At 40.7% G+C, this 102,535-nt stretch carries 95 protein-coding genes, 2 tRNA genes, 2 rRNA genes, 1 other RNA gene and 1 pseudogene (2 of these 101 cut by a window edge); 14 read left to right on the top strand and 87 right to left on the bottom strand.

The window, feature by feature from the left end:
- The 3 genes from EL097_RS05770 to EL097_RS05760 form a co-directional block, all read right to left on the bottom strand.
- Positions 1 to 1,172: ribosomal RNA gene (locus EL097_RS05770) — 23S ribosomal RNA — on the bottom strand; it reaches 1,731 nt to the left of the window's first position.
- Between the two features lie 161 nt (positions 1,173 to 1,333).
- Positions 1,334 to 1,406, bottom strand: a tRNA-Ala gene (locus EL097_RS05765).
- A gap of 53 nt (positions 1,407 to 1,459) precedes the next feature.
- Positions 1,460 to 3,008: ribosomal RNA gene (locus tag EL097_RS05760) — 16S ribosomal RNA — on the bottom strand.
- Together the 16S and 23S rRNA genes with 1 tRNA gene alongside form the textbook arrangement of a ribosomal RNA operon.
- 418 nt (positions 3,009 to 3,426) lie before the next feature.
- Here EL097_RS05760 and EL097_RS05755 point away from each other — a divergent pair.
- Positions 3,427 to 4,380, top strand: coding sequence for an IS30 family transposase (locus EL097_RS05755; protein ID WP_003044620.1), 954 nt, complete (start codon positions 3,427 to 3,429; stop codon positions 4,378 to 4,380).
- A 51-nt stretch (positions 4,381 to 4,431) separates the two neighbouring features.
- On the opposite strand, the gene hpf is transcribed toward EL097_RS05755, so the two are convergent.
- The 3 genes from hpf to EL097_RS05740 all read right to left on the bottom strand — a co-directional run bounded on the left by hpf (position 4,432) and on the right by EL097_RS05740 (position 7,022).
- The gene (gene hpf / locus EL097_RS05750; RefSeq protein ID WP_003044623.1) at positions 4,432 to 4,980 is read right to left on the bottom strand and encodes a ribosome hibernation-promoting factor, HPF/YfiA family; all 549 of its coding nucleotides are present in this window, start codon (positions 4,978 to 4,980) and stop codon (positions 4,432 to 4,434) included.
- 79 nt (positions 4,981 to 5,059) lie between these two features.
- Complete coding sequence (locus EL097_RS10890) at positions 5,060 to 5,482, bottom strand: ComF family protein (protein WP_003044691.1); 423 nt, start codon at positions 5,480 to 5,482, stop codon at positions 5,060 to 5,062.
- A 214-nt stretch (positions 5,483 to 5,696) separates the two neighbouring features.
- A complete protein-coding gene (locus EL097_RS05740; protein WP_003044694.1) occupies positions 5,697 to 7,022 on the bottom strand; it encodes a DEAD/DEAH box helicase in 1,326 nt (441 codons plus the stop codon).
- A gap of 55 nt (positions 7,023 to 7,077) precedes the next feature.
- On the opposite strand from EL097_RS05740, the gene EL097_RS05735 reads away from it, so the two are divergent.
- On the top strand, positions 7,078 to 7,710 hold the full coding sequence (locus tag EL097_RS05735) for a YigZ family protein (RefSeq protein WP_003044697.1): 633 nt from the start codon (positions 7,078 to 7,080) through the stop codon (positions 7,708 to 7,710).
- Positions 7,711 to 7,827: 117 nt separating this feature from the next.
- A complete protein-coding gene (gene cysK, locus EL097_RS05730; RefSeq protein WP_003044700.1) occupies positions 7,828 to 8,763 on the top strand; it encodes a cysteine synthase A in 936 nt (311 codons plus the stop codon).
- Positions 8,764 to 8,929: 166 nt separating this feature from the next.
- Here the strand turns inward: cysK and EL097_RS05725 are convergent, their stop codons facing one another.
- The 13 genes from EL097_RS05725 to EL097_RS05665 all read right to left on the bottom strand — a co-directional run bounded on the left by EL097_RS05725 (position 8,930) and on the right by EL097_RS05665 (position 23,399).
- A complete protein-coding gene (locus EL097_RS05725) occupies positions 8,930 to 9,289 on the bottom strand; it encodes a S1 RNA-binding domain-containing protein (RefSeq protein WP_003044703.1) in 360 nt (119 codons plus the stop codon).
- Positions 9,289 to 10,689 (bottom strand): bifunctional Cof-type HAD-IIB family hydrolase/peptidylprolyl isomerase, encoded by a 1,401-nt coding sequence (locus tag EL097_RS05720; RefSeq protein ID WP_003044706.1) that lies wholly within the window; start codon positions 10,687 to 10,689, stop codon positions 9,289 to 9,291. Before EL097_RS05720 ends, EL097_RS05725 begins: the two co-directional genes overlap by 1 nt.
- 36 nt (positions 10,690 to 10,725) lie before the next feature.
- Positions 10,726 to 11,367: a response regulator transcription factor gene (locus tag EL097_RS05715; RefSeq protein WP_003044709.1), complete on the bottom strand. Its 642-nt coding sequence runs from the start codon at positions 11,365 to 11,367 to the stop codon at positions 10,726 to 10,728.
- The gene (locus tag EL097_RS05710; RefSeq protein WP_003044712.1) at positions 11,360 to 12,364 is read right to left on the bottom strand and encodes an envelope stress sensor histidine kinase LiaS; all 1,005 of its coding nucleotides are present in this window, start codon (positions 12,362 to 12,364) and stop codon (positions 11,360 to 11,362) included. Before EL097_RS05710 ends, EL097_RS05715 begins: the two co-directional genes overlap by 8 nt.
- Positions 12,361 to 13,053 (bottom strand): cell wall-active antibiotics response protein LiaF, encoded by a 693-nt coding sequence (gene liaF / locus EL097_RS05705; protein ID WP_003044714.1) that lies wholly within the window; start codon positions 13,051 to 13,053, stop codon positions 12,361 to 12,363. Before liaF ends, EL097_RS05710 begins: the two co-directional genes overlap by 4 nt.
- A gap of 126 nt (positions 13,054 to 13,179) precedes the next feature.
- Entirely contained in the window at positions 13,180 to 15,075 is a 1,896-nt protein-coding gene (gene pknB / locus EL097_RS05700) for a Stk1 family PASTA domain-containing Ser/Thr kinase (RefSeq protein WP_099982918.1), read from the bottom strand.
- The gene (locus tag EL097_RS05695; protein WP_003044720.1) at positions 15,072 to 15,812 is read right to left on the bottom strand and encodes a Stp1/IreP family PP2C-type Ser/Thr phosphatase; all 741 of its coding nucleotides are present in this window, start codon (positions 15,810 to 15,812) and stop codon (positions 15,072 to 15,074) included. Before EL097_RS05695 ends, pknB begins: the two co-directional genes overlap by 4 nt.
- 37 nt (positions 15,813 to 15,849) lie before the next feature.
- Positions 15,850 to 17,172, bottom strand: coding sequence for a 16S rRNA (cytosine(967)-C(5))-methyltransferase RsmB (rsmB, locus tag EL097_RS05690; protein ID WP_099982919.1), 1,323 nt, complete (start codon positions 17,170 to 17,172; stop codon positions 15,850 to 15,852).
- Positions 17,162 to 18,097, bottom strand: a complete 936-nt coding sequence (gene fmt / locus EL097_RS05685) for a methionyl-tRNA formyltransferase (protein ID WP_003044727.1) — start codon at positions 18,095 to 18,097, stop codon at positions 17,162 to 17,164. Before fmt ends, rsmB begins: the two co-directional genes overlap by 11 nt.
- A gap of 66 nt (positions 18,098 to 18,163) precedes the next feature.
- Entirely contained in the window at positions 18,164 to 20,548 is a 2,385-nt protein-coding gene (locus tag EL097_RS05680) for a primosomal protein N' (RefSeq protein WP_003044732.1), read from the bottom strand.
- A gap of 63 nt (positions 20,549 to 20,611) precedes the next feature.
- On the bottom strand, positions 20,612 to 20,929 hold the full coding sequence (rpoZ, locus tag EL097_RS05675) for a DNA-directed RNA polymerase subunit omega (RefSeq protein WP_003044737.1): 318 nt from the start codon (positions 20,927 to 20,929) through the stop codon (positions 20,612 to 20,614).
- A 22-nt stretch (positions 20,930 to 20,951) separates the two neighbouring features.
- Complete coding sequence (gene gmk, locus EL097_RS05670) at positions 20,952 to 21,578, bottom strand: guanylate kinase (RefSeq protein WP_093998974.1); 627 nt, start codon at positions 21,576 to 21,578, stop codon at positions 20,952 to 20,954.
- Positions 21,579 to 21,791: 213 nt separating this feature from the next.
- Positions 21,792 to 23,399: a ribonuclease Y gene (locus tag EL097_RS05665; RefSeq protein ID WP_003044743.1), complete on the bottom strand. Its 1,608-nt coding sequence runs from the start codon at positions 23,397 to 23,399 to the stop codon at positions 21,792 to 21,794.
- Between the two features lie 1,162 nt (positions 23,400 to 24,561).
- Between EL097_RS05665 and EL097_RS05655 the strand changes: the two genes are divergently transcribed.
- Both EL097_RS05655 and EL097_RS05650 read left to right on the top strand, forming a co-directional pair.
- Positions 24,562 to 25,749 carry an acetyl-CoA C-acetyltransferase gene (locus tag EL097_RS05655; RefSeq protein WP_003044746.1) on the top strand — a complete coding sequence of 396 codons (1,188 nt, stop codon included), beginning with the start codon at positions 24,562 to 24,564 and terminating at the stop codon, positions 25,747 to 25,749.
- A gap of 180 nt (positions 25,750 to 25,929) precedes the next feature.
- Positions 25,930 to 26,412: an S-ribosylhomocysteine lyase gene (locus EL097_RS05650; protein WP_003044751.1), complete on the top strand. Its 483-nt coding sequence runs from the start codon at positions 25,930 to 25,932 to the stop codon at positions 26,410 to 26,412.
- Positions 26,413 to 26,570: 158 nt separating this feature from the next.
- Here the strand turns inward: EL097_RS05650 and EL097_RS05645 are convergent, their stop codons facing one another.
- The 5 genes from EL097_RS05645 to EL097_RS05625 form a co-directional block, all read right to left on the bottom strand.
- Positions 26,571 to 28,049, bottom strand: a complete 1,479-nt coding sequence (locus EL097_RS05645) for a cell division site-positioning protein MapZ family protein (protein ID WP_003044753.1) — start codon at positions 28,047 to 28,049, stop codon at positions 26,571 to 26,573.
- A 13-nt stretch (positions 28,050 to 28,062) separates the two neighbouring features.
- Complete coding sequence (locus EL097_RS05640) at positions 28,063 to 29,217, bottom strand: THUMP domain-containing class I SAM-dependent RNA methyltransferase (protein ID WP_003044756.1); 1,155 nt, start codon at positions 29,215 to 29,217, stop codon at positions 28,063 to 28,065.
- A gap of 62 nt (positions 29,218 to 29,279) precedes the next feature.
- Positions 29,280 to 29,648, bottom strand: an RNA gene (gene rnpB, locus EL097_RS05635) — RNase P RNA component class B.
- 13 nt (positions 29,649 to 29,661) lie between these two features.
- A complete protein-coding gene (gene gpsB, locus EL097_RS05630) occupies positions 29,662 to 29,988 on the bottom strand; it encodes a cell division regulator GpsB (protein ID WP_003044762.1) in 327 nt (108 codons plus the stop codon).
- A 121-nt stretch (positions 29,989 to 30,109) separates the two neighbouring features.
- On the bottom strand, positions 30,110 to 30,625 hold the full coding sequence (locus EL097_RS05625) for a DUF1273 domain-containing protein (RefSeq protein ID WP_003044763.1): 516 nt from the start codon (positions 30,623 to 30,625) through the stop codon (positions 30,110 to 30,112).
- A gap of 81 nt (positions 30,626 to 30,706) precedes the next feature.
- Between EL097_RS05625 and recU the strand changes: the two genes are divergently transcribed.
- Together recU and pbp1a are read left to right on the top strand one after the other, a co-directional pair.
- The gene (recU, locus tag EL097_RS05620; RefSeq protein ID WP_003044766.1) at positions 30,707 to 31,315 is read left to right on the top strand and encodes a Holliday junction resolvase RecU; all 609 of its coding nucleotides are present in this window, start codon (positions 30,707 to 30,709) and stop codon (positions 31,313 to 31,315) included.
- Positions 31,302 to 33,470 (top strand): penicillin-binding protein PBP1A, encoded by a 2,169-nt coding sequence (gene pbp1a / locus EL097_RS05615; protein ID WP_003044769.1) that lies wholly within the window; start codon positions 31,302 to 31,304, stop codon positions 33,468 to 33,470. The genes recU and pbp1a overlap by 14 nt, the downstream gene beginning before the upstream one ends.
- Positions 33,471 to 33,525: 55 nt before the next feature.
- Here the strand turns inward: pbp1a and pepC are convergent, their stop codons facing one another.
- From pepC to EL097_RS05435, 35 genes are all read right to left on the bottom strand, one after another.
- Positions 33,526 to 34,857 (bottom strand): aminopeptidase C, encoded by a 1,332-nt coding sequence (gene pepC / locus EL097_RS05610; RefSeq protein ID WP_003044773.1) that lies wholly within the window; start codon positions 34,855 to 34,857, stop codon positions 33,526 to 33,528.
- A 176-nt stretch (positions 34,858 to 35,033) separates the two neighbouring features.
- Entirely contained in the window at positions 35,034 to 35,858 is an 825-nt protein-coding gene (gene nadE, locus EL097_RS05605; RefSeq protein WP_003044779.1) for an ammonia-dependent NAD(+) synthetase, read from the bottom strand.
- On the bottom strand, positions 35,855 to 37,315 hold the full coding sequence (locus tag EL097_RS05600; RefSeq protein ID WP_003044784.1) for a nicotinate phosphoribosyltransferase: 1,461 nt from the start codon (positions 37,313 to 37,315) through the stop codon (positions 35,855 to 35,857). The genes nadE and EL097_RS05600 overlap by 4 nt, the downstream gene beginning before the upstream one ends.
- Before the next feature lie 165 nt (positions 37,316 to 37,480).
- A complete protein-coding gene (locus tag EL097_RS05595) occupies positions 37,481 to 38,866 on the bottom strand; it encodes an amino acid permease (protein WP_003044785.1) in 1,386 nt (461 codons plus the stop codon).
- Positions 38,867 to 39,022: 156 nt separating this feature from the next.
- On the bottom strand, positions 39,023 to 39,946 hold the full coding sequence (gene trxB, locus EL097_RS05590; RefSeq protein WP_003044789.1) for a thioredoxin-disulfide reductase: 924 nt from the start codon (positions 39,944 to 39,946) through the stop codon (positions 39,023 to 39,025).
- Positions 39,947 to 40,008: 62 nt separating this feature from the next.
- On the bottom strand, positions 40,009 to 40,233 hold the full coding sequence (locus tag EL097_RS05585) for a DUF4059 family protein (protein ID WP_039994698.1): 225 nt from the start codon (positions 40,231 to 40,233) through the stop codon (positions 40,009 to 40,011).
- Positions 40,234 to 40,338: 105 nt separating this feature from the next.
- Complete coding sequence (locus tag EL097_RS05580) at positions 40,339 to 41,082, bottom strand: amino acid ABC transporter ATP-binding protein (RefSeq protein WP_003044795.1); 744 nt, start codon at positions 41,080 to 41,082, stop codon at positions 40,339 to 40,341.
- Entirely contained in the window at positions 41,082 to 41,885 is an 804-nt protein-coding gene (locus tag EL097_RS05575) for an amino acid ABC transporter permease (RefSeq protein WP_003044798.1), read from the bottom strand. The genes EL097_RS05580 and EL097_RS05575 overlap by 1 nt, the downstream gene beginning before the upstream one ends.
- A 142-nt stretch (positions 41,886 to 42,027) precedes the next feature.
- Positions 42,028 to 42,855 carry a transporter substrate-binding domain-containing protein gene (locus EL097_RS05570; protein ID WP_003044801.1) on the bottom strand — a complete coding sequence of 276 codons (828 nt, stop codon included), beginning with the start codon at positions 42,853 to 42,855 and terminating at the stop codon, positions 42,028 to 42,030.
- Positions 42,856 to 43,050: 195 nt separating this feature from the next.
- Positions 43,051 to 44,394 (bottom strand): DEAD/DEAH box helicase, encoded by a 1,344-nt coding sequence (locus tag EL097_RS05565; RefSeq protein ID WP_003044802.1) that lies wholly within the window; start codon positions 44,392 to 44,394, stop codon positions 43,051 to 43,053.
- 184 nt (positions 44,395 to 44,578) lie between these two features.
- Complete coding sequence (gene mraY / locus EL097_RS05560; RefSeq protein ID WP_003044803.1) at positions 44,579 to 45,589, bottom strand: phospho-N-acetylmuramoyl-pentapeptide-transferase; 1,011 nt, start codon at positions 45,587 to 45,589, stop codon at positions 44,579 to 44,581.
- Between the two features lies 1 nt (position 45,590).
- A complete protein-coding gene (gene pbp2x / locus EL097_RS05555) occupies positions 45,591 to 47,846 on the bottom strand; it encodes a penicillin-binding protein PBP2X (RefSeq protein WP_003044805.1) in 2,256 nt (751 codons plus the stop codon).
- Between the two features lie 3 nt (positions 47,847 to 47,849).
- A complete protein-coding gene (ftsL, locus tag EL097_RS05550; RefSeq protein ID WP_003044807.1) occupies positions 47,850 to 48,173 on the bottom strand; it encodes a cell division protein FtsL in 324 nt (107 codons plus the stop codon).
- Between the two features lie 4 nt (positions 48,174 to 48,177).
- Positions 48,178 to 49,128: a 16S rRNA (cytosine(1402)-N(4))-methyltransferase RsmH gene (rsmH, locus tag EL097_RS05545; RefSeq protein WP_301951228.1), complete on the bottom strand. Its 951-nt coding sequence runs from the start codon at positions 49,126 to 49,128 to the stop codon at positions 48,178 to 48,180.
- Positions 49,129 to 49,243: 115 nt separating this feature from the next.
- A complete protein-coding gene (locus EL097_RS10595; protein ID WP_003044813.1) occupies positions 49,244 to 49,648 on the bottom strand; it encodes a hypothetical protein in 405 nt (134 codons plus the stop codon).
- Positions 49,649 to 49,667: 19 nt separating this feature from the next.
- Positions 49,668 to 50,918 (bottom strand): glutamate-5-semialdehyde dehydrogenase, encoded by a 1,251-nt coding sequence (locus tag EL097_RS05530; protein WP_003044816.1) that lies wholly within the window; start codon positions 50,916 to 50,918, stop codon positions 49,668 to 49,670.
- Positions 50,911 to 51,732 (bottom strand): glutamate 5-kinase, encoded by an 822-nt coding sequence (gene proB, locus EL097_RS05525; protein WP_039994871.1) that lies wholly within the window; start codon positions 51,730 to 51,732, stop codon positions 50,911 to 50,913. Before proB ends, EL097_RS05530 begins: the two co-directional genes overlap by 8 nt.
- Before the next feature lie 74 nt (positions 51,733 to 51,806).
- Positions 51,807 to 53,435 carry an ABC transporter permease gene (locus EL097_RS05520; protein WP_003044824.1) on the bottom strand — a complete coding sequence of 543 codons (1,629 nt, stop codon included), beginning with the start codon at positions 53,433 to 53,435 and terminating at the stop codon, positions 51,807 to 51,809.
- A 4-nt stretch (positions 53,436 to 53,439) separates the two neighbouring features.
- On the bottom strand, positions 53,440 to 54,174 hold the full coding sequence (locus EL097_RS05515) for an ABC transporter ATP-binding protein (protein WP_003044829.1): 735 nt from the start codon (positions 54,172 to 54,174) through the stop codon (positions 53,440 to 53,442).
- A 33-nt stretch (positions 54,175 to 54,207) separates the two neighbouring features.
- Complete coding sequence (locus tag EL097_RS05510; RefSeq protein WP_003044832.1) at positions 54,208 to 54,474, bottom strand: bacteriocin immunity protein; 267 nt, start codon at positions 54,472 to 54,474, stop codon at positions 54,208 to 54,210.
- 185 nt (positions 54,475 to 54,659) lie between these two features.
- Positions 54,660 to 56,645, bottom strand: coding sequence for a transketolase (tkt, locus tag EL097_RS05505; protein WP_003044835.1), 1,986 nt, complete (start codon positions 56,643 to 56,645; stop codon positions 54,660 to 54,662).
- Positions 56,646 to 56,863: 218 nt separating this feature from the next.
- The gene (fsa, locus tag EL097_RS05500; RefSeq protein ID WP_003044839.1) at positions 56,864 to 57,508 is read right to left on the bottom strand and encodes a fructose-6-phosphate aldolase; all 645 of its coding nucleotides are present in this window, start codon (positions 57,506 to 57,508) and stop codon (positions 56,864 to 56,866) included.
- Positions 57,509 to 57,633: 125 nt separating this feature from the next.
- Positions 57,634 to 59,145 carry a helix-turn-helix domain-containing protein gene (locus tag EL097_RS05495; protein WP_003044841.1) on the bottom strand — a complete coding sequence of 504 codons (1,512 nt, stop codon included), beginning with the start codon at positions 59,143 to 59,145 and terminating at the stop codon, positions 57,634 to 57,636.
- Positions 59,135 to 60,481 (bottom strand): NAD(P)/FAD-dependent oxidoreductase, encoded by a 1,347-nt coding sequence (locus tag EL097_RS05490; protein WP_003044845.1) that lies wholly within the window; start codon positions 60,479 to 60,481, stop codon positions 59,135 to 59,137. Before EL097_RS05490 ends, EL097_RS05495 begins: the two co-directional genes overlap by 11 nt.
- 113 nt (positions 60,482 to 60,594) lie before the next feature.
- The gene (locus EL097_RS05485) at positions 60,595 to 61,296 is read right to left on the bottom strand and encodes an MIP/aquaporin family protein (protein ID WP_003044848.1); all 702 of its coding nucleotides are present in this window, start codon (positions 61,294 to 61,296) and stop codon (positions 60,595 to 60,597) included.
- A 1-nt stretch (position 61,297) separates the two neighbouring features.
- Positions 61,298 to 63,136, bottom strand: coding sequence for a type 1 glycerol-3-phosphate oxidase (glpO, locus tag EL097_RS05480; RefSeq protein WP_003044851.1), 1,839 nt, complete (start codon positions 63,134 to 63,136; stop codon positions 61,298 to 61,300).
- Positions 63,137 to 63,151: 15 nt separating this feature from the next.
- Positions 63,152 to 64,666: a glycerol kinase GlpK gene (gene glpK / locus EL097_RS05475; RefSeq protein WP_003044854.1), complete on the bottom strand. Its 1,515-nt coding sequence runs from the start codon at positions 64,664 to 64,666 to the stop codon at positions 63,152 to 63,154.
- A 362-nt stretch (positions 64,667 to 65,028) separates the two neighbouring features.
- Entirely contained in the window at positions 65,029 to 65,421 is a 393-nt protein-coding gene (locus tag EL097_RS05470; protein ID WP_086014933.1) for a PepSY domain-containing protein, read from the bottom strand.
- A 130-nt stretch (positions 65,422 to 65,551) separates the two neighbouring features.
- Positions 65,552 to 65,809: a DUF896 family protein gene (locus EL097_RS05465; RefSeq protein WP_002983550.1), complete on the bottom strand. Its 258-nt coding sequence runs from the start codon at positions 65,807 to 65,809 to the stop codon at positions 65,552 to 65,554.
- 152 nt (positions 65,810 to 65,961) lie between these two features.
- Positions 65,962 to 68,001 (bottom strand): glycine--tRNA ligase subunit beta, encoded by a 2,040-nt coding sequence (gene glyS, locus EL097_RS05460; protein ID WP_003044864.1) that lies wholly within the window; start codon positions 67,999 to 68,001, stop codon positions 65,962 to 65,964.
- Between the two features lie 211 nt (positions 68,002 to 68,212).
- Positions 68,213 to 69,130 (bottom strand): glycine--tRNA ligase subunit alpha, encoded by a 918-nt coding sequence (gene glyQ, locus EL097_RS05455; protein ID WP_003044867.1) that lies wholly within the window; start codon positions 69,128 to 69,130, stop codon positions 68,213 to 68,215.
- Between the two features lie 907 nt (positions 69,131 to 70,037).
- On the bottom strand, positions 70,038 to 70,571 hold the full coding sequence (locus tag EL097_RS05450) for an isoprenylcysteine carboxyl methyltransferase family protein (RefSeq protein WP_003044869.1): 534 nt from the start codon (positions 70,569 to 70,571) through the stop codon (positions 70,038 to 70,040).
- Between the two features lie 128 nt (positions 70,572 to 70,699).
- A complete protein-coding gene (locus tag EL097_RS05445; RefSeq protein WP_003044871.1) occupies positions 70,700 to 71,539 on the bottom strand; it encodes an aldo/keto reductase in 840 nt (279 codons plus the stop codon).
- Positions 71,540 to 71,658: 119 nt separating this feature from the next.
- Complete coding sequence (gene nagA, locus EL097_RS05440; RefSeq protein WP_003044873.1) at positions 71,659 to 72,807, bottom strand: N-acetylglucosamine-6-phosphate deacetylase; 1,149 nt, start codon at positions 72,805 to 72,807, stop codon at positions 71,659 to 71,661.
- A 115-nt stretch (positions 72,808 to 72,922) separates the two neighbouring features.
- Positions 72,923 to 74,554, bottom strand: coding sequence for a Na/Pi cotransporter family protein (locus EL097_RS05435; RefSeq protein WP_039994872.1), 1,632 nt, complete (start codon positions 74,552 to 74,554; stop codon positions 72,923 to 72,925).
- A 348-nt stretch (positions 74,555 to 74,902) separates the two neighbouring features.
- Here EL097_RS05435 and EL097_RS05430 point away from each other — a divergent pair, with 348 nt between their 5' ends.
- Positions 74,903 to 75,598: a hypothetical protein gene (locus tag EL097_RS05430; protein ID WP_099982922.1), complete on the top strand. Its 696-nt coding sequence runs from the start codon at positions 74,903 to 74,905 to the stop codon at positions 75,596 to 75,598.
- A gap of 96 nt (positions 75,599 to 75,694) precedes the next feature.
- On the opposite strand, the gene EL097_RS05425 is transcribed toward EL097_RS05430, so the two are convergent.
- A complete protein-coding gene (locus tag EL097_RS05425) occupies positions 75,695 to 76,537 on the bottom strand; it encodes a DegV family protein (protein ID WP_003044879.1) in 843 nt (280 codons plus the stop codon).
- A gap of 257 nt (positions 76,538 to 76,794) precedes the next feature.
- Between EL097_RS05425 and EL097_RS05420 the strand changes: the two genes are divergently transcribed.
- Positions 76,795 to 77,352 carry a TetR/AcrR family transcriptional regulator gene (locus EL097_RS05420; protein ID WP_003044882.1) on the top strand — a complete coding sequence of 186 codons (558 nt, stop codon included), beginning with the start codon at positions 76,795 to 76,797 and terminating at the stop codon, positions 77,350 to 77,352.
- Positions 77,353 to 77,389: 37 nt separating this feature from the next.
- Here EL097_RS05420 and EL097_RS05415 read toward each other — a convergent pair whose 3' ends face one another.
- The 7 genes from EL097_RS05415 to lacA form a co-directional block, all read right to left on the bottom strand.
- Positions 77,390 to 78,214, bottom strand: a complete 825-nt coding sequence (locus tag EL097_RS05415) for a Cof-type HAD-IIB family hydrolase (RefSeq protein WP_003044885.1) — start codon at positions 78,212 to 78,214, stop codon at positions 77,390 to 77,392.
- 1 nt (position 78,215) lies between these two features.
- Positions 78,216 to 78,833, bottom strand: coding sequence for a trimeric intracellular cation channel family protein (locus EL097_RS05410; protein WP_003044888.1), 618 nt, complete (start codon positions 78,831 to 78,833; stop codon positions 78,216 to 78,218).
- A 347-nt stretch (positions 78,834 to 79,180) separates the two neighbouring features.
- Positions 79,181 to 80,077, bottom strand: a complete 897-nt coding sequence (locus EL097_RS05400; RefSeq protein WP_003044891.1) for an aldose 1-epimerase family protein — start codon at positions 80,075 to 80,077, stop codon at positions 79,181 to 79,183.
- Positions 80,078 to 80,173: 96 nt separating this feature from the next.
- Complete coding sequence (lacD, locus tag EL097_RS05395; RefSeq protein WP_003044895.1) at positions 80,174 to 81,151, bottom strand: tagatose-bisphosphate aldolase; 978 nt, start codon at positions 81,149 to 81,151, stop codon at positions 80,174 to 80,176.
- Positions 81,132 to 82,085 (bottom strand): tagatose-6-phosphate kinase, encoded by a 954-nt coding sequence (locus EL097_RS05390; RefSeq protein ID WP_003044897.1) that lies wholly within the window; start codon positions 82,083 to 82,085, stop codon positions 81,132 to 81,134. The genes lacD and EL097_RS05390 overlap by 20 nt, the downstream gene beginning before the upstream one ends.
- A 9-nt stretch (positions 82,086 to 82,094) precedes the next feature.
- Positions 82,095 to 82,610: a galactose-6-phosphate isomerase subunit LacB gene (lacB, locus tag EL097_RS05385; RefSeq protein WP_003044902.1), complete on the bottom strand. Its 516-nt coding sequence runs from the start codon at positions 82,608 to 82,610 to the stop codon at positions 82,095 to 82,097.
- 13 nt (positions 82,611 to 82,623) lie between these two features.
- Positions 82,624 to 83,049 (bottom strand): galactose-6-phosphate isomerase subunit LacA, encoded by a 426-nt coding sequence (gene lacA, locus EL097_RS05380; protein ID WP_003044905.1) that lies wholly within the window; start codon positions 83,047 to 83,049, stop codon positions 82,624 to 82,626.
- A gap of 98 nt (positions 83,050 to 83,147) precedes the next feature.
- Between lacA and EL097_RS10885 the strand changes: the two genes are divergently transcribed.
- Positions 83,148 to 83,306 (top strand): hypothetical protein, encoded by a 159-nt coding sequence (locus EL097_RS10885; RefSeq protein WP_003044908.1) that lies wholly within the window; start codon positions 83,148 to 83,150, stop codon positions 83,304 to 83,306.
- 15 nt (positions 83,307 to 83,321) lie between these two features.
- On the opposite strand, the gene EL097_RS05370 is transcribed toward EL097_RS10885, so the two are convergent.
- The 3 genes from EL097_RS05370 to EL097_RS05360 are packed head-to-tail and all read right to left on the bottom strand — an operon-like array spanning position 83,322 to position 85,570.
- Entirely contained in the window at positions 83,322 to 84,770 is a 1,449-nt protein-coding gene (locus tag EL097_RS05370) for a PTS galactitol transporter subunit IIC (protein ID WP_129544989.1), read from the bottom strand.
- 28 nt (positions 84,771 to 84,798) lie between these two features.
- On the bottom strand, positions 84,799 to 85,104 hold the full coding sequence (locus EL097_RS05365) for a PTS sugar transporter subunit IIB (protein WP_003044912.1): 306 nt from the start codon (positions 85,102 to 85,104) through the stop codon (positions 84,799 to 84,801).
- A complete protein-coding gene (locus EL097_RS05360; protein WP_129544988.1) occupies positions 85,097 to 85,570 on the bottom strand; it encodes a PTS sugar transporter subunit IIA in 474 nt (157 codons plus the stop codon). Before EL097_RS05360 ends, EL097_RS05365 begins: the two co-directional genes overlap by 8 nt.
- A gap of 230 nt (positions 85,571 to 85,800) precedes the next feature.
- On the opposite strand from EL097_RS05360, the gene EL097_RS05355 reads away from it, so the two are divergent.
- Positions 85,801 to 86,571 (top strand): DeoR/GlpR family DNA-binding transcription regulator, encoded by a 771-nt coding sequence (locus EL097_RS05355; protein WP_003044916.1) that lies wholly within the window; start codon positions 85,801 to 85,803, stop codon positions 86,569 to 86,571.
- Between the two features lie 258 nt (positions 86,572 to 86,829).
- On the opposite strand, the gene EL097_RS05350 is transcribed toward EL097_RS05355, so the two are convergent.
- Genes EL097_RS05350 through EL097_RS05340 form a run of 3 tightly spaced genes read right to left on the bottom strand, consistent with a single transcriptional unit; the run spans position 86,830 to position 89,710 of the window.
- On the bottom strand, positions 86,830 to 87,033 hold the full coding sequence (locus EL097_RS05350) for a heavy-metal-associated domain-containing protein (RefSeq protein WP_003044922.1): 204 nt from the start codon (positions 87,031 to 87,033) through the stop codon (positions 86,830 to 86,832).
- Positions 87,034 to 87,045: 12 nt separating this feature from the next.
- Positions 87,046 to 89,277 (bottom strand): heavy metal translocating P-type ATPase, encoded by a 2,232-nt coding sequence (locus EL097_RS05345; RefSeq protein ID WP_003044923.1) that lies wholly within the window; start codon positions 89,275 to 89,277, stop codon positions 87,046 to 87,048.
- Entirely contained in the window at positions 89,270 to 89,710 is a 441-nt protein-coding gene (locus EL097_RS05340) for a CopY/TcrY family copper transport repressor (RefSeq protein ID WP_039994699.1), read from the bottom strand. Before EL097_RS05340 ends, EL097_RS05345 begins: the two co-directional genes overlap by 8 nt.
- 164 nt (positions 89,711 to 89,874) lie before the next feature.
- On the opposite strand from EL097_RS05340, the gene EL097_RS05335 reads away from it, so the two are divergent.
- Entirely contained in the window at positions 89,875 to 90,861 is a 987-nt protein-coding gene (locus EL097_RS05335; RefSeq protein ID WP_003044929.1) for an alpha/beta hydrolase, read from the top strand.
- A gap of 124 nt (positions 90,862 to 90,985) precedes the next feature.
- Here the strand turns inward: EL097_RS05335 and EL097_RS11200 are convergent.
- The 13 genes and pseudogenes from EL097_RS11200 to EL097_RS05270 form a co-directional block, all read right to left on the bottom strand.
- Positions 90,986 to 91,069: pseudogene (locus tag EL097_RS11200) on the bottom strand (hypothetical protein); the annotation flags it as partial.
- 18 nt (positions 91,070 to 91,087) lie between these two features.
- A complete protein-coding gene (locus EL097_RS11050; RefSeq protein ID WP_112420675.1) occupies positions 91,088 to 91,255 on the bottom strand; it encodes a fibronectin binding protein in 168 nt (55 codons plus the stop codon).
- A gap of 458 nt (positions 91,256 to 91,713) precedes the next feature.
- On the bottom strand, positions 91,714 to 92,070 hold the full coding sequence (gene rbfA / locus EL097_RS05320; protein ID WP_003044936.1) for a 30S ribosome-binding factor RbfA: 357 nt from the start codon (positions 92,068 to 92,070) through the stop codon (positions 91,714 to 91,716).
- Between the two features lie 223 nt (positions 92,071 to 92,293).
- A complete protein-coding gene (gene infB, locus EL097_RS05315; protein ID WP_003044942.1) occupies positions 92,294 to 95,197 on the bottom strand; it encodes a translation initiation factor IF-2 in 2,904 nt (967 codons plus the stop codon).
- A 19-nt stretch (positions 95,198 to 95,216) separates the two neighbouring features.
- Positions 95,217 to 95,519 (bottom strand): YlxQ-related RNA-binding protein, encoded by a 303-nt coding sequence (locus EL097_RS05310; protein WP_003044943.1) that lies wholly within the window; start codon positions 95,517 to 95,519, stop codon positions 95,217 to 95,219.
- Positions 95,512 to 95,808, bottom strand: a complete 297-nt coding sequence (gene rnpM, locus EL097_RS05305; protein WP_003044945.1) for an RNase P modulator RnpM — start codon at positions 95,806 to 95,808, stop codon at positions 95,512 to 95,514. Before rnpM ends, EL097_RS05310 begins: the two co-directional genes overlap by 8 nt.
- A 15-nt stretch (positions 95,809 to 95,823) precedes the next feature.
- Positions 95,824 to 96,981 (bottom strand): transcription termination factor NusA, encoded by a 1,158-nt coding sequence (gene nusA / locus EL097_RS05300; protein ID WP_003044948.1) that lies wholly within the window; start codon positions 96,979 to 96,981, stop codon positions 95,824 to 95,826.
- Between the two features lie 170 nt (positions 96,982 to 97,151).
- The gene (rimP, locus tag EL097_RS05295) at positions 97,152 to 97,634 is read right to left on the bottom strand and encodes a ribosome maturation factor RimP (protein WP_051026415.1); all 483 of its coding nucleotides are present in this window, start codon (positions 97,632 to 97,634) and stop codon (positions 97,152 to 97,154) included.
- 165 nt (positions 97,635 to 97,799) lie between these two features.
- A tRNA-Ser gene (locus EL097_RS05290) sits at positions 97,800 to 97,886 on the bottom strand.
- A 65-nt stretch (positions 97,887 to 97,951) separates the two neighbouring features.
- A complete protein-coding gene (trmB, locus tag EL097_RS05285; protein WP_003044953.1) occupies positions 97,952 to 98,587 on the bottom strand; it encodes a tRNA (guanosine(46)-N7)-methyltransferase TrmB in 636 nt (211 codons plus the stop codon).
- On the bottom strand, positions 98,587 to 99,378 hold the full coding sequence (ccrZ, locus tag EL097_RS05280; RefSeq protein ID WP_003044956.1) for a cell cycle regulator CcrZ: 792 nt from the start codon (positions 99,376 to 99,378) through the stop codon (positions 98,587 to 98,589). The genes trmB and ccrZ overlap by 1 nt, the downstream gene beginning before the upstream one ends.
- 54 nt (positions 99,379 to 99,432) lie before the next feature.
- Positions 99,433 to 100,467: an ABC transporter permease gene (locus tag EL097_RS05275; RefSeq protein ID WP_003044958.1), complete on the bottom strand. Its 1,035-nt coding sequence runs from the start codon at positions 100,465 to 100,467 to the stop codon at positions 99,433 to 99,435.
- 2 nt (positions 100,468 to 100,469) lie between these two features.
- Positions 100,470 to 101,195, bottom strand: a complete 726-nt coding sequence (locus EL097_RS05270; protein ID WP_003044963.1) for an ABC transporter ATP-binding protein — start codon at positions 101,193 to 101,195, stop codon at positions 100,470 to 100,472.
- A 71-nt stretch (positions 101,196 to 101,266) separates the two neighbouring features.
- Here EL097_RS05270 and EL097_RS05265 point away from each other — a divergent pair, with 71 nt between their 5' ends.
- Positions 101,267 to 101,686, top strand: coding sequence for an HIT family protein (locus tag EL097_RS05265; RefSeq protein ID WP_003044965.1), 420 nt, complete (start codon positions 101,267 to 101,269; stop codon positions 101,684 to 101,686).
- Positions 101,683 to 102,000 carry a hypothetical protein gene (locus EL097_RS05260; RefSeq protein WP_003044966.1) on the top strand — a complete coding sequence of 106 codons (318 nt, stop codon included), beginning with the start codon at positions 101,683 to 101,685 and terminating at the stop codon, positions 101,998 to 102,000. The genes EL097_RS05265 and EL097_RS05260 overlap by 4 nt, the downstream gene beginning before the upstream one ends.
- Before the next feature lie 48 nt (positions 102,001 to 102,048).
- Here the strand turns inward: EL097_RS05260 and lytR are convergent, their stop codons facing one another.
- Positions 102,049 to 102,535: the final stretch of a glycopolymer--peptidoglycan transferase LytR gene (lytR, locus tag EL097_RS05255; RefSeq protein ID WP_003044969.1), read on the bottom strand. Its footprint extends 785 nt past the window's final position; only the last 487 of its 1,272 coding nucleotides appear in the window; its start codon lies beyond the right edge, outside the window; its stop codon occupies positions 102,049 to 102,051.

The raw sequence follows: 102,535 nt of genomic DNA, 5'->3' as shown, positions 1-102,535 counted from the left end.
CCCGGTACATTTTCGGCGCAGGGTCACTCGACTAGTGAGCTATTACGCACTCTTTGAATGAATAGCTGCTTCTAAGCTAACATCCTAGTTGTCTGTGCAACCCCACATCCTTTTCCACTTAACATATATTTGGGGACCTTAGCTGGTGGTCTGGGCTGTTTCCCTTTCGACTACGGATCTTAGCACTCGCAGTCTGACTGCCGATTATATCTCCTTGGCATTCGGAGTTTATCTGAGATTGGTAATCCGAGATGGACCCCTCACCCAAACAGTGCTCTACCTCCAAGAGACTTAACATCGACGCTAGCCCTAAAGCTATTTCGGAGAGAACCAGCTATCTCCAAGTTCGTTTGGAATTTCTCCGCTACCCACAAGTCATCCAAGCACTTTTCAACGTGCCCTGGTTCGGTCCTCCAGTGCGTCTTACCGCACCTTCAACCTGCTCATGGGTAGGTCACATGGTTTCGGGTCTACAACATGATACTAAGTCGCCCTATTAAGACTCGGTTTCCCTGCGGCTCCGTCTCTTCAACTTAACCTCGCATCATATCGTAACTCGCCGGTTCATTCTACAAAAGGCACGCTCTCACCCATTAACGGGCTCGAACTTGTTGTAGGCACACGGTTTCAGGTTCTATTTCACTCCCCTCCCGGGGTGCTTTTCACCTTTCCCTCACGGTACTGGTTCACTATCGGTCACTAGAGAGTATTTAGGGTTGGGAGATGGTCCTCCCAGATTCCGACGAGATTTCGCGTGTCTCGCCGTACTCAGGATTCTGCTAGGGCTCAAAAAAATTTTAAATACGAGGCTTTTACTCTCTTTGGCTTACCTTCCCAGGTAATTCTTCTATCCTTTTAAAGTCCCACGTCGCAGTCCTACAACCCCGAAAAGTAAACTTCTCGGTTTGCCCTCCTGCCGTTTCGCTCGCCGCTACTCAGGCAATCGCTTTTGCTTTCTCTTCCTGCAGCTACTTAGATGTTTCAGTTCACTGCGTCTTCCTTCTCATAACCTTAACAGTTATGGATACTAACCATTAGTTAGTGGGTTCCCCCATTCGGACATCTCTGGATCAGCGCTTACTTACAGCTCCCCAAAGCATTTCGTCGTTTGTCACGTCCTTCTTCGGCTTCTAGTGCCAAGGCATCCACCGTGCGCCCTTATTAACTTAACCTTATCTTTTACTAGTATATCTTAACTAGAAAAAACTCTTTAATACTTACAGCGTTTTCGGTTTATTTCTTGTTACTATTCTTACAATCAATTTCTTGATCGTGGAATTTGATATAGATATTCAATTTTCAATGGACAGTTTTTAGGATATCTCTATCCTAATGGAGCCTAGCGGGATCGAACCGCTGACCTCCTGCGTGCAAAGCAGGCGCTCTCCCAGCTGAGCTAAGGCCCCACAAGACCTCTCAAAACTAAATAAGACGTCCCTAACGTGTTCCTTTTCCTTAGAAAGGAGGTGATCCAGCCGCACCTTCCGATACGGCTACCTTGTTACGACTTCACCCCAATCATCTATCCCACCTTAGGCGGCTGGCTCCTAATAGGTTACCTCACCGACTTCGGGTGTTACAAACTCTCGTGGTGTGACGGGCGGTGTGTACAAGGCCCGGGAACGTATTCACCGCGGCGTGCTGATCCGCGATTACTAGCGATTCCGACTTCATGTAGGCGAGTTGCAGCCTACAATCCGAACTGAGATTGGCTTTCAGAGATTAGCTTGCCGTCACCGGCTTGCGACTCGTTGTACCAACCATTGTAGCACGTGTGTAGCCCAGGTCATAAGGGGCATGATGATTTGACGTCATCCCCACCTTCCTCCGGTTTATTACCGGCAGTCTCGCTAGAGTGCCCAACTTAATGATGGCAACTAACAATAGGGGTTGCGCTCGTTGCGGGACTTAACCCAACATCTCACGACACGAGCTGACGACAACCATGCACCACCTGTCACCGATGTACCGAAGTAAAACTCTATCTCTAGAGCGGGCATCGGGATGTCAAGACCTGGTAAGGTTCTTCGCGTTGCTTCGAATTAAACCACATGCTCCACCGCTTGTGCGGGCCCCCGTCAATTCCTTTGAGTTTCAACCTTGCGGTCGTACTCCCCAGGCGGAGTGCTTAATGCGTTAGCTCCGGCACTAAGCCCCGGAAAGGGCCTAACACCTAGCACTCATCGTTTACGGCGTGGACTACCAGGGTATCTAATCCTGTTTGCTCCCCACGCTTTCGAGCCTCAGCGTCAGTTACAGACCAGAGAGCCGCTTTCGCCACCGGTGTTCCTCCATATATCTACGCATTTCACCGCTACACATGGAATTCCACTCTCCCCTTCTGCACTCAAGTTCTCCAGTTTCCAAAGCATACATTGGTTGAGCCAATGCCTTTAACTTCAGACTTAAAGAACCGCCTGCGCTCGCTTTACGCCCAATAAATCCGGACAACGCTCGGGACCTACGTATTACCGCGGCTGCTGGCACGTAGTTAGCCGTCCCTTTCTGGTTAGTTACCGTCACATAATGGGTTTTCCACTCCCATTACCGTTCTTCTCTAACAACAGAGCTTTACGATCCGAAAACCTTCTTCACTCACGCGGCGTTGCTCGGTCAGGGTTCCCCCCATTGCCGAAGATTCCCTACTGCTGCCTCCCGTAGGAGTCTGGGCCGTGTCTCAGTCCCAGTGTGGCCGATCACCCTCTCAGGTCGGCTATGTATCGTCGCCTTGGTGAGCCTTTACCTCACCAACTAGCTAATACAACGCAGGTCCATCTCATAGTGGAGCAGTTGCCCCTTTTAAGTTCTTAACATGTGTTAAGCACTTTTATGCGGTATTAGCTATCGTTTCCAATAGTTATCCCCCGCTATCAGGTAGGTTACCTACGCGTTACTCACCCGTTCGCAACTCCTTAGACTAGTGCAAGCACCTGTCCTCAGCGTTCTACTTGCATGTATTAGGCACGCCGCCAGCGTTCGTCCTGAGCCAGGATCAAACTCTCTTTAATTTCTGTTTGTTCTGTCTCGTCTTTCTGTCGCTGACAGATTTATTTCTCGTTTCTTTGACGGGTAATATGTCTCCATATCACCCTCACGTTTGGTTCGTCTTATTCAGTTCTCAAAGGTCTTGCATCTCTTTCGAGACAACTATTTTATTCTATCAACTTCCTGACCGTTTGTCAACCCTTTTTTTAAAGTTTTTTCAACTGACTCCCTTGCAGATTCATCGCTGACAGCTTTATTAGTATACGATAGGTAAATAGTCTTTGTCAACTATATTTGCTAATTTTTTAAAAAAAGAGAAGGTAAGTAGTCTTAGGAAAGTTCTTTAAGTTCTAAAATGAAGTTAGCCACCTAAGGGTATCAAAAAACATCTCAGAGAGATATAATTGTCATCACCACAACAACAATTAGAAAGACTCTGAGATGCAAGACTATTATACACCAAAAAGTAAACAGTTGACACTAACTGAGCGTCGAATGATTGACCATTGGCTTCTAGAAGGACAGTCAAATCGTGAAATCGCTAGAAGATTAGCTAAAGCTCCTCAAACCATTCACAACGAAGTCAAACGCGGGCAAGTTAGACAACAAGTACGTCAGGGGAAATATGAACAAGTTTACTCTGCTGACTTTGCCCAAGATGTTTATAACAATAACCGTAAACGCTCCGTTAAACAGATGACTCTAACGAAGGAACTCAAAGAAAAGATGACTCACTACATCAAACAAAAATACTCTCCTGAGATGATGGTTAAGGCAAAAGGGATACCCGTTCCCATCTCCACCATTTACTACTGGATTCATCATGGACAACTAGGATTGACCAAGGCTGGCATGCTGTATCCTCGAAAGAATGTAGCTTCAAAAAAGCAAGCTAGCCCCAATTTTAAGCCGGCTGGAAAGTCTATTGAGGAACGACCAACGAGCATTAATAAGCGTGAGAATAGCGGTGATTTTGAAATTGATACGGTTATTCAAACTCGGGCAAAAAACGAGTGTCTACTGACGCTGACAGACAGAAAAAGCCGCTACCAAATCATCCGACTCATTCCAGATAAGTCGGCTAATTCGGTAAACAAGGCTTTGGAAGGGATTCTAAAAGATTATCCGATTCGCTCAATCACAGCTGATAACGGAGCTGAATTCAGTCGCTTATCAGAGATTTTTGACCCTGAAAACATTTACTATGCCCACCCCTATTCCTCTTGGGAAAGGGGAATAAATGAAAATCATAACAGACTCATTCGGCGTTGGTTACCAAAGGGAAGTAAAAATGCGACTCAACAACAAGTCGCATTTATTGAAAATGGGATTAATAACTACTCAAAGAAACTACTTGATTACAAATCTCCTAAAGAGTTTTTACAGACTGGCTAACTTACACTTGAAATTTGGCGTAAGTAGTCTTACCCTCTCTTTTGACAGTTATTATTTAGCTTCAATTAATCCTAAATTACCATCTTCACGACGATAAAGAATGTTTGTTTCGCCATCTTCAGCATCAGTATAGATAAAGAAATCATGTCCTAATAATTCCATTTGTAAACGAGCTTCTTCAACATCCATTGGTTTCAACGTCACGTTTTTAGTACGTACAACTTTTACCTCTGGTGTTTCATCCACTTGTTCAGCTTCAAATTCTGTTGTGAAGACCTGACCGGTTGGAATTTTTTCACGGTGTTTTTTTGCAATTTTAGTTTTATTTTTTCTAATTTGACGTTCAATCTTATCAACGACTAAATCAATTGAGCCATACATATCTTGTGACACGTCTTCTGCGCGAAGGGTTACTGATCCTAGTGGAATTGTCACTTCAACTTTTGAAGATTTTTCACGATATACTTTCAAATTAATACGTGCATCTATTTCTTGTTCTTCAACAAAATACTTTTCGATTTTAGTAAGCTTTGATTCCACATAATCGCGAATAGCTTCTGTCACTTCGATATTTTCTCCACGAATACTGAATTTAATCATAGGATACCTCTTTCTCGCGCTTGAAGCGCTTACTTTATCTTTAATACTATTATACCGCTTTCATGAAAATTTGCAAGTTTTAACGTGCAATCGACAAACTTTTGATGTCACTATTTCCAAATTGTAGTAACTGCTTTTTCAAAGCCATAATGGTACTACCAGTGGTATAAATATCATCAACAATGAGGATTTTAGGGGGAATTTCGACTCCTTCAAGTAAATGATAAGAATTTTTAGTCAACAAGCGCTCCTTTTTCGTCTTTGAAGATTGACGGCTATCATCATGTTTTTCAAAAATTTGATGGTAACGAACTTTACCAGCTTCAAGTATAGCGCTCACCTGATTAAAATTCCGTTCTTGGTAACGTTTGTCGCTTATAGGTACTGGGACAGGGACATATCCTTGATAGTTCTGATAAATGATTTCTGCTAATTCCTGAGCAAAGACATTCCTTAATAAATAGTCTCCTTGGAATTTATATTGTCTGAAATAGGCTTTCATTGCTGCATTATAATGATATAAACTCTTGTGATTAACGTTGCAGCCTCTTTTTTGCCACTCCAAACAATCTTGACAGGTTACATGATGAGTAGGTGAACAACAAGTTGAACAAACTGCGTCACCTATTTTTTGAAATCCTTGTTGGCACTGATGACAAATATAGGATGATTTGCGCTTTAGAAATAGAATATCTGTGATTGTTAATGATGGCTGACTAGGTTGTTGGCACAGTAGGCATGTCATCTGGGTAACCTTTCTGATTCATTTCTTTGATTTCTTTTCGAGCCTTCAACATTGCTCTACTGATGCCATCATGAAAAAAGTATAAGTTCCCTGTCGGTCTCTCCAGAGATCTTCCCACGCGTCCCGAGATTTGAACAAGACTTTGTGGGGTGAAAACTCGATGGTGGGCTGCTAGTACAAAGACATCAACACCAGGAAAGGTAACCCCCCTTTCCAAGATTGTTGTCGTGACTAAAATAGTTTTTTCACCCTGGCGAAAGGCAGTAATATCTTTCTCCCTCTCTTCTGCTTGACTTGAAACACAAGCTATCTTTTCTTTTGGAAAAGCTTTTTTTAACAAATTGGTGACTATTTCTGCTGTTGTAATAACAGGAAGAAATATTAACAGGGGATAACCTGTCTGCCGCTGCTCTCGAAGGTATTTGATGACTATTTCAGGAATCTTATGGCAGTGTATATTGTTCAAGATAGCAAAACTTCTGATAAACTGTGGAATAACTAAGGGATGATTATGAAAGCGCCTAGCTAATGTTAGCTTTTCTACTTCTCCTCTTTTGACTTGTTTTTCTAAGGTTGTCGTTGATGTTGCTGTTAATAAAATCCTAGCAGCATCTGTTTTAGAGGCTTGATTTGCAGCGTGATTCAGTTGAACGTTTGTCACAAATGGAAAAGCATCAACTTCATCAATAATCAAAAGGTCAAAAGCCTTGTAAAAAGTGAGTAACTGATGTGTTGTTGCTACAATAATAGGACTTCTCTGGTAAGGAGAGGATCCAGCATGCATTAAACAGACTTGACACGAAAAGGCTTGAGATAACCGTTTGGCCACTTCGATACAAACATCTACTCGCGGGCTAGCTAAACATACCCAGCCACCTGCTTCAATAACTCTTGCAATAGCTGCATAAATCATTTCTGTTTTACCAGCTCCTGTTACAGCATGAACCAAGGTAGGCTTTTTGGTCTGTACATTTCTTACCAACTGTTGGGAAATCTTTTTTTGATGAGGTGTTAATTGTCCTTTCCATTTAAGACAGCTTCCTTTAGGGAATGGCTTAGGGGACATATAGTAAAGCGATTTATCAGATTGATTGCGGCCAAAGACAAGACAGAAGCGGCAATAATAAGCGCCACTAGGCAATCTTTCTTCCTCACTAATGTGATAACGGCATCGTTGGCAAGTAACTTTACCTTTTGTAATTACTATACTTTCTAAAGGTTTTGCAAGATGCTTTCCTTCTTCTGGCAATTGATTTTCTAAAAATAAACGACCGTAATAATTTTCAATACCTTCCATACTTTATTATTCGACTTTCTTTGCTAATTTTTGCCTTTTCTTGTAAAATTTTCTTATGGAAAACTATAAAACAATCAAAACCGATGGTCTTTTTGAAGAAAACATCAAAAAGTCACGCTTTATTTGTCAGGTAAAACGAATTACGACTGAAGAAGAAGGTAAGGCCTTTATTGCTGCTATCAAAAAAGAACATTACAAAGCCAATCATTCTTGCTCTGCTATGATTATTGGCAATGATAGCCAAATCAAACGTTCTAGTGATGATGGAGAGCCCTCTGGAACAGCTGGTATCCCAATACTTTCTGTTTTAGAAAAGCAGGGCTTAACCAACTTGGTCGTGGTTGTTACCCGTTATTTTGGTGGGATCAAGTTGGGAACGGGTGGCCTGATTCGGGCTTATTCTGGAGTGACAGCTGCTACCCTTAAGGAACTTGGGGTTGTTGAAGTGAAAAAACAAGATGGTTTCGAGATAACACTTTCGTATCCTCAGTATCAGATTTATCCACAATTTTTAGAACAAATGGCTCTAACAGAGACTGAGACTCTTTTTTCAGATACTATCAAAACTGCTATTTATTGTGATCCTGATCAAAAAGAGGCTATTCTTGCAGCTTTAACAGATTATTACCATGGTAAGGTTGCTATTACCACCATCGCTGCCAAAATCATTGAAGTCCCTTTGGTTTAAGTAGTGATATAGCTTTATTATCACAGTGATAGTAAATCTGTATTTTACTTTGACTTATAGTCCTTTTATACTTGAACTAGACATTATTTAGTTAAAATAAAGAAATGAGGATATCCTATGACAACAATTTATCATAACGTAACCGAGTTAGTTGGGCAAACCCCGATTATTAAACTTAACCATTTAGTTCCTGAAGAAGCAGCTGATGTCTACGTTAAGTTAGAAGCTTTTAACCCTGGGTCTTCTGTTAAAGACCGTATTGCTTTAGCGATGATCGAAGCAGCTGAAGCAGAAGGGATCATTCATCCTGGAGATACCATTATTGAACCAACAAGCGGAAATACAGGTATTGGGCTTGCTTGGGTTGGGGCAGCTAAAGGATATCATGTTATTATTGTCATGCCTGAAACCATGAGCGTGGAAAGACGTCAGATTATCCAAGCTTATGGGGCAGAACTTGTGTTGACACCAGGAACAGAAGGTATGAAAGGAGCCATCGCTAAGGCTGAATCCCTAACCGCAGAACTAGGGGCTTGGATGCCAATGCAATTCGATAATCCTGCTAACCCTGCTATTCATGAAAAAACAACTGGTCAGGAAATTTTAGCAGCCTTTGGTGATGTCACCATTGATGCCTTTGTTGCTGGTGTTGGTACTGGCGGAACCATTTCTGGAGTCTCACATGCCTTGAAAGCCATCAATCCTGCGACCACTATTTATGCTGTTGAAGCCCAAGAATCTGCCGTCCTATCTGGGCAAGAACCCGGCCCACACAAAATTCAAGGAATCTCAGCAGGTTTTATTCCAAATACATTAGACACCAAGGCCTATGACCAAATTATTCGAGTTAAGTCTGAAGATGCCCTAGCCACTGCTCGTCTAACTGGAGCCAAAGAAGGATTCTTAGTCGGTATTTCTTCTGGCGCTGCTATCTTTGCTGCTATTGAAGTAGCTAAACAGTTGGGGAAAGGAAAGCAGGTTTTAACAGTTTTACCTGATAATGGCGAACGCTACTTGTCCACTGGACTTTACGATACGACTTCTATCTCCTAAATTCCCTTACTGAATTTCATATCTCCTAGCAAAATCAAGAGAGCATTGAGTCTTACTGGGAATCATCCCCGTGAGACTTTTTAAAATGGTTTCAGTCAGAATTTAAATGTATCTTACTTCTGCTTTAACAATAAAAAATAAGAGGCTGGTTGTCCCAGTCTCTTATTTAGTGTTCTTTCTTTAAATGCTGTAAACTTTCCTTAATCCACTGCGGCAGTTGTTCTTCAAGTGGCTTAAAGCCAATCTTATGTTGACTGTTAGAAAAACGGTGCCGGTGTGGCAAATGATGTTTGTCTTCTTCCAAGGTTCTTAGTGATAAACTCGCTTTTTGGCTAAATTCATCAAGATCAATCACTTGAACCAAAACCTTGTCATCTACTGCTAAGAGCTGGTTAATATTATCAATAAAGCCTGTTTTTATTTCTGAAATGTGAATGAGACCCGTTGTCCCATTGTCAAGGGCAACAAAGGCACCATATGGTTTAATTCCTGTAATGGTCCCATGCAGTTTGTCGCCAATTTTCATTAATCAAACACCTCGATTGTTTCAATAATAACATCATCTTTAGGCTTGTCTTGAGCGCCTGTTTCGACGCTGGCAATCCGATCTAAAACTTGGAAAGAAGCCTCATCAGCTAATTGACCAAAAACAGTATGACGGCGGTCAAGGTGTGGAGTCCCACCATTGTCAGCGTAAGTAGCTGCAATTGGAGCAGGCCAGCCACCACGTTCTAATTCTTTTTTAGCATAAGGAATTTTGCTGTTTTGAACGATGAAGAATTGGCTACCATTTGTATTTGGGCCCGCATTTGCCATTGAAAGGGCCCCTCTAAGGTTATACAGTTCATCTGAAAATTCATCTTCAAAACTGTCGCCATAAATAGACTGTCCCCCCATACCAGTGCCAGTTGGGTCACCACCTTGAATCATAAATTCTGGAATAATGCGGTGGAAAATGATGCCATCATAGTATCCCTCTTTGGCTAATCCTAAGAAGTTAGCAACCGTCTTAGGGGCATGCTCTGGGAACAAGACCAAAGTCATATCTCCATGGTTTGTTTTAATGGTTACTTTTGGTCCAGTATGGTTTTCTAGATCCAATTGTGGAAACTGTAATTCTTTGTCAATCAATCCTAATTCCTCCAAGGCATATAAAATGCCATCTTCTTCAACTGTTTTCGTGATATAATCCGCTTTTTCTTGCAAGAGCGGATGTGATATTCCCATCGCAATACTGATGCCAGCATAATCAAACAACTCTAAGTCATTTAGTTCATCCCCAAAAACCAAAATATTTTCAGGCTTTAATCCTAAATGCTCAACTACTTTCGAAACTCCTAAAGCTTTTGAGGTTCCTTTTAAGACAACATCTGACGAGTTATCATGCCATCTGACCAAACGAAGGTGCTCTGCTAATTCAGCCGGTAAGTGTAAACTATCTCCCTTGTCCTCGAAAGTCCACATCTGGTAAACATCATGATGCTCATTATAATCCGGACAGACCTCTAGTTGAGCATAGACATTATCAATAGCCTTGCTAATCATGTCATTTCGTGTGGATAAAACGGCCTCATGACGACCAGCCATGCCATAATAAATGCCCATGTCATCCGCCCATTTTTTATAGGCCACAACAACATCTGCTGGAATCGGGGCTTGGAAAATAATATTTTTCGCATCATCTTTGACATAGGCTCCATTTAATTTGACACAGTAGTCAGCATGTAAGTTTTGTACTTCTTGTGGAACACCGTATCGAGCACGACCTGAAGCAATACCAACCAAGATACCTTTTTCCTTTAGAGCTTGAAATACTTTTGGAATTGATGCAGGCATATAGCCTGTATCCTTTACCCTCAAGGTATCATCAATATCAAAGAAAACCATCTTGATTTTTTTAGCTTTGTATTTTAGTTTTGCGTCCATACTTTCCTCCAATTTGCTATACCCTATATTATAGCATTAATTATCGTCTTGGGGGACTAAATGGTGTCGAAAAGCATAGACAACTGCTTGGGTTCGATCATCAACTTCTAACTTGGCTAGGATATTGGACACATGGGTTTTGACGGTTTTTAAGGAAATAAAGAGTTCATCAGCGATGGTCTGATTATCATACCCTTTAGCTAAAAGGTGTAAAATATCATACTCACGCGCGGTTAACTCCTCGTGCAAGTCAGGGTGTTGATCATGCGCCTTAATTTTTTTGTCAACCTCTGTTTCAATGGCTAGTTCTCCCTTTGAAACCTTGCGAATGGCATTTAAAATTTCAGCTGCACTCGATGTTTTTAACATATACCCCTTGGCACCTGCATCAATGACAGGGTAAATTTTTTCATTATCTAAGTAGGAGGTTAAAACCAGTACCTTGGCATCTTTCCACTTGTCAAGAATTTCCAAGGTCGCTTCTACACCACCTAACTCTGGCATCACCAAGTCCATCACCAACACATCTGGTTTCAAAGTCAAGGCCAAATCGACCCCTTCACGCCCATTGGAAGCTTCACCGATCACATCAATATCAGCCTGTAAATTCAAAAAACTTTTGAGTCCCATGCGAACCATTTCATGATCATCCACTAAAATTACACTTATTTTACGCATCGTCATCTCCCCTCACTATCGGTAATCTAATATCCATAGAAACACCCTTGCCTTTTTGACTAATTAAATGGAGGCTTCCTGCCAAATCGTCAACCCGATCCTCGATATTTTTCAAGCCATAGCTTAAGTCCCTCACTTGATCCATATCAAATCCAATCCCATTATCAAGCATTTTTAACTGCAATTCTGTTGATGTCTGATTGAGATAAACTTCAATTCGACTAGCCTTGGCATGTTTTAAGGTGTTGCTGATAAATTCTTGGGCAATTCTAAAGAGATTATCCTCCATGGCTTTGGGAAGTTGTCCAATATTCTCTTTATAAACCACTTCAATATCACTCTTGTCTGTTAATTCCTTGAGAATCATGTGAAGCCCTTCAGACAAAGTACGATTAGCTAATTCTGTTGGTCTTAAATGTAAAAGTAGAATCCGTAAATCATTTTGAGCATTTTGCAACATAGCTTCAACAGTAACCAGCTGAGTTTGCAGTTGTTCCTTATCCAGTTGCTCTAAACTCATGGACACACCTGAAAGAATCAATGAAGAAGCAAATAACTCCTGACTGACAGTATCATGTAAGTCTCTAGCGATACGCTTGCGTTCTTGTTGAACAATCTCTTGGCTGTCAATAATGTAGGCACTCTCTTTCTTTTGCATGTTGGTCGTCATGTGAGACATTTTCTCAGAAAGCCTACTTAAATTGGTATTGATTTCAGAAGTCTCATCTAAATGAATACGCTGATTATTGAGAATGCGTTTTAGGTTTTGATTAATGTTACGCTTGCTATTATCATCTAAAACAAGCCATAACAAGAGCAAGAGTAAAGTGACCGAAACAATTAACAATAAAATGGAAAACCCTAGACGTTCAACTTGCCATAAATGATTGCGAAGGTAGGCAAAGGTAATACCTAAGTTATCCATAACCACAAAAACAATAGATAAAATGGTAATGGTTGAGTAGAGCCAAACAAGAGCATAATAACGTTTTTTCATCGCCTATCCACCTCAACATTTCCTGCAATAGTGGTTACAACAATTTTGACCTTTTTAAGCTGCTGCCCTTCATTTTCTCGAAATTTAATCGATTCATTGCGCAGATCATACTGCTGACAATCAAAAAAATCTACACTTCCATATATTGAGCTAACATCTAACGTGACCGCCACATCAATAGGAACTAAAATGCGAGTATTTCCAAAAATTTTACGAATCAGGATAATATTATCCATACCTGTCACAATAACATTGGTTAAATCAATAACATCGTTTCCTGAAATTCGAATCATATTAATATCATCAAAGGAATAATAATCACTCTCATAGTTAGCAGTCCCAATCCATTGGTGTTTGGTATTATCTACATCAATCTTTTCTTCTTTAAAACGAATCAGAGCAAAGCGATTTTTCTTTTTAACCTGAGAAAAATGATTTATGAAAACATAAGCGATCCCAAGAAGAACTGCCATGATAATGTAGGGATTGAGCATGAAAATTAAGAAAAGGAGCAATAAACTCACTGTTAAAAGGAAATTATGGCGGCTATCTTGATTATAAAAACGCAAAGCTAATAAAATTAAGACTAAAATCAGAATAAAACTGGATAAATCATTGTCCAAAATAGTCATGATGCCCATAGCTAACAACAAGCATTCAACCAATAGAAAGAACTGAAATTTTCTCATTAGACCCCCTTTATTTCTTTGTATTTTACCAAAAAACTGTTTAAAATGCATCTTTGCATAGTAGCTATCAAAAAAGAATAGTTAGCTTAATGCTATCGTAGCACGAAACTAACTATTCTTTAGGCATCAAGGTGTTTGTCCAGTCGATTCTGACGGGTTTAATTCGGTATTGCTACTTGTCCCAGTGCCATCACTTGTTGAGGAACTACTTGAACTTGATTCTGAACTTGAGGAACTACTTGAAGAGTGTGTTTCTTCTGGATAAAGATAAAGGCTTATCTCTCCTTTTTCAGAAAGACTCAATGTCGTACCATAATAAGGCATCTGTCCACTAACAATAGCTTTTGAACTAGGGGAATTAACCTGAATAAAACCAGTTGCTGAACTTGAACTTGGCGCATAAGCTTTTATCCTAGAGGCATCAATACCCAGTGCTGTCAAAGTATTAACCGCATCAGCATAACTATATTCTGTAACCATTGGCATAATGACTGTGTCACTAACGGCTACGCTAAGGGTAATTTTAGATTTACCATTGGGATTAAACTTATCTCCTGCACTTGGTGACTGGCTAATAACAGTATTTTCAGGATACTCATTGGTCACAATACGTTCAATTTTAATCTTAGATTTTGGAATGCCATAGGTTTCCATCAAGCTGTTCATAGCATCTTGATAATCAACCCCTTTGTAGTTTTCCATTTCAAAACCTTTATTTCCGATTGACAAATAAACAGTTACACTTGATCCTTTACGCTTAGCTGTTCCTGCTTGTGGGTCTGTTCGGACAACATTTCCTTCAGCGACAGTATCGCTTTCAATTTGCCGCACCTTTCCTACTTTTAGACCAAGATCTTGTAGTTCTTGCTTAGCTACTTTCAAGCTAACACCTGTTACATCAGGAACTTTCACAGAAGTTGGCTTAGTTAATACCAAGTAAGTAAAAAGAGCCACCCCCACAATAAAGAGAGAAAAAAGAATCTTCAATAAGGTTCCTAAAAAACGACCATTTCTTTTCTTTTTTTGTGGCTTTTGGAGCGTGTCCATTTGATTGGTTTGCTCTAATCTACTTTCAGTTGTTGAAGTAACTGGAGTCGGCGCAACTTTTGGTGTTGTCATTGGCGTTGGGGTTACTTTGGGAAGCGGCTTAGTGCTTTCCACATCATCAAAAATGACTTTACGTTCACGGCTACGGTTGTAGCTAAGCGCCGTCATCAAGTCACGGCTCATCTCAAAAGTGGACCCATAACGATCACTCAATTTCTTGGCTGTTGCTCGGATAACAACATTCTCTAAAGCTTGCGGCACATTGTGATTTTCGTCAATAATAGACGGAAGAGGCTTTTGAAAATGTTGCAAGGCAATCGTAACAGCACTGTCACCGTCATAAGGAATATGCCCTGTCAGCATTTCAAAGAGCATAATCCCCATTGCATAAATGTCACTTTGGATAGTTGCCTTTGAACCACGAGCCTGCTCCGGAGACAAATAATGCACACTACCTAACATCGAGTTGGTCTGAGTCAAACTCGTTTCTGCAAAGGCAACAGCAATCCCAAAGTCAGTCACCTTAACCACACCATTTTTAGTTAAGAGAATGTTTTGAGGTTTTAAATCCCTATGCACAATTCCTTTTTGGTGAGCCAGAGTCATGGCAGAAAGAACCTCTTCCATGATTCTAACCACTTCGTTATTGGATAGCGGTGCATGATCTTGAATGTACTTCTTTAGGTCAGCACCATCAACATATTCCATTACTAAAAATTGCTGTCCGTCTTCTTCACCTATATCCCGGATGGCAACAATATTCGGATGATTCAATTCAGCCATGGCCCGCGCTTCCCGTTGGAAACGCGCAACTGCCACCTGATCTGTTTGATAATTGGTACGCAAAACTTTGATTGCAACGTCTTCATTATCCAAGATCAAATCATTTGCCAAATAAACATCCGCCATACCACCGCGGCCAATAGACTTTAGAATACGATAACGACCAGCAAATAACTTGCCAATCTGAATCATTCGACGTCCTCACTTTCGTTGTGAACCAAAGCGATTGTGATGTTATCCAAACCTCCTCTTAGGTTGGCCAAGTTAATCATTTCTTGATTTTTCTCATCAAGACTAAGCTCACGTCCTAGAATTTCTACAATTTCATCATTTGAAATCATATTAGTCAAGCCATCACTATTAATCACAAGATAGTCATCTTTCTCAAGGACTTTAATGCCTAAGTCAGGCTCTACTGGAGCAGCTTGACCAATGGACTGGGTAATAATATTCTTTTGTGGATGACTAGCAGCTTCTTCTTCTGTAATCTGACCGGCTTTAACCAGTTCATTGACCAAAGAATGATCGCTGGTTAACAAGGTGTAATGCCCGTCATGAACAAGACCAATTCGGGAATCTCCAATATGGGCATAAATGGCATTGGATTCAACCAAAGCGACCGCTTCAACCGTTGTTCCCATCCCTTTGAAATCTTCTGATTGACCCAAGTCATAAATGCGCTGATTTTCTGACTCAATGGTGGTTAACAACCAGTCTCTAATTTGGCTGAGTTCTTCAAAGTCTGTTTTGACCCATTCTTTGCCAAGGTCTGTAACTGTCATTTCACTGGCAATATTACCGGCTCTATGACCACCCATACCATCTGCTAAAACCACCAGGGTAATGCCTTTTTTGTTATCAAACTTATTGATAAAATCTTGGTTGTTTGAGCGTTTTTGCCCAATGTCTGTTTTTAATGAAATCTTCATACGTTTTTTCTGACTAGGTCAGTTTCCTCCTAAAATACTACAAGACTCGTCTGACTTGTCCAATAAAGAAGCCATCAGTCTGGTATTGTTCTGGTGTGATAATAAGATAACCATCCTTGACAATATCTGCTTGTGTATGGTTCAGTTTTACTTGTTCAAAATTAGGATGACTTTGTAAAAATGCTTCGATGACTTGACGGTTCTCCTCATCAAAAATAGTGCATGTACTATAGGTTATTATACCACCTTTGCGCAAGGTTTGACAAACACTAGACAATATCTCCAACTGGATAGCCTGCAAAGCATTAAAGTCTTGGCTCTCTTTGTTGTATTTAATATCTGGTTTTCGTCGAATCAATCCAATCCCTGAGCAAGGCGCATCTACTAAAATCTTATCAAAGCTGTCCTTTTCAAAATAGCGATGAACCCCTCTGGCATCTAGTTTTTTTGTTTCAATTTTATCAGCAACCCCTAATCGGCGAGCATTTTCCTTAACCAAATCCAACTTATGGTCATAAAGGTCCAGAGCAATAATTTTACCTGTTGTTAAATAGGAAGCCATGTGAGCTGTTTTACCCCCTGGAGCACTGCAAGCATCAAGAATCGTTTCTTCACCTTCAATGCTTAAAGTGGGGGCAACGAGCTGACTACTTTCATCTTGAATGGTAATATCGCCATTAGTAAAATAATCACTTGCTGCAAAATGACCTGAGGGTTTGGTTAGACCAGTAGATGATAAGAGAGAAAATTCTGCTCCCAGAGCGTGTCCAATCATTTCTCGCTTGGTAGAATCAACCACTCGAATGCTGGCCTTGTTGCGCACAAACAAACTTTCCATGATAGCCACTGCTCGAGCTGTTCCAAATTGGTCTCTTAATTTTTTAACTAACCATACCGGCAAGGAATACTTGATGGAGTAGTATTTGTTTTGACGCTTAATTGTTGCCATATCTGGCAGAGGTTGACTGGTGACTTGACGTAAAATAGCATTAACAAACTTCTCTGCCCCCTTTTTATTACCACGATTTTTAGCAATGGTTACAGCATCATTGACAACAGCATGGGCTGGTAACCTGTCTAAATAAACTAGCTGGTAAAGGCTAATCATAAGCAAGTAGTAAACCCACTTATCCAACTTGTCTCGGTCCTGAATATAATGCGCCAAATACCATTCTAAGCTCATTTTACGAGCAATGGTTCCGTAAACGATTTCTGTTAAGAGGGCTTTATCTTTAGCGGATACAGCCTTATTGCTTAATTGTTGGTTAAGCGCTAAATTAGCGTAGGCTCCCTGATCAAAAATAGCTTCCATAACAAGGAGGGCTTTCCCTCGCGTACTTGTTTTCCAATTATCTGCCAATGATGTCACCTACTTCAAGTTTTCTCCCAACACCATTTAAGAAATCACTTATCGGCATTTTAGGTTTACCTGCAGGTTGAACAACTGCCAGCGAGAGAGCTCCCTGACCAGCAGCTACTACCAATGTTTTTTTAGTTTTGGCAATGATTTCTCCAGGCTGGCCTTCTCCTTCAGTTAACTGAGCTTCATAAATTTTAAAACGTTGCCCATCTAAAAAAGTATGCGCTACTGGCCAAGGATTCATGCCACGAATGTGATTAAAGACTTGCTGAGCAGGTTTTTTCCAATCCAGTTGTTCTTGTTCTGGCGAAATATTCGGGGAGAAGGTCGCTTGGCTATGGTCCTGAGGAATAGGTTTTAATTCCCCAGAAAGATAGGCGGGCAGGCTGTCCAATAGCAAGTCACGACCGATAAGGGCTAATTTTTCAAAAAGGGTACCCACATTATCAGTGTCAAGAATTGGGGTACTCGCTTTAGCAACCATATCGCCTGCGTCCATTTCTTTGACCATTTCCATAATGGTAACCCCAGCTTCTTTTTCTCCATTCATGATAGCGTAATGAATAGGCGCGCCACCGCGGTACTTAGGTAACAAGGAGGCATGGACGTTGACGGCAAATGAAACGGAGTCCAGTAGCTTAGTCGGTAAAAATTGACCAAAAGCTGCTGTGACAATGCCGTCAGCCCCAAGGGCCATGAGGTCTGCCAATTCTTGTGAACCTGATAATTTATCAGGTTGATAGACAGGCAAATCATAGGCAAGTGCCAGTTCCTTTACGGGTGTCATTTTAATTTCTTTTTTTCTGCCTACTGCACGGTCTGGTTGGGTGACCACTGCTAAAATCTCATAGGCAGGATGATCTAACAAGCCTTTCAATACAGTTGCTGAAAATTGGGGGGTTCCCATAAATAATAGTTTTATCATTAATATCCTCTTTTTATCTTTGTTTCATTATAGTACAGCCTAAAAGACTGAACACGCTTTAGCTAGTTACATAAATTGTTGTGGTTCATGGTCAATAGTCACTTTTAAATCACGGTTATCTGGCGCCTGACTCCAATCAAGCAGGTGATTGAGAGTTGCTTCTAAATGGTCTTCAAAACGATATTTCAAGATAATTTGGTAATGGTACAGATTATGCGTTCTAGCAATTGGTTTTGGGGTTGGCCCTAATATCTTGATATGTTCTGATAACTCTTCTTTAAGGAGTCCCATGACCTGATAAGCTCTCTTGACAACCTCTTCCTCTAGGCGGTGTGATAGCGTGATACCCACCGTAAAACAATAAGGGGGATAAGCCATCTGATGGCGAATGGCCATCTCGTAACGGTAAAAGGTTTCAAAGTCCTGCTGCTTAGCTAGCTGAATAGCATAATGATCTGGGTTATAGGTTTGAATCAGCACTTCACCAGGTTTATGAGCACGGCCTGCGCGACCAGCAACTTGTGTTAACAATTGGAAGGTTTTTTCTGATGCCCTAAAATCTGGTAAGTTTAAAGAAGTATCTGCATTTAGCACTCCAACCAGTGTCACATTTGGAAAATCCAAACCCTTGGCAATCATTTGTGTTCCCAACAAGATGTCAGCTTCATGATGACCAAAGCTAGTTAAAATCGCCTCATGACTCCCCTTTTTTCGTGTAGTGTCCACATCCATTCGCAATATTCTAGCATCAGGAATAACTTCTTGTAATTCGTCAACAGCTTTTTGTGTCCCTGTGCCATAATAGCGGATACTATTGCTATGACACTCAGGACATGTTCTTGGAATGTGTTTGTGAAAACCGCAATAATGACAATTCATGGTTTTAGTATCCATATGGAGAGTTAAAGAAATGTCACAGTTGGGACACTTATCCACATAACCACAATCTCGACACATAATAAAACTGGAATAGCCACGCCGATTAAGCATCAAAACCACTTGCTCTTTTTTGACCAGTCGATCTTTGATTTTATCAATTAAATAGGGGGTAAAATTACTAACCGTTTGCTGTCCAATATAATCTCGAAAATCAACAATAGCAACCTCAGGTATCTTGGCGAGAGGATTTGCTCTTTGCGTCAATTGAATAAAATGATAAACACCCTTGCTAGCCCTGGCACGGCTTTCAATGCTAGGAGTTGCCGAGCCCATCACCACTACTGCTTGGTGATACTTAGCTCTCAATAAAGCCACCTCTCTAGCATGGTATCTTGGATTAGTTTCTTGTTTATAGGTTGACTCATGCTCCTCATCAATAATAATAGCACCGATATTTTCTAAAGGAACAAAAATAGCAGAGCGAGCACCGACCACAAGCTTGGCTTGACCTCTTTTGATTTTTTGCCACTCATCAAATTTTTCACCATCAGATAAGCCTGAATGCATCATAGCCACCTGTTTGCCAAAACGGGAAATAAAACGGGAAGTCATTTGAGGGGTTAATGAAATCTCTGGCACTAAAACAATAGCTGTTTTAGCTTGTTTTAAAACAGCTTCGATAATATGAAGGTAAACTTCTGTCTTTCCTGAACCCGTAATTCCTTCAATTAAAAAGGGCTTGCTAGGTTTACCAATCTCTTCAACAATTTGATTCACTGCTGATGCTTGTTCGTCATTTAAAGTTAAAAAGGAAGTGGCTTCAACCTGATCAAAATATTGCTCACTACGATTGACTTGGCGTTCGTCAATCCTAATCAAATCATTTGTCACGAAATAAGCAACCACATCTCGAGAAAAATTCTGGTAAAGGTCTGCTAATTTACTTTCCTGAGATTCCTCCAAAAGATACTCTTTTAAAAGCTGCCGCTTTTTAGCTCGAGGAGAAATAGGATGATCTGCCAATTTAGTCATATTAACCTGATAATATTTTTCGGTTTTGACATTTTTTTTGTCCTTGGCCAGATAGTTTACTCTAATTTGCCCAGCTTGTATGGCTTTAAGCGCTGCTTTTTCTCTGTCTTGGTCTAAAGTGGAAGATAAAATTGAGGCCTTCTCCTCAAAAATATAAGCTCTGCTAGTTTCTTCTAGGGTTGATTCTGGCCATAATTCTTTGTCGTAATTAGAATTTAGCAAGTTGGGAATCATTGCTTTTAAAAGCGTGATTTTATAAGAAAAGACCGTTTTCCGAAGTTGGTCTGCTAGATCCAGCTGCTCCTGGTTAAGCACTGGTTCAGGATCTAACACAGTCTGAATCATTTTGAGAGAGCTTGACTCTTCTTGAGTAAACGAAATGACAAAGCCCTGCAACAACCGATTGCCATTACCGAAAGGAACGTGCACTCGAGACCCCACTTGCACAAGTGACGCTAATTCCTTGGGAATGCCATACGAAAAAGGCTTGTCCGTCTGCATTAACGGAATATCAACAATCACATGAGCTACTTTTTCCATTCGCCAATCCTTTCTATCATGATTATCCGAGGAAATATGAAAAAATCTAAGATTTCATCAACCTTAGATTTTTTCTCCTTCTTCTTCTTTTTCTTTAGCGATTTGCTCTTTAATTTTACGCTCTTCTTCTTCTTTTGCCAAGCGTTCTGCTTCAATCTTTGCACGAACAGCTGCACGTTTTGCCGAAGGATCAGGATGGATAACAACGTTTCCTGACTCAATTTCTTCAAGGGCTTGAAGGGTTGATTTTACTGATTTAAAGCTTTGAGTTGGTGTTGCTCCAGCCTCTAATTCATGGGCACGCTTAGCCTGTAAAATCACAAGTGAATATTTGGACGGTACTTTATCTAATAAGGTATCAATGGAAGGTTTCAACATCATAACATTTGCTCTTTTCTATCTATCATCTAAGGGGGGTAGTGGTTTTAATCATTTTATCGTAACGGCCAATCACGCGCTCCACACGAAAATGTTCCGTTTCAATAATGCGTTTCACACGTTCTGCCGCCAAAGGAACCTCATCGTTCACAACCGCATAGTCATATTCACGCATGAGGGCAATTTCTTCCTTAGCTCTTTCAATCCGCTGCGCAATAACTTCTTGGCTATCCGTACCACGACCAACTAAGCGGTCTTCTAGTTCGTCCAAGTCTGGTGGCGTTAAGAAAATAAAAACACCATCTGGCACTTTTGATTTGACCTGAAGAGCACCTTGGACTTCAATTTCCAAGAAGACATCAATCCCTTTATCAAGGGTTTCGTTAACATAAGTTAGGGGTGTACCATAGTAGTTCCCCACATACTCAGCATACTCTAGCATTTGACCATTTTTTATTAATTCTTCAAATTCTTCTCGTGTGCGGAAGAAATAATCAACCCCATCAACTTCACCTGGTCTTTGTGGACGAGTCGTCATTGAAACTGAATATTCAAATTTATGATCTGGCGTTGAAAAAATTTCTTGTCTCACCGTCCCTTTTCCGACACCTGAGGGGCCAGAGAAGACGATTAACAAACCGCGTTCAGACATTGTGTTCTCCTTATTAATTGCTTTCTAATAGTTTATCAAAAAGGCTACTCTTTTTCAAGAAAATTCTCAAGAGTAACCTCATAAAGGAGCTGGGCAAAAAGCCTAACATAAACAAAACCGCATGAAATCTTTCGTTTACAAGCGTTGATTTCATACGGTTTCTTGTTTCGAAAATTTGAAAAAATCAATGAGATGTCGACTTTTGCCCAGTCTCTATTTAGCGTAATCAATTACTCGCATTTCACGAATAACAGTCACTTTAATATTTCCTGGGTAATCCAAGTTATTTTCAATCTTCTCTCTCACTTTGTGAGATAAGATAACAACTTGATCATCTGAGACTTTTTCAGGTTGTACCATGATACGGATTTCGCGTCCTGCTTGGAGGGCAAAGCTATTTTGAACCCCATCAAAGCTTGTAGCAATCTCTTCCAAATCACGGAGACGTTTGATGTAATTTTCCATTGACTCATTACGAGCACCTGGACGCGCTGAGCTGAGGGCATCTGCTGCAGCTACAAGCACAGCAATCACTGAGTCTGGCTCCACGTCACCATGGTGACTAGCAATAGTATTGACAACAACTGGGTGTTCTTTGTACTTACGTGCAAATTCCATCCCAATTTCAACATGACTGCCTTCAACCTCACGGTCAATGGCTTTCCCCATATCATGCAAGAAACCTGCCCGACGTGCTAAGGCAACGTTTTCGCCTAACTCACCAGCCAAAATTCCCGCCAATTTACCAACTTCAATGGAGTGACGCAAGACATTTTGTCCAAATGATGTTCGGAATTGGAGACGACCCATGATTTTAATCAGATCAGGGTGAAGATTCGGCGCACCGATTTCATAGGCAGCTGCCTCACCGTACTCACGAATGCGATTGTCCATTTCAAGACGATTCTTCTCAACCAATTCTTCGATACGCGCTGGATGAATACGACCATCTGCAATCAATGATTCTAAAGTCATGCGAGCAATCTCGCGACGAATAGGATCAAATCCTGATAAAACAACCACTTCAGGAGTATCGTCAATAATAACATCAATACCAGTTAAACTTTCTAGGGTGCGAATATTACGACCTTCACGTCCAATAATCCGACCCTTCATGTTGTCGTCTGGAAGATGAACACTAGTAATGGTTTGTTCAGTCACATACTCACCAGCAAGGCGTTGCATGGCCTGCGCTAACAAGTCCTTGGCTGTTTTATCTGTCCTGTCTTTGATGTCACGTTCGGCATCACGAATGCGAGTGGCAATTTCATGGGTCAGTTTGTTTTCTGTCTCCATTAGAATCACTTCACGCGCTTCTGCAATCGTCATAGCAGCAACTCTTTCCAGTTCTGCTTTTTTCTCCTCTTCAAGCTTTTCAACTTGAACTTGCCGCTCATCAATATGTTTAGATTTATCGGTCAGACTTTGTTCTTTACTATCCAGTACTTTTTCTTTACTTGATAGATTTTCATCCTTGCGGTCAAGAGTTAGGGAGCGCTCTGCTAAGCGTGTCTCTAATTGTTTAAGCTCTTGTCTTTCAGATTTGAATTCCTGTTCAATTTCTTCACGATATTTTCTTGCCTCTTCTTTTGCCTCCAAAAGTAATTCTTTGCGATTCGCTTTACTTTCACGTTGAGCTGTTTTTTTGATGTGTTCAGCATCCACTTCTGCTTTCCCACGAATATCAACAGCTTCTTGTTCAGCGTTTAAAAGAGTCAACTCTGCAGCTTCCTTCGCAGACTTGAGTCTAATCGAAATAAGTGCATAACCTAATGTTAAACCAATGAGGGCAGAAACAATTAATAATATGATATTAACCATGTTTGTACCTCAATATATTCTAGATTTCATTAATAGAAAGCCATCTCTTAGTTTATCACAAATTGAGCTTTTACACAATTCCAATTCATTTTAAAAAAGACTGTAAGAAGTCATCCATGGTGTAAGCTCTATTTTAAAATAACTTTTTTTTCAGACTCGTGTTAAGATAACTCGCCAAGAAATAGGACCTTCCATTAGAATACACGTAATGTCCTTTATATTGATATGATTCTGCAATAGGTTTGGGACAAATAGTTAAGATGTTGTGATTATTTTTGGTAGAATTAAATATAAAATCCCAAGAGGAGGACATTAAAACAATATTAGGTCTGACTGGGTGACGCTCACAAACTACAAGCACTAAGTGGTAAACCATGAAACTAGGGGTCAAATAGCACAAGCCGTTCACCTGTTAATTTTTCTCACCGAATAACTTCTCTGGAAGCTTAGCGAGGGCGCAAAGACAGGCATACAGATAATGCTGACCGCTTAATTTCATAAGTCTTAACTAAACGATCAGCCATGCCTGTTAGAGATAGCAAGACTGCGATGTCAACATTTCCCACCAGTAATTCATTTTTAAGTTGGTAAGCACCGATCTCCCTGACATTGAATTCTCGGATTTTCTAAAATCAGTTTTGGCATTACTTCTGATAAAATAAGAGGGAGTACCAATATTGATACTTCCCTTTAGCCCTTTACTGTAATCATGCAATTTCAACAATGTGTCATTATAGAATCTCAAAACCTTTTAAGTGTCCTTGTACTAATTATCACCACGATAGGTTAAGCCAATAATACGACCTTTTTTTCGTTTAAAAAACTTAACATCTTTCATTTTTTCAAAATCATTGACTTCATGCTAAGTGTCGGCTGCAACACATATAACAGTTCCGCCGCCTAGTTCAAGTTAAAATGATTTTCAAGGATTGCGATAAAATAACAAATTTGTTTAATAGACAAATGGTTATCTCCTTGTCTATCCGTCTTTTTTTGATAGTATTAGTTCTAATATGACATAAGTGATTTTTAATTGCTATTTTCAAATCTATCAAAAAAATTTAGATGCTTATAAACATTCTATATTTTGATTTCGAGCGGTTTCTTTATTATCTTAGATGATGTAGAAAACGTTTTTTGAAACATGAAAGGATTTTACCTTATGAAAAACATAGTTATCGTTGAAGCTTTACGTACACCCATCGGAGCCTTTGGAGGTGCCTTTAAAGAGGTTTCTGCTGTTGATTTAGGGACAACTGTTCTCAAAAGCATCATCAACAAAACCAAAGTGACTCCTGAGATGATTGACGAAGTCATTATAGGCAACGTTCTCCATGCAGGATTAGGGCAAAACGTTGCCAGACAGATTGCTATCCACTCTGGCATCCCTAGTGATAAAACGGCCTTCACGCTTGATATGGTCTGTGGTTCAGGACTCAAAGCTATTCAGCTGGCAGCACAAAGCATTATGCTAGGTGATGCAGATATTGTCGTTGCTGGTGGTGTCGAAAACATGTCACAAGCAGCTTATGTGTCAATTCAGCATCGCTTTGGTCAACGTCTTGGTAACAGCCAGTTGATTGACAGTTTAGTTCACGATGGCTTAACAGATGCTTTTAACAATTACCACATGGGTATTACAGCTGAGAATGTAGCCCAAAACTACGGTATTTCGAGAGAAGAACAAGATCAATTTGCCCTTCACAGCCAAGAAAAAGCAGCTAAAGCCCTTGAAAGCAATCGTTTCGCTGAGGAAATCGTTCCTGTCTCAGTGCCACAACGTCACCATGACCCTTTAATCGTATCTGTTGATGAATACCCAAAAACCAATACTAGTCTTGAAAAACTTCAATCCTTGCGCCCTGCTTTTCTTCCTGAAAAAGGAACTGTAACTGCCGGTAATGCCTCTGGCATTAACGATGGTGCTGCCTTACTGATGTTGATGACCGAAGAAAAGGCCGTGGAGCTTGGCTTAACCCCTCTGGTCACAATTGAAAGTTATGCTAGTGCAGGGGTTGCCCCTGAACTAATGGGAACTGGACCTATTCCTGCTACCAAAAAAGCGCTAAAAAAAGCTAGCTTGACTATTTCTGATTTGGATTTAGTGGAATCCAACGAAGCATTTGCGGCACAGTCATTGGCTGTTTTAAAAGACCTGAATTTAAATCCTGATATCGTCAATGTGAATGGTGGTGCCATTGCCTTAGGTCATCCTATTGGGGCCAGCGGAGCTCGTATTCTTGTAACACTGATTCATGAAATGAAAAAACGACATGCTCACAGAGGGCTTGCGACCCTTTGCATCGGTGGTGGACAAGGAACTGCTATAATCGTTAAGAATAATACCTAATTTCGTGAAAGTTGGTAGAAAAAAGGTGTAAAGAAACCTTTATTCCTGTTTCAGTAAGTGCTTTTAGCACATAAGTCATTGTAATAGTCTTTGATATGTTTTCTTAGCCTTTTCTTCTCCACAAGTAGCCACTTTCTCATTATTTGTGTTATGATAAAGTGTAAAGCAAAGGAGATTGAAATGACAAAAGAAGTTATTGTCGAAAGTTTTGAGCTTGATCATACGATTGTAAAAGCCCCTTATGTTCGTCTTATTTCTGAAGAATTTGGACCAAAGGGCGACTGTATTACAAATTTTGATATTCGCCTAGTGCAGCCTAACCAAAATTCCATTGAGACAGCTGGCTTGCATACCATTGAGCACTTGCTTGCCAAGCTCATTCGTCAACGCATTGACGGGATGATTGATTGCTCTCCTTTTGGCTGTCGAACAGGTTTCCACCTTATCATGTGGGGAAAACAGAGTTCAACTGATATTGCCAAAGTGATTAAATCCAGCCTAGAAGAAATTGCAACTGGGGTTACTTGGGAAGATGTTCCTGGAACAACTATTGAATCCTGTGGTAACTACAAGGATCACAGCCTTTTTTCTGCTAAAGAATGGGCTCAACTTATCCTTGATCAAGGGATTTCAGACGATCCTTTTGACCGCCACGTGATTTAGATTAACCCTCTTAACAAATAATAGACACACGATTATCTATAAAAGCCCAACGTTTCTTCAGCTGAAAAGTTGGGCTTTTTGAGTTCAGTAAAATAAGGTCATCCAAAAAGGCAAAAGAGGTTAGAACAACACAACTTATCCTAACCTCTATCGTTATCTTAATAATCTAAAGCATCGGCATGCCCTTTGGCATTTCCTACAAAATAACCAGTCTTACAATTAATAGAAAACAGATAAGTGCCATCTGGCTTAAACATATTATAGTAGCCATTACCATTAATAATGTTAACAGGTTCTAAAATATACTGATTTCCAGAAATATAGCCCCTTGCTTGTGAAGTTGCCACAATTTTTTCAAGAATACCAGGATTAAAGGCCCAAGATGGATTAGCCCTATCAGCAATAACATCTTGATTATAAGGCACACGTGATAAATGCCGTTGCAAACTCGCTGGGTCATAACCTGTCAAGCCATAGCCAGATAGTGCTACTGATGCACTTGGCTCTTGAGCTGCTGGTGCTGCAGAGGGTACTTGAGCCTGGGCAGCTTGTTCATTAGCTGCTTTGGCGACTTCAGCCTTGCTGGCTAGTTGCTGACGACCTTCCGTGATGCTCGCCTGCAAGACAGCATCAAGGGTTGCATTTCCTGTTGTCAGGGTTGCACTTGATAAATCATCAAAATTAGCATCGGTCTTGACTTCAGCCGAAACCTTTTCACTATCGACAACAACGTCGGAAACAAATTTACCGTTAACTGCTGTAATAGCAGCAATAGCTTTCTTGAGGGAATCGACTTTTGCTTTCGCCTTATCATAGTAAGCAGAGCCTTCCAAAGCTTTCAAAGCAGCTTCTAAATCTGGCAAGGTAGCAAAGGCGCTATTTTTTAATTTGCTCTTTGTGGCATCTGTATAAAAAGTACCATATTGTTTTTCGAAGGCTTTAGCAGCAGCCTTCAAGCGAGTTGCTTTTTTAGCACTGTCGGTCTGCGAAGAAGCCTTTGTTTGACGACTTGCTGTTTGGGTTGTTTTCCCACTCTCTTGTTTCAAGTGGTTCCAACCAAATGCAACTGCAAGAATGGCCAATAATAGCAGAAATAAAGCTATTAACCAACCTTTTTTCTTGTTTTGTTTGGCTGGATGGTGGCTATCTTCAGAAAGAAACTGATCTCTTTTTGGTTCTTCCTTGGTCATCTGTGGTTCCGGAATGACCTTCTCTAATGGGACTGACACAGGGACTGTCGCTTCCACCGGAAGCCCAGTTACCACCGCAGTAGCCTCCATCGGAGCCAAGTCTTCAGCTACTTCTTCAACCAAAGTGCCATCTTGCTCAGCAGGCTCAGGCGATACAGGTTCGACATCAACAAGACCCGCCTGACTCAATTCTTCTCTTTGCTTTTTAATAAAATTGTCCAAACTAGCCGTATCGAGTTCCATGTATTTAGCATCGAACTTTTGAGAAGAAACTTCATCACGATGCTGCTTGATATATTTATCCAAAATACTATCGTCTTCAGTGACACCTGCTTTTATCTCTGACTCTTTACGAACAGCTTCACCGACGGTCATCGTCTTAGCTTCATTAAGACCAAGTGTTTGCGATTCTTTTATTACTTCAACTTCTTTGCTTTCTTCTGACACGCTTCTTACCTCTCTATATCAGATGTCGCTTTACCCTTTCCCCATAAAATTGGTATAAATCAACTTTTAGGGTACCATTGTAGAGTTTACGTTTTTTATCGGCTTTTTGACCATATTTTCGTTCAAAACTTTCGTCACTGGTCAAGATAAACTTGCTCCACGTTTTCAATGGTGCAAAGGTTTGCCCCATTTCATTATACAAGATGTCAACAGCTTTGTCATCAAGCAACCGTTCCCCATAAGGAGGATTTGAGATGATAACACCATTAACTTTGTCTGTTCGAAAGTCTTGGAGACGCATTTGCTTAAAGGTAATCACACCAGATAAGCCAGCTTCTTCAGCGTTACTTTTGGCAATGTCAATCATACGACCATCAATATCAAAGCCAGAAATATCCAATTCTACATCATAACGTGCTTCCTTATCGGCATCATCACGCACTTTTTGAACCAAGTCTTTATCCACCCAGCTCCATTCTTCAAAAGCAAAGGTGCGATTAAAACCAGGAGCAATATTCATTCCTATCAGCGCAGCTTCAATACAGAATGTTCCTGACCCACAAGTTGGGTCAACTAGAGGTTTATCAGGGAACCAGTTAGATAATTGTAAAATAGCAGCTGCCATATTTTCCTTAATCGGCGCGCCACCTTTTTGAACACGATAACCACGTTTAAACAAGCTAGAGCCAGTTGTATCAATCATAATAGTGGCTTGGTCTTTTAAAATAGACACTTCAATGTTAAACTCGGATCCAACCTCTTGGAGGGGAACACCTTCTGGCCTATGGAAATGCTTTTGTAACTTCTTGACAACAGCTTTTTTGGTAATAGCTTGAACACTCGGTTCGTTGTGCAGTTTTGACTTGACACACTTGGCTTTTGAAATCGGAAACTTAGCACCCAACGGCAAATAATTTTCCCAATCCAAGCCAAAGACACCTTGAAAGAGTTCTTCAAAGGTCCTAGCAGGGAATTGTCCTACGATAATTTTGATGCGGTCTGCTGCACGTAGCCAAAGGTTAGTTTTAGCAATCGCTTCTAAATCACCTTCAAAATAAACTTTCCCATTTTCAACCTGACAGTCAAACCCTAATGCTCTTACTTCCTTACCAACGACAGCTTCTAATCCTGCGGCTGCAGTCGCAACTAATCTAAATGTTTCTTTCATAATTCTCTTTCTTTTAAATCAAATAAAAGCTAGCAAGTGCTAGCTTAACCTATTATGCAATTTTCTATAAGCCATGTTTTGTTCCAGAAATGACTAGGCATCATCTCCTTCGATAATCATCTGTCTACCGTCTGTTGACAGTCAGGATAGCTTGTTCGTTTCCAACTATCCCATGCCCCTACCAAAGTTTGGGTTGCTAGCTTGAGGGGTTTACCGCGTTCCATTTTTTACGTTTCCATAAAAACTACGTCACTGTGGCACTTTCAGAAGTACTTTGGCATATCCAAGGACTTAGCCATTTTCTCCGCCGTAATGTGCAAGCACATCCCTAGGCTTATTTGTTCGCCTAGCACAATCACTACTGGCATCACAGCCAGTGCTAGCATGGACTTTCCTCATAGTATTGGAATACTACGCGATTATCCAAAAATTGCACCATTTTGATTACTCAATAATTTGTTTTCCAAAAACTTCCTTTTCCAACTTACTAATACGCTTCAAAATATCAAAATTAGTAGCTGATTGCGCGATGCGTGTTGGTTGAGGTATTGGCTGTTGAGTAGCTGCTGCCACCGTATTTCTAGCTTGAAACTTCGCCTTTTTCAAGGCTTCATTTTCAGCTTTTAAGGCCTCAATCTGAGCATTGAAATTCTCATAATCTTTGATGACGTTATCAAGAAATTCATCAACTTCTTTTTTATCAAAACCTCGCATACTAGTCTTAAATTCTTGCTCAAAAATGTCCTTTGGACTATAAATAATACTTGTCATTCTTTACTCTCCGAACGGTCAATCTTTTTACTAAACCACGATTTAGTATCATTACTAATGATACAGAAAAATAATTTAAAAAGCAAGTATTTAAATACCAATGCTTATTAAAAACACCTTACTATTCTTCTACAATCTCATTTAAGCGGTCAAAGGTCAAAAAAGACAAGTCATAATGTGGTAAGTCCTTCATTTTAGCCACAAGGTATTTGAGATTGGTCTCATTCTCACTATCATAAAAAATATACGCACCATCTGTATTAGCTAACAAAAAATGATGGTAACGACTAAATTGTTGAGGGTTCTTATACATTGGAAAACTGTACTTAACGAAGTCGACAGCCTTAAATTGGCTTAACACCTCCTGGTTTTTTGCATTCCAATTATGCCCGTGTGTTTCAAAAGGAAAGATGGCTGCTACTTGTAAGGGATAGTCTTTTTTTAATTCATTAGCCACTTCTAAGGCCCACTGTTCAAAACCTAGATTTCCTGTAAAGATAAACCAATCCACACCTTGTTGTAAATAGCCAATCAAATCCTTCCGAATGGCTTTCTTAATTATGGAAATTCGCTGGTCTTTCGGGTCAAAAATTCCTAGTTCAAAACTTCGATACCCTGTTATCAGAATTGCAGTCATTAAGTGTTATCCTTTCAGAAAATATGTTATAATAAGAATGCTTAAATTTTTTAGCATTAAGTAGATGATGTTAGGAGAACAATGGTCAACTACCCTCATAATCTTATTCGGCAAAAACCAAATTCTGTTCAAAAGCGATCAAAACAAAATAAGGTGGATTTTGCTAACCGAGGCATGTCCTTTGAAGCAACTATCAATGCGACAAACGATTATTATTTGTCACAGCAAATAGCTGTTATTCATAAAAAACCTACCCCTATCCAAATTGTTAAGGTAGACTACCCTAAGCGTAGTCGCGCTAAGATTGTAGAAGCTTACTTTAGACAGGCTTCCACAACTGACTATTCTGGTGTTTACAAGGGGCATTATATTGATTTTGAAGCTAAGGAAACCAGACAAAAAACAGCCATGCCCATGAAAAACTTTCATCTTCATCAGATTGAACACATGGTAGCCGTTTTGGAGCAACAAGGAATTTGTTTTGTCCTTCTTCACTTTTCGACCCTCAAGGAAACCTACTATTTACCTGCTAAAGCACTGATTGATTTTTATCAAATCGATCACGGGAACAAATCCATGCCCCTCGATTATATCAGAAAACATGGCTTTGAGATAGTGATGGGAGCATTTCCTCAGGTCCCTTACTTAGACATAATAGAACAAAATTTTTTAGGCGGTGATTACAATTAAAAATCCAAAAATCCTTAAATGGCTAAAATATGTACTCGGTGCTATCCTTAGTCTTATCATTGTGACAATCGTTTTGGGCGGACTTTTGTTTGCTTTTTATATTAGCAGTGCTCCAAAATTATCGGAAGCAGAGCTTAAATCGACCAATTCAAGCCTTGTATACGACGGCAATAACAACCTTATCGCTGACTTAGGTTCTGAAAAACGTGAAAATGTGACAGCTGATAGTATTCCTATTAATTTGGTCAATGCCATCACTTCTATTGAAGACAAACGTTTCTTCAACCACCGTGGGGTAGATCTTTATCGTATTTTTGGTGCAGCCTTCCACAATTTAACCAGCAAAACCACTCAAGGAGGGTCAACTCTTGACCAACAATTGATTAAATTAGCATACTTCTCAACCAATGAGTCCGACCAAACTTTGAAGCGTAAGGCTCAAGAAGTATGGCTTGCTCTGCAAATGGAGCGTAAATACACCAAACAAGAAATTTTAACCTTCTATATTAATAAAGTGTATATGGGCAATGGAAACTATGGTATGCTGACTGCAGCTAAATCTTACTATGGCAAAGACCTCAAAGATTTGTCCTATGCACAGTTAGCATTATTAGCTGGTATTCCACAAGCCCCAAGTCAATACGATCCTTATACACAACCTGATGCTGCTCAAAATCGTCGTAATGTCGTGCTACAACAAATGTACATGGAAAAGAACATTACCAAAGCTGAATATGAAGCTGCTCTTGCTACTCCTGTTGCCGATGGTCTCCAACCTCTTCAACAACGCTCAACCTATCCAAAATACATGGATAATTACTTGAAACAAGTTATTGAAGAAGTTAAAAAAGCAACCAACAAAGACATTTTCACTTCTGGCTTAAAAGTCTACACTAACATTATCCCAGAAGCTCAACAAACCCTCTACAACATTTACAATTCTAATGATTACGTGTACTACCCTGACCAAGATTTTCAGGTGGCATCAACCGTTGTAGATGTTACTAACGGTCATGTTATCGCCCAACTAGGTGGTCGTAACCAGGATGAGAACGTTTCTTTTGGAACCAACCAGGCCGTCTTGACAGACCGTGACTGGGGTTCCACTATGAAACCAATCACTGCTTATGCTCCAGCCATTGAATCTGGAGCTTACAATTCTACCGCTCAATCTACTAATGACTCTGTTTATTATTGGCCTGGCACTACTACCCAGTTGTTCAACTGGGACCGCAAATACAATGGTTGGATGACCATTCAATCAGCTATTATGCTATCTCGTAACGTTCCTGCTGTTAGAGCACTTGATGCGGCTGGCCTTGACTATGCTCGTTCTTTCTTGAGCGGTCTTGGTATTAATTACCCTGAAATGCATTATTCAAATGCTATTTCAAGTAATAATAGCAGTTCTGAGACCAAGTATGGAGCAAGTAGTGAGAAAATGGCCGCTGCCTATGCCGCCTTTGCTAATGGTGGGATTTACTACAAACCACAATACGTCAACAAGATTGAATTCAGCGATGGCACCAGTAAAGTCTTTGAAGATAAAGGCAAACGTGCCATGAAAGAAACAACAGCCTACATGATGACAGATATGTTGAAAACGGTTCTTTCTTACGGTACAGGTACTGCCGCTGCTATTCCTGGCGTTGCCCAAGCTGGTAAAACGGGTACCTCTAATTACACTGACGAAGAACTGGCTAAAATTGGTGAGAAGTATGGCCTTTATTCAGATTATGTTGGCACTCTGGCTCCAGATGAAAACTTTGTTGGCTTTACCAATCAATACGCTATGGCTGTCTGGACAGGTTACAAAAACCGCTTGACCCCAGTTTATGGTTATAGTTTAGAAATTGCCTCCGATGTTTACCGCAGCATGATGACCTACTTAACAAATGGTTACAGTGACGATTGGACCATGCCAAGTGGTCTCTACCGCAGTGGTGGTTTCCTTTACTTAAGCGGGACTTATGCAAGTAACACTGACTATACCAATTCGGTTTACAATAACCTCTATGGTAATACCTCATCGTCCACATCTAGTCAATCAACGACTACTGATGAAACGACAGATACCAATGATGCCAACGGCTCAACCAGCACTGAAAGTGGCGCTGATCATGCCACAACAGATGATAAAAAAACAAATCATTAAAAACCAAAACTCCCTTGGGTTTATTCAATCCCAAAGGAGTTTTTTGTGATTATGATTAGGCTAAAGCACCCATTGGATCCCAAGGGGCTAGCATTTGTGGCTCTGCTTCATAGGCCGCTAGCTCGTCAGCTGTTAAGAATTCTTTACGGACAACGATTTGATAGGTATATTCGTCCATCCAAGCATCTGAAGCAACAAAGTAACCCTTGTCACCAACCTTCTCACCCCATGAATTTTCAACCTTCCATTTTAACGGTTTTCCTGCTTCATCTAAGTCAACACCTGTTAAGACCATAGCATGTGTCATCAAACTTTCACTGTAATCCAAGCGTCCAGCCTTATCTTGACTAAGACGAATATCCATGCTAGCTGCAAAATCGTAAGTATTAGTTGCCAAAATGCCTTTTTGACGATCTGAAACTTGACCCACATCAGAGCCAAACCAAACGGACTCACCAGCCTGCAGTTGCTTGATGGCAAGTTCTTTGAAGCGATCCATCTCCAAATTGAGGTAGCGAACTTCACGACTACCAACCACATTACCTAGCATGTCAACGGTATAGGATTTGCCATAAGGCTTATCTGAAGTTGGGGCATTGATAACAGAAACGTAATCAGATAATTTTAGCCCTACAAATTTGTCATAGAAAGTTTGAGGTGTCAAGCCTTTTTCAAGATGATATTGATTATCTTTGTCACGGTAGGCAAAGTCAAAATGACGAGGTGGCAAGCCTAACGTCATGGCCAAGAAGTTGAAAATTTCTTGAAGAAGTTCTGCTTTTCGATTCCCAACTTGTTTTTCATCAGCACCTGTCGCAATCAGGTCACGAAGAATTTGAGCATCTTGTCGCAATAATTTATTCAAATACTGATTTAATTCACGGCTGTTACTTGATGAGATGGATTCTGGGTAAACTGATTTTGGCACCACTCCATACTTCTCAAACAAGGAAACCACCATGTCCCACTGACCACCATCTTGTTGTGGAACATCCAAGAGAAACTTGACTTTACGACTGGTTAATTCTTGGTCAGCTGTAGCAATGACCTGTTCCATAAACCAGTTGGCTTTTTCATACTTATCCCAAAAGAAAGTATGAGCTTGTGACAACTCAAAATTTTCTAACTTAAATTCTGTGATTAATTTGTGTCGGAAAGTGTTCAAGGCAGCAAACATCCAGCAGCGACCCGAAGCCTTTTGATTGGATACCTTGTCCTTAGTTAAATCAATAGAAAACACAAAATCATTGTCTACTTCGCTTTGACGGGTTTCTAATGATTTTAGCAAACCATTATGTGTAACGGCATTCTCAATAGCTGAGAATTTTGCATTGGCTTCGTAATGAGCAAATAATTGTTCTGTAAATGTCTCTGTTAATGCTGACATTATTGTCCTCCTAAAATATTAAGATAAACTTCACCTGAAATAATACTGGCAAGATGGTTCCAGCCATTTTATTCTAAAGGATTACTTCTATTATAGACCTTATTTGATTTTCTTCAAGAAAAAAGTTAGGCTAACCTAACTTTTTGTTTTCTTTTTTAACCTTTGAACATCATCTCTTATTTCCAAAACTCATCAAAAATGGTGATTGGCAAATGACGCTTGTGTTGCCCTTTCTGCCACCACTTTTCAATGGTTGCCTGAGATTCCTCAGAGATAGCTTTCCCTTCGAGGTAGTCATCAATCTCTTGATAAGTCACTCCTAAGGCGACTTCATCAGCTAAACCTGGTTTTTGATCTTCCAAATCAGCAGTTGGAACTTTTTCGTAGAGGGCAGCATCTGCTCCTAAAACTTTCAAAAGAGCCTTTCCTTGGCGTTTATTAAGCCTAAAAAGCGGTAGAATATCGGCACCGCCATCGCCGAATTTAGTAAAGAAACCAGTGATGTTTTCTGCAGCATGGTCCGTTCCGATGACTGCACCAGCTAATTGACCAGCAATCGCATATTGGCTAATCATGCGCTGACGTGCTTTAATATTACCCTTATTGAAATCAGAAATCTCGATGCCAGCCTCTTGCAAGGCTGCTACTTGACCATCCACGGCTGCCTTGATGTTAATGGTAAGGGTTTGGTCTGGCGCAATGAAAGCCAAGGCTTTTTGTGCATCTGCTTCATCAGCCTGAACCCCATAAGGCAAGCGAACAGCTATAAATTGATAAGCAGAATCACCTGTTTCAGCTCGTAATTCAGCAATAGCCATTTGTGCCAACTTACCCGCAAGGCTAGAATCCTGTCCTCCAGAAATCCCTAAGACATAAGTTTTCAAGAAAGGATGCTTATGTAAATAAGCTTTTAAAAAATCAATGGTTTTTCGAATTTCTTCTTGTGGGTCAATGCTAGCTTTGACCCCTAGTTGACGAATAATCTCTTCTTGTAAGGTCATTTTAAATCACTCTTTCCATGAGTATCTTTACGAATTTTATCAATCAAGGTCATCTTGTTTTGCCAAACATCTCGCGCCAAATCAACTGGGTAATCTTGCGGGTTGAGCACGCGCTTGTATTCGTCCCAAAGCTTGTCAAATTCTTTTTTAGCGTAAGCCTTGATTTCAGACAAGGTCGGTAGCTGGTAAACCAATTCCCCCTTGACAAAAACATCAACTAAGAGAGGAACAGCATCAAAATCTCTGACCGTCTTATTGATATAAGTATAGGTTGGGTGGAACATCTCAATTTCAGTCAAGGCGTTGACGTCAATATCAGTAAAGGTAATATAATCACCTTCTGACTTGCCTTTTTCATGGCTAGTAATGCGCCAGACTTGTTTTTTTCCTGGCGTAGATACTTTTTCAGCATTATTAGATAACTTAATGGTATCACGCATGGTCCCATCCTCTTGTTCAATGGATACAATTTTATAAACCGCTCCTAAGGCAGGTTGGTCATAGGCTGTGATCAGTTTGGTACCGACACCCCAAACATCAATCTTAGCCTTTTGCATTTTCAAGTTGAGGATGGTATTTTCATCAAGGTCATTGGAAGCATAAATCTTAGCCTCGGTAAAACCAGCGTCATCCAGCTGCTGACGGACTTTTTTAGAAAGGTAAGCCAAGTCACCAGAATCCAATCGAACACCTAGGAAATTAATCTTGTCACCCATTTCTTGAGCCACTCGGATAGCTGTTGGCACACCTACTTTAAGTGTGTCATAGGTATCCACCAGAAAAACACAATCTTTGTGTGTCTTGGCATAAGCCATGAAAGCATCATAGTCATTGCCGTAGGCTTGGACAAGGGCATGGGCATGGGTACCAGAGACAGGAATATCAAAAAGTTTGCCTGCTCTCACATTACTTGTTGCATCAGCTCCGCCAATCATTGCTGCGCGGGTTCCCCAGATTGCAGCATCTAATTCTTGTGCACGACGGGTCCCAAATTCTAAAAGCGGCTCATCTTCAATCACAGAACGAATACGGGCTGCTTTGGTGGCAATCAAGGTTTGAAAATTAACAATGTTCAAGAGGGCTGTTTCTACCAATTGACATTGACCAAGGGGGCCTTCCACTTGCACAATTGGTTCATTGGCAAAGACCAAATCCCCTTCTTTGGCAGAACGAATGGTCAATTCCAAACGCAACTCTTTGAGGTAGGTTAAGAAAGCGTCATGATAACCCAACTCTTTTAAATAGGCTAGATCAGCTTCAGAAAATTGAAATTGGTTCAAGTACTCCACCATACGTTGCAAACCAGCAAAGACAGCATAACCATTGTTAAAAGGCTCCTTGCGGAAATAGACTTCAAAAACAGCATGACGGTTATGGATGCCTTGTTCAAAATAAACTTGCATCATATTAATCTGATATAAATCAGTATGGAGTGTTAAACTATCATCTTTATACATAAAGGGGACTCCTTTGAATTATTGTTATTATTATAACATATTTTAAGAGAGGGTTTAGGACGAGGGTTTAGAAATCTATCGCCAACCTGATTGTAGAAAAAAGAACTGATTCCAAACCATCACCAGTTGAAAGCTGGTAATAGTAGGACTCAGTTCATAAGGACATTAGCTTCGCTTAAATTTTAAATGGCTGTAAATCCCAAAAACAATAATCCAAATCGTTGCTCCAATAGCACCAATATAAGTGGATTCTTGCAAGAAAAGGGAGATAAAAACAAAGGCAAAAAATGCAAGCGTCAACGGCGTCGTAACCTTATATTTTGGCATCAAATAGCCATCTGCCATAAAGTCACTGGATTGGCGATATTTCCAATGAGCAAGCATGGTCAAGGCATAGATTGCAATGTAAACACCAGATGAGGAGGCTGTGATAAGGGAGAAAGCATCTGCAACTCCTGGCAAAATATTAATCAGGGCTGAAATACCAACCACAACAGCTGAAGCAATGATAGCACGGCTTGGAACACCTTGACGTGATAAGGTATTAATTTTTAAGCGATTGGTCAAGGCATTTGGAGTCTCATTGGCAATCTGATAGAGATGACGACCAGTTGAATAAAGGGTTGAATTGAGGGCTGATGCTGCTGAAGTCAAAACCACAAAGTTAATCAAAGCGGCTGCCCATTTAATCCCAACCAGCTTAAACACCATTACAAATGGAGATTCATCAACTGGTAATTGATACCATGGCACAATTGCCATAATAGATACCAAGGCTCCTACGTAGAAAATAACAATACGGGTTGGAATTTCTTGAATGGCTTTTGGCAACACTTTTCTTGGATTGGCTGTTTCAGAAGTGGTGATGCCAACAAATTCAATAGCCTGATAGGCAAAGAAAACCATCTGGAAAGCCATGAAGAATTTCAACTTCCCCTTTGGAAACAAGGAAAAGTGGTCAAAAATATTAGAGAGGCTGGCATGCCCTGTATGTGTTTCAAAACCTGTTAGAACCATGAAAATCGCTGTCGCAATCAAGGCTAAAATAGCTACAATTTTAATCATGGCAAACCAAAACTCTGTTTCTCCAAAAACGCGCACGGCAATCAAGTTGATGGAGCTTAATAGCACCAAAAAGACAAGCTGGATTAGCCAGGCTGGCCAGGTTGGAAACCAAAATTGAACATAGGAACCGACCGCTGTGATTTCAGCCATTCCAATAAAAACAAGGGAAATCCAATAGGATAGCCCCGAAAAATAACCCCAGCCTGGACCAATGTATTTGGTAATAAAATTGATAAAGGTATGTTGGTCTGGGTCATAATAGAGCATTTCGCCAATAGCGCGCATCATCATAAACATGAAGGCACCTGTAATCATATAAACAAAAATAATAGATGGTCCTGTCAAGGCGATGGAGCGTCCTGCCCCTAAAAAGAGACCTGTTCCAATCGTTCCTGCAATCGCAATTAACTGCACATGACGATTTTCTAAGCCCCTTACCATTCCATTTTCTAGTTCTTTATTGTCTGTTTGTTCTTTTATAGACATTCTAAACTCCATTCACTAAAATACTATTTATTATATCCTCTTTTCAGAAAATTTTCAACATTTATCTAAAGGAGAAGTGAGCAAAACTCAGGGTTCTAGCAGCGGTATTTAGCCAACAGGTCACTAAAAAAGAGGAGGGCAGCTGCCCCACTCCTTCTAGCTTTCTGATGGCATATTCTCAATGTAATGATAAACTCCTTGACCAGCGATGGCGCCATCTCCAACAGCTGTTGTGATTTGACGAAGGTCTTTTTGGCGAACGTCTCCAATCGCAAAGATACCAGGAATACTTGTGCGCATGTGATCATCTGTGATAATCCAGCCTTCTTGATCAGTAATGCCTAGCTCACTCACCATGCTTGTGACAGGAATCATACCAACATAGATGAAAACACCTCCAAAGGCATGGTCAGTTACTGTGCCTGTTTTCACATTTTCAACTAACACATTGGAGACCTTAATGTCATTGCCCTGAATTTCTTTAACAACAGAATCCCAGATAAAGTCAACCTTGTCATTAGCAAAAGCACGGTCTTGCAAGATTTTTTGAGCTCTTAATTGGTCACGGCGATGAACTACGGTTACCTTTTTAGCAAATTGGGTCAGGTAGATGGCTTCTTCTACAGCTGAGTCCCCTCCTCCTACAACAAGGAGGTCTTGATTTCTAAAGAAAGCCCCATCGCAAACAGCACAATAAGATACCCCACGACTGGTATATTCTTCTTCACCTGGTACCCCTAACACACGGTATTTAGCCCCTGTTGCAAGGATAATTGTTTTAGCATCATAACTCTCATCTTCGGTTGACACGCGCTTGTATGACCCAAAATCCTCTATTTTTTGAACAATCCCATAAATGTTTTCAACCTTAAATTTTTCCAAAGGTTCGTACATCTTCATTGATAATTCTGGTCCTGAAATATGGTCATAACCTGGGTAATTTTCAATTTCAGACGTGTTGTTCATCTGGCCGCCTGGAGCGCCTTGCTCGATAATGCCAACACGCAAGTTACTTCTTGCCGCATACAAGGCAGCAGTCATGCCGGCTGGGCCTGAACCTATAATTAATGTATCGTACATGTTCTAACTCCTTTGAATGATTCTGTCAACATTGTAGCAATCTCAATTCTTTATTGCAACGATTATGATTTTAAGACAACCAAAATACTCATAAAGGCAAAGGATAAAATTGGAATGGTTAAAATAGCAACCATTAACATCTCATAGAGAAAGGCCTGCCGTTCAACCAAGGTCTTATCTTTTTTCATTTTTGCCCGCCATAGTGTCCATAGTAAACAAATAGATACCATCGTCACGCTTGATAGGATAAGCCCCTTTAGGTAAAGGCTAAAAATTTCTATTAACATATTTCCACCTGGTCATTCTTACTTTTCCGGAAACTTTTCTTATTACACAAGATAAGAATAGGTCCAGGGATACCTAGACCTTTTTATTATAACAAAAGAATGGCATTAAATATACGTTTTTGAATAGCTTGCAAAAAATTCTTTGGTTCGTTCTTCTTTCGGATATTTAAAGACCTCCTCTGGAGTTCCTTGTTCCAAGATTTTCCCTTGCTCCAAAAAAAGAACCCTATCTGCGACTTGATAGACAAAATTCATATCATGACTAACCAAAACCATGGTTTGACCAGATTTTGCAGCATCAGCAATAGCTCTTTCCACTTCACCAACCAACTCTGGGTCAAGAGCTGAAGTTGGTTCGTCCAGCAACAAGACATCTGGCTTCATTGCCAAAGCCCTTGCTAAAGCCACCCGTTGTTTCTGGCCCCCTGATAAATGACGCGGGTAATGATGTTCCCGATCAGCTAGTCCAACCTTAGCCAGTTCTGCCCGTGCCAGCTTGGTCGCTTCTTGGTCAGATAGTTTTTTGACCACTTTGAGGCCTTCTTTGACATTATCAAGGGCTGTGCGTCGCTCAAAAAGGTTAAATTGCTGAAAAACCATGGCAAGCTTTCGACGTAAAATAAGAACTTGCTCCTTGGTAATGGTTTCAAAATTGACGGTAAACTCATCAATACTGATAGAACCCGTATCTGGTTTTTCCAAATAATTTAAGCTACGCAGAAAGGTTGATTTCCCTGCTCCCGAAACTCCTACTAAGGCAATAACTTGCCCCTTATCAATATCAAGGCTTAGATCGTCCAAAACTTTTTGACCTGAGAAGACCTTGCTCAAATTTCTAATTGTAATCATCAGCGCAATTCTCCTAACTTTTCATTTTTAGCTTGCTCTGGTACTTTGATGGCCATCTTGTTTTCAATCAAGCGACCTACCTGCTCCATCAAAATACTGATAGACCAATAAACAAGAGCAACAGAAATATAACGTTCAAAATAACGATAATCTGATCCGCCTAGAATTTGAGCTTGGGCAAACATTTCCACAATCCCTGCATTAAAGGCAAGAGAGGTACCTTTGGTTAGGCCAATTAAGCCATTAATCAAGGTTGGAATAGCCACAACAGCTGCATTAGGAATAATGACACGACGGTAAACCTGCACAGAAGTCATGCCTAGACTTTTTGCTGCTTCAATTTCACCTGTATCTACCGATAAAATGGCTGCTCGAATGGTTTCGCTAGCATAGGCTGCTTCATTAAAAGCAAAGGCTGTAATGGCAAAAATAGAAGCCGGAATTGCATTAATATTCCATTCGAAGCCATACTTCTGATTGAGGAATTTTAGAAAGAGGGGAATACCGTAGTAGGTCAACATTAACTGTACCAAGATGGGCGTCCCCCGCAGAAAGCTCACAAAAACGGCCTGAATAGGATAAAGCACCTTCACTTTGTTAATTTTGACGATGGCAAAAACCAAAGCCAAAACCAAACCAAAGATAGCCCCTGCCAGTGTCAAACCAAGAGTGATCGGAAGCCGTTGGATAATATTTGGAATGGCATCAAAAACAGCATGCCAACTAAAAAGTTTCCCATGTGGAATCGGTGAGATGAGTTGATCATACCAAGCCCAACCACTGGTTAAAAACACTGATGTCATGTATTTCCCCTTTATACTTGTTTGTCTTAATATTCTAACACTCTTAGACCCGCATGTAAAATAGTAAATCCGTATTATGGCAATAAGCAAAAATGATCACCAAAGCATTCCTTGAAAGATGTCAAAACTCCCTTATAAAACCCTAAGGAAGGTCTGAAACAAAGTCTCCTCCAAAAAAGTCTTGGCTATAAGTCTTTAATTTTCCTGATTTTTGAAGCTTAGCTAATCCTTTATTCACAAACGTTTGCAGCGCTTTCCCTTTTTTATCTTTAGCAAATAGATAATATTCTAAACCATCTTTATCACTAGCTAGGTTTCCGGTTAATTGATTCACTTTCAAAGAAAAGCCTTGCTCCTTGATAGCTGTCGTTAGGGAAATAGCATCATAGAAAACAAAATCAAGTTGACCTTCTTCCACTTGTTGTAACCTTTGTGTAAAAGGACTTGAACCCGAAACATAGCTTAAATGAATAGGCTTTTTATCTGGGTGGCTTTGATTCCATTTTTCTAACACTTGCATGTAGTTGGCTCCTGCCATGCCCTGCGTTTTTTTCCCTGAAAGATCCGCAAGACGACGATAAGTTCGCGAAGGTTTACTTGCCAAAGCATAATGAGATTTTGAAATAGGCTTTGAAAATAGGTATGTCTCAGCTCTTTCCTTGCTATAACCAAAATCATTGGCTGCAATATGGTAACGCCCAGAATCAATCCCTGATAAAATGGAAGGAAAAGAAACGGTCTTAATGGTGAGGCGGTACGTTTTGGAACCTTTAAAGATTTGTTTCAAAACTTCAATATCGTAGCCAGTGTGCTGACTGCCTTGCTTATAAGTAAATGGCTTGGTAACAGCATCTGTGGCAACGATAACCTCTTCTTTTGAGCCTGCCATTGCCTGTTGAACAAAGACCAATTGGGTTAAACTCAGTCCTATTATTAATAATCCCCTAAATAGTTTAGAATAAGATACCATTGCTAATCTCCCTTCCTTATCCTTGACAAAAGTCTAACAAATTTGAAATGCTTTGCCCAATACCATTTACCTATCAGCTTGATAAAAATCGTAATCACGGCTTATCAAGAACATCGTTAAGCCGCTAAAATAAGGAAAGGACCTCTGACAAAACAAAAAAGAACAGAGCCTCTAGTAGCACCTGTTCTTTAGCATTTAGAAACTTTGTTTTTTCGCCTGACGTTCCGCACGACCTTTAGCACGACTTGCTGCGCGACGTTCTTTACGACGTTTTTCATCAACAGCCCACTGAATTTTTTTCTTGTAACCTGGTTTGACTTTTTTCTTTTTCTTTTTGACCAAACCAATCATTTCTGTGTCTAACTTTTGATAGGCTTTTTCACGGTTTTGACGGCGATCACGGTCATAAGTATCCTGAAACTCTCCATTTTTAAGCATTTTTGGAGTAAAGGCAATCCCCATTTTTTCCAATTCTTTGATGTCTGAGTCGTCACTTGGCTGGTAAAGGGTAATAGCAGTGCCCGGCATGCCATTTCGACCAGTCCGTCCTACACGGTGGACAAAGAAGGACAAGTCTTGTGGGATGGCATCGTTAATAACATGACTAACTCCCTCAATATCAATCCCACGCGCCGCTAAGTCTGTGGCAACAATGTATTCAAAGTCCAGTTTTTTGACCTGATTCATGATTCGCTTGCGTTCTCTTGGAGGAATACCACCATGAATCTTAGCCACTTTCAAGCCATTAGCTACTAAAAAGGCATACAAGTCATCTGCACGTTCTTTGGTATTGACAAAAAGCATGGCCATATAAGGTTGCATGGCTTTGAGAATCTCTAACAGTTGACCATTCTTATCACGTCCTTTTGTCGATACAAGCCAGTTATCAATAGTATCTGCGATAACGGTCTCTGTCTTAATCTGTTCAATAACAGGATTGGTCAAGTATTTTCTCAAAAAGGGTTGGAGTTTTTGAGGAATGGTCGCTGAGAAGACTAAAATCTGAACTGATTTTGGAAGTGAAGCAGCAATCTTATCAACGGTATCTAAAAAGCCCATATCCATAGTCATATCAGCTTCGTCCACCACAAATGTCGTTGCCTTGTAGATCTCTAAGTCTCCAGACTTGACCAAGTCATAAATACGACCTGGTGTGCCGACCACAAGATGAGGTTGACTACTCTTTAACTTTTCAATTTGACGGAGTTTGTCTGTACCGCCAACATAGTTGGCCAAACGAATTTCTTTTTGGGAATGCTTTGCAATTTGCTTACAGGCATCAAAAATTTGAGTAGCTAATTCACGACTTGGTGCTGTAATAACCACTTGGACTTCTGCCTTATCCTCATCTAATTTTTCAAAGATTGGCAACAAAAAAGTATGCGTCTTCCCAGAACCTGTTTTAGATTCCCCAACTAAGTCACGACCTGAGCTAACAACAGGAATCAGCCGTTGTTGAACCTCTGTTGGGTTGACAAAACCAATCTCCTCCAGCGCCTGCTGAATATAGTGTTTAAAATGATAATCTTTAAATGACATGTTTTACCTCGTTTTCTTCCATATTATATCATTAATGCGATAGACAAGCAAAAGGAGTGGGGCAGCACGCACAAAATCAGTATTTGTGGGCCGTCTCCACTCTCTTATCTCTAAGAATGCAGTTGTAAAATTAGCTATCTCATAGCTTATCTTAAATAGGTTTTGACTTTTTTGAAACTAACTTTTAGAACAAGTATAAGATTGCCAAGACAACTAAACTAGCAAGGGAGCCTATTGTCCACAAGAAAGCATCAACTTGCCACTCTGACCACTTCTTATCTCTACCAGACAAGCCGCCTAATTCTAAATGGTGGTGAAATGGCGTCATTCTAAAAATACGATGACCCTCTCCATATTTTTTCTTGGTGTACTTAAAATAGGACACTTGCAACATGACTGAGCTTGTTTCAAGAACATAGACCAATCCAATCATCAGCAAAGTCCACTCCTGACGAAGAGCAATAGAAATAGCAGCTAGCATAGCACCAAGGGCTAAACTCCCCACATCTCCCATAAATACCTTGGCAGGCTTATGATTAAAGAGGAAAAAGCCAAGCAGAGCACCAATCATGGTTCCAATCAGTAACAAGACATCAAATTGACCTTGAACGTAGGCAATAACTCCATAAGTCAACAAGCTAATCACCACCGAGATAGAGGCTAAACCATCAATACCATCTGTTAGATTAACAGCGTTAGAGAAACCAACCACCCAAAATAAAACAAAGAACAGGTAGAAGATCCCCAAGGGCAGTTCATAGCCAAACACATTGATAGAAGAAATACCGCTTGGACTAACATGTAAAAAGTAGAAAATCAAACCGCCAACTAACTGTAATACGAGCTTTTGTTTAGCAGTTAAGCCTTCATTGATTTGTTTAAAGATTTTTAGAAAGTCATCCAAAAAACCAATAATCCCGTAGATAAGAACAACAGATAAAATCCCTGAAATCAACCCTAAACTCTGACCATTTTGAAAGAAAAAGAGCCCAAAGAGAAAGGATATACCGGTTGCTACTAGAAGAAAAACAGTTCCTCCCATTGTAGGTGTTCCAGCCTTAGCTAAGTGCTGCTTGACGTCTTCATGCATCTGTTGCCCACCAATCTTCTTTAGTTGGTAGAACTTGATAAAATGAGGCATTGCAAAGGCAGTTAACATAAGGGCTATGGTTCCTGCGATAAGGGTTAAAAACATGTTAGTCTCCTAAAGTAATGGTAATTTTTTTAATTTTTTTCAAGGATTTGCCAACATCTAAACTTTGTTTAGTGACACGACCAGAATCTGCCCCTTTAAAGGTAACATCAATTCCGGTCCACTTGGCAAAGGTTTTAACATTGGACTTGGTCCAGCCATACATATCTGGTAACTCAGTAAAATGATCAGAAAGAATGAGAAGCTGTTGATTCTCAGCCAACTCATTTCCTGTTTTTTGCGATACTTTTTTAATCTTGCTACCAGTTCCAAGGACAATAGGCTGCACTAGATTACGGCGTAATTCGCTAGAGGTCTCACCAGGACTTTTCCCAATAAAGTCTGGTAGTTTATAAGTCGCTTTGTGAGCTACATCTGCTGCAGCAGGTCTTGTCAAGGTATCCTGCATCAAGTAAGCTTCCTCTAGAACAGGGTTGACCACATCTTGCCAGAAGAGATTACTCCAATGTTCTGGCTTGGTCATGGTCACATACATCAAAAAGTCTGGCTTATCTGCGGGAACCATGGCTACAACTGAATAGACATAGTTGGTCAGGCCGCCATCTTGATAACCACTACCGTCCTCGGTGGCAATTTGAGCAGTCCCTGATTTAACAGCAACTGGAAAGTTTCCAACCTTGATAATAGGCCCATAAGTTTTGGAATAAAGGGTTCCAAATTCAGGGTCTGTTCCGACACCTACCATGTATTGTCTAGTCTCACTAGCAGCTTTTTTGGAAACAGGTTTCCCGACAACTTCTTTATCTGCTGTCCTAAAGCTAGCTGTGTTTGGGTCATAAATTTGGCTGATAAATTGAGGTTCCAACATATCACCATCATTGGAAATAGCAGTGAAAGCTCTCAGCATTTGAGTCTGAGTAACGGAAATCCCTTGACCAAAGGCACTCATGGCCTGGGTAACAATATTGTCAGAAGGAAAGATTCCGGTATCTTCATCGTTCAAACCAAAGCGAGTTGGAAAACCAAAACGGAATTTAGTCAGGTAGTTCATCCACTTGGCATTACCCATCTTCTGCTCCAATTTAGTCATGCCGACGTTACTTGAGAAAGCGAACCCTTGCGCATAAGTCATATACTGTCCTGTGGAAATGCCTTCGTTGATAGACCAGTCTTGAATAGTAGCGTCTGCAATGGTTAACCCATTAGCATTACTGAAAGTTTCTGTTGGGTTAAAGACCTTGTCATCAATAGCCGCTGCCAATGTCATGACCTTCATGGTAGATCCTGGTTCAAAGTTCCCTTGATGAAGCGCACTATACCACTTATAATGCTTGTTTTCTAATCCTTTTAAGGTATCGGCATTATAAGTTGGACGCTGCGTTGTCGCTAAAATTTCACCAGTCTTGGCATTAACCAATGTTGCACTGGCCAATTCACCATTGGATTTAGCCTGAAAAGCATCCATTTGCGTTTCCAAGAAAGTCTGGATGGGCTCAGAAAGCGTGGTGTAAATATCCTTACCATCAACAGCTTTTTTAACGGTCTTACCAGTTCCTAGTAGGGTATTCCCATTTCGATCTTTCTGATAGGTAATGACTCCATCTTGGCCTGATAAAATCTTATCAAAAGAGGCTTCTAGACCTGATTTTCCTACTAAACTTTTGACACCAGTCTTTTTGTCTTCAGTTAGCGAAGCTAGCCCGATAAATTCTGAGGCAAAGGTGCCATTTGGATACATACGACCAGGGCTAGCGGTAAAAGCAATGCCCTTGATTTTAGCAGCTTCCATCGCTTTTTGGATAGTAGACATGGTGCTATAAGAAATACCAGACCCTGATGGCCCAAAAGCGACTTGGAAGAGCCCCTTACGTTTCAATTGCTTGATGACATCCTTTTTCTTCATGCCCAGATGTTCTTTTAAAATATCAGCCACCTTATCGTATTGAGAAGGCTGCACATAGAGCTTTTCATCAGAAGCTGAAACAAATGATTTATCAAGAATAGCATAGATGCTGTAAGTAGTTGAGTCCACAGCAATAGCCGTTCCATTTCGATCATAGATGGTACCACGTTTGGCTTGAACTGTTACCGTTTCTTGGTAAACTTTTTTTGCCCCCTCTGACAAACTGACCCCGAATTTTTGATCCGTTCCGATGATGATCATGAAGTTGATAATGAAGATAAAGAAAACGAAGATGGTTAAGAGCATCATGTTTTGCCCTACTCGAACGCGGTTCTGGACGGGAGTTCTTCGATCACGCACCACATAATCTAAAAAGTATTTTTGCCATTTTCTCATAGATTACTCGACTTTCTTGATGTTGTCATTACGGTTGCTTAAACCAGCTTTGCCTGCAATGTCAACAATACGATCACGCCGTGACAATTCATTAACCTCTTGCTTGGCATTGTTAAGCTCTGTTTTTTTATCCGAAATTTGGCTGTTTAAGCTGGTAATATCTTGTTGCAACTGTAATTTTCGACTCTGGAGGTAAATAATACTCACAGCCATTGTAATAGCTGTAATGATAATGGTAGCATAAAAAGCTTTCTCAATTCTCGAGAAAGTTCTTATTCTTTTTTGTAAGGCATTTGTGACTGCCTGAGTTCTTTTTTCATTTGTCATAGGCTTATTTCCGGATTTTTCTGGCAACACGTAATTTAGCCGAATGTGCCCTATTATTGATAGCTAGTTCTTCCTGACTAGGTAAGATCGGCTTACGTGAAACAAGTTCAAATTTAGGTTTCATGTCCTCAGGAATAAAAGGTAACCCTTTGGGCACATCAACCGTGCTAGCTTCTTTAAAGAGTTGCTTGGTTAAGCGATCTTCTAAAGAATGGAAGGTAATGACTGAGATACGACCATCAAGGGCTAATAATTCCATAGCGTCCTGAATAGATTCGTCGGCTGCGCCAAGTTCATCGTTAACTTCAATGCGAATAGCTTGAAAAATCTGTTTTGCAGGGTGGCCTTTTTTCTTCAATTCTTTAGCTGGCTTTGCTGCCTTGATCAATTCTGCCAATTCTGTTGTTGTCTCAATAGGTTTGACAGCTCTTGCTTGCTCAATTTTCCGAGCAATCTGCTTAGAGCATTTATCTTCTCCATATTTGAAGAATAGTTTGACTAAATCATTGAATGAATAAGTATTCACCACTTCGTAGGCAGTTAAAGGAGCCTGACGATCCATACGCATGTCCAAAGGTGCGTCTTGCTTGTAAGAAAAGCCTCGCTCTCTTTCGTCCAACTGCGGGCTGGAAACACCAAGGTCGTAAAGAATCCCATCAATTTCGGTCACACCAAGAGCTTCTAAACGTGCCTTGAGATGTCTAAAATTATCCTTGATAAAGGTTACTTGTCCTTTGTCAATATAAGGTTTTAGAATAAACTGTGCATTATCGATGGCTTTTTGGTCTTGGTCAAAACAGTAAAGGTGACCTTGCTCGCTAAGTTTGGACAACAAATAAGCTGAATGGCCTGAGCCACCTAGCGTTGCGTCAACATAAATCCCATTAGGCTTGATGTCAAGCATGTCCACTGTTTCGTGAAGAAGTACGGTCACATGATGAAATTCTTTTGTCATAACTTTAATTGTACCATACTTCAAAAGGTTTAGAAATGAAAAAGTAAGAGAAAAGGGTTTCATTCCCGAGAGAATCTTCCTTTTCTCTAACCTTGTTCTTTTTGTTCGTTATCAGCTAAGTCAACTTAGCAAGTGCTGATTTAGCCGTTGTTTCTAGATCTTCAACTGCTTTTAAAAGATGCTTTGATTCCTTAATGACACGCCAGTCCGTCACCGGATTATCTAGCCAAATATCTAAGGTTTTATCCCAACTAGTATTTGGTATCTCAGTTAATAACAACCTATCAACATCTGCCAGCTCTTTTTGGCAATTTTGAATAGTGGCTTGTAAGTCTATTAATAATTGGTTGACCTTACTCATTTTTCGACGTTTGATCCAGCTGACCAGCATACCATCTCCAAAAAGATCAAAATAGCCCCAATTTCGGACAAGTTCCAATTCCAAATGAATCACCTGAATCTGATGTAAAAGTTCTTCTAAAGCAACCTTTGCTTCTTCTTTTTCTCTTTCATTAGTCATTAAGGAATCTCCTAGTACCTTATTCTCTAATATGCCCATCTCCATTAATATAAAATTTAGTGCTGGTCAAGGCTTCTAAGCCCATTGGCCCACGGGCATGCATTTTCTGAGTGGAAATCCCAATTTCAGCACCCAAGCCAAAAACAAAACCATCTGTAAAACGGGTGGAAGCATTGACATAAACAGCGGCAGCATCAATCGCATCTTGGAAGGTAGTTGCCGCCTTAATATCGTTTGTAATAATGGCTTCGGAATGGTGGCTGCTGTAATCATTGATCCAAGAAATAGCTTCCTCTAAAGAAGAAACCGTTTTAACAGACATGATATAATCTAAAAATTCTGTCTCAAAATCCTCTGTTTTTGCAAGAACTGCCTGATTAAATAACGGCAAAGCCTTATCATCTGCTCGCCACTCTACTGGCTGAACCTGATTGATAGCTTTTTCAAGCATAGGAATAAAGGTTTCAGCCACAGCTTCATGAATCACCAATCCCTCAGCTGCATTACAGACACTTGGGCGTTGGGTTTTAGCATTGATAACAATCTTGGTAGCCATATCTAAGTCAGCTTGAGCATCGACATAAATATGCACATTGCCCACGCCTGTTTCAATGACAGGAACTTTTGCTTTTTCCTTAACCGTTTGAATTAACTTGGCACCTCCTCTAGGGATTAAGACATCCACATAATCCGTTGCTTGCATTAATTCTTCAGCGACAGCATGTGATGGATCCTCAACTAATTGCACAACGTCAGGATTGATATTTGCTGCCTCTAAACTGCTCCGCATCAGATTAACCAATGCCATATTAGAATGAAGGGCGTCTTTTCCTCCCCTGAGAATGATAGCATTGTTGGTTTTGAAAGCCAGACTAAATGCGTCCACTGAAACATTGGGACGACTCTCAAAAATCATAGCAATTACTCCTAAAGGAACTCGCTTTTGGAGGATTTTAAGGCCATCTAGGTTAGTGTAACCTTTCACCACTTCTCCGATAGGATCAGCTAAATCAGCAACCTGTTGAACTCCCTGGGACATCGCTTCAATCCGTTCTGCTGTTAAACGCAAACGATCGATCATGATGTCAGAAATGCCATGCTCCTTGGCCTTAGCCAAATCTTTCTGATTTTCAGCCAAAAGGAGGGCTGTTTGCTCAACCAAGGCTTTGGCTAAAGTTCTTAGAAAGCGATTTTTGGCTTGGGTGGCTAAAGGAGCTAGATCCATACTAGCAGCCTTGGCTTTTTGTCCTAACCTTCTCATATCAGTCATATGTTACCTCTTCTACCTGCTTGAACCAAGTGCCTAAAGGTTGCCCTTCTAGCACTCGTAAAATATCTCGGGGATTGGCCCCGTTCATCAAGACCATCTGCCCTTTGTTTTCAAACACCATTTGGGCAGACTGCACCTTACTTAGCATCCCACCTGTACCAAATCTACTACCAGCACCACCCGCTGACGCAATGATTTCTTGACTAATGTCAGCAACATGGCTTCGTAACTGTGCATCCTCATAAATGTTAGGATTTTTATCAAAAAGGCCATCAATGTCAGACAACATGATTAGCAAATCAGCCTTAGTAATCCCCGCTACGATAGCAGAGAGGCGGTCATTATCCCCAAATTTAGTAGCATGATCCATTTCATCAACACTGACTGCATCGTTTTCATTCACAATCGGGACAATGCCCAAACTGATAAGACTCTCAAAGGCATTGGTAACATTAGCTAGACTTTCTGGGAAAACAACGACATCCCTAGTCAGTAAAATTTGCGACACATTGGTTTGGTAATGGGCAAAAATTTGAGAATAAAGGCTCATCATGGCCACCTGACCCACACTAGAGACGGCCTGTTGCTTCGCAAGATTGATCGGACGTTTTTTCATTTTCAAAATGTCTAGTCCAAATCCCATCGCTCCCGACGACACCAGAATCACTTCCTTGCCCTTATTCATCAAGCTTGAAATCACAAAAGCCAGTTGGTCGATTTTTTCCAGATTAATTTTGCCTGTTGGCAAAACAAGAGAGCTGGTTCCAATTTTAATTACAATACGTCTTACATTTTCAAATTGTCGTTTCATCATACCCAAATTATAGCATAAAAACAGCCCTAGAGGACTGTTTTTCCGATAATGACTGCTTTTAGCCTTCATCGTTCTTAGAGCTTATCTAAGGTTTTCCAGAAGGTTTTTTGAATCCAGAATTGAGCCAGCCCCAATCCAACCAAGAGAATCAAAGCCAAGAGAATGTTAATCAATAGTAATTGCTGTGTCATAGTAGCAAGAATAACCGCAAAAACAGCCACCGCACCACCCAGTATTAAATGACCAAACATGATTCCCATCATCAACCATTGCCCATTGCCTCTGGTGAAAAGCTGTGTCATGTCTTGCCATTTCAAATCCAGGAGCTGATAATCACGACGATACATCCATTCGCCCTGAATAATCATAGACAGAGCAAATCCTAGACAAAAACTGAGGACTAAAAGAGGATGGAGATGTAAGACAAACATCCCTAAGATGGCATAGATGATTAAAGGGATAATAAGTTGCAGTCCTACCAGCAGGCGGAATTTATCAAGCAAGAACGTTTTGAGCTTGATTGGCAAGCTTTTCATAAAAGTAAAGTTCTCTTTTTCAAGTGAAATCCCAACACCAACAAAAGTAGTTGGCGGGGTACACATACTACCTAGGGTAACACCTACCAGTAGGGCTACTCCAAAGAAATTTGGAGACAAATGCCCAAAGAAGTCTGTCCCTCGAGACATGACTGGGGCGATAAAAATCATGACATACATCAAGGGCATGAGGTAAGTTTGCGTTAATAAAGTCGCATTTTGCAAGGTCAGTAAATGGTGTTTTCGTAATAACTGTGCTAAATCTTGCTCCTTGTAAACACGACTCACTGGCTTTTTAGTTTGTTTGGCCTTATTTTCATTACTAAGGTAAAAGGCGTCGCGATAATAAGCTGGCATCACTTTTGTAACGATACCATATAACATCACTAAGATAAGTACCAGAGGTAACCAAAAGTTAAGCAGAGCTTCAGTAGAAAACGGCGTCTGGACAACATCATAGAACCCTTTGAAATAAGGAATAGTTGGGTAATCAGCAAATATTCCTTCTGACATCGTACGCTTATTGTTACTGATATTAATCGCAACAATCAAGACAAAGGCGCCAAAGGTTGAGACAAACATCATTAAGGTAGAAATCAACTTACGCCTACGACTTCGGACAATCAGTTTTCCAATCCAAGCATTGAGATAAATAGCAAGTACCATGGAACTGACTAACAAGACCAGAAAAATCAAGGCAGCTACTAAGAGAGCTAAAGGATTTCCTAATAATTGCCAGTAAGCAATCAAAAAGAGAGAGACCAAGGGCATTAAAAAGATAGCACCCATTCCCAATGACGAAACAACCTTGGCAATATAGAGTTCTTCTGCCTTGACTGGCAGATGAACATACAATTTCAGATCATTGCTTTCATAAAAAATCGTGTAAAGAGAGGTAAAGGCCATTAAGGTTGACATGACAAAGAATATAGCAATGTCAAAGGAAAAAAGTCCTGGATAATAACTAAAATCAACACCAAGAAACATAAAAATGTAAATGACCAAAAACACGGCAAGCATTAAGGCTTGTTGTCTCATCATGCTTTTATAAGCCTTGAAATTTTCTTTCGGGTGCTTTTCCTGACGTTTTTTGAGGTTAGCTAAACTTTGTGGATTGGAATAGAGGATATTTATCTTTATAAGTTCCCAAATAGTGGACCAATTCATACCATCACCCCTCTTCTTGTGCCTTCCGACCTGCAAGCTCTAGGTAAATGCTCTCCAAGTCTTTTTCAGGATGATGTTCTTTTAAGTCATCAATGGTACCCACAAAAATTAACTTCCCTTTTTTCAAAATTCCAATGCGATCACACAGTTGCTCAGCGACTGATAGCACGTGAGTTGAAAAGAGGACTGTATGACCCGATGCCGCATGGGATTTCATCATTTCCTTAAGATCAAAAGAAGCCTGAGGATCCAAACCTGTTAATGGTTCATCCAGAATCCAGATACTAGGGTCTGACACCAAAGCACCAATCACAATCACTTTTTGACGCATCCCATGTGAAAAACTATCAATGGTTTGGTTAATTTCATCTTTTAACTCAAAGAGGGTTGTTAGGTGGTCCAATCGGGTTTCCCTGTCCTCATCTGACACACCATAAATTTTAGCCAGAAATTGCCAATATTCGTTTGCAGTCAAATTCAAGAAAATATCAGGAGAATCCGGCACATAACCAATTTGTTTTTTAATAGCTTCTCGATTTTCTTCAAGGGGTTTTCCATCTACAAATACCTCTCCATAACTCGCCTCAATAATAGAAGTTAAGATGCTAATGGTCGTGGTTTTGCCTGCTCCATTATGGCCAATAAGACCAAAAATCTCACCATTTTTTATAATCAGATTTAAATCACTAAGGGCTTCTTTATCGCCATATAGTTTTGAAACATGGTTAAATTCTATCATGGTATCCTTTTCCTTTTCTACGCTTTAGCTATCCTAAACTGATGATACTTCGTCTAAAATATATTTCTCCAATGACTTTTTAAAGTAGCAGAGTGATTTTGGAAGCAACATATCATTGACAAGTAAATAGTTGTCCAAATCTTGATTTAATTGGTTTGCAATCACTAGAGGATTGCTATTTTTAATTAATTTGTTGGAAGCCGATAAAAATAGACGTGACAAGTCAGCATTTTCACGGTTTTCCGGATAATCATAAGCCTGCTTAATCACATCGTATAAGCACTTTCGTTTCCTTTCCATTCTACCTCCTTTTTGTACTATTAATCTAATACAATTAAGTAATATCTAAATCATAATCTTTCTGGACAATTTTGTCAATGACTTATTCTTAAAAAATCTTGATTTAAACGGAAAGAAACAGCCTACAATTGCTTTTTAAAAAAACAGGGTAAATCTGTGATTTACCTTGTTTGAGGATTCTTGAATTAGAGTGATTTGTATAAATCAGTTGCATTTGCCACAGTGAAACCATATTCTTCAAAGATACGATTTCCTGGAGCTGAAGCACCCCAAGTGTCAATGGTCAACGTTTTTCCTGCTAGGCCAACATATTTTGCCCAGCCAAAGCTTGAACCTGCTTCGATAGCGAGACGTTTAGTCACAGCTGCTGGTAGGATATTTTCTTTATACTCTGCTGACTGTTCGTCAAAGATGTTTTGTGATGGCATAGATACCACACGCACATGAATGCCTTCTGCTTCAAGAGCTGCTTGGGTATCCATGGCCAGTTTCACTTCTGAACCTGTTGCAATCAAGATACCATCAAGGTCACCCTTAGCTTCTGACAAGATATAAGCCCCTTTGTTGAGACCATCTTCTGCCAATTCTTTTGTGCCTTCAAGCACTGGAAGGTTTTGACGGGTCAACACAAGCATAGTAGGACGATCTGTTTCAGCAATGGCACGTTTCCAAGCAGCATTTGTTTCATTACCATCAGCTGGACGAATGACGTTCAAATTAGGCATTGAACGAACACTTGCCAATTGTTCAATTGGTTCATGAGTTGGACCGTCTTCACCAACTGCAATAGAATCATGAGTCATGACATAAACAGTTGGTAAGCTTTGAAGTGCTGCCATACGAACAGCTGGAAGAAGGTAGTTTGAGAAGACGAAGAAGGTTCCTCCGTAAACACGTGTTCCTCCGTGAAGGGCAATACCATTCATGGCTGCAGCCATGGCAAATTCACGGACACCAAACCAGATGTTACGGCCTTCATAGTGATCTGGCTGGAAGTCTGTCTCAGCTTTTACCATAGTATTGTTGGAAGCTGAAAGGTCTGCCGAGCCTCCCCAGAAGGAAGCTACTTGTTCTGAAATTTGTTGAATAGCTTGCTGGCTTGACACACGACTAGCCATTGAACTGCCAAGTTCATGAGCCTCAAGCTCCACTTGAGCTGCTTCGTTAGCAAAAGCTTTTTTGTATTCTGCTGCTAATTCAGGATACTCTGCTTCATAAGCTGCAAATAAGTCATTCCAAGCTTGCTCTGCTTTTTCACCACGTGCTTGAAGGCCTTGGGCAAATCGCTCAGTCACTTCAGCAGGTACTTCAAAGTCTTGATAAGTCCATTGGTAAGTTTTCTTGGCAAAAGCAATGCCTTCTGCTCCAAGAGGAGCACCGTGAACTGCTGAAGTTCCTTGTTTTTCTGCACCAAAACCAATGATAGTTTTCACTTCGATGATAGTTGGTTTATCAGTTTCAGCTTTGGCAGCTTCAATAGCGGCTGAGATTTCCTCTAAATCATTTCCGTCTTTCACAAGAATGTGTTGCCAACCGTAAGCCTCAAAACGTCCTTTCACATCTTCTGTGAAGGCCATTGAAGTAGGACCGTCAAGAGAAATATCATTTGAATCATAAAGCAAGACCAATTTGCCAAGTTTTAAATGCCCTGCCAAACTTGCTGCTTCTTGACTGACCCCTTCCATAAGGTCACCGTCACCATTCAAAGCAAAAGTGTAATGGTCAACAATATCAAAGTCTGGTTTGTTAAATTTAGCTGCTAGGTGAGCTTCTGCCATCGCCATACCAACGGCATTCGCAATCCCTTGACCAAGAGGTCCTGTGGTTGCTTCAACACCATCTGTGTGGTTCACCTCAGGGTGGCCCGGTGTTTTAGAGCCCCATTGACGGAAATTTTTCAAATCATCAACTGACAAGTCATATCCTGCCAAGTGTAGTAAGCTATAAAGCATGGCACTTCCGTGACCTGCTGATAGGATAAAACGGTCTCTATTTGACCAATTACGGCCTGTTTTCGGATTAATGTTCATGAAGTGATTCCATAAAACATAGGCCATAGGTGCGGCCCCCATTGGAAGGCCTGGGTGTCCAGAATTTGCCGCTTGAATAGCATCCATTGATAGGGTGCGGATAGTATTTACTGCCAACTGGTCAATTGCATCAAATGTCATAAGTAAAACCTCTCTGTTTATTACAACTAAAATTAAACGTTTTCTATTGTCTATTGTATCACAAAAATAGACGCTTTTTCAGAAAATCCCTTAAAGTTCCTAAATCTTTTCTTCTTTACGTCCATGAAAAACCGTCATTGAACAAGCTCTTGTTGATGACTTTTTCAACGATTAACGTAAGAGAGTCTGTTGACACCTTGGCCACAGACTCTTTAGCCTTATTTTTTGAAGGAAGCCCAATCTTCCATAAAGGTTTTCAAGCCATTTGTTGTCAATGGATGTTGCGTCATCTTAGCAAACAATGGATCTGGAATGGTCGCAATGTGTGCTCCCAATTTAGCGACAGCTTCCACATGGGCTGTTGTGCGAATACTTGCTGCGATGATTTCAGCTTGGAAATCATACAAATCAATGATGTCACGAAGATCACTGATTAATTGATAGGCATCAGTGCCAATATCTTCCAAACGACCAATAAATGGGCTAATGTAAGTTGCGCCTGCTTTCATTGCCATTAAACCTTGGCTTACTGTGAAAATCAAGGTCACATTAGTTTTAATCCCTTCTTTTGAAAGGATATTTGTTGCTTTAAGTCCTTCTGGGGTCATTGGAATTTTAACGACGACATTCTCATGCCATTTAGCAATGTTTCTAGCTTCTTCTATCATGGCATCTGCGGTTAAACCTGTTACTTCAGCGCTAATTGGTCCGTCAACAATCTCACAAATTTCTTTGATGACTGTTTCAAAATCTCGTCCTTCACGGGAAATAATACTTGGGTTTGTTGTTACACCGTCAACAACACCAAGTTCATTAATGGCTTTAATCGCTGCCACGTTAGCTGTATCTAGGAAAAATTTCATTTCTTACCTCCAAAAATTTTCGATTTTGTCAAGGTCTGTTTGGTAAGCGTTTTCAAGTTGTCTACCTTTAGACCATCTTACCTCATTATTATAAAAGTGTAACAGCTCTTAGAAAAGACCAAGTATCACACAGTTTTGTGTGCAAAACTAGACTTGGCTGTTGGACTGAGTAAGAGTTCCTCTTCTCCTGCATTTTTTTGCTGGAAAAGGTCTTTGAGAAAAGCTTCTAAAGCAGTGAGTTCATAGGGAGAGCTGTACTGTTTTAACCGATAATAAGGTAAATCTTGTTTAGGTAAACAAGCATTCTGATAGGTAATCAGACAATCATAACCTTTCTGATTATCATAGGGCATTAATTGAAAATCTCTATGATGCCCCAATTGCCGTCTGATGGCCAATTCCGCAATAGCTGCCTCCACCTTATTTTGCCCCAAGGCAAGGCCTACTAAAAGAGGCTCATGGTGACGCTCAATGGAAAAAATCAACAATGCCAAAATCTCATCACTCAACTGCTGACTGAAATCCGTTTCCTGACTGGTTACGACTGCCGTTTGCAGCACCAAGTGCCTTATGATAACCTTTAAAACCGCTCTTTTGTCTTCGCCTACTAATTGATAAAGGTATTGGCTATTGCTTGGTTGGCTAAGGATAGCTCCTTTAAAAAAGTAAGCTTTTGAAAAAAATATCCCCAAGCCATAAATGATTTCTTCCTTTGTCTGATGGGCAATCACATGGGCCTTCTTTAAAAGCCACAAAGCTTTTGAAATGTGATCAGCAATAGGACCACCAAAGCCCAGACTATACTCCATGCTGGCAATAGGAAGTAGAGGGTAAGCATGTAAAAAAACAAAGAGACTCTTGGCTTCAAAAGCATCAATCTCAAGGGCATAGCGTCTTAAGTAATGTAAAAGCATGCTTTCCAAACGCTTAAAGAAAATGTTAGACGACATAAAATCACTGTCCCTTAAGAAAATGGCTTTATTGTCTTTTTGAAAGGACATTCGCGCTTGCGAAATCGCCAACCAAATCAACAATTGTTCTAAGGCTTCTGCCGATAATGACTGACCAACCAGCCGCTCAATTAAGGTAGCCAAATGCGAGGCATCTAGCTGGTTAATCAAGACATCTATGCCTTGTCTGGTCAAGGTATGGCGGAACAATTCAAAATAGAAATAACGCCACTGAAGCTCACTTCCCAGTTGTCTGCCTTGCGAGAGCGCCAGATCAAACTCTGATAAAAGCTGGTTGAGATGAGCCAGTTGCCTGTTTAAAGTGGCTTCACTAACCATCATTTCAACAGATAAGTTGGTGATGTTAAAGTGTTCATGGCAGTACATGTAGGCCAATATCTGATAGGCAACTGATTCTTTGAGAAGCAGAGCTACCAAATCCTCCCAAAAGAACTGGCCAGTTTCTTTTAAGCTAAGGGTGTCTTTATCTAAGAGCAATTGACAGGCTAGACCTTGTTCTCGGCACAAATCATTTAGGTTGTCAATGTACTTTAATAGGGTCACTTTAGATAAGTTTGATAACCTCATCAGGTCTTTTATTCTTAGTGTTTCTTTAGCATGATAAAGGGTCACCAAGAGACCATATTGGGCCCTTCGTTCCTTATCCATTAAGTCTTCAATCTTCATGGCGGAGCCTCTTTTCAAATAGTTTGAGACAAGCTTCATGAAGGTGATAAGCCAAATCACTGTGACCTTGTAAAAAGAGAAAATCTTGAAATGCTAGGTCACCGTCTGTGGCTTTCAGAGCCAGAGCCTGACCTAATTGATTGGCGATGAGAAGAGCATTAGTTTTGGACAGGAGCTGAGCCCCTATTAAAACCCCATCCGTTTTTCTAGCTATTAATTTCAGCCAAAAGAGGGGTTGGGAATCCCCATCTTGGTACAAATAACTGCACGTATCCATATAAAGCTCTGCTTCTTCTTCTGTCAAGCCAACACTAGCGCGATAATAGCCAAAGTGAGAGCTGCCTAATACCTTGACCGTCTGTAATGGAGGAACAAGATAGCCAGCTAAATGCAGAGCCAAAGCCTGACCTGTCTTCATCGCTTGGTTAATCAAAGGTGTATAGTAATCCATTCCCAAAATACCAAAATGCGATGAAACCATGTCACCAATGGCATAGATATTAGCCTGACTGGTCTGTAAGTTTTCGTTGACCAAAACGGTCTTATCCAGAGCACAAGCCACTTGTCCCTGCAAAAGGTGTGTATTTGGCCTAAAGTTAATGGCTAAAATAGCCAAATCACCTTGGAAGGTATCTCCTTGCTCAGTATGAGCGAAAACTTTTCCCTCTACCTCATGGATAGCTTTAACACGTTTATTATTAATAAAGGTGACATGGTGGGTGGACATTTCTGCTATTACAGGGGCTATCAGTTCAGCATCGGTTTGGTAAAAATCTGGTCTATCGGCTGCTTCAATCAATGTTACCCGTTTGCCTTGCAAGGACAAGCTATAGGCAAGGTCTAAGCCAATCATACCGGCACCAATGACCAAAATATCTTGACTAGCTTCAATTAGTTTTAAACTAGTTTGGCTTTCTTCATAATATTTGGTTACCAAAACTTTGTTGGTCTGTGAGATCTCAATATAACGAGACTGGGGGCTAGCGCCCATAGCACAAACGAGCGTTTCATAACCTTCTTCAAAAACTCGTCCCTGACTGTCTTTGAGAAGCAAGGTGTTTGAGGCAGCCTGGATAGATAGCACTTCTGCTTGAATAAACCGGTGATTAGGTTGTGGGTGTGCTGTTAGACAAGGCCTTCCCCACATCGCATCAGACAGGTCTTGAATGTCTCCTCTGAATAATTGGTTGATACCATTTGGAATATAATTGGGGCAGCTTTCCTTATCAATGAGAGTGATTTGGGAATCTGGATTGAGGGCCTTGTATTTATCAACAAAGGCTAGACCAGCAAAGGAAGCCCCGATAACATGTATTGTCTTTGTAGTTAATGTCATAATAGTATTATTATAGCAGTTGTTTTTAAGAAATGAAAACGTTTCACTTGTTCTCTACTAAGAAATAAAAAGCAAAGGAGCTGGCTTAAGATAGCCAACCCCTTTAGTGATGATTAGGACATAACTTGGAAGAGCAAGACTGCTAAGGTAGCTCCAATAATTGGTCCTACAACTGGTATCCAAGCATAAGACCAATCAGAATCTCCCTTATTGTTGAGTGGTAGAATAGCATGAACCAGACGAGGGCCTAAATCACGCGCTGGGTTAATGGCGTAACCTGTGGTTCCCCCTAAAGATAACCCAATCCCAATAACCAAGGTACCTACACAGAGGGTTCCTAGCCCTGCTGGCATGTTGTATAAACCAAATGCCAAAATACCAAGCATCAGGACAAAGGTCCCAAAGATTTCACTCAATAGATTTGAGCTGGTATCTCGAATAGCAGGGCCTGTCGCAAATGTCCCTAAAATATCAGCCTGATTCTCAGCGGCCAGATAATGTGGCCTGAACTGAAGGAATACCAGAACTGAACCAAGCATAGCTCCCAATAGTTGGGCAAGGCTATAGGCAATAGCTGTTGACCAGGCAATGGTTCCATTCATGGCAAAAGCAAGGCTGACAGCTGGATTGAGATGGGCAGGAGCAATTTTCCCGCTGATAAAGGCTGCTACGGCAACCGCAATTCCCCATCCAGTAGCAATCACGATCCAACCAGACGCATGGTTTTTGGTTTTGGGTAAGACCACTCCTGCCACAACGCCATTTCCTAATAACACCAATAAGGCTGTTCCCAAAAATTCGCCAAAGATATCCATATTAGCCCTCCTGATGACCTTTTAAGGCACTCAAATCATTTTCTGCAATCACACGACGAAGTTCCTCTTCTTGTGCAGCTCTTTCCTGATCTGACCATTCAAAATGCTTAGCCATTTCATTAATCACCGGGTCAATCAAAACATCTAGGCTATCTCGCATAAACAAGAGGTGATTGGTTCTTCTCAAGAAATAATCGGTTGGCTTAAGAGCCATTTCATAATCCATCGCATAATGCAAGGATAAGGTTTCAGCTAAACTCAAGCCTTCGGCAGCCGTTAATTGACGAGTCAAGGCAAAGACTTTTGGCGCATTAGAACCATAAAGGTTGGCCAAATACCTAGCATCATCCATCGAAAGACCACTAAGAGTTCCTAATTGAGCATAGGCTTCTATTTCTGAATCCACGTTGGCTGGATTGATTTCACCACCTGAAACAGGATAAGTTTTTGAATTGATAAGCTTGAAGGATTTGCCAAACTCTTCTTTGAGGGTTTGAATAATCACTGTCAAGGCTCCTTCCGCCATCTTGCGATAGTCGGTAATTTTACCACCTGCCAAGGTGAAGAGGCCATTCTCGTCACGGTCAAAACTTGACCCTCGTGACACTGCGGACGGATCCAATTCTTTTTCAGAAGTGCTGGTTTCAACCTGCTTAATAGCTTTTTCAACAGCTTCTCGGCTATCTTCGTGCTTAATATAGGCTTTAACGGTATTAATCAAGTGATCAAAACTATCATCACTGAGTTTACCACTGTTTCCACCATTGTAGTCAGAAGCACTATTACCTGATAATAATGGACGAAGACCAGCCCAACTACTTTCAATATCATCAATAGTCAAGTTGGCATTTGGAAAACGATTATTGACAACACCTAACAAATAATCTACATCTTCTTGGGTAACTTGTGGGTGTTGCAAATCACCAGTATAATCCGTGTCCGTTGTTCCAAAATAAGTTTTTTCTTCACGTGGCAAGACAAAAACCATACGGCCATCATTTAAACCAGTGTCAACGTAGACAGGTTGAGATACTGGTAATTTTTGACGGTCCACCACCAGATGCACTCCTTTTGTCGGACGCATTTGATGAATTGGTTGCCCCTTGTGAGAGAATTGACGAATCTCATCACTCCATGGTCCTGTGGTATTGATGACTAATTTAGCCTTGATCATTATTTCTTGATCTGTTAGCAAATCACGCGCCTTAACGCCAATAATCTGACCTTTGTCATCTAACAAGAAATCTTCTGCTTTCACATGGCTGGCAATAAGAGCGCCATCACGATTAGCTCGTTTGATATTTTCAATAACAAGCCTTGCGTCATTATTACGGAAATCAAGGTAAACCCCGCCACCAAGCAAGCCTTCTTCTTTCAAATCTGGTTCTCGTTTTAAAACATCTTCTTTGGTCAGAACTTTGTTGGCCGCTGGCGTATTGGACACACCTGCTAAAAGGTCATACAAATCCATAGCGACCTTCAAACGGAACATGCTAAAGGTACTGCCTGGTTCGTCATAAACAGGTAATAACATAGGGTCTGGTTTTGGAATGTGAGGCGCAATTTGTTGGACCACAGCCCGTTCCGAAACAGTATCTGAAACCACTTCAACGTCAAATTGTTTCAAGTAACGAAGCCCACCATGAACTAATTTGGTGGAACGACTGGAGGTTCCTTCCGCAAAATCTTGCATCTCAATCAGACCTGTTTCAAGGCCACTAGCTGCTGCCTGAAGTGCCACACCAGCACCAGTAATACCTCCTCCGATAATCAACAAGTCCAAATCTCTTTCTTGCATTTTCTGGAGAGCTAAACGTCTTGTTTCTCTTGAAAATTCCATGTTATCCTCCTCTAGTTATTCTGCATCATCTTCTTGGGTGAAAACCTGAGTAGCTTTGACCGCGCGTTTCCAGCCTTTATACAATTTTTCTTTGCGAGATTCATTCATGCTAGCCTTGAAGAGTTGGCCTGTCGCATTTAACTCTTTCAAAGCATTCATGTCTTCCCAATAGCCCACAGCAAGCCCTGCCAAGAAAGCTGCTCCTAGGGCTGTTGTTTCTAAGTTTTTAGCACGGGCAATATCAATCCCCAAAATATCAGCCTGAAATTGCATGAGCATATTATTCATGGCTGCACCGCCATCCACGCGAAGCTGTTGAATATCAATACCTGAATCGACCTGCATGGTATCAATAACATCACGTACTTGATAGGCGATAGATTGCAAGGTTGCTTTAACAAAATCTTCTTTGCTGGTACCACGTGTCAACCCAAAGACTGAGCCACGCGCATTAGAGTCCCAGTAAGGAGCTCCTAAGCCCGTAAAGGCTGGCACAACGTAGACTTCATCATCACTGGTAGACGCTAGAGCAAGTTGTTCAGATTCTGGTGAGGTCTCAATCATTTTAAGGCCATCTCGCAACCATTGAATGGCAGAGCCTGCAATAAAGATAGACCCTTCTAAGGCATAATGTACCTTCCCACCAATACCGTAACCAATGGTGGTCAGAAGGTTATTACTAGATAACTGCATCTCATTACCAGTATTCATGATAATGAAAGATCCTGTACCATAAGTATTTTTCACCATACCAGGTTCAAAAGCTAGTTGGCCAAATAAAGCTGCTTGTTGGTCACCCGCCATACCAGAAATAGGCACTTCCCCACCATAAAAATGGAATGGAGCGGTCTTGCCATAAATTTCAGCATTGGATTTAACCTCTGGCAGCATGGCTTTTGGAATATTTAACAAGTCAAGAATCTCATCATCCCACTTGAGCTCTTTGATGTTATAAATCATGGTTCTAGCAGCATTGGAATAATCTGTCACATGAACAGCACCATCTGTTAGTTTCCAAACCAGCCAAGTATCAATGGTTCCAAAAAGTAACTCGCCTTTTTCAGCTCGTTCTTGAGCACCTGGCACATGGTCTAAAATCCAACGGATCTTAGTTGCAGAAAAGTAAGCATCAATAACAAGGCCTGTTTTTTCATGGATCATTTTTGTATAGCCATTTTGTTTGAGCTGCTCAGCAATTGGTGCCGTCTGACGGGATTGCCACACAATGGCATTGTAAATAGGAACGCCTGTCTTTTTGTCCCAAATAACGGTTGTTTCACGTTGATTGGTGATACCAATAGCGTCAATTTGTTCCGGTTTGATACTAGATTCAATAAAAGCACCCGCAATAACCGATTGCACAGAATTCCAAATGTGATTGGCATTGTGTTCCACCCAACCAGCTTGTGGAAAAATCTGAGGAAACTCTTTCTGGCTACTACTAATCTTTTCCCCCTTTTTGTTGAAAATGATTGCTCGTGAACTAGTGGTTCCCTGATCAATAGCCATGATGTACTTTTCTTGTGACATGCATTGCCCTCCTTTAAGTAAGCGTTTTCTTTTTCTTGTTTCTATTATAACGAAATTTGATATAAATGTATTATCAGAAATTTTTAAAGCCTAAAAAAAGCTGATAAGATAATCTATCTTATCAACCTCGATGAGCTGAGGAGGGCCTGCCTCCCCTGATGACAATCGAGTCTCCTCATTTCCAATAAGAAAACATTTCTTATCAAATAACGTCAAAAGACCCAACAATCGCTCTCCTAATCCAGAGTCATCATTGGGTCATAAAGAGAACTAAGCCTCCTAGACATTAGGTTGTCCACCTTTTATGCCTAAGAAACCTTAGACCATTGGACACGATAATTTATTTTTCGGGTAAACCGTCATTACTCATTGACGGGCTCAGAAGATTTTTCCACAATATCTCCTGTGTTCGCATCGATGGTATAGCTATATTCCTTATCTTTATGATGGAACTCAATGTCATAAACCGCCTTGCCATCTTCATTTTCTTGGCTGACTGTCACCATTTGAGCATCTGCTTCTGCAACAGAAGCATCCTTAAAGGCAATTGATTTTGCCTTGTCTTCTGATAGTTTTACCTTTTTACTCGTTTGGCTTGTCTTTGGTTGGTTATCCATGTGATCATCTTTGTCATCCATGTCACAGGCTGCAAGACTAAGTAAAGAGAGGCTGGCTATGGCTAGTAGAGAGAACTTTTTAATTGTCATAAGTACTACCTTCTTTCTTTTATTTCTTCTATTATAACGTAAACACATGATTTTTCCTAACATTTTGACTACACACTAAAAAAACGTGTGGTCACTTTCTTATCATTCTATCCTGTCAAAGCCCACAAACATGACCCCTATCCGCAAAGAAAAGCAACCCCAGGGCTGCTTTTTCTTTCTATGATTTTGGATCATCTAGTGAACGGCCGTGCAAGCCTTTTTCACGTTGCACCTGTCTTAATTTTTCAGGGGTCACGTCATTTCCTTCTTCATCCACCAGTTTGATGCCTTCGATATGGTGTCTGACAGAGCGACGATAGCCTTCAATATATTCTTCACGGAGTTTTGCCTGTTCTACTTTTTCAGGTCCAGTCAAACCTACTGTTTTTTTCTTTTTAGCTAACTCATTGATACGAGCAATTTTTTTAGGATCCATGTTAAGCCACTGAGAGCTAGAAAAAGGAACAAGGCTTAAAAAACTTATTTGACACTCGCTGTTAAAAGCAATGTTTAAAGGCCTTGTTTTTTCCACTCGGGTACTGACCTCACTTTTCTAATCAGGTCCCCCAACAGCTCTTTCCTTTCTATTTACTTGGTGTGTAGTTGGTTAAAAGCAGCAATAGTCTTGGCTTTGCTTACTAAGCCTGATAAAATAGCTAAGCGATTGTTCTTAAGGGCTTGATCTTTTGCCATCACCATTGTGTTATCAAAGAAGTCATTAATCACTGGGCTAAGGGCGAAGACTTGTTCTAACTGCTGATCAGCACTGCCTGCTAGAGTCAAGCCTTGAACGGCTGCAAATAAAGCTTTTTCTTGCTCATTTTCAAAGAGGCTAGAGTCCACCTGAACAGAAACAGCTGCTTTTTCTGCCAAATTAAAGGCACGTGACAAGGACTCAACTGCCGGTTTGTAACTTTCTGTATGGCTAGCTTTGACAAAAGCTTCAGCTGCGGCCAACATTTCTGGAACCACAAAGGTTGAACTTGCTAGAACAGCCTCACGAATATCTTTTGAGACAGCTTTACCCATCATTTTATCCACGCGAGCACGGATAAAGTTCATCACATCCGTCTTGTTGGCATAAGTCAAACTATCAAAAGAGAGGGCATACAAGCTATCCACAAGCTTATCCATTGGAATTCTCCAACCAAACTGGTCAAGAATACGGACGATCCCCTGTGTTGCCCGACGAAGCGCATAAGGGTCGTTTGAACCAGATGGAATCAAGCCAACAGAAAAGAATGACAAGAGAGTATCCAATTTATCTGCCAAGGCTAGGACAGCCCCAACTTTGGTTTCAGGTAGCACACCTTCTGCAGCATCAGGTAAGTAGTGTTCCCGGATAGCCCTGGCCACAGCAGCATCTTCACCAGCTAGAAGGGCATATTTTTCCCCCATAATCCCTTGCAACTCGTCAAATTCACCAACCATACCTGTTAAAAGGTCAAATTTGTAAATTTGGGCAGCACGGTCAACAGCTGTCACTTCCTCAGCAGATAGGTTGGCTTCCTTAGCAAGCGATGCGGCAATGACCCGCGTACGATCCATGTGTTCAGCAAGAGAGCCAATTTTTTCATGGAAGGTCACATTGGCCAACTTGGCAACTAAATCAGCAATTTGCAATTTCTGATCCTCACGCCAGAAGAATTCACCATCTTCCAGACGAGCTACCAAAACTTTTTCGTTCCCTTTAATTACATTTTCAATGGCTTGGTCATTCCCATTACGAACTGATACAAAATTCGGCATCAAATGACCAGCCTGATCACGTACCACAAAATAACGTTGGTGGTTTTTCATTGATGTTACCAGCACTTCTTCTGGGACATCAAGGTATTTAGCCTCAAAACTTCCCATAAAGGCTGTTGGAAACTCGACCAAGTTCAAAACTTCATTAAGCAAGTCTTCGTCAATATCAACTTGCACACCCTGTTCCACTTCAAGGGCCTTAATTTGTTCAACAATCCTATCTTGACGTTCTTTAGCGTCAACAATGACGCATTGGCTGCGCAAATCAGCCTCATAAGAATCAGCACTTGTGATAATGGTTTCAGTACCTAAGAAACGGTGACCACGGCTGACGCGTCCAGAATGAATATCCAAGAAGTCAAGTTCCAAGGCCTTATCATCTAAAAGAACTGTCAAGGTATGGACAGGGCGAATGTATTCAAAACTATTATTAGCCCAGTGCATGCTGACTGGGAAAGTCATTGCTGACAACACTTCTGTAATCCCAAGAAGGACTTCTTCTGCAGGTTTTCCAGTTTCATGTTTGGTAACGTAAACGTATTCTTCACCTTTAACATCACGAAATTCAATCGCATCTGTGGTCAAGCCTTTACCACGAACAAATCCTTGAGCAGCTTTTGAGAAATTCCCATCAACGTCAAGGGCAATTTTCTTAGCAGGTCCTTTAAAGTCCTCAATCAAGTCAGTTTGCTGATCAGCTAAGCCAGACACACGCACTGCCAAACGGCGTGGAGTCGAGAAGGTTTGAATGCTATCAAAAGAGAGACGGTTAGCTGTTAAGAAGGCCTCTGTACGCTCTCCTAATTGTTTTTCACTTGGTGTGACCACATAAGCCGGAAGTTCTTCCAAACCAAGTTCTACTAATAAATTTTTTGTCATGTTATTCTCCAAAAAGTTTTCCTTTTACCAGTGCCCTTAACGGGTCGGTACGCAAAGCAATCGACTAGGGTAGTTCATTGCTAACATTGGGGCTTAAAGCCTCCACTTTTCCTATATCTCGCAGGTAATGCTTTGGCTACAGCAACCTCGGGTCGCTTAGTTCTTGCTCGGTGTTATCTTTTTAAGGCAGATCTGAAATTGTTTCCTGACCCTACTTATCATCCCCAGCAAGGAGTTCTGCTCGTGTTGCCTCATCTAAAAGTGGAAAACCAAGTTTTTTGCGTTCTGCAACAAAGGTTTTGGCAACGACACGCGCCAAATGACGAATACGTGCAATGTAGCCCGCCCGTTCCGTTACCGAAACGGCGCCACGAGCATCCAGCAGATTAAAGGTATGAGAACATTTGAGCACGTAGTCATAAGCTGGGTGGACCAAACCTTCTTCTAAAGCACGCGCGGCTTCTTTTTCAAATTTTTCAAAGTTTTCAAGCAGCATGTCTTGGTCTGAAATGTCAAAGGAGTATTTGGAATGTTCATACTCAGGTTGCAGGAATATTTCTCCATATTTTACCCCAGGCGCCCACTCAATATCATAGACCGAATCCACTTCCTGAATATAAGAAGCTAAACGCTCAAGACCATAGGTCACCTCAGCTGTCACTGGAGATGTCGCAAGGCCACCAACTTGCTGGAAGTAAGTAAACTGTGTGATCTCCATTCCATCAAGCCAAACTTCCCAACCAAGCCCTGCAGAACCTGTCGATGGGTTTTCCCAGTTATCTTCAACAAAACGAATATCATGTTCCAAAGGATTGATACCCAATTTTTCCAAAGAGGCAAGGTAAAGTTCTTGAATATTAGATGGTGATGGTTTCATGACCACTTGGAATTGGTGGTGCTGGTAAAGACGGTTTGGATTCTCCCCGTAACGACCATCCGCAGGACGGCGTGATGGCTCCACATAGGCTGCATTCCAAGGCTCAGGACCAATGGCACGCAAGAACGTGTAAGGACTCATGGTCCCAGCCCCTTTTTCATTATCATAGGCCTGCATCAGCATACAACCCTGATCATTCCAGTATTGTTGTAGGGTGAGAATAATCTCTTGGAAAGTTAATTTTTTTGACATAGATTTCTCCAATCATTTTTATTTCTTGCGACATGAGTCATTTGTTGCCGATATTACGGCAAATGACGAGTTAGTACAGTGTCTAGCTCAATCGCAACCCAGCGATGAGCGTGTGGCAGCACGACTAGAAGGAGAAGCTACCACTGACACGGTGAAATGTAAGTTTCTTTGTTGACATAATATCCTCCAATAGGTGATGTTTCTTGCGATGTGAGTGTTAGCGGCCGATACCGCAACTAACAGCGAACTAGTGCATGGACTAGGCAAGTCGCCTGTTAGCGATTGCCGTTTGTCAGCCCAACTAGCAAAGAGGTGATAATATTGCCTAGACGAAAGGTAAGGTTTTTTGACATGATAGCTACTCCAATTGTAATATGTTTTACGATACGACTAATCAGCAGTCAAGATTGCTACTGAAAATAATTGTGGGAAATGCCAAGGTCATCTCTTATCAATTTCCTCTATGAATGACTTCTTTTAGAAGCTACCATGACACTCAAAAGAATGACAGTAAAATTTCATCTAATGCCTTCTCTCTTTTGCTCTTACCTTTTTCAATACCTGACTGCTAACTCAGTTCATTCTGTAACAACAGCAAAAGTTGTGAGACATAAAGACAAAAAACCACGCTTTTCACCTCCCATGTCAATAGACATAGGGGCGTCAAAACGCGGTTCCACCCTAATTTATTACTTCATTGTCATTTTATTGTCATTAAAACAAGGACTAACTTGTCTGTCTAAATCTTACTTTAAGGGAAAGCGCCAATAGACAATCTCACCGTCCGGCTCTCACCATCCCGAACTCGCTTGAGATAAGAAACCTGCCATTTTCTTTCCTAACGACTAGTCTAACACAAAATAGCTGACTTGTCTAATATGAGCTTAGGAATATAGTAATGAGATGGTTAGGCTTTAGGACGAGTACCGTTTGGAATAATCACTTCTGCCAACAATCTATTTTCCTCACGAATACGGAGGTAAATCACAATGATATAGCATGGGAAAAGCAGCATAGCTGTGATTTGCGCATGGCAGAGCAAAGCAATCCCCACAAGTTCTGGGCCAATATTCAAGAAATAGTTAGGATGTTTAACCGTCTTGAATAGCCAGTGGTCAACGTATTTGTGGTCTTTGGCCAACATTAATTTGACAGTCCAAATATCTCCTAAAATACGTGTTACCTCATACAAAACAGCTATTGAGAAAAGCATGAGCAAGAGGCCCAACAAACTAATCCCATCAAACTTAATTTGTTTGAGAAGAGCTTCTGTCACAGCAAAAACATAAATCATGATGTGAAGCAGGGTCAAGAATTTTGTATTTTGAACACCGAATTCTTGTCCTCCTTTGGCTAAGATAGCTTTTTCATTTTTAATAGATTTTTTTAAGAATACTAGGCGGATAGTAAACATAGCTAGCATCACTAAAAAGATGATCACAATAGGGCTCCTTATTTTTCAATTTATTGTTTTTCACAAAACGCTAATAATGATTATAACCAAATTATAAAGCCTTGTCAAACCGTTTTTAAAAAAGAGGCTGGGACAAACAGCCTCTTTGTTTCTGCTTAAAAATTGGTTGTATCAGGATTTGGAATCTCCGACATGCCTGCTAAATGACGAATAGTTTCCTTGTCTTCTGCGGTTAAATGAAGGTCGAAAATAGCCATATTTTCCTTGATACGTTTGTCATGCACCGATTTTGGCAATGGAATAAAACCTTCTGATAGCGACCAAGCTAAGGCAACCTGTGCCACTGTTTTACCATATTTATTAGCTAACTGCTGCATGGTCTCATTATCAAAAATTTCTCCTTGTCCTAGAGGACTCCAAGCTTCCAATAAAATCCCATTTGCCTTGCAGTAATCAACCACTTCTTGTTGATAACAGCCTGGTGTCAGACGAATTTGATTCACTGCAGGATCTATGATTGCAGTTTCCTTAAGAGCTTCCAAGTGATGAACCATAAAGTTGCTGACGCCAATGGTCTTGATAAGCCCTGCTTCAACAGCTTCTTCCATATATTGCCATGCTTGAGCATTTGCCTCTTTCCAAGCGTCACGTAAGGCTTTAGGATTTGGCCAATGAATCAAATAAAGGTCAACGTAGTCTAAACCAAGACGTCTTAATGAAGCAGCCAAGGCTTCTTTAGCGCCTTCATAGCTATGAGCATTATTCCAAAGCTTGGTCGTAACAAATAAGTCTTCTCTTGGAACCCCAGAATCCTTGATGGCACGACCTACACTTTCTTCATTTTTATAAATAGCTGCGGTATCAATATGCCGATAGCCAGCCTTGATGGCTGCTAGAATTGACTGGTAAGCTTCTTCACCATCGGCTGCTTGGTAAGTTCCAAATCCTAGAACAGGAATCTCATAACCGCTTGTCATTTTTATTGTTTTTCCCATCACAAAAACCTCCTTTGATCAATCGCTGTAAGCGATTACTAAATCCATTCTACCATAAAGGAAGAGAAAACAAAAAGAATTGACATACCAGATAGCAGTATCCAATTCTCTTGTATAGATTAAGCTTCAAAAGCTTTTTGGCCATCTAAGTAGGTGGCGACAAGTTCCAAATCTTTATCAAGCACAATAAAGTCAGCCGCATGACCAGCTTTGATTTGACCACAGACCTCATCAATACCGACAGAAACAGCAGGAACGTAGGTCGCCATGTGAATGGCTTCTGCCGGAGTTGCAATTCCCCAGGCCACTACATTTTTAAGGCCATCTTTTAATTTTAAAATAGACCCTGCCAAGCTTCCACTCTCTTTGAGACGAGCAGTGCCATTTGCCACAACCACAGGGAATTCTCCCAACAAATAATCACCATCTGGAGAACCACCTGCTCGCATACAATCCGTAATCATGGCCACATGGTCACGCCCTTTTTGCTGCATCAAAATCTCGCAAGCAACTGGTGACACATGATGCCCATCGCAAATCAACTCTGCATAAGTATTTGGCAAATTATAGACAGCACCTACCATTCCTGGTTCACGGTGAGTTAGACCGCGCATCCCATTATAGGCGTGAACCCATACACTAGCACCAGCTTGAACAGCTTCTCTAGCTTCTTGGTAGGTTCCATTAGAATGTCCTAAGGCCACTGTTACGCCTTGTTTCGTCACTGCGGACACAAATTCTTTGACACCTTCACGCTCAGGAGCAAGGGCAATTTTCTTGATGAGCCCTTTAGCAGCTTTTTGCCAAGCGTCAAATTCATCCAAGCGTGGGTTTTTCATATAACTTGGGTTTTGAGCACCTTTGTATTCTTCTGTAAAATAAGGACCTTCAAAGTAAATCCCTTGAATCTTAGCACCCTTAACCTGGTCAGCAACTGACGCAATGGTTGCAGAAACATTTTCCAACTGCTCAAAAGTAGAGGTCAAGGTTGTCGGTAGAAAAGAGGTCACTCCTGTTGAAAGCAATCCTTCACTCATTTTATGGATACCCTGGGCAGAATTATCCATGACATCCGCACCTGCATAGCCATGGATATGTGTATCCACAAGACCCGGTGCAATTTGATAACCAGTGTAATCAATGATTTTGGCATCTGCTGGAGCAATTTCTGTCCACTCCCCAAAAACACCAGCATGAAGACTTAGATAGCCAGCTGGCTTCACTTCTGTTGGGTAATAAAAACAATCTGCTTTAAGATAGCTTGTCATCTTTTTTCCTCCCTTTTTCTTTATTATACGCCTTGTTCGTCACTTTGTAAATGGTATATACCACTTTGGGGTTCAAAAAAGAAAACCTGAATGATGATTCACGTTTTCTCTTTTTTTAAAGCTGGTGTGAAAGTACTTTCTCTGCCAAATTTAGGGCATGGTCAGTGATACGGGTATAGTGAGAAATAATATCAATAAAATTAACACCTGCTTGAGCGGTACATTCACCTCGATTGAGCCGTTTAATATGTGTTTTACGCAAACGACGCTCTTTTTCTTCAATTTCCTTATGGCGTAATACAATGCTTTGCGCTAAGTCCATATCACTGTCCACGATTGCACGGATAGCATCTAAGGTTAAACGATGTGTTAACTGATACATGTCTGTTAATTCATCACGGGCGGCAGCTGAAAACCCAATCTGTTTAGCTGTAATGCCTTCGATTAAACTCGCTAATGACTCTGAGTGGTCTCCGATTCTTTCCAAGTCACGAGAGGAGTCAAGGATACCAGCCAATACTTCATTTTCACTAGGGCTAAGGGCTTCGTTAGAAATATCAACCAAGTAAGTGGTTAATTCCTCATCGATCGTATTAACAGCCTTTTCGTAGCGTCTGACCTTTTCACCATATTTGTCGTCAGCCGTCATAATATAACTGTACGATGCCTCAAAGGCTTGAATCGCATAAGAAGCAAGATGAACCAATTCCTTGTGCGCATTTCCTAGTGCAATTGATGGTGCTTGGGTAATGAGCAGACGATCAAGGTAAAGGGCTTCGTATTTAACCACTTCGTCCTCACCAGGAATCAATTTAGTCACTAACATTGCCAAAAGGCTAATAAAAGGAATTAATAAAATGGTATTGGTGATGTTGAAAGAACCATGTGAAAAGGCAATCGTCATTTCAGGTGTTAATTTTAATTCTGATTGCAACCATAACATCAAAGAGCTAAAGGGCAACAAGAAAATCATAAACATAATGGTTCCTATCAAATTAAACAAGACATGGGCTGCTGCTACCCGCTTGGCAGCAATATTAGAACCAATGGCAGCTAAAACGGCTGTGATACAAGTTCCAATATTTGATCCCAACAAGATAGGAATTGCCCCCTGTAAGGTCAAAAAACCACCTGAAAACAGCCCCTGTAAAATCCCGATAATAGCTGCCGATGACTGAATCAACATGGTTAAGGCTGTCCCAATAAAGACCCCTTGAAAAGGCTTGTCTCCTAATGTTGCCAAATAATTTTGAAAAGCGGATACCGATTTCAAAGGATCCATGGCATCTCCCATCAGGTTTAGCGAGAAGAAAATACCTCCGACACCAAAAATGATACGCCCCAAATTGTTGAGTTTTTTATTAGAAGTAAAGAAAAGACAGGCTGCCCCGACAAAAATCATCGGCAAGGCATAATCTCCTAATTTAAACCCAATTAAAAAAGAGGTGACCGTAGTCCCAATATTGGCTCCCATCACTATTCCAATGGCCTGACGCAAATTTAGCAAACCAGCAGAAACCAAACCAACTGTAATGACCGTTACCCCTGAACTGGATTGAATCAAGGCAGACATGGCTATTCCGACCAAAATTCCAAAAAAAGGATTACTAGTGTATTTATCAATATAATACCTTAGTTTGTCTCCTGCTGCCTGTTGCAGGCCATCCCCCATATACTTGATGCTGAAAAGAAAGAGTCCTAAGCCTCCAAAGAAGTGAAATGCAATGTCTTGCCAATTTACTGACACAATATTGTCCTCGCTCAATTTTTTAGTCTCTTCTATTTTAATTCATTCCTCTCTTTATCACAAGGTTTTTTTAATCATTCTCTCTTTAGACTTGCCCTGAATAACACTTCTGTCTTAATGCCATAGCTGGACAAGTTATGCATGACCAGATCAAAACGGCTCTTTCTTTGACTTCGTCTCTTAACTCTTGCTCGCCCTTAGCAAGCACTACACCAATCTAGCCTTTCTCTGTATTTATAGGACAGAACCAAATCGCCTCATCAGAGACCTGCCCAGCAAACCTTCCCATTTTTGCTTATTAAAGGTATAATATGGCTATGATGACTTGAACAATTCAAAGGAGAACACATGCAAAAAAAACAAAAAGAAGCCTTGTTGCTCATGTTAAGTCTATTAAGCATTACCATAGCAGGCGGTGTTTACCTTATTTTCGGAAGCACCCCCCAACAAGCTAATGCCCCTACCAAACAAGAAAAACGTCTCAACGTGCTCAAGCAGGCTGATTTAGCTGTCCAAGCAGCTGAAAAATTAGCCACTGTGGCAGCGACCAATCAGGCCCAGCATGCCATTGATCGCTTAAAAGATTCCAGCAAAAAACAAGCTCTGCAAGAACGCTTAGAATTTGTCAAAGCTAGGTTGGAGCAAGAAGAGGCCGCGGCTCGTGCGGTGAAATCAGCAGAAGATGCCCCAAGTCAAGCCCTCAAAGATCTGGCCCAAAAAGCGGTTAATGACTTGTCTAATATAGGAAAAAAAGCGGCGCTACAAGCTCGATTAGATGCTATTCTTCTCGCCAAACCAGCTATTGAAGAAACCCCTCGACAGGTTCCAGATGTTATTGATAACGACCCATGGATTCCTCTACCATCAAGTAATCAGAAAGACAGCAGTTATCCCGAACCGCCTCTTCTTCCTGAACCAACGCCAGAACCTCCCACACCAAGTCCTGAGCCAGAGCCTAACAAACCTGAGCCAAGTCCATCGACACCTTCTCCTATTCCACCAACACCACCCGTTGAGTCAGACGACATTCAACCTAAGCCTTAACCAAAAAGCTTGGTGACTTTTCTAAGTCACCAAGCTTTTTAGTTCTTTGCTATCAATAAGGTCTCTATCCCTTTGCCTGTTGTCTATTTTAGAGCATTAGATTTCATATCCCATTAGAATACCTTCATCCTCCGCATAAAAACTGCAGAGTCCTGAGGTTCTTCCTATTTGAATCACTGCATCTGGATATAAAGTTTTGATTTTCTCACTGATTTGCTCACAAATTTTAGGATTTTGAGCATGAGCAATATAGACTTTCCCTCCCTTATAACCAGCTTTTTGGATTTCTTCTACTAAGGCAGAGACAGCTTTTTTCTGACCACGCGCCTTTTGCAATAGTTCAAGGGTTCCTTCCTGACTAGCTTGACCAACCATTCTAATGTTAAGAAGGCCAACCACTTTTCCGACTAATTTATTCAGCCGGCCATTTTTTACCAAATTATCAACCTTAGCAAGTACAAAAATCAAACGTGTTTTTTCTTGGTAAGCTGTGATTTGGGCAACCACTTCCTCAAAGGATAAACCAAGATTAATCAAGCGTTCTAATTCAAGAACAATCAAATCCATCTCCCCACCTGCTGACAAAGAATCAATCACGTGGATATTGGCATTTGGAAATTCTTCCAAAAAGTCGTTTTTAGCCAAACGGGCGCTATTATGGCTGCCAGATAGAGTGCCGGTAATCGTCACAGCGATGACATTATCTGCTCCTTTGTAAGCTTGTAAGAAGGCATCTGGACTTGGACAACTTGATGTCGCTGCCTTAGAAGACTGGTACATGAGCGTCATCATCTTGTCAATATCCAAGCCATCATCATCTCTAAAAATCTCTGACCCAATCTGTAAGGTTAATGGTACACGCTCAAAACGCAAATCTTTGGATTGGCTTTCTAGACACCTCAGGTTACAGCCCGAATCCGTTACAATTTTCCAAGTCATTTGGTAATCCCTCTTTTCATTTAAGACTATTTTCTTTGATTATTATTAAGCTAATGATGTGACAACCAAGTCTCAAAGTACTAGTCTTCAGCGCAGCTATTTTCCCTCTAAAAGAAGAAGGCTAAAAGAGCAAAATAGGCGACTCAAACACTAATTTTAGTTGACAAACTAAGCCTTTTCCCATAAAATTATATCATTATTAAGTGGGCTTTCGCTACTAATAACCCATCAGATGTAACACTTGAAAGGTATTTGTGATGACTGACAAAGCAATCTCAAAACGATCACTTCAAAATTTAACTCAATTCAATCATGAAGCGCGGCAGGTGGCGCGTGAATCAATGGAAATCGCCTTAATGAAACTCTTAGAAAACAAGCCATTGAGGGATATTACTATTTCAGAATTGGTCACTAAGGCAGGGGTTTCTCGAAATGCTTTCTATCGCAACTACGGCTCAAAAGAGGCCATTTTAGAACAACTATTAACAACGGTTATCCGCCGTATCTTCCGTGGCCTAAAACAGTTTGATATAAAAACCCAAGCTTACCAAGCCTGGCTTTATCTCTTCACAGAAGCCAAAAAAGAAGCTCAACTTCTTAAAATGATTTTCAAACACCACTTGCACCACCTCTTGACACAGTTGGTCACCAAACGTCTCAAGGCCTATCAGAAATGGAAAGACAAAAAGCAATCCCATTATAAGCAACTCTTTTGGAGCAATGCCATTGTTTCGGTCTTATCTAATTGGATTTCAGACGACATGGTAATCCCAGCCGAGGAAATGGCTGCCATGGGGCTTCCCCTATTAACGTAAAAAGGTTCCTGATTGAGGAACCTTTTTAATCTGTCACTTATTTCTTTTGAGTTGGTAGGGCAAATTGACGGATAGCATAGGCCACACCCGCCATATCATTAGTTAAAGTGACTTTATCAGCTAGTTGCTTGATGGCTGCTGAAGCATTTCCCATGGCCACGCCCAAGCCGGCGTAATCCAGTAGCTCAACATCATTAGGAGCATCGCCAATAGCCATCACTTGGTCAACAGTTAACCCCAAATCTTCTACTAATTCTTTGAGAGCCGATGCCTTGCTGACCCCTTGAGGGAGAATTTCTAAAATATTATCTTGGCTACGAACAACATGGAAACTCTGACTAAGCTGATTTCTAACAGCGCGTTCAAAGGCATCTAGCGCAGCCTTTTCTCCTAAGTACATGGCCTGAAAAATCAGGCGAGGAGTGTCCGACAACTCTGCTAAGGAAACAGGCTTAACAATGGTAAACACCAAATCTCCATCAGCCTGCACAAGGTCTGGCACTTCTTCTTCAAGAACCAAATAATCATTTTCCTCAGTTAAAGTCAGGTAAACGTCTGGAAAACCTTGGCTTAGCTCTTCTAGCATTTCAATATCTGAAACCTTCAGAAGTTTTGCATGATGTAATTGCCAGTCAGGGCTGCTATAAGTACTGCAGCCATTATTGATAATTAGAAATTCCTCTTGCGTCAAGCCTAATTGGTCAAAATAGGGTCTTGTCCCTGACTGAGGACGGCCTGTGCATAACACAATTTTTAAGCCTGACCGAGCTGCTTCTTGGATAGCTGTGATATTCTCTTTTGGAATCTGTTTGTCCTGATTTAATAAGGTACCGTCCAAATCAATTGCAATTAGTTGAATCATCCTATCTTTCCTCTTTCCATTTGATTTTAGGGAGGTTCCATTTTCTACGATTTCCAATCATGCGTAAGGTCGTTAGTAAAACAACCAAGGCATAACATTCAATCATTGAATCTGCTAGTTTAAAATGTAAGACAATAGCTGCAAGGATAGACCACCCAACATAGATTTCACTACGCAAAACACTAGGTTTTCGCCCCGCCAGAATATCTCTGACCACACCACCGCCTGCACCAGTCAACACAGCTGCTACAATGACAGCACTTAAAGGCTGGTTAAGACGGACAGCATGCAAGGCTCCTTGGACACTAAAAGCCGCAAGACCAATAGCATCAGTCAAGACAGCTGCCCGCACCCAACCTCTAGCCACTAACTTTGGAAAGAGCATAATCAGAACCACAGCTAGGAAAGCACAGGTAAATTCTGGTTTTTGCCCCCATAAGGCCTCAATAGGCAGACCAATTAGGGTGTTTCGAATGGCTCCGCCTCCAAAGGCTGTCACGAAACCTAAAATAAAAATCCCTAAAATATCAAATTCCTCTTCCATGGCAACAATAGCACCAGAAAGGGCAAAGGCAATGGTCCCGATGATATTTAAAATTTCCCACATATCAATTGTCATAAGCTACTCTGTTGTTTTTTAGTCTTCTCTTAGTTTACCATGTTTTCCTTTTAAAAATAAGTAGAAAAGGGAAAATAAAAAGACAAAAACCCCCAATCTGTCGTCTTCAAAGATAACCGAGTGGGGCTGGTTAAATGGGGTTATTTTAAAACTTTAAAACGAGCCAGGGCCTGATACCAGTAGGCGCTTTTTTAGAGCAATGGTTTTGTGGCTCAAAATCAACATAGAAAAGACCATAGCGTTGGTCATAACCGCTACTTTCTTTTAGCGCCAAATCATACTTGTAAAGCTTCTCGATTATCTTCGATCTAACCTTGCTTCCTTCCATTACCCACTTGCCGTTTAACCTACAAAACCCTTAATTCATAAGCATACCGTTTGGCTTGCTGGGGTGCTAAAAATTGGGTGTTGATCTTATCTTCAAAATAATTGGATTCATTTGTCAATGTTGATAAGCCAAGCCAAGGTTCTAGCGCAATAAAAGGACCTTTGTTGTTTGTTGACCAGAGCACTAGAAAAGGAAAGTCAAGGAGATTAATGACTAAGCCTTTACTGTGTTTGGCCGAGCACAAGGAAATTGTCTTGGACGCTAATCGGTCCAATAAGAGGGTATCATCTTTAAAAAGGTCATAGGTTAAGTCAAGACGAGTGTCCCCTTTAAAAAATGGAGTCCGTTCTTCCAAATCAATCAGGCCTGTGTCAGCAAAAACCTTTGGGATACTTTCATCTTCTGCCTTCTCAAATGACAAGTAGTAATCTTCATAAGTCTCGTTAGCGAACAAGGGACAATTAAAGGCTGGGTGGGCTCCTATGGTAAAAGGCATCGTTGCCTGCTCTTCTAAGTTTGTGACCTCATAAGTCACTCGAATGGTTTTCCCTATCAAATGGTAAATAGCTCTGAGGGTAAAGCGATAAGGAAATTTCTGATACATATCTTCACTACTGGTCAAGGCAAAAATGATTTCTGAGTCTGTCTGACTTTCCAGCTGAAAGACTTCTTTACGTACCAACCCATGCCTAGGCATGAATCCTTGCTTAATCCCTGCTGCATTGTTGCCATAGACAGTTTGATTATCCCGTAAGCTGCCACAAATAGGAAAGAGCACTGGGGCTTGCCCAGACCAATAGGTAGAATCTCCCTGCCAGAGGTATTCGATGCCATCCTTATCTTTGATAGAACTCATCTCGCCCCCTAAGGCCTTAAATTGCAAGCTGAGCTCGTCATTTGTCAAACTATATACCATGCTGTCTCCATTTCTTAACCAAAGCTAATGGTTCACCTGCTTTTTTAAGCTGCTATACCCTTTCCAAAATATTTGGTCTTCGTTACTGTTTCTTCCTTAGATTTTATCAGTCCAAGGACTAGCTGTTTCTTCGAGTACCTTGTTCAACTCGTCAATATTTTGGAAACCTTCGGTACGTAACCAATTCCTAGCAGCTTCTTCGCCCTCTTTAATATAAACTGGCACAGCCCCTGACCAGGTGGCTCGTCCACAAAGCACCCCATTGAATTTAGCACCTGCTGCCGCCGCAAATCGCAAGGTCTCTTGGAAGAGTTGGGCAGATACGCCTGCACTCAAATAAATATAAGGCAGGTGGCTAGCCGCTTCCTGATCTCGAAAGGCTTGGGCAGCTTCAGCCTGACTATAAAGCACTTCTCCTTTAGCAAAACCGTCCACATAGGCCATGTTAACAGGGACTTCCACCTTCAATACGTCAATGCCAAACCGTTCCTCAGAGAATACCTTCATTGCCCCGTTGACCTTATGGGCTTTCACCTTGGCAAAAGCTGCGCTGCTATTGTCTGCAATGTTTTCGTCATAACTCAATATTTCCAGAAAGAAAGGAATATCTTCTGCCGTGCACTCAGAACCGATACGTTCAATGTAGGCCTGTTTTTGCAGGTTAATCTGTTCATTGCCATCCACATCATAGTAGAGTAAAAATTTGATGGCATCTGCCCCAGCTTCTTTCAATCGCTTAACGGACCATTCTCCCAGACAATCAGGTAAGCGACTGGTTGTTGTGGCATCGTAGCCTGTTTTTTCATAGGCCAAAAGCAAGCCTGCACTCTCATCACGGACCTTAGTTGCTGGTAGACCATATTCAGGGTCCAGCAAAATGGAGGAGGCATAGGGAGTCAACTCCTCTGACACCAAAACCTTGAGGGCTTCCATTTGCTCAACCCTTGGTTCTGTTTCCTGATGGGCTGCCATCATGCGTTTTAGGGCACCGCGTTGGTCAAAGGCTAAGGCCGAAATAATGCCACGATGGCTGACTTTTTCTAAATAAGCTTTTTTAGTTTCTGATACTGTCATGTGTTACCTCTCTTACCTGAAGTTCTTGATATAGTTTGTCAAAATGAGCCATGTTAACATGACCTGTTCTTGCTTCTTGCGCGTTTAACATGCCTAAAACATTGGCTTTTTTCAGGAGCGTCTCATCGTCATCTTCTTCTGCCAAAGCCCAAGCAATTCCTGCCACAGTAGCGTCACCAGATCCAACCGGATTGACTACCTCAATTTTAGGAATGGTAATACGGTAAAACTTGTTATAATGTTTGGCAAAGGCCCCTTGGGCACCAAGGGAAACAATAATCCATTCTATCCCTTCAAATAAAGGTTGGCTCAACAAGGAGACTAAACGTTCTTCATCTAATGTGACAGGTTGGCCTATCAAATCCTCCAATTCTTCCAAATTGGGTTTGATAACAGTTGGCTTGTCTTTGCCAGCCAGTACCGCTTTCAAAGGAGCACCGGAGCAATCTAAAACTACTTTGCTACCATAGGCTTTCGCCATAGTAATCAAGTCTTGATAATAGTGAGCGGCCAGTCCCTTAGGCAGACTGCCTGAAAAGGTTAAGACATCAAACTGCTTAGCAATAATGCTCATGTGGTTCAAAAAGCCCTCGGCCTCGTCCACATCAATGCAGGGCCCAGCTTCCAAAATTTCTGTCTGCATGCCTTCATGTAAAACAGCAATACAATTTCTCGTTTCCCCTTTGATTTTGAAGAATTGGTTAGAAATGCCCTGTTCTTGTAACTGATGAATGACAAAGTCACCCAGTTTCCCACCAATAAATCCTGTTGCCACAACTGACTGACCAGCTTCTGCTAACACTCTAGTCACATTCAGCCCCTTACCACCGGCTGTTTTTGTCGTTCTGTCAACACGATTAACCGTGTCCAAAGCCAGACGGTTTAGAGGATAGGAAATATCAATGGATGGGTTTAAGGTTACCGTTAAAATCATCGCTTCTCCCTAATCGTGATACTCGCCACGATCCCATTTTTCCAAAAATTCTGTAAAGAAATCGGGATCTTCTTGGTTGGCATTATGACTTTCCAAGTGAGCTATCTTAGCAATTAACTTCTTATTCTCTTCGGTTTCTTTGTATTCTGCCTTGATAAATGCCTCGATAATATCACACATGAGCAGTTCACCAGTGATTTTACCACCAAAGCCAATCACATTGGCATTCAATTCTTCCTTGGCATAAAGCGCTGTTGTCATATCTCTGACAAGAGCTGACCGAATACCTGGCACCTTGTTTACGGCATTATTAATACCAACACCCGTTCCACAAATACAAATGCCCAAATCTGCTTGACCACTAACCACAGCCTCTCCAACTTTTTTTCCAAAAATAGGATAATGGGTGCGGGTATGGTCATAGGTGCCACAATCAATAACGTCATAGCCTTTTGATTTCAAAAAATCAGAAACGGCCATCTTCTCGTTGGTTACAATATGGTCACATCCAATAGCAATTTTCATCTTTTTTCCTCCCTTAAGCCATTTTATTGAGCATGTCAACACGAATTTGATGACGACCGCCATCGTAGTGACCAGTCACAAAACCTTTGGCAATATTCTTAGCCAATTCTTGCCCCACAATTTCTGCTCCCATGGTAATCATGCGGGCATTGTTGTGACCACGAGTCATGTAAGCGGAGCGTTCATCTGACACTTCTGCAGCGACCATCCCTTTGATTTTGGTAGCGACCATAAATGGCCCTGCTCCATAAGCATCAATCATAATGCCTAAACGGTCATCTGCTTCATTGACCGCCTTAGCAACTGCTAACGTATTATCAATAAAATCATTGTTGACGTCAGTCACATCAATAATGTCATAGCCTTCTTCTTGAAGAAAGCCTTTAATCAACTCTTTCAACGCATTTCCGTGTGCATCTGCACCTAAAATAATAGCCATAACTTCTCCTTTGTGATGATGAACGGTTTATAGGCATTTTGTTAACCTCAAAAATTCTCCTTCTAAACGCGTTCCAAAATAAAATAAACACTTTCTGAATGATTTTGTTTGTTTTTTATTATTCTTTTCAAGAAAAGCGCTTGCGGGTTCCCACAGAGCGCCTTGCCTTGAATGAGGAATACTCTTTTCATGTCAGTGGGGAGGCAACAGATACCTTCTGGGGTTATCTGTTATTGCCCACTAGTTTTTTAAGTTAGTTACCTAATCTACTCTTATTTTACTGTTTTGGCATATTGAGCATTACGTGCCTTCATTTGTTGAGCATACCAAGCAAAGAGGCCTAGATAAATGACCACAAAAATAATTAGTGTAATAATTGAGGCAATCTGACCTGTTGTCGCTTGACCAATCACATAGCCAAAGATTTTCTCCATTGGTCCTTCAAGTGTTGAATGGGTAATCAAGGAACTAGCGCTCGCACCTGCTGGGAAAGCCCCGACTTTCTTAGCCAATTCTGTCGCAAATGGGGCAATCATAGTCCCTGACAAGAGGAATAGTGGCAATAAGAGAGAACCAAAAATAATCATACGAATCAAACGACCACGTGTGACCACAAGAAGAGCTGGTGTCATCCCCATGGCAATAATTCCAGCCAGTGGTAAAATCCCATTGCCGACTTTTGAAAGAAGAACGGCTTCAATCAACATGATTGGGGCAAGGATATTGGCACAGGCCCAGATTTCAGCTCGACCAGCAATGAAAGGCCAGTCCAAACCAATATTGAAACGACGTCCTTGCATTCTAGCATTGGCAAAATTGGTAATCCCTTGTGACAAGGGCTCAACAGCTGCGATAAACCAAGAACCGATCAAAGAGAAAAGTTCCAAACAGGCACCCGCTGTAAATCCTAGACCAAACCAATTTCTGATAGACTCAACACTGAAATGAGGATCTCCCATAATCCCAATCACAAAACCTAGAACCATCCCAATAAAAAATTTAGAGCCCCAAAAACCAATTTTTTTGTTCAATTTGGCAGCATCAAAATCATATTTATCTAGTCCAGGAAAGACCTTGTCAAAAATCTTGTCAAGCAACACAATAATAGGATTCATCATGTAGTTCATGTGGGTTGAAGTCATCGGTGACTGAGCCCCTGTCCCAAGCAGGTCATCAAAGGTCGGTTTCATCAAGTCAGAATTAATAATCTTAAGCACCCCGACAAGAACAACAGCTACAGTCGCAATGATAAGAGACACAAGAACTGGTAAATGATTGCGAGCGGCATACCACATAATCAGCAAGCCCGTAATGGATAAGTGCCAAATATCAAAAATATCGACATCAAGGGTATCTGTTTTCTTCATGACAATCATGACAATATTGACCACCAGCATCACCAGTAAGAAATAAAGGGTATAAGGGGAACCCCAGGTAATTGTTGCAAGCGGTGCCCAGCCCACATCAATAATATTTAAACTGATACCAGTGTTTTTTACAAAGGCCTGCAAAGACTCTGAAAAAGCCCCTGTCAAAATCCCAATAATGGCTCCAATTCCTGTCAAGGCGATGGCTAACTTAATCCCACCTTCCAATGCCTTTGTGAATTTAACCCCGAAAATCATGGCTAAACCTGTCATAACAATCAGCATGACTACACCTGAGCCCAACTGAATAGGGAAGCCTAGAACCTTGTTAATAACGTCCAAAAAAGGTTGCATAATCTTGTCTCCTTATGTTTTTTTTGACTTACTGCAAATGGTTTTCTTTAATCACGCGCTCCAATTCAGCAAAAACAGGTTCACTCATGACAGGAATACGGTAAAGAATAGGCCCTGCTTCTACTGTTGGAATTGGTAAATCAAATCCCAAATCGGTCTTAGCAATAGGTGTGAAAATATCATAACGAGACACCAATTCTTCTGTGATGTCTTTGACCATCACCGCATCACAATGAACATCATAGCCACGATCACTCATTTGGCTTTCGATAGCATCTTTAATTTGATGACTTGAATTAACACCTGCCCCACAGGCTGCTAGAATTTTAATCATGCTGAAATACTCCTTTTTCTATTAAATAGTTTGAAATAGCTTGTTTATTGTCTTTTAGACTGGCTAGATGGCTAAGATTCCCCTTAGTAATAAAGAAAGTAATGAGATTAGATAGGATCGTCGTTTGACCCTCATTTTGACTATTGATAATAAAGAAGAAATCCGTTACCAAACAGTCTTCTTCTGGGTTAATCATGTGCTTAAAAACAAGGGCCTGACTATTTCTAACATAGACCACTTGATCAACCAAGCAATACTTGGTTTCTGTATGCGGAATAGCCGCATACAAAATATCTGACCCATCTTTGAGGTCCACTTTGAGTCCTGTCGGAAATACCGCCTCACGCTCCACCAAAGCCTGATGGTACCCTTGCGTCACATAACCAGCCTTTTCCAAGTAGCTAGCAACAAAGTCAAAAAGCTCTGCCTGCGTCCTTGCTTCAGTAAATAGAATATTAGGAAACACTCCGTATCACCTTTCTACAATTATTTTTTAGCTGCTACCAAATCTTGAATCAACATCTAGCAACCGTTTACACAACCATTATAGTATACCAACAAACAAAAATCAACATATTTTTCAAAAAAATATCTATTTATGTTTATTTTTTGTTTTATTATTTTTGTTTTATTGAAATCTAAAACGTTATATGCTATGATAATCCTAAGCAAACACATTAGGAAGGAGGTCTTCAGATGTTAAAAAGAGAAAGACTTCTGACAATTATTGAAAAAGTCAATGAGAAAGGTATTATCACGGTCAATGACATTATTGAGACCTTAAATGTCTCTGATATGACGGTTCGCAGAGATTTAGATGAACTGGAAAAAGCAGGAAAATTAATCCGTATCCATGGAGGGGCACAGAGCATTACCATGCCTAACAAAAAAGAACGGTCAAATACTGAGAAGCAAACCGTTCAAACAAAAGAAAAACGTGAGTTAGCTTCTTATGCAACTCAATTGGTCAATGACGGAGAAACCATCTTCATTGGCCCTGGAACCACCCTAGAATTTTTTGCTGAGCAATTAAAAAATCGTCAGATTCGTATTGTAACCAATAGCCTCCCCGTCTTTACTATTCTTCAGGATAGCGAAACCGTTGACCTAATTCTGATCGGTGGTGAATACCGATCCATTACCGGAGCTTTTGTTGGGTCCCTTGCCAGTCAAAATATCTCCTCCTTAAAATTTGCCAAAGCCTTTATTAGTTGCAATGGCATTTATAAAAACGACATTGCTACTTACAGTGAAACCGAAGGGGAAATTCAAAAACTAGCCTTTAATAATTCTATTGAAAAATACCTCTTGGTAGATAACCAAAAATTCAATGCCTACGACTTTTTCATTTTTTACCATTTAGATGATATTGATGCCGTTGTGACAGATTCGCAAATTACCGATGACATGGTGGAACGCTATAACCAGTTTACCCAAGTCTTAGTTGCTAAGAAAAAGAGCGACTGAACCCATCTGCTTAGCGATCAGATATTAAAAATAAGCCCAAAGACCTCTTGGCAATCCTTATTTGTCAAGAGGCTTTTTTCTGAATCAAAGGAGTCTTCCCGAGATCTAGGAAATTCAAAAAGTTTAGCTGAGGTGGCTAGACCTACTACCTAACAACAGAAGTATTGGACTAGAGACAAACATTGACTGACTCCTTTAGACATGACAAAAAGAGGCTCAACGTCACTTGAACCCCTTGTCATCATCGTTAAAACAAGCCTAAGGCAACTTGTTCAATTCAAATTTAGTTCCTTTCAGCGCTCGCTTCAAGAAAAGAGTGAGAGGATAACCTGTTACCTTAACTTCTCCCTTTTCCAAATTCACTTCCACAGCATCTACACCAGGAATAGCTGTTAATTTTTCAGTGACGGTTTTGACACAACCATCACACTTCATTCCCTTAATTTGATAACTCTTTTCCATTTCTCTTTCTCCTTAAATAGGTTTTCGTTTTAATCGCAGTGCATTTAAGACAACTGACACCGAACTCAAACTCATGGCCAAACCAGCTAGCATGGGATTTAAGAGCGGACCACCAATGAGATGAAAGATTCCCATAGCAACTGGTATCATGACAATATTATAAATAAAAGCCCAAAACAAATTCTCTTTAACAATAGTCATCGTTGCTCGACTTAATGACAAGGCTTTGACCAAATCCAACATATCAGGTTTCATCAGAATCATATCTGCCGACTCAATGGCAATATCCGTACCTGATCCCATAGCTATTCCAATATCAGCTAGGGCAAGGGCAGGAGCGTCATTGATCCCATCTCCTACCATGGCCACTTTTTTTCCGTCTGCTTGCAAGTTAGCAATGACATCTGCCTTCTGATGAGGAAGGACTTGACTAACCACATTAGTAATTCCCACTTGATTGGCAATGGTCCTTGCTGTGGCGTCATTATCTCCTGTCAACATGACTGTCTGAAGGCCCATCTTATGCAGGGCTTTGATAGTAGCTCGACTATCTTTCTTTACAGCGTCAGCAATTAAAAAGAGGGCTTGTAGTTGACCATTTTTAGCATAATACACAACAGTCTGTCCTTCACTAGCTGCCTTTTCAAAGGCTCGATGAGAAGAAGTTAAATCAACAGCAAGTCGTGTCATCAAGGCTTCATTACCAACTGCTAGGTGGTTACCATTAAGTTGCCCTGTTAAGCCAAGCCCTGTCAAAGACTCAAACTGATCTACCAGTAAACTCTGGTAGCCAGCTTCTTCAGCAGCACGAACAAGTGCCTGACCCAAAGGGTGTTGAGAATAACGTTCTAATGAAGCGGCTTCTTGCAAAACAAGATGATTGTCCTCAGAAAAGGAAATAATCTGTTGCAAACTAGCTTTACCTTCTGTAATGGTTCCTGTTTTATCAAAAACAATAGTCGTTAGCTGATGTGCTCCTTCCAGAATATGGCCACCTTTAACGAGAATACCATTCTCTGCAGCACGACCTGTCCCAACCATAATCGCTGTTGGCGTTGCTAACCCTAAAGCACAAGGGCAAGCAATCACTAGCACAGCAATGGCGGTTGTCAAACTAAAACGGAGGCTTTCTTGCATAACAAACAACCAGAAACATCCTGTCAAAAGTGCCAAAATTAACACCACTGGCACAAAAATGCCTGATACCTTATCTGCCATAGCAGCAATAGGTGCCTTGTTTTCTTGAGCTTCTTCCACTAATTGAATGATATGTGCTAGCAGTGTATCATTCCCAAACTTAGTTGGCTTAACGGTCAGAGCCCCTTGACCATTTAAAGTCCCAGCAAAAACCTTGTCATTTTCATGCTTATCAACAGGCAAACTTTCTCCTGTCAAAAAGGATTCGTCCAGACTACTGTGACCCTCTATAATCACACCATCAACTGACACTTTTTCCCCTGGCTGAATAAGGACAAGATCATCATAAGTCACTTCCTCCAAGGAAAGCAATTGCCATTGCTTATCACGCCAAACCCTAACCTCCGTGGCCTTTAAAGACATGAGTTTTTGAATAGCTTGAGATGTCCGCCCTTTAGACCGGATTTCAAAATACTTCCCTAAACGAATAAGGGTCAAAATCACCACAACTGATTCAAAATAAAGGGAATGGACAAACTGAACCTGACCTAAAACAATATAAAGGCTTCCGTAAAGACTATAAAGAAAGGCAAAGCTGGTTGCTAAGGCAACTAAAGAATCCATATTGGGATGCCCTCTAAACAAGGCCCTAAAACCATTGTCATAATAATGACGGTTTATAAAAAGAACTGGCAAGGTTAGTAGCAGTTGACTAACACTATAAAGGACGGGATGAAGCTGGGGCTGCAACAATGTTGGCAACCAAAAACCTACCATGTGCCCCATGGCTAAATACAATAACGGAAGAGTAAAGGCAGCAGACCACAAGAATCGATGCCAAATAGTAGCCACCTCTTGCTCCTGACGTTCTAAGGGATTCTGTTGCTTACTGGCATCCAAAACACTAGCACCGTAGCCTGCAGCCTCCACAGCTTGAATAATATTGCTAGCTGCTAACTTATCAGCAGCAAATTCAACCGATAGTTTTTCAGTAGCCAAGTTCACAACAGCCTTGTCCACCTCTGGTAATTGATTAACCGCTTTTTCAATGGTTAAGGCACAAGACGCACAAGTCATCCCGTCCACCAAAAAGGTTTCTTTAGTCATTAATGTCCTCCTTCTTTTGACAATGGCATTGACCAGGAAGACAATTGCAAGGCACCTGTGTCACTGTCTTTTCTTTTTTAGTTTCTAACAAGACTTGAAAGTCAGCAATGTCAGCCGATGTCATGGGCAAATCATAAAGCCTACTCAACAATAATTCTGCATGTTTTCGCTGACAAATACTATCCAAAACAGCAGCTAAAGCAGCTTTTTGAAGCTCAGTTTCATCAACTAAGGCATGATAAATATAGGCCCTTCCCTCTCGGTAAGCTCCCAAAGCTTTTTTATCCATCAAACGGCCAATTAAGGTTTTGATGGTCGAATTCGACCACTGAAACTTTTGCCCAAGAACGGCAATAATGTCGCTACTTTTAATAGTCCCGCTTGCCCAGACCACGCGCATGACCTCCCACTCAGCTGATGTTATGTGTTGCATGTTTACACCTCGATTTGTTTACTTTTGTAAATTAATTATAGCATTTGTATTTACGTTTGTAAATAAATAACTTTTCTCATTATTATAGCCTTATATTGACAAAATAGTCATTTTTATTATAATAATATTGCAATATCAATAATATTTACATTAAGGAGATACCTTTGAAACAGTCTTTTCAAAAATTAATGGTGGCTTTAGGCCTTATGCTGACCTTGAGTTTACCAACTTCTGCTTCGGCTAGTTCCCGTTCCTGGAAGAGCTGGTTTATCGAACAATATTTCTGGCTGAAACGTGACAAGAGTTACTATGCAGAACAAGATGATACCAGTTTCCAAAACTATCTAAATGCTTGCCGTGAACAGTCTGATAAGCCCTACGAACTTGACCCTGGCACAGTAAATGGACAGCTTGTTCAAGAAAAACTTTTTGACATGCAAGTTTACTCTTGGAATGACAACGGAAAACCGAATCAAAAAACCATTTTTTATCTAGCTGGAGGCTCTTATCTCAATAACCCAACTTCTTATCATATCAGCATGTTAAAAACCCTATCCACCAGCCTCGATGCTAAAATCATTTTACCAATTTATCCGAAGGCTCCTCGCTATACCTACGATTATGCCATGCCAAGATTGGTTAACCTTTACAAGCATTATCAGCAAAAAAACCAAGAGCTTTTCCTTATGGGAGACTCAGCTGGAGGAGGACTGGCCTTGGGATTGGCCCATGCCTTGAATAATGAATCCGTTGCCCAACCTAAACAGATTATCCTTCTCTCTCCATGGCTAGATGTGACCATGTCTCACGCTGAAATTCCAAATTACGAAGAAGCTGACCCTATCTTATCTGCTTGGGGACTAAAACGCGTTGGTGCCCTCTGGGCAAATTCATCTGATAACACAAACCATATCTATGTTAGCCCTAAAAATGGACCTATCCATAACCTCGCACCAATCACTTTATTCACTGGGACTCGTGAAATTTTCTACCCAGATATTCGCGACTACGCTGCCAAGTTACAAGCAGCTAAGCATCAAGTAACCTATATCGCCCAAGAAGGGATGAACCATGTTTACCCTATCTATCCGATTGAAGAGGCCAAAACAGCCCAATACCAAATCATTGATGCTATTAATAAAACGCCTTAATCAGTAGCTACCCTTATCCGCCACCAGCCAAACTGGTGGCTTTTTAGATTAATCATACTAAAAAAGACAAACCAGAAACTTCCTGATTTGTCTTTTTATCACAATAGTTCCCTAAATAATCAGCTTATTGTTTCTTCATAAGAACAGCATAACCTAATGCGAAGAGGAGAAGAAATCCTACCAGTAACACCAGAGACACCACTTCACCTGCTTTTGGTAGGAAAGTCTATTTCTTCTGCTCATCTTTACGATTTTTGCCTGTATCTTCTTTAGACAGTTTATCTTCTGGTTTATCACTTGACACTTTAGTATCTTTTACCGTTGTCATTTCACCTTGATGCTGACCTGACATACCTGATTGGGTATTTTCTTCAAACTCAACAAGACTTGACAGACCTTATTGAATACTTGGTTGTTCACTCTCTGCCTCAGTCATCTAATTGCCAATCCTCACCATTATTTATCCAGAATATTTCGGAAGAATTCCTCTTTTTTCTTAGTTAATGGCTCTCAGTTGGCAACACCAAGACTATCAATTTTTTATTTTTCCCAACGAGAAGTTGACTGACTTGAAAATGGCTCTTTGTCAGGTCTTTCGTTTCCCTCTACCATTTGTGACCATCTCAATACATTTTTAACGGTATTTATCAGAATTATATCTATAGCATCATTTTTCAACTTCGAGAGGCTTCTTACATTCACTTTCGGGAAAAACTTAGCCAGCAACCTTTCACCATAAAAAAAGAATGTTTTATACTGTCAGAATAGCACATCGCTGAAGCCATCCCAAAAAAAGAAACCCTATCTTACTAATAGAGCTCCTTTTTTACTTTTTTGACTGAAATAATCCCATTATGCTTTAGATTTATGATCAAGATCTCGCAACAGTTGATCAATTTTATTACCATAGGCAATAGAATTATCTTTTTCAAAAACCAAATCTGGAATTTTATACATGGTCAATTGTTTACCAAGTTCACGTTTAATCGTTCCAGTCGCTTTTTCAAGGCCTGTTTGTGCCTTTTGATTGTCAGATGCCAAGTCACTCATGATAGTATAGTAAACCTTAGCAAGTGATAAATCTCCCTGCATTTGAACTTCTGTGATAGTAACTCCCTGAACACGGGGGTCACGCACTTTTTTCTGAAGAATATCATTTACTTCGCGCTTGATTTCCATTCCAACACGGTCAATACGATGATTAGCCATATCAATGTCCTTTCCTACTATTTAAGACAAAAGCTAGGCTGACAGCCCAGCTTTTGTCATTTCTACTTTTTCTTAGTGAAGAATAGTTATCTGAGAACGCTGCAAAACTCCTTACAAACGTTTCATGTTAAATACTCACAAGTCATTATTAAAACGTTTGGATCAATCACATAATGACAAGCTCTGAAAGTCTAAAACCTTTACATCTCAGACCCTCTTATACTTATTTTCTCACAATTTCTTCCATGACATAAGCTTCGATGGTATCATCAACTTTAAGGTCATTAAAGTTTTCAATCATCAAGCCACCTTCTTGAGCATTACCGACTTCTTTGACATCGTCTTTGTAATGTTTAAGACTGGCAAGTTTACCATCAAAAATAACGACACTATCACGAATCACACGAACGCTTGAATCACGTGTCACCTTACCGTTGATCACCATAAAGCCACCAATTGTTCCCAATTTAGAAACTTTGAAGGTTTCACGAATAATAGCTTCACCAAGAATTTTTTCTTGGTAAACAGGGTCAAGCTTCCCTTTCATGGCTTCTTCCACTTCTTCGATGACTTTATAGATAATGCTGTGAAGACGAATTTCCACATCATCCGTATCCGCTTGTTGACGAGCTTGTGGGGTAGGACGAACGTTGAAACCAATAATAACAGCATTTGATGCCTCAGCAAGGGTCACATCGGATTCGTTGATAGCACCTACAGCAGAGTGAACGACATTCACACGAACACCTTCCACATCAATCTTCACAAGAGACGCTGCAAGGGCCTCAACAGAACCTTGAACATCGGCTTTGATGATGACATTAACAGTCTTGATTTCTCCTGCTTTAAGGGTATCAAAGAGATTATCAAGGCTAACACGCTGTGTATTTTGACGTTGTTTGAGGAGGGCACGTTTTGAACGCTCTTCACCGGCTGCACGCGCAGCTTTTTCATCAGCGTAAACGGCAAAATGATCACCAGCCATTGGTGTTTCATTCAGACCAGTAATGGAAACTGGTGTTGATGGCTCCGCAGATTTAACACGACGCCCAAGGTCATTTACCATAGCACGGACACGACCAAAGGTATTACCAACAACGATTGGATCTTGGACATGAAGGGTCCCTTGTTGAACAAGAAGAGTCGCAATAGCACCTTTACCTTTATCCAAACGAGCTTCGATAACCGTACCAATCGCACGAACAGTTGGGTCAGCTTTAAGCTCTTCCACTTCAGCTACCAAAAGAACAGTTTCTAACAATTCGTCGATGTTTTTGTTGAATTTAGCAGAAATCTCCACAAATTCACTATCTCCACCCCAAGCAGTTGAAATAATGCCATACTCTGCCAATTCCGCAATGACACGTTCTGGATTAGCACCTGGTTTATCAATCTTGTTAATGGCAACAATGATTGGAACACCAGCAGCTTTTGAGTGATTGATCGCTTCAATGGTTTGTGGCATAACACCATCATCAGCAGCAACAATCAAAATGGTAATATCTGTAACAGAGGCACCACGCGCACGCATACTTGTAAAGGCCGCGTGTCCAGGGGTATCCAAGAAAGTAATTTTCTTGCCAGCTTCTTCAATCTGGTAAGCACCAATATGTTGAGTGATTCCTCCAGCTTCTCCTGTTGCCACACGTGAGTTACGCAAGGTGTCAAGTAAGGTTGTCTTACCATGGTCAACGTGTCCCATGATGGTTACAACAGGTGCACGTTCTACAATGTTTTCAGGATTGAGGTAGTTTTCATCCTCAAAGAAGCGTTCGATGTCAGCATCGTCTACTTCTACCTTAGCCTTAGCTTCAATACCGTAATCCACCATCAACAATTCGATAGTATCTCCGTCCAAAGACTGGTTTTGAGTCGCCATAACACCCATCATGAATAACTTCTTCACAATTTCGGCTGGCTCACGTTTGATACGTTTTGCGATTTCGGCAACTGTCATACCTTCAGTATATTCAAATTCTTTTGGTAATTCATGGAATTTCCGCTCGGTCACTGGTTTTGGAGCGGTATTGGTATTCTTAGCATTTTTGCCTTTTTTGGTCTTCTTATTCTTGTTCCAGTTACTATTTTTTTGATTTCTCACTTGGTTTTGACTATTCCAACTCTTCTTATTTTTCTTTTGTCCATCTTCTGAATGATGATCCATGTCACGATTCTTTTCAGGACGGGTTTGCTTTTTACGGCGGTTATCAGCAGGTTTCGCAACAGCTACTGAGGCTGCTGGGGTAGGTATAGGAGCTACCACTGGCTCAGCTATTTTAGCTGCTGCCTCACGACGCTTCGTTTCTTCAGCCTGTGCTTGAAGAGCTGCTGCTTTCGCTTCTTGTCTAGCCACTTGAGCTAGACGCTTAGCTTCTTCTTGCTCACGGAAACGCGATTCGCTCTGACGAGAATATTCTGCGTTTTGCTCCGCTTTTAAGGCAGCCGCACGGGCTTTAAAATCAATTCTAGGACCACTTGATTGAGGCTGTACTTGACCTTCTTTAGTTGCAAAGCGGTCGCTTTGACGATTCCCATTTATAAAGGAACGGTTGCGGTCACGATTACCAGCTTGCTGACGGTTGTCCTTGCGACTAGTTCCATTTGATGGTCTCTGATCAAATCGTCTCTCTTTTGATTGACCTTGCGACCGCTCACCTCGTTGGTTTTGATGACTATTACCACGATGAGTCTGGCGGTAATCACCACGGTGATTTTCCAAACGATTAGTCCCGCCTGCCTGTCTACGTGCTGCTTGCTCTTTAGCACGAGCTTCTCGTTCAGCTTTAAAATTACGGCTCTTTGGCTTAACAACCGCTGGCTTAGCTGCCTCTTCTGATGGGACTGCTTTTACGTCGCTTTTTGTGGGCTGAACAGTTTCTTTGGGCTTAACCGTTCGAACAGGCACTGTGCCTTGATTGGTTACCTTAGGCTCTACAACCTCTTGAGGAGCTTTTACACTAGGTTTGGCAGCCGGCAGAAAACTTGAAACAATCTTTTTAGCATCTGCTTCTTCGACACTTGAGGCATGGCTTTTTACATCCAATCCCAAAGATTTGGCATGCTCAACCACTTCTTTACTACTTTTACCAAGTTCCTTGGCAATTTCATGTAATCTTTTCTTTGACAATTTGTGTCCTCCTATTCGTCTATTCCATAAGAGTCCTCATTTTCTTTGAAAATCCAGCATCCGCAATGGCAACAACCTTCCTTGGTTTGCCTAGTGCAGCACTTAATTCCAGTGCATTAAACACTGTGGAGACTTCTACATTATAATAATTACTTTTATCTGTTACTTTTTTCGTCACATTGGGGCCAGCATCATTGGCTAGAAAAACCAGTGCCACTTGCTGACTTTGAATGGCTTTTACCACCAATCCTTCACCAGAAATCACTTTTCCAGCTCGTTGAGCGAGACCAATGAGATGAGATAATCTTTCTAAATTAGTCAAGACCTAACTCTCTTCTTTTGACTTTGTGATCAACATAAGCAATCAAGTCATCGTAAAAACTTTCTGGAATATCCATTGAGAAACTACGATTGAAAACTTGTTTTTTCTTGGCCAGCAAGGCCTCTTGATTGTCTAATTTGATATAGGCACCACGACCATTTTGTTTACCAGTTGGGTCAATGAAAACCTGACCGTCTTTAGTTTTTACAATCCTAAGAAGATCTCGTTTATCAATGATTTCACCTGAAACAAGCGATTTTCGTAAAGGTATTTTTTTGACTTTAGGCATCAAACACCTCTTTTCTTATTCTTCCTCATCAGCGATCATATCGTCAGCAACTGGCTCTTCCATAGCTGTTGTTGCTGCTTTTTCCGCCTCAAGACGATCATATTCGCTAGCTGATTTGATATCAATACGGTAGCCTGTCAAGTGAGCCGCTAAGCGAACGTTTTGCCCACGACGACCAATGGCTAGTGACAATTTACTATCTGGGACAACAACAGTTGCACGTTTAAGGTCATCATCATCAAAGAGAACCATATCCACTTCAGCTGGAGCAATGGCATTGTAAATAAACTCTGCTGGATCATCTACCCATTGAATCACATCAATGTTTTCTTCGACTGGAATTTCAAGTCCTGTTTTAGCATCCACACGTTTTGGATGGAACTTGCTGATAACTTTTTTGATATTGCTACCACCACGGCCAACAATTGTTCCGATAGCATCTACATTAGGATTATGACTGCGAACAGCAACCTTGGTGCGGTCACCTGCTTCACGAGAGACACTCATGATTTCAACAGTACCATCGAAAACTTCAGGAATTTCCTGCTCCATAATACGTTTGATGAATTCTGGATGACTACGGCTAACAAAAACGTTAACCCCTCGAGGATTATTTTCAACCTTGTAAACGTAAACCTCGATACGGTCATGTGATTTGAAAGTTTCCCCTGGAATTTGGTCTTGGTGTGATAGCTGTGCTTCAAGCGAACCTAAGTTAACATAGATGAAACGTTGGTCAAAACGTTCCACAGTTCCTGTCATGATTTCACCTTCATGCTCTTTATATTCATTGAACATCACTTCACGCATTTGACGGCGCATCTTTTCCATAATGGTCTGTTTAGCTGATTGAGCTGCAACACGTCCGAATTCATTGACAGATTCTTCAAAGCGAATCTTATCTCCTAATTCATAGGCAGAACTGATAGCAAGAGCGTCTTTCAAACTAATCTCAAGACGGCTGTCAAAAACTTCTTCAACAACTTCACGAACAGTGAATACTTGAAAATCAGCAGTTTTTTCATTAAATTCAATAACACATGATTCTGCCTGACCATAGCGACGTTTGTAAGCTGACTTAAGTGACTCTGTGACCGCTTCAATAATGTCTGCCTTATCAATGTGTTTTTCTTCTTCCAAAATACGGAAGGCTTCTAGCATCTCTTTGCTCATAATGTTATCTACCTTGCTTATAAAGCACGGCAAGAATCCTTTCTTAAATTAATACACTCAGGAGCCTTGTGGGCTCAGTTAGTTTCGTTCAGTTTGACCTCGTTGTGGCTCCATTTGAGGAGACAAGAGCCTAGAACCTTGGTCTTTTTTAAGTATTTTCCAAGGAGAATTTATAACTTGACAGCCAAACGAGCCTTAGCTACCGCTTGATAAGGAATTTCCACCGTTTTATGGCGGGTCTTATCAAGGTAATCAATAGTCAACGTTTCACCATCAAAAGCAAGTAGGTCTCCTTGGAAGATTTTAACCTTATCAATGGCTTTGTACAAGCTCACATTAACATAGGAACCTACTGCAGCTTTTAAGCTCTCCGCAGTTTTCAAAGGACGTTCCAAGCCTGGACTAGATACTTCTAACATGTATTGTTCAGGGAAAGGATCTGGACTAATGCTATCTAACAGGGGACTAATAATGTCTGTTAAGTCAGCAGTATCTTCTACGGTGATGCCACCTTCTTTATCAACCAAAATGCTAAGAACATAGTCGCTTCCCATTTTGTCATACTCAACGTCTACTAATTCATAGGGTGCCTTAATTTCAGGCGCTACCGTCTTGGTCACGATATCAATAATAGATGTGTTTGCTATGTTGATTACCTCCTCTACTTTCTGATGGTCACTAAGGAAAATTACCTTTTAAGAATCAACTCAATACAAAAGTGGCGAGACATCTCTCACCACCTTTCTGTATTATCTAAAGCTATTATACCACAATAAAAAAGGAATGCAAGGAAATACGTTCCTTTTTCCCATTGGCTAAGGAGAGGAGGGGATTCGAACCCCCGAGCCCCGTTAAGGACTACACGCTTTCCAAGCGTGCGCACTCGGCCACTATGCGACCTCTCCATGGATAAAGAAGTTGATTGAAACATCCACCTCTTTAGTTTATCATGTTTTACTGAAAAATACTACTAAAATTTTGCTTCAACACGGTAAATCACTTGTCCCTTGCTCGAAAACTTTTCTTCATATTCGGTCATCACATTGCCTGTAAAATCACTGGCGTGCAAGTCAAGCCAAACCTGTTTCAAGGTCATGCCATATTGAGAAAAACTAGCTAAACTGTACTCAAACAAGCCACGGTTATCTGTTTTAAAGTGAATTTCACCATGTTCTGGTAAGATACGTTTGTAAGTGTCTAAGAAATCCTTGTAGGTCAAACGACGTTTTTCATGCTTGGTTTTTGGCCACGGATCTGAAAAGTTCAGGTACACCATGTCCACTTCACCATCTTCAAAATAATTGGTCAAACTTGACCCATCAACCCGTAACAGTTTGACGTTGGGTGCTTCTGAGGCTAATACCTTATCCAAGGCATGGCTTAGAACAGATAACTGAATATCGATACCAATGTAGTTAATATCAGGATTTTTCAAGGCCATTCCTGTAATGAAACCGCCCTTTCCTGACCCAACTTCAATATGGATAGGATGGTCATTGCCAAAGACGTCATGCCAATGTCCTTTAGCATCTTCTGGATTTAAAATCACATAGTGTGGGTTATTAGCCAAGTGCTCTTCAGCACCTTTTCGTTTTCTAACTCGCATTATTTCTTTCTAAACATTTCTCTAAATTTTCGCAGGGCATAAATCTCCTGATTGACATGCTCCATGTCACGCTTGTCAAAACATTTGAGGATCTGAGTCAAGTAAGAGAACTGACCGTACCAAATGATTTTTTGCATGACCTTGTCATTATTTTTATAGCCATAGTAAGATAGCCATTCTGCCCAACGAGATCGTGGAATATAATGACTCAACAGGTAGGCAACATCATACATCCGATCAGTCAGACGAACAGAATCCCAGTCCACCAAAAAAATCATGCCACTAGTGGTAATTACCCAGTTGCTATGCTTAATATCTCCGTGAACAATAGTGGCCACTTCTGAGCGAAACTCTGGCAAACTACGCTTAAGTTCTTTAACAATAGCTTGCAAATAAGAATTTTGCTGGATTTGCAAGGGCGCATTTTGTTCAAAATCAACCAATAAATCATAAGGATTTTCAATCTTATAGTTGAGCTGAAGTAATTGGTTGACCAATTTTTTAGATTTGTGAAGGCGCAACAAAATATGAACAATCTGTTTGCTGTTCATATCTTCCTTGGTCAAGGTGCGACCTTCCAGCCATTCTTGCGCACTCATCATATCACCATTGCCCATACGTTTGGCCCAAAGTAATTGAGGTGCAATCTGTTCTTTGGCTAAGGCAGGTAGGATAGGTGTTGTATTTAATTTAATGAAAACACATTCTCCATTTGGATAAGTGCCTTTATAAGCTTTGCCGCTCTTCCCACGTAAGGGAGTCAATGCAAGATCTTGTTCTGTCGTTGTCACCTTATCGCCCTCCTTTTCTAATCGTTTACTCCTATTTTACTTGTTTTAGATTACTTAGTCAATTATCTTCTTTAACTTATAAGGAAGGTAGAGAAGCGTAACGATTCCCATAACAACTACTAAAATAAGGGCTTTTTCTAAAGAATGGCAGAGCAGGAGGTTGGTGACTAATATCAGACAACTTAATCCTCTCAAAAAAGCCAATAGATTTGCCTTCTTGCCTTGATTATTTTCAGGATAAAGGCCGGTCATGTAGTGGTAATCGTAATGATGGTAAAGAGAAAGTAATTGGAACAGAGTCAAATAATTGAAGACCAGCGCCAAGCCTACCGATAAATACGCATTGGTAATAAAAAGCAAAGATAGCGAGCTTAATAACAACAACCTCAGAAATAGCCCTAAATAATCTGAGCTCCGCAAAAAAGCTTTCAGATAAAGCGTTACCCAGAGGTTTTTAGCATCTTCCTTAACTAATTTTAACAGAGGATTTAAGTAGGTTCGCTTCTTAACCTTGGTAGAAATTCCCTTAACACTTGTAAAAAGAGAATAAAACTTCAAAATAGCCTGCTTACGATTGTTCTCAAAGGCGACTGCTTTTTCCCAATCCAACCCCTCCTCTCTTAGAAAACGGCCTACTTTACGACTTAAAAGGATCTTTTTCACCGCTACTAAAACCAAAAGGCAAAGAGAAAAGGTAACTAGGGAGAAACCTAGGCGATTGAAGATAGGATACAAAAAAGCTAAAATAGCTGTCTGTAAACCAGCCCAAAGGATAAAAGCAGAACGCTCAGCTTGTTTGATATGAGTAACGACCTCTTCTTCTTTAGGAAGGAGAAAATGTTGATCAGCTTCTTCTAAATAAGTGGCCACAGACCCCACATTGAGTAATAATAAGACCAATACCACTAGACAGGCCTGAACCGGTAGGTGATTGCTTGGGAACTGTCTCAATAATTGACTGTATTGCACCAAAGCAAAGCCCAGCAAAAACATCAAGACCAAGACAAAGTGGTCATTAAAGACATAGCGTAAATACTTGCTTTGTTGTTTGTGAAAATCCTGACGGCGTTTAAGAAATAATGCTTTCATTCCTAGCCCTCTTTTGTCAATGCCAAATAAATATCGTTTAAGCTAGCCGAAGGATCTCCAAAGGTCGCTTGTAACTCAGCAAGAGTTCCTTGAGCACGCACCTGACCATGGTGCAAAATCACAAAACGATCACACATTTTTTCAGCAGAGTCTAGCACGTGAGTACTCATTAAAATAGATTTGCCTTTGGCTTTTTCAATCTCTAAAGTCTTAATCAAGTCCGAAATAGCTAGTGGATCTAACCCTAAAAATGGCTCATCAAGAATAAACAAGCTGGGATCAATCACAAAAGCACAAATAATCATGACTTTTTGCTTCATGCCCTTTGAAAAATGCACAGGAAACCAGTCGAGTTTATCTGTCAAGCGAAACATGTCTAAAAAAGGCTTTGCCCGTTTCTGGGCCAGCTCCACATCAATATCATAAGCCATAGCCACAGTATTAATATGCTCTGCTAAGGTTAATTCTTCGTAGAGACTAGGAGTTTCTGGGATAAAACCAATTTTTTTACGGTAGTCTGCTGGATTTTCAGCAAGCGTAAGGCCGTCAATGGAGATTTCTCCCTTGTAGGGTTTTAAAAAACCAATAATTTCATTGATGGTCGTTGACTTTCCAGCTCCATTTAAGCCAATCAAACCGACCAATTCTCCATTGCCAACAGAAAATGAAACCTCTTTTAAAACGGGAATATTAAGGTAGCCTCCCGTTAGATTTTCAATGTTTAACATATAATTTCTTTCTAGTTTTTGATATACTTATAATACATTATAGCAAATTCAAATAGAGAAGGTGACATAAAATGAAAAATTGTATTTTTTGCAGCATCATTCAAGGAGATATTCCTTCTTCTAAGGTTTACGAAGACGAGCAGGTCCTTGCCTTCTTGGATATTTCACAGACCACGCCGGGACACACCTTGGTCATTCCCAAAAAACATGTCCGAAACATGCTAGACATGGATGCTGAAACAGCTAGCCAAACCTTTGCTCGTATTCCCAAAATTGCTCGTGCTGTCCAAAAAGCAATGAGTGCTCCTGCCATGAATATCATTAACAATAACGAAAGCTTGGCTGGACAAACTGTCTTCCATGCTCACATCCATTTAGTGCCTCGTTATAACGAAGAAGATGGCATCTCTATCCAATACACCACTCACGAACCCGACTTCTCTGCCTTGGCAAAATTAGCAGAGCAAATCAGTCAGGAGGTACTTTCATGACGACCAAATCATTATTAACCCTAGGTCTATTATCCTTTGCCGCCTATAAAGCTTACCAAAAACGTACTATCATCAAAGAGTTTTGGGAAACTAGCGCCGAAGCCAAAAATGCCATCCAATTTGATTTAGACAAAATCAAAGGCGACCTTGCTCTTATCCAAGACCAAAGCAAGGTCATTCAAGATATTAGTCAAGACTTCACCTATAAGTGGCGCCTTTTTACCCACGAAACCCAAGCCCACGTGACTGAAATTCAAAATCGTATGGCCAAATACCAAGAAAAGTCAGCGTCAAGCACTAAAACACCTTCTTAACTAAGCAATACCAAAAAGGCAAGCTCAAAAGCTTGCCTTTTCTCATATCTAAGGAATAATAGTAGCAGCATTTGCTGTACCTGCACTAGCATTTGAATCGTCAACTGCTGGAACATCTGGCTGAGGCGCTGGAACAACAGGAGTCGTGTTTGAAGAGGTTGTCTCTTGTTCAGTAGCGCTTCCCGCAGAAGCCGAACTAGTATCTACTCCAGCTGAATAGGAAGGATAAGAAGTCGTGTTATCTGAATAAGAAGGACTTTGACCTGAAAAATCATAGTTATTGTCAGCTGCTTGCGCCTTGTTTGAACCATAAAGGTTTTCATAGACCGTTGCACTGGTTTTCAGCTGGGTCACTTTATGAAGTCCCAACTCAGCTCTAATCCGATTTTGGGTTTCCAACAAATGGTTCGATGTTACAATTTGATAAGAGCCACCATCTGATAAGGTTGCATCTTCTCCTTTTAATTGATAGGTTTTGATGGTCTTGAGCGCATCACGATAACCCAGCAAGCTTGGAATTGTGCTTGAGGAAATT

The sequence above is a fragment of the Streptococcus canis genome, from assembly GCF_900636575.1.
In the GTDB taxonomy this organism is placed as follows: Bacteria; Bacillota; Bacilli; order Lactobacillales; family Streptococcaceae; genus Streptococcus; species Streptococcus canis.
This window is presented reverse-complemented; position numbering and strand designations above follow the sequence as displayed.

Coding starts and splice junctions, on each gene's coding strand:
- EL097_RS05340 (WP_039994699.1), bottom strand. CDS start 89,710: ATGCAACACATAACATCAGCTGAGTGGGAGGTCATGCGCGTGGTCTGG.
- EL097_RS05510 (WP_003044832.1), bottom strand. CDS start 54,474: ATGGAAAGGAAACGAAAGTGCTTATACGATGTGATTAAGCAGGCTTAT.
- EL097_RS05710 (WP_003044712.1), bottom strand. CDS start 12,364: ATGAAAAAACGTTATTATGCTCTTGTTTGGCTCTACTCAACCATTACC.
- rbfA (WP_003044936.1), bottom strand. CDS start 92,070: ATGGCTAATCATCGTATTGACCGTGTTGGAATGGAAATCAAGCGCGAA.
- EL097_RS05465 (WP_002983550.1), bottom strand. CDS start 65,809: ATGGATCCTAAAAAAATTGCTCGTATCAATGAGTTAGCTAAAAAGAAA.
- EL097_RS05370 (WP_129544989.1), bottom strand. CDS start 84,770: ATGCAACCTTTTTTGGACGTTATTAACAAGGTTCTAGGCTTCCCTATT.
- cysK (WP_003044700.1), top strand. CDS start 7,828: ATGACAACAATTTATCATAACGTAACCGAGTTAGTTGGGCAAACCCCG.
- EL097_RS05580 (WP_003044795.1), bottom strand. CDS start 41,082: ATGATTACAATTAGAAATTTGAGCAAGGTCTTCTCAGGTCAAAAAGTT.
- EL097_RS05490 (WP_003044845.1), bottom strand. CDS start 60,481: ATGACATTAACTACAAAGACAATACATGTTATCGGGGCTTCCTTTGCT.
- fmt (WP_003044727.1), bottom strand. CDS start 18,097: ATGATAAAACTATTATTTATGGGAACCCCCCAATTTTCAGCAACTGTA.
- EL097_RS05260 (WP_003044966.1), top strand. CDS start 101,683: ATGACGACCAAATCATTATTAACCCTAGGTCTATTATCCTTTGCCGCC.
- EL097_RS05390 (WP_003044897.1), bottom strand. CDS start 82,085: ATGATTTTAACGGTAACCTTAAACCCATCCATTGATATTTCCTATCCT.
- trxB (WP_003044789.1), bottom strand. CDS start 39,946: ATGTACGATACATTAATTATAGGTTCAGGCCCAGCCGGCATGACTGCT.
- EL097_RS05485 (WP_003044848.1), bottom strand. CDS start 61,296: ATGGATATCTTTGGCGAATTTTTGGGAACAGCCTTATTGGTGTTATTA.
- EL097_RS05625 (WP_003044763.1), bottom strand. CDS start 30,625: ATGACTGCAATTCTGATAACAGGGTATCGAAGTTTTGAACTAGGAATT.
- EL097_RS10885 (WP_003044908.1), top strand. CDS start 83,148: ATGATTTTGTTTGTTTTTTATTATTCTTTTCAAGAAAAGCGCTTGCGG.
- gmk (WP_093998974.1), bottom strand. CDS start 21,578: ATGTCTGAACGCGGTTTGTTAATCGTCTTCTCTGGCCCCTCAGGTGTC.
- EL097_RS05530 (WP_003044816.1), bottom strand. CDS start 50,918: ATGACTGATATGAGAAGGTTAGGACAAAAAGCCAAGGCTGCTAGTATG.
- EL097_RS05665 (WP_003044743.1), bottom strand. CDS start 23,399: ATGGTTAATATCATATTATTAATTGTTTCTGCCCTCATTGGTTTAACA.
- EL097_RS10890 (WP_003044691.1), bottom strand. CDS start 5,482: ATGAAAGCCTATTTCAGACAATATAAATTCCAAGGAGACTATTTATTA.
- EL097_RS05575 (WP_003044798.1), bottom strand. CDS start 41,885: ATGACATCAGTGTTTTTAACCAGTGGTTGGGCTTGGTATGATCAACTC.
- EL097_RS05725 (WP_003044703.1), bottom strand. CDS start 9,289: ATGAAAATTGGCGACAAACTGCATGGGACCATTACAGGAATTAAACCA.
- EL097_RS05420 (WP_003044882.1), top strand. CDS start 76,795: ATGACTGACAAAGCAATCTCAAAACGATCACTTCAAAATTTAACTCAA.
- EL097_RS05430 (WP_099982922.1), top strand. CDS start 74,903: ATGCAAAAAAAACAAAAAGAAGCCTTGTTGCTCATGTTAAGTCTATTA.
- pbp2x (WP_003044805.1), bottom strand. CDS start 47,846: ATGAGAAAATGGCAAAAATACTTTTTAGATTATGTGGTGCGTGATCGA.
- EL097_RS10595 (WP_003044813.1), bottom strand. CDS start 49,648: ATGACTAATGAAAGAGAAAAAGAAGAAGCAAAGGTTGCTTTAGAAGAA.
- nagA (WP_003044873.1), bottom strand. CDS start 72,807: ATGACAAGCTATCTTAAAGCAGATTGTTTTTATTACCCAACAGAAGTG.
- EL097_RS05415 (WP_003044885.1), bottom strand. CDS start 78,214: ATGATTCAACTAATTGCAATTGATTTGGACGGTACCTTATTAAATCAG.
- lacA (WP_003044905.1), bottom strand. CDS start 83,049: ATGGCTATTATTTTAGGTGCAGATGCACACGGAAATGCGTTGAAAGAG.
- EL097_RS05345 (WP_003044923.1), bottom strand. CDS start 89,277: ATGACTAAAGAAACCTTTTTGGTGGACGGGATGACTTGTGCGTCTTGT.
- EL097_RS05470 (WP_086014933.1), bottom strand. CDS start 65,421: ATGTGTTTACGTTATAATAGAAGAAATAAAAGAAAGAAGGTAGTACTT.
- EL097_RS05350 (WP_003044922.1), bottom strand. CDS start 87,033: ATGGAAAAGAGTTATCAAATTAAGGGAATGAAGTGTGATGGTTGTGTC.
- EL097_RS05565 (WP_003044802.1), bottom strand. CDS start 44,394: ATGTCATTTAAAGATTATCATTTTAAACACTATATTCAGCAGGCGCTG.
- EL097_RS05410 (WP_003044888.1), bottom strand. CDS start 78,833: ATGACAATTGATATGTGGGAAATTTTAAATATCATCGGGACCATTGCC.
- EL097_RS05495 (WP_003044841.1), bottom strand. CDS start 59,145: ATGAAGATTGAAGACTTAATGGATAAGGAACGAAGGGCCCAATATGGT.
- EL097_RS05265 (WP_003044965.1), top strand. CDS start 101,267: ATGAAAAATTGTATTTTTTGCAGCATCATTCAAGGAGATATTCCTTCT.
- proB (WP_039994871.1), bottom strand. CDS start 51,732: ATGATGAAACGACAATTTGAAAATGTAAGACGTATTGTAATTAAAATT.
- glyS (WP_003044864.1), bottom strand. CDS start 68,001: ATGACAAAAAATTTATTAGTAGAACTTGGTTTGGAAGAACTTCCGGCT.
- EL097_RS05365 (WP_003044912.1), bottom strand. CDS start 85,104: ATGATTAAAATTCTAGCAGCCTGTGGGGCAGGTGTTAATTCAAGTCAT.
- lacB (WP_003044902.1), bottom strand. CDS start 82,610: ATGAAAATTGCTATTGGATGTGACCATATTGTAACCAACGAGAAGATG.
- EL097_RS05520 (WP_003044824.1), bottom strand. CDS start 53,435: ATGAATTGGTCCACTATTTGGGAACTTATAAAGATAAATATCCTCTAT.
- EL097_RS05400 (WP_003044891.1), bottom strand. CDS start 80,077: ATGGTATATAGTTTGACAAATGACGAGCTCAGCTTGCAATTTAAGGCC.
- nusA (WP_003044948.1), bottom strand. CDS start 96,981: ATGAGCAAAGAGATGCTAGAAGCCTTCCGTATTTTGGAAGAAGAAAAA.
- EL097_RS05640 (WP_003044756.1), bottom strand. CDS start 29,217: ATGAAAGAAACATTTAGATTAGTTGCGACTGCAGCCGCAGGATTAGAA.
- gpsB (WP_003044762.1), bottom strand. CDS start 29,988: ATGACAAGTATTATTTATAGTCCAAAGGACATTTTTGAGCAAGAATTT.
- EL097_RS05695 (WP_003044720.1), bottom strand. CDS start 15,812: ATGAAGATTTCATTAAAAACAGACATTGGGCAAAAACGCTCAAACAAC.
- EL097_RS05595 (WP_003044785.1), bottom strand. CDS start 38,866: ATGTCTATAAAAGAACAAACAGACAATAAAGAACTAGAAAATGGAATG.
- nadE (WP_003044779.1), bottom strand. CDS start 35,858: ATGACCTTACAAGAAGAGATTATTCGTCAACTAGGGGTCAAAGCTAGC.
- EL097_RS05740 (WP_003044694.1), bottom strand. CDS start 7,022: ATGGAAGGTATTGAAAATTATTACGGTCGTTTATTTTTAGAAAATCAA.
- EL097_RS05515 (WP_003044829.1), bottom strand. CDS start 54,174: ATGATAGAATTTAACCATGTTTCAAAACTATATGGCGATAAAGAAGCC.
- pepC (WP_003044773.1), bottom strand. CDS start 34,857: ATGTCAGCATTAACAGAGACATTTACAGAACAATTATTTGCTCATTAC.
- pknB (WP_099982918.1), bottom strand. CDS start 15,075: ATGATTCAGATTGGCAAGTTATTTGCTGGTCGTTATCGTATTCTAAAG.
- EL097_RS05755 (WP_003044620.1), top strand. CDS start 3,427: ATGCAAGACTATTATACACCAAAAAGTAAACAGTTGACACTAACTGAG.
- trmB (WP_003044953.1), bottom strand. CDS start 98,587: ATGCGAGTTAGAAAACGAAAAGGTGCTGAAGAGCACTTGGCTAATAAC.
- lacD (WP_003044895.1), bottom strand. CDS start 81,151: ATGACAGTATCAGAAACTAAAAAAGCTTATTTAGAAAAAGTCAGCCAT.
- ftsL (WP_003044807.1), bottom strand. CDS start 48,173: ATGACAAATGAAAAAAGAACTCAGGCAGTCACAAATGCCTTACAAAAA.
- EL097_RS05585 (WP_039994698.1), bottom strand. CDS start 40,233: ATGTTAATAGAAATTTTTAGCCTTTACCTAAAGGGGCTTATCCTATCA.
- mraY (WP_003044803.1), bottom strand. CDS start 45,589: ATGTTTTTAACCCTTATCGCAGGAACCATAGCCCTTATGTTAACTGCC.
- EL097_RS05425 (WP_003044879.1), bottom strand. CDS start 76,537: ATGACTTGGAAAATTGTAACGGATTCGGGCTGTAACCTGAGGTGTCTA.
- EL097_RS05655 (WP_003044746.1), top strand. CDS start 24,562: ATGAAAAACATAGTTATCGTTGAAGCTTTACGTACACCCATCGGAGCC.
- EL097_RS05650 (WP_003044751.1), top strand. CDS start 25,930: ATGACAAAAGAAGTTATTGTCGAAAGTTTTGAGCTTGATCATACGATT.
- rsmH (WP_301951228.1), bottom strand. CDS start 49,128: ATGACAAAAGAATTTCATCATGTGACCGTACTTCTTCACGAAACAGTG.
- rnpM (WP_003044945.1), bottom strand. CDS start 95,808: ATGCCTAAAGTCAAAAAAATACCTTTACGAAAATCGCTTGTTTCAGGT.
- liaF (WP_003044714.1), bottom strand. CDS start 13,053: ATGAGAAAATTTCAGTTCTTTCTATTGGTTGAATGCTTGTTGTTAGCT.
- recU (WP_003044766.1), top strand. CDS start 30,707: ATGGTCAACTACCCTCATAATCTTATTCGGCAAAAACCAAATTCTGTT.
- EL097_RS05570 (WP_003044801.1), bottom strand. CDS start 42,855: ATGGTATCTTATTCTAAACTATTTAGGGGATTATTAATAATAGGACTG.
- tkt (WP_003044835.1), bottom strand. CDS start 56,645: ATGACATTTGATGCAATTGACCAGTTGGCAGTAAATACTATCCGCACC.
- hpf (WP_003044623.1), bottom strand. CDS start 4,980: ATGATTAAATTCAGTATTCGTGGAGAAAATATCGAAGTGACAGAAGCT.
- glyQ (WP_003044867.1), bottom strand. CDS start 69,130: ATGTCAAAAAAATTAACTTTCCAAGAGATTATTCTCACCCTACAACAA.
- fsa (WP_003044839.1), bottom strand. CDS start 57,508: ATGAAATTTTTCCTAGATACAGCTAACGTGGCAGCGATTAAAGCCATT.
- EL097_RS05445 (WP_003044871.1), bottom strand. CDS start 71,539: ATGGGAAAAACAATAAAAATGACAAGCGGTTATGAGATTCCTGTTCTA.
- glpO (WP_003044851.1), bottom strand. CDS start 63,136: ATGGAATTTTCAAGAGAAACAAGACGTTTAGCTCTCCAGAAAATGCAA.
- EL097_RS05355 (WP_003044916.1), top strand. CDS start 85,801: ATGTTAAAAAGAGAAAGACTTCTGACAATTATTGAAAAAGTCAATGAG.
- EL097_RS05735 (WP_003044697.1), top strand. CDS start 7,078: ATGGAAAACTATAAAACAATCAAAACCGATGGTCTTTTTGAAGAAAAC.
- rpoZ (WP_003044737.1), bottom strand. CDS start 20,929: ATGATGTTGAAACCTTCCATTGATACCTTATTAGATAAAGTACCGTCC.
- EL097_RS05275 (WP_003044958.1), bottom strand. CDS start 100,467: ATGAAAGCATTATTTCTTAAACGCCGTCAGGATTTTCACAAACAACAA.
- EL097_RS05270 (WP_003044963.1), bottom strand. CDS start 101,195: ATGTTAAACATTGAAAATCTAACGGGAGGCTACCTTAATATTCCCGTT.
- EL097_RS05720 (WP_003044706.1), bottom strand. CDS start 10,689: ATGGACGCAAAACTAAAATACAAAGCTAAAAAAATCAAGATGGTTTTC.
- glpK (WP_003044854.1), bottom strand. CDS start 64,666: ATGTCACAAGAAAAGTACATCATGGCTATTGATCAGGGAACCACTAGT.
- EL097_RS05715 (WP_003044709.1), bottom strand. CDS start 11,367: ATGCGTAAAATAAGTGTAATTTTAGTGGATGATCATGAAATGGTTCGC.
- EL097_RS05680 (WP_003044732.1), bottom strand. CDS start 20,548: ATGGAAAAAGTAGCTCATGTGATTGTTGATATTCCGTTAATGCAGACG.
- EL097_RS05600 (WP_003044784.1), bottom strand. CDS start 37,315: ATGTATAAAGATGATAGTTTAACACTCCATACTGATTTATATCAGATT.